102 protein-coding genes, 1 tRNA gene and 10 pseudogenes (1 of these 113 only partly in view) are annotated in these 106,361 nt (G+C 60.4%); 59 read left to right on the forward strand and 54 right to left on the reverse strand.

Features of this window, described 5'->3' with window-relative positions; all coding sequences use genetic code 11:
• Window positions 1-382: the start of a helix-turn-helix domain-containing protein gene (locus tag ACP2YO_RS44050; RefSeq protein ID WP_426437396.1), read on the reverse strand. The gene continues 410 nt to the left of window position 1, outside the view; the window shows 382 of its 792 coding nt (coding positions 1-382); its start codon is at window positions 380-382; its stop codon lies beyond the left edge, outside the window.
• Window positions 383-574: 192 nt separating this feature from the next.
• Here ACP2YO_RS44050 and ACP2YO_RS44055 point away from each other — a divergent pair, with 192 nt between their 5' ends.
• From ACP2YO_RS44055 to ACP2YO_RS44105, 11 genes are all read left to right on the forward strand, one after another.
• Window positions 575-1,087 (forward strand): redoxin domain-containing protein, encoded by a 513-nt coding sequence (locus tag ACP2YO_RS44055; RefSeq protein WP_426437397.1) that lies wholly within the window; start codon window positions 575-577, stop codon window positions 1,085-1,087.
• A complete protein-coding gene (locus ACP2YO_RS44060) occupies window positions 1,053-1,592 on the forward strand; it encodes a DsbA family protein (RefSeq protein WP_426437398.1) in 540 nt (179 codons plus the stop codon). The genes ACP2YO_RS44055 and ACP2YO_RS44060 overlap by 35 nt, the downstream gene beginning before the upstream one ends.
• Before the next feature lie 105 nt (window positions 1,593-1,697).
• Window positions 1,698-2,162, forward strand: coding sequence for a PRC-barrel domain-containing protein (locus ACP2YO_RS44065; protein WP_426437399.1), 465 nt, complete (start codon window positions 1,698-1,700; stop codon window positions 2,160-2,162).
• A gap of 13 nt (window positions 2,163-2,175) precedes the next feature.
• Window positions 2,176-2,859, forward strand: coding sequence for a hypothetical protein (locus ACP2YO_RS44070; RefSeq protein WP_426437400.1), 684 nt, complete (start codon window positions 2,176-2,178; stop codon window positions 2,857-2,859).
• Window positions 2,860-3,057: 198 nt separating this feature from the next.
• On the forward strand, window positions 3,058-3,711 hold the full coding sequence (locus tag ACP2YO_RS44075) for a BON domain-containing protein (RefSeq protein ID WP_426437401.1): 654 nt from the start codon (window positions 3,058-3,060) through the stop codon (window positions 3,709-3,711).
• A gap of 35 nt (window positions 3,712-3,746) precedes the next feature.
• Window positions 3,747-4,244 carry an Hsp20/alpha crystallin family protein gene (locus ACP2YO_RS44080; protein ID WP_426437402.1) on the forward strand — a complete coding sequence of 166 codons (498 nt, stop codon included), beginning with the start codon at window positions 3,747-3,749 and terminating at the stop codon, window positions 4,242-4,244.
• 149 nt (window positions 4,245-4,393) lie between these two features.
• Window positions 4,394-6,307: a molecular chaperone DnaK gene (dnaK, locus tag ACP2YO_RS44085; protein WP_426437403.1), complete on the forward strand. Its 1,914-nt coding sequence runs from the start codon at window positions 4,394-4,396 to the stop codon at window positions 6,305-6,307.
• Window positions 6,308-6,352: 45 nt separating this feature from the next.
• On the forward strand, window positions 6,353-6,934 hold the full coding sequence (locus ACP2YO_RS44090; RefSeq protein WP_426437404.1) for a nucleotide exchange factor GrpE: 582 nt from the start codon (window positions 6,353-6,355) through the stop codon (window positions 6,932-6,934).
• Window positions 6,935-6,980: 46 nt separating this feature from the next.
• Window positions 6,981-7,889: a DnaJ C-terminal domain-containing protein gene (locus ACP2YO_RS44095; protein ID WP_426437405.1), complete on the forward strand. Its 909-nt coding sequence runs from the start codon at window positions 6,981-6,983 to the stop codon at window positions 7,887-7,889.
• A gap of 3 nt (window positions 7,890-7,892) precedes the next feature.
• The gene (locus ACP2YO_RS44100; protein WP_426437406.1) at window positions 7,893-8,207 is read left to right on the forward strand and encodes a chaperone modulator CbpM; all 315 of its coding nucleotides are present in this window, start codon (window positions 7,893-7,895) and stop codon (window positions 8,205-8,207) included.
• Window positions 8,208-8,235: 28 nt separating this feature from the next.
• Window positions 8,236-8,532 carry a hypothetical protein gene (locus ACP2YO_RS44105; protein ID WP_426437407.1) on the forward strand — a complete coding sequence of 99 codons (297 nt, stop codon included), beginning with the start codon at window positions 8,236-8,238 and terminating at the stop codon, window positions 8,530-8,532.
• Here ACP2YO_RS44105 and ACP2YO_RS44110 read toward each other — a convergent pair.
• From ACP2YO_RS44110 to ACP2YO_RS44140, 7 genes are all read right to left on the reverse strand, one after another.
• Complete coding sequence (locus tag ACP2YO_RS44110) at window positions 8,520-9,701, reverse strand: hypothetical protein (RefSeq protein ID WP_426437408.1); 1,182 nt, start codon at window positions 9,699-9,701, stop codon at window positions 8,520-8,522. The two genes, ACP2YO_RS44105 and ACP2YO_RS44110, sit on opposite strands and share 13 nt — an antisense overlap.
• A gap of 78 nt (window positions 9,702-9,779) precedes the next feature.
• A complete protein-coding gene (locus tag ACP2YO_RS44115) occupies window positions 9,780-10,217 on the reverse strand; it encodes a DUF1772 domain-containing protein (protein ID WP_426437409.1) in 438 nt (145 codons plus the stop codon).
• Window positions 10,218-10,252: 35 nt separating this feature from the next.
• Entirely contained in the window at window positions 10,253-11,086 is an 834-nt protein-coding gene (locus ACP2YO_RS44120) for a universal stress protein (RefSeq protein WP_426437410.1), read from the reverse strand.
• Between the two features lie 39 nt (window positions 11,087-11,125).
• The gene (locus ACP2YO_RS44125; protein ID WP_426437411.1) at window positions 11,126-11,407 is read right to left on the reverse strand and encodes a hypothetical protein; all 282 of its coding nucleotides are present in this window, start codon (window positions 11,405-11,407) and stop codon (window positions 11,126-11,128) included.
• 173 nt (window positions 11,408-11,580) lie between these two features.
• The gene (locus tag ACP2YO_RS44130) at window positions 11,581-11,781 is read right to left on the reverse strand and encodes a DUF2905 domain-containing protein (protein WP_426437412.1); all 201 of its coding nucleotides are present in this window, start codon (window positions 11,779-11,781) and stop codon (window positions 11,581-11,583) included.
• A 17-nt stretch (window positions 11,782-11,798) separates the two neighbouring features.
• Window positions 11,799-12,521, reverse strand: coding sequence for a Bax inhibitor-1/YccA family protein (locus ACP2YO_RS44135; protein WP_426437413.1), 723 nt, complete (start codon window positions 12,519-12,521; stop codon window positions 11,799-11,801).
• A gap of 76 nt (window positions 12,522-12,597) precedes the next feature.
• Window positions 12,598-13,221 (reverse strand): hypothetical protein, encoded by a 624-nt coding sequence (locus tag ACP2YO_RS44140; protein WP_426437414.1) that lies wholly within the window; start codon window positions 13,219-13,221, stop codon window positions 12,598-12,600.
• A 227-nt stretch (window positions 13,222-13,448) separates the two neighbouring features.
• On the opposite strand from ACP2YO_RS44140, the gene ACP2YO_RS44145 reads away from it, so the two are divergent.
• Window positions 13,449-14,129, forward strand: coding sequence for a TMEM175 family protein (locus ACP2YO_RS44145; RefSeq protein WP_426437415.1), 681 nt, complete (start codon window positions 13,449-13,451; stop codon window positions 14,127-14,129).
• Between the two features lies 1 nt (window position 14,130).
• Here the strand turns inward: ACP2YO_RS44145 and ACP2YO_RS44150 are convergent, their stop codons facing one another.
• On the reverse strand, window positions 14,131-14,304 hold the full coding sequence (locus tag ACP2YO_RS44150) for a hypothetical protein (RefSeq protein WP_426437416.1): 174 nt from the start codon (window positions 14,302-14,304) through the stop codon (window positions 14,131-14,133).
• A gap of 178 nt (window positions 14,305-14,482) precedes the next feature.
• Here ACP2YO_RS44150 and ACP2YO_RS44155 point away from each other — a divergent pair, with 178 nt between their 5' ends.
• Both ACP2YO_RS44155 and ACP2YO_RS44160 read left to right on the forward strand, forming a co-directional pair.
• The gene (locus ACP2YO_RS44155; RefSeq protein WP_426437417.1) at window positions 14,483-16,177 is read left to right on the forward strand and encodes a thiamine pyrophosphate-dependent enzyme; all 1,695 of its coding nucleotides are present in this window, start codon (window positions 14,483-14,485) and stop codon (window positions 16,175-16,177) included.
• 117 nt (window positions 16,178-16,294) lie between these two features.
• Window positions 16,295-17,506 (forward strand): alkene reductase, encoded by a 1,212-nt coding sequence (locus ACP2YO_RS44160; protein ID WP_426437418.1) that lies wholly within the window; start codon window positions 16,295-16,297, stop codon window positions 17,504-17,506.
• Between the two features lie 83 nt (window positions 17,507-17,589).
• Here ACP2YO_RS44160 and trxC read toward each other — a convergent pair whose 3' ends face one another.
• The 7 genes from trxC to ACP2YO_RS44195 all read right to left on the reverse strand — a co-directional run bounded on the left by trxC (window position 17,590) and on the right by ACP2YO_RS44195 (window position 27,169).
• Window positions 17,590-18,051, reverse strand: coding sequence for a thioredoxin TrxC (gene trxC, locus ACP2YO_RS44165; protein ID WP_426437419.1), 462 nt, complete (start codon window positions 18,049-18,051; stop codon window positions 17,590-17,592).
• Between the two features lie 18 nt (window positions 18,052-18,069).
• Window positions 18,070-18,915: an aldo/keto reductase gene (locus ACP2YO_RS44170; protein ID WP_426443472.1), complete on the reverse strand. Its 846-nt coding sequence runs from the start codon at window positions 18,913-18,915 to the stop codon at window positions 18,070-18,072.
• A 25-nt stretch (window positions 18,916-18,940) separates the two neighbouring features.
• On the reverse strand, window positions 18,941-19,342 hold the full coding sequence (locus ACP2YO_RS44175; RefSeq protein WP_426437420.1) for a hypothetical protein: 402 nt from the start codon (window positions 19,340-19,342) through the stop codon (window positions 18,941-18,943).
• A gap of 78 nt (window positions 19,343-19,420) precedes the next feature.
• Entirely contained in the window at window positions 19,421-20,302 is an 882-nt protein-coding gene (locus tag ACP2YO_RS44180) for an NAD(P)-dependent oxidoreductase (RefSeq protein WP_426437421.1), read from the reverse strand.
• Between the two features lie 769 nt (window positions 20,303-21,071).
• On the reverse strand, window positions 21,072-23,696 hold the full coding sequence (locus tag ACP2YO_RS44185; RefSeq protein ID WP_426437422.1) for an MMPL family transporter: 2,625 nt from the start codon (window positions 23,694-23,696) through the stop codon (window positions 21,072-21,074).
• 53 nt (window positions 23,697-23,749) lie between these two features.
• On the reverse strand, window positions 23,750-26,134 hold the full coding sequence (locus tag ACP2YO_RS44190; RefSeq protein ID WP_426437423.1) for a membrane-bound PQQ-dependent dehydrogenase, glucose/quinate/shikimate family: 2,385 nt from the start codon (window positions 26,132-26,134) through the stop codon (window positions 23,750-23,752).
• Window positions 26,135-26,215: 81 nt separating this feature from the next.
• A complete protein-coding gene (locus ACP2YO_RS44195) occupies window positions 26,216-27,169 on the reverse strand; it encodes a division plane positioning ATPase MipZ (protein WP_426437424.1) in 954 nt (317 codons plus the stop codon).
• Between the two features lie 449 nt (window positions 27,170-27,618).
• Here ACP2YO_RS44195 and ACP2YO_RS44200 point away from each other — a divergent pair, with 449 nt between their 5' ends.
• Window positions 27,619-29,820: an efflux RND transporter permease subunit gene (locus ACP2YO_RS44200; RefSeq protein WP_426437425.1), complete on the forward strand. Its 2,202-nt coding sequence runs from the start codon at window positions 27,619-27,621 to the stop codon at window positions 29,818-29,820.
• A gap of 264 nt (window positions 29,821-30,084) precedes the next feature.
• Here ACP2YO_RS44200 and ACP2YO_RS44205 read toward each other — a convergent pair whose 3' ends face one another.
• A complete protein-coding gene (locus ACP2YO_RS44205) occupies window positions 30,085-30,390 on the reverse strand; it encodes a hypothetical protein (RefSeq protein ID WP_426437426.1) in 306 nt (101 codons plus the stop codon).
• A 274-nt stretch (window positions 30,391-30,664) separates the two neighbouring features.
• On the opposite strand from ACP2YO_RS44205, the gene ACP2YO_RS44210 reads away from it, so the two are divergent.
• Window positions 30,665-31,096, forward strand: coding sequence for a DUF2267 domain-containing protein (locus ACP2YO_RS44210; RefSeq protein ID WP_426437427.1), 432 nt, complete (start codon window positions 30,665-30,667; stop codon window positions 31,094-31,096).
• An 82-nt stretch (window positions 31,097-31,178) separates the two neighbouring features.
• Here ACP2YO_RS44210 and ACP2YO_RS44215 read toward each other — a convergent pair whose 3' ends face one another.
• Window positions 31,179-31,493: a hypothetical protein gene (locus tag ACP2YO_RS44215; protein WP_426437428.1), complete on the reverse strand. Its 315-nt coding sequence runs from the start codon at window positions 31,491-31,493 to the stop codon at window positions 31,179-31,181.
• A gap of 298 nt (window positions 31,494-31,791) precedes the next feature.
• Here ACP2YO_RS44215 and ACP2YO_RS44220 point away from each other — a divergent pair.
• Window positions 31,792-32,160, forward strand: a pseudogene (locus tag ACP2YO_RS44220) (PRC-barrel domain-containing protein); the annotation flags it as partial.
• Window positions 32,161-32,271: 111 nt separating this feature from the next.
• A pseudogene (locus ACP2YO_RS44225) lies at window positions 32,272-32,556 on the forward strand (PRC-barrel domain-containing protein); the annotation flags it as partial.
• 507 nt (window positions 32,557-33,063) lie between these two features.
• Here ACP2YO_RS44225 and ACP2YO_RS44230 read toward each other — a convergent pair.
• From ACP2YO_RS44230 to ACP2YO_RS44245, 4 genes are all read right to left on the reverse strand, one after another.
• Entirely contained in the window at window positions 33,064-33,519 is a 456-nt protein-coding gene (locus tag ACP2YO_RS44230) for a hypothetical protein (protein ID WP_426437429.1), read from the reverse strand.
• 173 nt (window positions 33,520-33,692) lie between these two features.
• Window positions 33,693-34,046 (reverse strand): hypothetical protein, encoded by a 354-nt coding sequence (locus ACP2YO_RS44235; protein WP_426437430.1) that lies wholly within the window; start codon window positions 34,044-34,046, stop codon window positions 33,693-33,695.
• 246 nt (window positions 34,047-34,292) lie between these two features.
• Window positions 34,293-35,951, reverse strand: coding sequence for an FAD-dependent oxidoreductase (locus ACP2YO_RS44240; RefSeq protein WP_426437431.1), 1,659 nt, complete (start codon window positions 35,949-35,951; stop codon window positions 34,293-34,295).
• Between the two features lie 30 nt (window positions 35,952-35,981).
• Window positions 35,982-36,797: a universal stress protein gene (locus tag ACP2YO_RS44245; protein WP_426437432.1), complete on the reverse strand. Its 816-nt coding sequence runs from the start codon at window positions 36,795-36,797 to the stop codon at window positions 35,982-35,984.
• Between the two features lie 264 nt (window positions 36,798-37,061).
• Here ACP2YO_RS44245 and ACP2YO_RS44250 point away from each other — a divergent pair, with 264 nt between their 5' ends.
• Entirely contained in the window at window positions 37,062-37,307 is a 246-nt protein-coding gene (locus ACP2YO_RS44250) for a hypothetical protein (RefSeq protein ID WP_426437433.1), read from the forward strand.
• Here the strand turns inward: ACP2YO_RS44250 and ACP2YO_RS44255 are convergent.
• From ACP2YO_RS44255 to ACP2YO_RS44280, 6 genes and pseudogenes are all read right to left on the reverse strand, one after another.
• Window positions 37,297-37,950 carry a BON domain-containing protein gene (locus ACP2YO_RS44255; protein WP_426437434.1) on the reverse strand — a complete coding sequence of 218 codons (654 nt, stop codon included), beginning with the start codon at window positions 37,948-37,950 and terminating at the stop codon, window positions 37,297-37,299. The genes ACP2YO_RS44250 and ACP2YO_RS44255 overlap by 11 nt on opposite strands.
• Window positions 37,951-38,271: 321 nt before the next feature.
• A pseudogene (locus ACP2YO_RS44260) lies at window positions 38,272-38,453 on the reverse strand (NAD(P)-dependent oxidoreductase); the annotation flags it as partial.
• 47 nt (window positions 38,454-38,500) lie between these two features.
• The gene (locus tag ACP2YO_RS44265) at window positions 38,501-38,926 is read right to left on the reverse strand and encodes a DUF3775 domain-containing protein (protein ID WP_426437435.1); all 426 of its coding nucleotides are present in this window, start codon (window positions 38,924-38,926) and stop codon (window positions 38,501-38,503) included.
• Window positions 38,927-38,972: 46 nt separating this feature from the next.
• Window positions 38,973-39,323, reverse strand: a complete 351-nt coding sequence (locus tag ACP2YO_RS44270) for a DUF5335 domain-containing protein (RefSeq protein ID WP_426437436.1) — start codon at window positions 39,321-39,323, stop codon at window positions 38,973-38,975.
• 248 nt (window positions 39,324-39,571) lie between these two features.
• A complete protein-coding gene (locus tag ACP2YO_RS44275; protein WP_426437437.1) occupies window positions 39,572-40,006 on the reverse strand; it encodes a PPC domain-containing DNA-binding protein in 435 nt (144 codons plus the stop codon).
• 123 nt (window positions 40,007-40,129) lie between these two features.
• Entirely contained in the window at window positions 40,130-40,690 is a 561-nt protein-coding gene (locus ACP2YO_RS44280; protein ID WP_426437438.1) for a type 1 glutamine amidotransferase domain-containing protein, read from the reverse strand.
• A gap of 416 nt (window positions 40,691-41,106) precedes the next feature.
• Here ACP2YO_RS44280 and ACP2YO_RS44285 point away from each other — a divergent pair, with 416 nt between their 5' ends.
• From ACP2YO_RS44285 to ACP2YO_RS44295, 3 genes and pseudogenes are all read left to right on the forward strand, one after another.
• Window positions 41,107-43,530 (forward strand): DNA topoisomerase, encoded by a 2,424-nt coding sequence (locus ACP2YO_RS44285; RefSeq protein ID WP_426437439.1) that lies wholly within the window; start codon window positions 41,107-41,109, stop codon window positions 43,528-43,530.
• A 139-nt stretch (window positions 43,531-43,669) separates the two neighbouring features.
• Window positions 43,670-44,584, forward strand: coding sequence for an addiction module antidote protein (locus ACP2YO_RS44290; RefSeq protein WP_426437440.1), 915 nt, complete (start codon window positions 43,670-43,672; stop codon window positions 44,582-44,584).
• Window positions 44,585-44,638: 54 nt separating this feature from the next.
• Window positions 44,639-44,998, forward strand: a pseudogene (locus ACP2YO_RS44295) (ParB/Srx family N-terminal domain-containing protein); the annotation flags it as partial.
• A 93-nt stretch (window positions 44,999-45,091) separates the two neighbouring features.
• On the opposite strand, the gene ACP2YO_RS44300 reads toward ACP2YO_RS44295, so the two are convergent.
• Complete coding sequence (locus ACP2YO_RS44300; protein ID WP_426437441.1) at window positions 45,092-45,391, reverse strand: autotransporter domain-containing protein; 300 nt, start codon at window positions 45,389-45,391, stop codon at window positions 45,092-45,094.
• Between the two features lie 536 nt (window positions 45,392-45,927).
• Between ACP2YO_RS44300 and folE the strand changes: the two are divergent.
• Both folE and ACP2YO_RS44310 read left to right on the forward strand, forming a co-directional pair.
• Window positions 45,928-46,296, forward strand: a pseudogene (gene folE / locus ACP2YO_RS44305) (GTP cyclohydrolase I); the annotation flags it as partial.
• A 137-nt stretch (window positions 46,297-46,433) separates the two neighbouring features.
• The gene (locus ACP2YO_RS44310) at window positions 46,434-46,865 is read left to right on the forward strand and encodes a GNAT family N-acetyltransferase (RefSeq protein ID WP_426437442.1); all 432 of its coding nucleotides are present in this window, start codon (window positions 46,434-46,436) and stop codon (window positions 46,863-46,865) included.
• Window positions 46,866-46,891: 26 nt separating this feature from the next.
• On the opposite strand, the pseudogene ACP2YO_RS44315 reads toward ACP2YO_RS44310, so the two are convergent.
• Window positions 46,892-47,823 (reverse strand): annotated as a pseudogene (locus ACP2YO_RS44315) (DUF2493 domain-containing protein).
• Window positions 47,824-48,275: 452 nt separating this feature from the next.
• On the reverse strand, window positions 48,276-48,884 hold the full coding sequence (locus ACP2YO_RS44320; RefSeq protein ID WP_426437443.1) for a helix-turn-helix domain-containing protein: 609 nt from the start codon (window positions 48,882-48,884) through the stop codon (window positions 48,276-48,278).
• 578 nt (window positions 48,885-49,462) lie between these two features.
• Between ACP2YO_RS44320 and ACP2YO_RS44325 the strand changes: the two genes are divergently transcribed.
• The 6 genes and pseudogenes from ACP2YO_RS44325 to ACP2YO_RS44350 all read left to right on the forward strand — a co-directional run bounded on the left by ACP2YO_RS44325 (window position 49,463) and on the right by ACP2YO_RS44350 (window position 54,954).
• Window positions 49,463-50,131, forward strand: a complete 669-nt coding sequence (locus ACP2YO_RS44325; RefSeq protein WP_426437444.1) for a hypothetical protein — start codon at window positions 49,463-49,465, stop codon at window positions 50,129-50,131.
• Entirely contained in the window at window positions 50,128-50,466 is a 339-nt protein-coding gene (locus ACP2YO_RS44330) for a GIY-YIG nuclease family protein (RefSeq protein ID WP_426437445.1), read from the forward strand. Before ACP2YO_RS44325 ends, ACP2YO_RS44330 begins: the two co-directional genes overlap by 4 nt.
• Window positions 50,467-50,696: 230 nt before the next feature.
• Window positions 50,697-51,659 (forward strand): annotated as a pseudogene (locus ACP2YO_RS44335) (DEAD/DEAH box helicase family protein); the annotation flags it as partial.
• Between the two features lie 43 nt (window positions 51,660-51,702).
• On the forward strand, window positions 51,703-52,851 hold the full coding sequence (locus tag ACP2YO_RS44340; RefSeq protein WP_426437446.1) for an HsdM family class I SAM-dependent methyltransferase: 1,149 nt from the start codon (window positions 51,703-51,705) through the stop codon (window positions 52,849-52,851).
• Window positions 52,848-54,038, forward strand: a complete 1,191-nt coding sequence (locus ACP2YO_RS44345; protein WP_426437447.1) for a restriction endonuclease subunit S — start codon at window positions 52,848-52,850, stop codon at window positions 54,036-54,038. Before ACP2YO_RS44340 ends, ACP2YO_RS44345 begins: the two co-directional genes overlap by 4 nt.
• A gap of 289 nt (window positions 54,039-54,327) precedes the next feature.
• Window positions 54,328-54,954 carry a tyrosine-type recombinase/integrase gene (locus tag ACP2YO_RS44350; protein WP_426437448.1) on the forward strand — a complete coding sequence of 209 codons (627 nt, stop codon included), beginning with the start codon at window positions 54,328-54,330 and terminating at the stop codon, window positions 54,952-54,954.
• A 539-nt stretch (window positions 54,955-55,493) separates the two neighbouring features.
• On the opposite strand, the gene ACP2YO_RS44355 is transcribed toward ACP2YO_RS44350, so the two are convergent.
• The 3 genes from ACP2YO_RS44355 to ACP2YO_RS44365 all read right to left on the reverse strand — a co-directional run bounded on the left by ACP2YO_RS44355 (window position 55,494) and on the right by ACP2YO_RS44365 (window position 59,074).
• Window positions 55,494-56,951: a tetratricopeptide repeat protein gene (locus ACP2YO_RS44355; protein ID WP_426437449.1), complete on the reverse strand. Its 1,458-nt coding sequence runs from the start codon at window positions 56,949-56,951 to the stop codon at window positions 55,494-55,496.
• A gap of 674 nt (window positions 56,952-57,625) precedes the next feature.
• The gene (locus ACP2YO_RS44360; RefSeq protein WP_426437450.1) at window positions 57,626-58,132 is read right to left on the reverse strand and encodes a hypothetical protein; all 507 of its coding nucleotides are present in this window, start codon (window positions 58,130-58,132) and stop codon (window positions 57,626-57,628) included.
• A gap of 723 nt (window positions 58,133-58,855) precedes the next feature.
• Window positions 58,856-59,074: a DUF2934 domain-containing protein gene (locus ACP2YO_RS44365; RefSeq protein WP_426437451.1), complete on the reverse strand. Its 219-nt coding sequence runs from the start codon at window positions 59,072-59,074 to the stop codon at window positions 58,856-58,858.
• 166 nt (window positions 59,075-59,240) lie between these two features.
• On the opposite strand from ACP2YO_RS44365, the gene ACP2YO_RS44370 reads away from it, so the two are divergent.
• Window positions 59,241-59,459 (forward strand): hypothetical protein, encoded by a 219-nt coding sequence (locus tag ACP2YO_RS44370; RefSeq protein ID WP_426437452.1) that lies wholly within the window; start codon window positions 59,241-59,243, stop codon window positions 59,457-59,459.
• An 81-nt stretch (window positions 59,460-59,540) separates the two neighbouring features.
• Here ACP2YO_RS44370 and tnpC (ACP2YO_RS44375) read toward each other — a convergent pair whose 3' ends face one another.
• From tnpC (ACP2YO_RS44375) to ACP2YO_RS44385, 3 genes are all read right to left on the reverse strand, one after another.
• Entirely contained in the window at window positions 59,541-61,145 is a 1,605-nt protein-coding gene (gene tnpC / locus ACP2YO_RS44375) for an IS66 family transposase (RefSeq protein WP_426443053.1), read from the reverse strand.
• 73 nt (window positions 61,146-61,218) lie between these two features.
• The gene (tnpB, locus tag ACP2YO_RS44380) at window positions 61,219-61,563 is read right to left on the reverse strand and encodes an IS66 family insertion sequence element accessory protein TnpB (RefSeq protein WP_426433797.1); all 345 of its coding nucleotides are present in this window, start codon (window positions 61,561-61,563) and stop codon (window positions 61,219-61,221) included.
• The gene (locus tag ACP2YO_RS44385; protein ID WP_426433795.1) at window positions 61,560-61,946 is read right to left on the reverse strand and encodes a transposase; all 387 of its coding nucleotides are present in this window, start codon (window positions 61,944-61,946) and stop codon (window positions 61,560-61,562) included. The genes tnpB (ACP2YO_RS44380) and ACP2YO_RS44385 overlap by 4 nt, the downstream gene beginning before the upstream one ends.
• Before the next feature lie 168 nt (window positions 61,947-62,114).
• On the opposite strand from ACP2YO_RS44385, the gene ACP2YO_RS44390 reads away from it, so the two are divergent.
• Window positions 62,115-62,519: a YybH family protein gene (locus ACP2YO_RS44390; RefSeq protein ID WP_426437453.1), complete on the forward strand. Its 405-nt coding sequence runs from the start codon at window positions 62,115-62,117 to the stop codon at window positions 62,517-62,519.
• 47 nt (window positions 62,520-62,566) lie between these two features.
• Here ACP2YO_RS44390 and ACP2YO_RS44395 read toward each other — a convergent pair.
• A pseudogene (locus tag ACP2YO_RS44395) lies at window positions 62,567-62,839 on the reverse strand (transposase domain-containing protein); the annotation flags it as partial.
• 203 nt (window positions 62,840-63,042) lie between these two features.
• Between ACP2YO_RS44395 and istA the strand changes: the two are divergent.
• Both istA and istB read left to right on the forward strand, forming a co-directional pair.
• Window positions 63,043-64,581: an IS21 family transposase gene (gene istA, locus ACP2YO_RS44400; RefSeq protein ID WP_426443134.1), complete on the forward strand. Its 1,539-nt coding sequence runs from the start codon at window positions 63,043-63,045 to the stop codon at window positions 64,579-64,581.
• An 11-nt stretch (window positions 64,582-64,592) separates the two neighbouring features.
• The gene (gene istB, locus ACP2YO_RS44405) at window positions 64,593-65,336 is read left to right on the forward strand and encodes an IS21-like element helper ATPase IstB (RefSeq protein WP_426433809.1); all 744 of its coding nucleotides are present in this window, start codon (window positions 64,593-64,595) and stop codon (window positions 65,334-65,336) included.
• A gap of 262 nt (window positions 65,337-65,598) precedes the next feature.
• Here istB and tnpC (ACP2YO_RS44410) read toward each other — a convergent pair.
• Window positions 65,599-66,984 (reverse strand): annotated as a pseudogene (gene tnpC, locus ACP2YO_RS44410) (IS66 family transposase); the annotation flags it as partial.
• 47 nt (window positions 66,985-67,031) lie between these two features.
• Window positions 67,032-67,205 carry an IS66 family insertion sequence element accessory protein TnpB gene (gene tnpB / locus ACP2YO_RS44415; RefSeq protein WP_426437454.1) on the reverse strand — a complete coding sequence of 58 codons (174 nt, stop codon included), beginning with the start codon at window positions 67,203-67,205 and terminating at the stop codon, window positions 67,032-67,034.
• 23 nt (window positions 67,206-67,228) lie between these two features.
• Between tnpB (ACP2YO_RS44415) and ACP2YO_RS44420 the strand changes: the two genes are divergently transcribed.
• The 4 genes from ACP2YO_RS44420 (at window position 67,229) to ACP2YO_RS44435 (ending at window position 70,562) form a co-directional block, all read left to right on the forward strand.
• A complete protein-coding gene (locus ACP2YO_RS44420; protein WP_426443101.1) occupies window positions 67,229-67,558 on the forward strand; it encodes a DUF5372 family protein in 330 nt (109 codons plus the stop codon).
• 120 nt (window positions 67,559-67,678) lie between these two features.
• On the forward strand, window positions 67,679-68,143 hold the full coding sequence (locus tag ACP2YO_RS44425; RefSeq protein WP_426437455.1) for a helix-turn-helix domain-containing protein: 465 nt from the start codon (window positions 67,679-67,681) through the stop codon (window positions 68,141-68,143).
• A gap of 29 nt (window positions 68,144-68,172) precedes the next feature.
• Complete coding sequence (locus ACP2YO_RS44430; protein WP_038388924.1) at window positions 68,173-68,448, forward strand: hypothetical protein; 276 nt, start codon at window positions 68,173-68,175, stop codon at window positions 68,446-68,448.
• Window positions 68,445-70,562 (forward strand): recombinase family protein, encoded by a 2,118-nt coding sequence (locus ACP2YO_RS44435; RefSeq protein WP_426437456.1) that lies wholly within the window; start codon window positions 68,445-68,447, stop codon window positions 70,560-70,562. The genes ACP2YO_RS44430 and ACP2YO_RS44435 overlap by 4 nt, the downstream gene beginning before the upstream one ends.
• A gap of 6 nt (window positions 70,563-70,568) precedes the next feature.
• Here ACP2YO_RS44435 and tnpB (ACP2YO_RS44440) read toward each other — a convergent pair whose 3' ends face one another.
• The 7 genes from tnpB (ACP2YO_RS44440) to ACP2YO_RS44470 form a co-directional block, all read right to left on the reverse strand.
• Window positions 70,569-70,778 (reverse strand): IS66 family insertion sequence element accessory protein TnpB, encoded by a 210-nt coding sequence (tnpB, locus tag ACP2YO_RS44440; RefSeq protein WP_426437457.1) that lies wholly within the window; start codon window positions 70,776-70,778, stop codon window positions 70,569-70,571.
• Complete coding sequence (gene tnpA, locus ACP2YO_RS44445) at window positions 70,775-71,179, reverse strand: IS66-like element accessory protein TnpA (protein WP_426437458.1); 405 nt, start codon at window positions 71,177-71,179, stop codon at window positions 70,775-70,777. The genes tnpB (ACP2YO_RS44440) and tnpA overlap by 4 nt, the downstream gene beginning before the upstream one ends.
• A 771-nt stretch (window positions 71,180-71,950) precedes the next feature.
• Window positions 71,951-72,148: a hypothetical protein gene (locus tag ACP2YO_RS44450; protein WP_426437459.1), complete on the reverse strand. Its 198-nt coding sequence runs from the start codon at window positions 72,146-72,148 to the stop codon at window positions 71,951-71,953.
• Window positions 72,149-72,511: 363 nt separating this feature from the next.
• Window positions 72,512-73,621: a tetratricopeptide repeat protein gene (locus ACP2YO_RS44455; protein ID WP_426437460.1), complete on the reverse strand. Its 1,110-nt coding sequence runs from the start codon at window positions 73,619-73,621 to the stop codon at window positions 72,512-72,514.
• Between the two features lie 8 nt (window positions 73,622-73,629).
• Window positions 73,630-74,247, reverse strand: a complete 618-nt coding sequence (locus ACP2YO_RS44460; protein ID WP_426437461.1) for an adenylate/guanylate cyclase domain-containing protein — start codon at window positions 74,245-74,247, stop codon at window positions 73,630-73,632.
• Window positions 74,248-74,531: 284 nt separating this feature from the next.
• The gene (locus ACP2YO_RS44465; RefSeq protein ID WP_426437462.1) at window positions 74,532-75,146 is read right to left on the reverse strand and encodes a glutathione S-transferase family protein; all 615 of its coding nucleotides are present in this window, start codon (window positions 75,144-75,146) and stop codon (window positions 74,532-74,534) included.
• A gap of 194 nt (window positions 75,147-75,340) precedes the next feature.
• On the reverse strand, window positions 75,341-75,604 hold the full coding sequence (locus tag ACP2YO_RS44470) for a hypothetical protein (RefSeq protein ID WP_426437463.1): 264 nt from the start codon (window positions 75,602-75,604) through the stop codon (window positions 75,341-75,343).
• A gap of 587 nt (window positions 75,605-76,191) precedes the next feature.
• Here ACP2YO_RS44470 and ACP2YO_RS44475 point away from each other — a divergent pair.
• The 6 genes from ACP2YO_RS44475 to ACP2YO_RS44500 all read left to right on the forward strand — a co-directional run bounded on the left by ACP2YO_RS44475 (window position 76,192) and on the right by ACP2YO_RS44500 (window position 82,716).
• A complete protein-coding gene (locus tag ACP2YO_RS44475; protein WP_426437464.1) occupies window positions 76,192-77,157 on the forward strand; it encodes a hypothetical protein in 966 nt (321 codons plus the stop codon).
• A 101-nt stretch (window positions 77,158-77,258) separates the two neighbouring features.
• The gene (locus ACP2YO_RS44480; RefSeq protein WP_426437465.1) at window positions 77,259-77,792 is read left to right on the forward strand and encodes a hypothetical protein; all 534 of its coding nucleotides are present in this window, start codon (window positions 77,259-77,261) and stop codon (window positions 77,790-77,792) included.
• Window positions 77,793-77,880: 88 nt separating this feature from the next.
• Complete coding sequence (locus ACP2YO_RS44485; RefSeq protein WP_426437466.1) at window positions 77,881-78,210, forward strand: DUF3768 domain-containing protein; 330 nt, start codon at window positions 77,881-77,883, stop codon at window positions 78,208-78,210.
• A gap of 615 nt (window positions 78,211-78,825) precedes the next feature.
• Complete coding sequence (locus ACP2YO_RS44490; RefSeq protein ID WP_426437467.1) at window positions 78,826-80,250, forward strand: caspase family protein; 1,425 nt, start codon at window positions 78,826-78,828, stop codon at window positions 80,248-80,250.
• Between the two features lie 400 nt (window positions 80,251-80,650).
• Entirely contained in the window at window positions 80,651-81,274 is a 624-nt protein-coding gene (locus tag ACP2YO_RS44495; protein WP_426437468.1) for a hypothetical protein, read from the forward strand.
• A gap of 482 nt (window positions 81,275-81,756) precedes the next feature.
• Entirely contained in the window at window positions 81,757-82,716 is a 960-nt protein-coding gene (locus ACP2YO_RS44500) for a sulfite exporter TauE/SafE family protein (protein WP_426437469.1), read from the forward strand.
• A 1,093-nt stretch (window positions 82,717-83,809) separates the two neighbouring features.
• On the opposite strand, the gene ACP2YO_RS44505 is transcribed toward ACP2YO_RS44500, so the two are convergent.
• Together ACP2YO_RS44505 and ACP2YO_RS44510 are read right to left on the reverse strand one after the other, a co-directional pair.
• On the reverse strand, window positions 83,810-84,307 hold the full coding sequence (locus ACP2YO_RS44505) for a hypothetical protein (RefSeq protein ID WP_426437470.1): 498 nt from the start codon (window positions 84,305-84,307) through the stop codon (window positions 83,810-83,812).
• 174 nt (window positions 84,308-84,481) lie between these two features.
• Window positions 84,482-84,558: transfer RNA gene (locus tag ACP2YO_RS44510), tRNA-Met, on the reverse strand.
• Between the two features lie 313 nt (window positions 84,559-84,871).
• Between ACP2YO_RS44510 and ACP2YO_RS44515 the strand changes: the two genes are divergently transcribed.
• The 10 genes from ACP2YO_RS44515 (at window position 84,872) to ACP2YO_RS44560 (ending at window position 96,116) form a co-directional block, all read left to right on the forward strand.
• Window positions 84,872-86,305 carry a coniferyl aldehyde dehydrogenase gene (locus tag ACP2YO_RS44515; RefSeq protein WP_426437471.1) on the forward strand — a complete coding sequence of 478 codons (1,434 nt, stop codon included), beginning with the start codon at window positions 84,872-84,874 and terminating at the stop codon, window positions 86,303-86,305.
• 121 nt (window positions 86,306-86,426) lie between these two features.
• Window positions 86,427-88,031 (forward strand): GMC family oxidoreductase, encoded by a 1,605-nt coding sequence (locus ACP2YO_RS44520; RefSeq protein ID WP_426437472.1) that lies wholly within the window; start codon window positions 86,427-86,429, stop codon window positions 88,029-88,031.
• 330 nt (window positions 88,032-88,361) lie between these two features.
• The gene (locus tag ACP2YO_RS44525) at window positions 88,362-88,877 is read left to right on the forward strand and encodes a CvpA family protein (RefSeq protein ID WP_426437473.1); all 516 of its coding nucleotides are present in this window, start codon (window positions 88,362-88,364) and stop codon (window positions 88,875-88,877) included.
• Window positions 88,878-89,014: 137 nt separating this feature from the next.
• Complete coding sequence (locus tag ACP2YO_RS44530) at window positions 89,015-89,797, forward strand: SDR family oxidoreductase (RefSeq protein WP_426437474.1); 783 nt, start codon at window positions 89,015-89,017, stop codon at window positions 89,795-89,797.
• Complete coding sequence (locus ACP2YO_RS44535; protein ID WP_426437475.1) at window positions 89,794-90,783, forward strand: NADPH:quinone reductase; 990 nt, start codon at window positions 89,794-89,796, stop codon at window positions 90,781-90,783. Before ACP2YO_RS44530 ends, ACP2YO_RS44535 begins: the two co-directional genes overlap by 4 nt.
• 21 nt (window positions 90,784-90,804) lie before the next feature.
• Window positions 90,805-91,653 (forward strand): MBL fold metallo-hydrolase, encoded by an 849-nt coding sequence (locus ACP2YO_RS44540; protein WP_426437476.1) that lies wholly within the window; start codon window positions 90,805-90,807, stop codon window positions 91,651-91,653.
• Between the two features lie 153 nt (window positions 91,654-91,806).
• On the forward strand, window positions 91,807-92,649 hold the full coding sequence (locus tag ACP2YO_RS44545) for a fumarylacetoacetate hydrolase family protein (protein ID WP_426437477.1): 843 nt from the start codon (window positions 91,807-91,809) through the stop codon (window positions 92,647-92,649).
• A 180-nt stretch (window positions 92,650-92,829) separates the two neighbouring features.
• A complete protein-coding gene (locus tag ACP2YO_RS44550; protein WP_426437478.1) occupies window positions 92,830-93,441 on the forward strand; it encodes a glutathione S-transferase family protein in 612 nt (203 codons plus the stop codon).
• Between the two features lie 14 nt (window positions 93,442-93,455).
• On the forward strand, window positions 93,456-94,328 hold the full coding sequence (locus ACP2YO_RS44555; protein WP_426437479.1) for an MBL fold metallo-hydrolase: 873 nt from the start codon (window positions 93,456-93,458) through the stop codon (window positions 94,326-94,328).
• A gap of 459 nt (window positions 94,329-94,787) precedes the next feature.
• Complete coding sequence (locus tag ACP2YO_RS44560; RefSeq protein ID WP_426435964.1) at window positions 94,788-96,116, forward strand: IS1182 family transposase; 1,329 nt, start codon at window positions 94,788-94,790, stop codon at window positions 96,114-96,116.
• 126 nt (window positions 96,117-96,242) lie between these two features.
• Here the strand turns inward: ACP2YO_RS44560 and ACP2YO_RS44565 are convergent, their stop codons facing one another.
• Window positions 96,243-96,785, reverse strand: coding sequence for a methylated-DNA--[protein]-cysteine S-methyltransferase (locus ACP2YO_RS44565; protein ID WP_426437480.1), 543 nt, complete (start codon window positions 96,783-96,785; stop codon window positions 96,243-96,245).
• 160 nt (window positions 96,786-96,945) lie between these two features.
• On the opposite strand from ACP2YO_RS44565, the gene ACP2YO_RS44570 reads away from it, so the two are divergent.
• Window positions 96,946-97,755, forward strand: a complete 810-nt coding sequence (locus ACP2YO_RS44570; protein ID WP_426437481.1) for an alpha/beta fold hydrolase — start codon at window positions 96,946-96,948, stop codon at window positions 97,753-97,755.
• Between the two features lie 188 nt (window positions 97,756-97,943).
• On the opposite strand, the gene ACP2YO_RS44575 is transcribed toward ACP2YO_RS44570, so the two are convergent.
• Window positions 97,944-98,345, reverse strand: a complete 402-nt coding sequence (locus ACP2YO_RS44575) for a carboxymuconolactone decarboxylase family protein (RefSeq protein ID WP_426437482.1) — start codon at window positions 98,343-98,345, stop codon at window positions 97,944-97,946.
• A gap of 5 nt (window positions 98,346-98,350) precedes the next feature.
• Between ACP2YO_RS44575 and ACP2YO_RS44580 the strand changes: the two are divergent.
• The 4 genes and pseudogenes from ACP2YO_RS44580 to ACP2YO_RS44595 form a co-directional block, all read left to right on the forward strand.
• Window positions 98,351-99,046: pseudogene (locus tag ACP2YO_RS44580) on the forward strand (sigma factor-like helix-turn-helix DNA-binding protein); the annotation flags it as partial.
• Between the two features lie 268 nt (window positions 99,047-99,314).
• Window positions 99,315-99,989, forward strand: a complete 675-nt coding sequence (locus ACP2YO_RS44585) for a GntR family transcriptional regulator (RefSeq protein ID WP_426437483.1) — start codon at window positions 99,315-99,317, stop codon at window positions 99,987-99,989.
• Between the two features lie 75 nt (window positions 99,990-100,064).
• A complete protein-coding gene (locus ACP2YO_RS44590; protein ID WP_426437484.1) occupies window positions 100,065-100,865 on the forward strand; it encodes a phytanoyl-CoA dioxygenase family protein in 801 nt (266 codons plus the stop codon).
• Window positions 100,866-101,023: 158 nt separating this feature from the next.
• Window positions 101,024-102,337, forward strand: a complete 1,314-nt coding sequence (locus ACP2YO_RS44595) for an NAD(P)H-dependent oxidoreductase (protein WP_426437485.1) — start codon at window positions 101,024-101,026, stop codon at window positions 102,335-102,337.
• A 168-nt stretch (window positions 102,338-102,505) separates the two neighbouring features.
• On the opposite strand, the gene ACP2YO_RS44600 is transcribed toward ACP2YO_RS44595, so the two are convergent.
• The 3 genes from ACP2YO_RS44600 to ACP2YO_RS44610 form a co-directional block, all read right to left on the reverse strand.
• Window positions 102,506-103,894 carry a mechanosensitive ion channel family protein gene (locus tag ACP2YO_RS44600; RefSeq protein ID WP_426437486.1) on the reverse strand — a complete coding sequence of 463 codons (1,389 nt, stop codon included), beginning with the start codon at window positions 103,892-103,894 and terminating at the stop codon, window positions 102,506-102,508.
• Window positions 103,895-104,073: 179 nt separating this feature from the next.
• The gene (locus tag ACP2YO_RS44605; RefSeq protein ID WP_426437487.1) at window positions 104,074-104,946 is read right to left on the reverse strand and encodes a c-type heme family protein; all 873 of its coding nucleotides are present in this window, start codon (window positions 104,944-104,946) and stop codon (window positions 104,074-104,076) included.
• A gap of 543 nt (window positions 104,947-105,489) precedes the next feature.
• A complete protein-coding gene (locus ACP2YO_RS44610; RefSeq protein ID WP_426437488.1) occupies window positions 105,490-106,107 on the reverse strand; it encodes a hypothetical protein in 618 nt (205 codons plus the stop codon).
• Window positions 106,108-106,361: the final 254 nt, after the last annotated feature.

Consider the following 106,361-nt stretch of genomic DNA (forward strand, 5'->3'; position numbering starts at 1 on the left):
GCGCCAGTTGTTCGACCCTTTGACCAGGGTAACTCGCCAGCGCGGTTTCCTCCGCGATCGCCTCGACCGTCAGATCGTCGTGTCTATTGACGACGAAGAAGAAATCTCCCGGCAGCATCAAGTCCAGAATCTGCCGTCGCCCGTCTGAGCGGATCGCGGATCGTCGGACCGCGCCCGAAATCACGTAGTACCAATGGGCTGACGGCTGCGAATTGATCGGAATCTCCTGGCTTCTCGCAAACAGCATAATCTTGGCATGCTCATCAAGCCGCTTCATCGCGTGGTCCTGCGCGGCTAACGTCCGCCGATAGTAGTCCAATGCGTGCGTTTTCGCCTTCATGGCTCCGCCTTCCTGTTTCCGTTTACCGTTCGCGCTGCCCACTCGCGCAATATCAATCTTGTCAGCGCACCGCTGATCCAAAAATTCCGCAAATCTGCGTACCGTAAGATTACGTAATCGGCCGGCCGAGCCCGCAGCTCTTTTTTTCGAGACGCCAAATTGACCGCAGTCAACGACGCGCTGGCGCGCCGCGGGCTAGGAACGGTTCGGCATTAACCGCAGGCGAGAAACCTCATGTCATCGATCCTAAGTGCCGGCACTGCCGCCCCGAATTTCACGCTACGGGTAACGCCCGATCAGAACCTGACTCTGTCGGATCTCAAGGGAAAGAACGTCATCATCGCCTTCTACCCGGCAGACTGGAGTCCGGTCTGCGGCGATCAGGTCACACTCTACAACGAGCTTCTGCCGGAGTTTCACAAACACGACGCGGAACTCTTGGGCATCTCGGTGGACGGGGTGTGGTGCCACGCAGCCTTCGCGCGCAATCGCAACCTGCACTTTCCCCTGCTCGCCGATTTTGAGCCCAAGGGCGAAGTCGCCCGAAAATACCGGGCCTATCGGGCTGACGAGGGCGTCTGCGAACGCGCCCTATTTGTCCTGGACCGCCGGGGCGCCATCGCATGGAGCTATTGCTCTCCGATCGCCATCAATCCCGGCGCAGACGGGATTCTCGACGCGCTCGAGCAACTCTCGGAGAAGGCGAACGCCCATGGCCACCTTGAAGACGCCCATCAACAAAAGTGATCACGTCCGCGGACCTATGAGAGCCGCGATAACCCTGGTCGAGTATGGCGATTACCAATGCCCGCACTGCGGCATGGCGCATCCCATCGTCAATCAGGTGCAGGCTTATTTCCGCAACTCACTTCGATTCGTCTTTCGTCATTTCCCGCTAACGGAGGTGCATCCCCTTGCCGGGATCGCTGCCGAGAGCGCAGAATTTGCCGGCGCCGCCGGCCTATTCTGGGAAATGCATGACGCATTGTTCGAAAATCAGACCGTTTTGAGCATCTCAACCATATTCAGGATCGCAGACGAGCTTCGGCTTCCGGAAGTCATGCTGCGCAACGCTCTTGAAACCGGACGGTACAAGAACAAGGTGCGCAGCGATTTCATGGGCGGTGTGCGCAGCGGCGTGAACGGCACGCCGGCCTTCTTCATCAACGGCGTGCGACATGATGGCGCCTATGATTTTGTTTCGCTCACAGACGCCATTCAGCTGCGCCTTACCGCCGACAGCCATGTCTGAGTGGAGCGAGCCTCGACTGGGGACGCCTTCTATTGACAACGGTCAGCGCGACCACGCCTCGCTCGGCGTACTGAAACGAAACCAATTCAATCTCAGGAGAGAGCTATGATCGCCTTTAAACTCTTCCAACACTCGAACTGCGAACACGGAGCGGCTTCTGCGGTACCCAGCCGTCGCGACCCTCCTTCGAGTATCAATATGCTTGTCTGGCTCAGTCTGGCGGTCATGCTTGCTTTCACGACCAGCCCGGCCTTGCCGCAAGCCGGAGTTACCCTTTTGCAGGTTGACCTTTCGGTCGTAGGGCAGGGCTATCGAATGAGCAAACTGCTCGGCAGCGGCGTCGTCAACGACAAATCCGAGAAGATCGGGACCCTCGACGACGTGATCTCCGACAAGAAGCAGTTGAACTTTGCGATTCTGCAGGTCGGCGGCTTCCTCGGCCTGGGCGGACGCCTCGTGGCAGTGCCGTACGACAGCCTCGTCATTGACGACAAGGGACAAAAGGTCACGCTGCCAGGCGCGTCCAAGGAGGCACTGAAGAACCTGACCGAGTTCCACTACACTTCCTGAGCGGAACGCGACGATGGCCGGAACATCCGACGAAATCCTTGACAGGATGCGAACTCGCGAAGTCACGGGCGTCTTCCATTCCAAGAAGGCGCTCGAGCTCGCAGCCCAGGATCTTCTGATGGCCGGCGTCGACCGGGCGGATATCGACGTCAGCGCGTCGAGCGACGAGCTCGGACGGCGCCTCAACTACCAGGCAATCCCGCCCGCCGACCTCGCCGACCTGCCGGCAGCGCCCCGGCAACCATTCACCGGCGGCGACGATCTCATTGGTGCCGAAGCCGTTGCAGGCAGCATCGCCGGCTGCGCGGTAGCCGTCATAGTCGCCGGCTTGCTTGTTGCATGGGGACTGTCGCCGCCGCTGATCGGTATCGTGGCAGTGCTATGCGGCCTTGCCGCGGCGGGCGTCGCCGTCTTCCGTGTACGGCGGCGCTTGTTGCGCGAGCGGTACCAGGGCCTGGAGAACATCGCCGAATGGAACGGTCTCGTGATGTGGGTCCGTGTCCGGTCTCCCGAGATAGAAGCCGCCGCGCAGGAAATCCTGGTTCGGCATGGTGCGGAAGCGGTCCATATCCACGAAATCGATCTGGCGAAAACGCCCGAGGATCTGCCGTTGCACACGCTTCGGCCGGACCCATGGCTTGGAGACGAACGGCTTGGAGACGAACGGCTTGGAGACGAACGGCTTGGCCGACCCTAGCACCTCGCAGATATCCTGTGACGTAGACGCCGTCCAATTCCGGCGTCGTTCGCAAAAACTAAAACTAGCAGAACTAAAACTAGCAGAAGCAGAAGTTGATGATCGTCATGGCCTCCTCTCCGGAGCTTCGTATGATGGGCAGCGATCGACAACCTCATCGGCCGAGTTCTTTCCTTCGTGTGCACTATGGAGCAGATCATGAAATCAGACAGCGAGATCGAACGCGACGTTCGTGAAGAGTTGAAGTGGGACCCCGACCTGGATGCCGAGGACATCGCCATCTCGGTCAAGGATGGCGTCGTTACGCTGGCAGGCTTCACCCGTAGCTATACCGATCGCCTTGAGGCCGAAACGGCCGCGAAGCGCGTCGCGGGGGTTCATGCCGTCGCCAACGACATCGACGTGCGCCTGCCGGCGATCGACCAGCGCCCCGATCCCGATATCGCGCGCGATGCGGTCGCCGCACTGAAGTCACAACTGCCGATCTCCCACGAAAAGATCAAGGTGATCGCCAAGGACGGCTGGCTCACGCTCGAAGGTATAGCCGAGTGGCAATATCAGAAGACGACCGCCGAAAGCGCGGTGCGGAAGATCAAGGGCGTGAAGGGCGTCACCAATGTCGTTCAGGTGAAGCCGGCGGTGCAACCCACCGACATCCAGCGCAAGATTCAGGAAGCGTTCAAGCGGAGCGCGGAGGTTGATGCCAATCGCATTACGGTCGAGGCAAAAGGCGGCGAGGTGATCTTGAAGGGGACCGTCCGCTCCTGGATGGAGCGGGAGGAAGCCGAGCGCGTTGCCTGGTCGGCGCCGGGTGTGACGCGCGTCGAAGACCGCATCGTTGTCAGTCCTTGACTACAATTCGAACCAAATAACCAAAGGAGTGTGCCATGAAACTACGATCACTTGTCCCGTTTCGTGAGACCGGTGCGCTGACGCAACCGGGCTTCGGATTGTTCGGCCTGCATCGTGAGATCGACCGGCTGTTCAATGAATTCGCGCAAGTCCCGGGTGCCAACGGCGGATCGGCCAATCTCGTTCCCAACATCGATATCTCGGAAACCGACAAGGCGATCGAGGTCAGCGCGGAGATGCCCGGCCTCGAACGCAAGGATGTCGAGATATCCATCGAAGATGACGCCCTCACCATTCGCGGCGAGAAGAAGATCGAGGAAGACCAGAAGGACAAGAACGTCCAGCACAGCGAGCGCTGCTACGGTGTGTTCATGCGCGTGCTACAGCTGCCCCCCGGCGTCGACCCGTCGAGCGTGCAGGCCATGATGTCGAACGGCGTCTTGAAGATCACGATTCCGAAACCGGCCAAACCGGAGCCGAAGAAGATCGAGGTCAAAGAAGCTCCAAAGGAAACTACCAAGAAAGCCGCCTGAAGCCCGGGCGGTCCTCGCGGGACGCCAGCGCAATAACCTCCTCGCGCGAGTGCGTCCCGCGACCTGCGTTGATGGCTATGATGGCCGCCGCACCGAGCAACAACAGAATGGACCTTGATACAGAATGGACCTTGATAAGGAGAGTAGCGATGGCGAAAGCAATCGGGATCGATCTCGGAACCACCAATTCCTGTGTCTCCGTGATGGAGGGCAACAAGGCGAGGGTCATCGAGAATGCCGAGGGCGGCCGCACGACACCCTCCATGGTCGCCTTCACCGATGATGGCGAGGTGCTGGTGGGACAGCCGGCCAAGCGCCAGAGCATCACCAATCCGGAAAATACCATCTATGCCATCAAGCGCCTGATCGGCCGCCGCTACGACGATCCGATCACCGCAAAAGACCAGACCATGGTGCCCTACCATATCGTTCGCGGCGATAATGGCGACGCCTGGGTCGAGGTCAGAGGCAAGAGATATAGCCCAAGCCAGATCAGCGCCTTCATTCTCACCAAGATGAAGGAAACCGCGGAAGCGCACCTCGGCAACAAGGTGACCCAGGCCGTGATTACGGTGCCCGCCTATTTCAACGATGCCCAGCGCCAGGCGACAAAGGACGCAGGCCGGATCGCAGGCCTCGAGGTATTGCGCATCATCAACGAACCTACGGCGGCTGCGCTTGCCTATGGGCTCGACAAGAGAGGAAACGGCAAGATCGCCGTGTACGATCTCGGCGGCGGCACGTTCGACGTATCCATTCTCGAAGTCGGCGACGGCGTTTTCGAGGTCAAGGCGACCAATGGTGATACTTTCCTCGGCGGTGAAGATTTCGACAAGCGCATCATCGACTATCTCGCCGACGAGTTCCGCAAGGAGAACGGCATCGACCTGCGAAAGGATCGTCTGGCGCTGCAGCGGCTCAAGGACGCGGCCGAGAAAGCCAAGATCGAGCTCTCCAGCGCCACGCAGACGGACGTCAATCTACCGTTCATCACGGCCGACCAGAACGGGCCCAAACATCTCAACGTCAAACTTTCCCGAGCAAAGCTCGAGGCGCTGGTCGATGACCTGATCGAGCGAACCATTGGACCATGCCAGGCGGCGCTGAAGGATGCGGGTCTGCAGGCCTCCGATATCAACGAAGTGGTGCTGGTCGGCGGCCAGACGCGCATGCCGAAGGTGCAGGATACCGTGCAGAAGCTGTTCGGTCGCGAGCCCCACAAGGGTGTCAATCCGGACGAAGTCGTCGCGATCGGTGCCGCAATCCAGGCGGGTGTGCTGCAGGGCGACGTCAAGGACGTCCTTCTGCTCGACGTCACGCCTCTGTCGCTGGGAATCGAGACTTTGGGCGGCGTGATGACGAAGCTGATCGATCGCAACACCACCATACCAACCAAGAAGAGCCAGGTGTTCTCGACAGCCGAAGATAACCAGACTGCCGTCACCATCCGCGTCTTCCAGGGCGAGCGCGAGATGGCGGCGGACAACAAGCTGTTGGGGCAATTTGATCTGGTCGGAATCCCGCCCGCACCGCGCGGTGTTCCGCAGATCGAGGTTACTTTCGACATCGACGCCAACGGCATCGTCAATGTCTCGGCCAGGGATAAGGCCAGCGGCAAGGAGCAGAGCATCCGGATCCAGGCCTCCGGCGGCCTGAGCGAGGCCGACATCCAGAAGATGATCAGGGAGGCCGAAGCTCATGCCGAGGAAGACAAGCACCGCAAGGAACTCGTCGAAGCGCGCAATCAGTCCGATGCGGCGATCTACAGCACCGAGAAGGCGCTGAAGGATGCGGAGGGCAAGCTTCCTGCCGACGTCAAGCAGCAGGTCGAGCAGGCGGTCGCCGACGCGAGGCAGACCATGAACGCCGATAATGTGCAGTCGATCCAGCAGGCGACGTACCGCTTGCAACAGGCCGCCGCCAAGATCGGCGAGGCGCTCAACCGGGCGGCTTCGCAGGGCGCTGGCAGTCAGGGCTCGCAAGGGAGTAGCTCATCCGGCAGCGACGATGTGGTCGACGCCGAGTTTGAGGAAGCCGACCCTCGCGACCGCAGGGCCTCGTGAGGCGAGCTGCACTGCACCTGACGCACGGCAAAGAGGGAGCGAGACATGGCCGCACAGTCCAAAGCCATTGACGAGGCCGACCTGACTGAGACCGTCCGCGGCAGCGAACCGGACCAGGCGCGCGAGGTCGCGAAAAACGACACGAAAAACGACTTGGCAGCCGAGAACGCATCATTGCGGGAGCGGCTGATGCGCGCACTCGCGGAAACCGAGAACACAAGGCGCCAAGGCGACCGGCGTGCCGAGGACGCGCAGCGATACGCGATCACGAACTTCGCCCGCGAGATGTTGGACGTTGTCGACAATCTCCGTCGGGCGATCGAGGCGAGCGCCGCCAAGCCGGACAAGGGCGAGACGGGCGGCTTGGTCGGCGGAGTGGTCGCGACCGACCAGCTGCTCGCAAAAATCCTCAGGCGTTTCGGCGTCGAGCCGATCAATGCGCTCAACGCGCCTTTCGATCCGGCGAAGCACGAGGCCGTGATGGAGGTGGATGATGCCGGCAAACCACCCCGTAGCGTGGTGGAGGTCCTGGAGGACGGCTACACGCTGTATGACCGCCTGCTGCGGCCGGCGCGCGTAGCAGTCACGAAGTCTCAGCCATCACCACCGCAGGCGAAGCAACCATGACGTTGGAGCGGCCTTACGGCCGCGCGCATGGAGACAGGAGCGGACCTTGGCCGGAGATCCTTACGCGACGCTGGGCGTGAAAAAGGATGCGAGCCAGGCCGACATCCAGAAGGCCTATCGACGTCTGGCGAAGAAGCATCACCCTGATCTCAATCCCGGCAATTCGAGCGCCGAAGAGAAATTCAAGGAGATCACCGCGGCCTATGATCTCCTCAGCGACCCCGAAAAGCGCGCGAAGTTCGATAATGGCGACATCGATGCATCCGGCTCCGAGCGGCCCCGTCAACGGTACTACCGCGACTTTGCCGATCAGGGCGCCTGGTCAGGTTATACAAATACCTCCGGCTTCGCCGATTTCGGTGACTTCACTGGCAGCGACGACATCCTGTCGGAAATCTTCGGACGATCCGCTCGTGCCCGCAGGCACGGTCAGGACGTCCGCTACCACCTCGAACTCTCTTTCCTCGATGCCATCAATGGGGGAAAGCAATCGCTGATCCTGCCTGACGGCAGCAATTTAGATGTCAACATTCCGCCGGGAACACGGGACGGGCAGACCCTGCGGCTGAAGGGCAAGGGCCGAAGAGCCGCAGGCGAAGGCCCGCCTGGAGACGCGCTGATCGAGATCAGCGTCCTGCCGCACCCCTACTTCACGCGCAAAGGCGACGACATCTATCTGGACCTCCCGATTTCGATTAGGGAAGCTGTGCTGGGCGCGAAAGTCGCAATACCTACCCCGACAGGGACGGTCACGGCGACGGTGCCGAAGTGGTCGAACACAGGCCGTGTGCTGCGGCTCAAGGGACGCGGGGTTCCTCATCCCGATGGCAGCAAGGGCGACGAATACGTCACGCTCAAGATCATGCTGCCGAACAAACCTGACCCCGAGCTCGAACGTTTTGTCAGCCGATGGAAGCTGGCCGAGCAAAATCCCCGGCAATCGATGGGAGTTTAGGACATGGAAATGCAGCAATTGATCGAGCGATCGCATCTCGATCCACGGATAGTGAACGCCTGGGTCGAAGCAGAATGGCTGCTGCCCGCGACCGCCAGAACCGGGTTCGACTTCTCGGAAGCCGACCTCGCGCGGGCGTTACTGATCCAGGACCTCAAGGTGGACTTCCGGGTGAACGACGAGGGCATCGCGATCGTGCTGCACTTGCTTGACCAGCTGCATGGCCTGCGTTCTCTGCTGAAGGATATTCGCACAATGGAGCCGTCGGTATTCGGTACGGATGACAGCCGACCCTCTTCAGGTCCGATCAAAGCTTGAGATATCAAAGCTTGAGGTAGTGTTAGCGATGAAGCGCTCGATCTCGATGCCTAGGAGCGCCGGCGGATGGATCGTGATCGCGGTGCTACTGTTGCTGCTCGGGGCGGCCGGTTTCGTCGCCTATCGGGGCTTGACTGTCGCCAACGTGGATGTTCCGGAATCTGGCTACATCGCGATGGCCTTCGGCGTGATCTTCTCTCTGATCGTTGGCGTCGGGTTGATGGTGCTGGTCTTCTACAGCAGCCGCAAGGGATATGACGAACCGCCGGCCGTGGTGCCGAAACAGCGAGAAGACCGATCGCCCGGCGGCGGTCAACTGAAGTGATAGCGAAGGATCGCCGTCAATGGCGCGCGCTCCGGCAATTGCTCTCGGGACGCAGCCAACACCCTGGCCCCGGTGCACAGCGCCCGCCGTGCCACCTCGTCGACGACGCTGTAGACTTCCGCATCATCGGACGCCGCATAGGTGACGCTGCCGTCGATATCGCTGACCAGTCCTGGCACGATGGCATCGAAGTCGACAAGCAGTTGCTCGATCGCGCCCGCAGTTGCCGCATGGGCTGCGTAGGAGACGTCCGTGGTGGCGCGCAGCGGCTTCAGCTCCTCATAACGCGCAATCCAGTCGCTGACCTCCCGTGCAGTGAGATGATCGAGGATCGGAATCGCCCGGTCCTCCAGTTCGGCGTCGGTAAACCGATCAGGATTTCCCTCTATGACCTGCTCGGCAAACTCCGGATAGTCGCAGACCGCACGGAACATGGAAGCCAGCGGCTCGACGGCGGCGAGAATAAGCGGTGCGGTACGTCCGCGTAGCGCATCTCGGACGGCGCGGTCCACTTTCTCGACATATTGATGCAGAAGCACTTTCTCGCCTTCGAGGTTCTGCAAGTGTCCGCGCGGCGCACGGACGTGGAATGATGGACGGTGCGTGGCTTCCTCCGCATTCTTCGGCAATTCCGGAAGCGGTACCCGCAACGGCGGGAAATTGGCAAAGACGTGAATCAGCCGGACACTTTCCTCCGCGAGCGCAAGCACGAAGGCATCGTGCCGCGAGGTCATCGCCCGCAACAGCGGCGTCAAATGCAAGCGATCCGCGACCTCGGCCAGCGGCTTCGGGGTTTCCGCCAGACGGAACGTGCGCAACATTTCGGGCACCGCAAGCACCGCAAGCCCGTTGCCCTGATGATGCCAAAACCAGTTGCTCTCGTCGGGCTTCGCTCGCTGGCGCTGGCGGACCTTGTCCTGGTCCGGGTCATGCTCGCCTCCGGCGAGTTGCTCGAAGCGCCGTTCGAACGCCTCGATCACGCGCTTGCCGGCGCCGGCTTCCCTCAACTGTGCAAGGGCCTCCTTCGCCAGATCCTTGCATAACGTGCGATTGGAGTCAGCCTTCTCGCCGGGGCGGGACGTCGGCATGTACAAGGAAATGCAGAACTCGGCCCTGAGCTGCGCAAGTTCCCTGAACTCTTCCACGGTTGGAATATCGATGTGAAACATCGGGTCCTCAAGGGGCTGCCGGTGAACGTCCATGCAATATTCGCGACATCGTCACGGAATAACGTTGACGACCGTCAATCACGGCAACTGCTCGAGCGCCCATGCAAATGCGCCGCAGGCAGCCAGCCCGATCGGGATGTAACCCAACTCCAGCAAACCCCAGTCTCGCATCAACTTGCGCGCCGGCGCCGATCCTTTCTCCGGCGGCATGGCGCAGAGCCAGATGCTCACCGGGACCAGCACATAGTACTCGTAGGGCCAGCTTGTCAGGATCGTGAGGCCGCCGACGATCCAGCGCACGTCTCCGCTGATCCGATACTGGACAAAGCCGAGAACCGCCGAAGCCAGGGAAAGAGCGGTCAGCAGCATCGTGCCGCGGTGATCGCTCACCGCCCATTCGCGGACCATCGCGGGGGCACCAAGCTTGAGCCGCGCCGGGTGCTCCACGAATCCAATATAGATTGCCGCGCCCAGGAACGCGGCGGCGAGCGCAAATGCATATAGACCGGTCTGCATGAAACCTCCCGGACGGCGGTCCGCCCGCGGTCCACTCAGTGCGACAGGAAGACCGGTACCGTCATCGAGTTCAGCATGGCGCGGGTGACGCCGCCGAGAATGATCTCGCGCAGCTTGGCATGACCGTAGCCGCCCATCACGATCAAGGTTCCGGATTCATCGGCGACGTGAGACAGGATCGCGTCTGCGACGTCGATATCCGGCGCAGGGACGATCTCGATCTCGACCTTGACCTCGTGGCGCGCCAGGTGGCTTGCCATTTCGACGCCGCGAATCTCGGTGGTTTCGTTCTTGATCTTGTCGTTCTCGATGATCAGCAGATCGACCTTGGCCGCCTTGGCCAGCAGTGGCAGCGCGTCGTTGATCGCCCGCGCCGCCGCGCGGCCGCCGTCCCAGCAGCACACCACGCGGTCGAGCTTCAGTCCGTCCTTGTGGATGTAGGGCACGACGATGACCGGACGTCCCGACTCAAAGAGCAAGCTATCGAACATGTCGTCTTTGGCTACCGCGTCCGGGTTCAACTGAAGGACAATGCTGAGATCGAAGCGCCGCGCGAGCGCCGCGAACAGCGTGGGCGCCTTTATCCCTATGGTCCGGACGAGGCGATGCTCCGCGGACAACAGGTTGCGTTTTGCTGTCTCGTCAAACCGCCTGATTGCCGCCTCGGCGGCTTCCTTGCTCTCCTCCACCATCGCCGCGACGACATTTGGCGGAATTTCAGGCGTCACATAGCCTGGAAAATCCGGCGTATAGGCAAAGGCCACGCCGGCAACATGCGCGTCAAAGGCTTCTGCAACCGTGACCGCGAAATCCCGCGCCCGGTCCCGCGAAACATCATGCTCCAGATTGACGATGATGTCCTTGATCATCAAATGATTCCTAGGGAAGAGGCAAAACGTGCTCCGGCCTCAGTAGCAATCCTCGACGCGGCGAACGTGCCAGCCCCAACCATCCCAGAAGCGCTCATGCCGGAAGACGCAGTGCGGCCGGTAGTAGACCGGTTCGTAGTCGTAGTCATAGTAACGCGGCGCAGCCAGCGCGGCGCCGATCAAGGCTCCTGCCGCGAGGCCGCCTACAACGGGAGCGACAGGAAACCCGTGATGCCATCGGGCCTGCGCCGCGGTCGGAGAAATGGCGGCGCCTGTTGCAACTGTGGCGGCAACCGCGATAGTGATCAGGTTCTTCTTCATCGCAAATCTCCACTCATTTTGCAGCGATGGATCGCGTGCCAAGCACTGGACGCCAACCCCGTCGCGGCACAAACCTAGTAACCCGGTGCCGACCGAGCATTGGCGTCCGTCAACGAATGCCTCGACAATTTCGAGCGGCCGACAAATGCGGGAATGTCACGAACATTGCGCGGTCAGCGGTTGACGGCCCACAACACCAGGCTGAGCAGGACACTTAGAAGCAGGCATGTCATCAGCGGGAAATAGAGCGTCACATTCTTTCGCTCGACGATGATGTCGCCGGGCAGCCGCCCCAGTCCGATGTGGCCGAGATACGGCCACAGTAGCCCCGCAACCAGCAAGACAAGACCGAGCACGATCAGAATGCGCGCCATCTATGCCGGCTCCTGCATCAATTCTGACGCCGCTGGCCGAACAATTGCAGCAGCATCATGAAGAGATTGACGAAGTCGAGGTAGAGCGCCAGCGCCCCCATCACGGCCTTCTTGCCGGCCAACTCTTCCGTGTCCGATTCCAGATACATGGCCTTGATGCGCTGCGTATCGTAGGCGGTGAGTCCCACAAACAGGATCACGCCGACGATCGAGATCACGAACTGGACGGCGTCCGACCCGACGAAGATGTTGACCAGCGAGGCGATCACAATGCCGATTAGGCCCATGAACAGAAAGGACCCGAACCTCGAGAGATCGGCACCGGTGGTAAACCCGTAAAGGCTCGTTGCGCCATAAGTTGCGGCCGTGATGAAGAAGACGCGTGCAATCGAGGTTCCGGTGAAGACCAGGAAGATCCCGCCCAGCGACAGCCCCATGACGGCGGCGTAGATCCAGAACAGCAAAATCGCGGTACCGGCGCTGATGCGTTCGATCCCGAAGCTCAAAACCAGCACGAAGCCGAGCGGCGCCAGCATGACGATCCAGAGCAGCAGCGTGCCGGCGATGGCCTGATAGAAGCCTGAAACAGCGGCGGCATAGGCGACGAGGCCGGTCAATATCAGCCCGCCTGCCATATAGCCGTAGACACGCTGCATGTGCTGCCGGAGGGCCCCTTCGACACGGATTTCCGGCGCCATTCCGAACGATGCTCGGGGATCATTGGGAGCATAATGGTTCATCGCTCGCTCCTGTAAATTTGCTCCGTTGCTGCGGGTGCAATGTCCAATAGCCTCGTCTCCCACCTCGACGGACGGCTCAGCGGGTGTGCAGAGCGCGTTCGCAGCGGACCTGATCGGCGGTGTAGGGTGGCGCGTTTGGGTCGAAGGCGAGCCGGCCAGCCTTGCGATAGATTACGCCCCGCTCGCGAAGATCCACAGCGTTACGGCTCATCAGTGCTTCGATGCGCGGAGCATCTTCCTGCGATACCCGCGTGCTAACGAGCGTTCCGCCACGCCGCACGCCCTCGACAAGAACCTGCGCATCTTCTTCGTTGATTCCCGCGTTTGTCAGCGCGCCCAAAAGGCCTCCGGTTAACCCGCCGACCGCCATGCTGCCCAGCATGGCCGCGAGCCAACCGGCCCCGACCACAGGCCCGACCCCGGGCACGGCAAGTATGGTGATGAGGCTCGCGGCGGTTGCGGCGGTCGCCCCGATCGCAGCACCGATCGCTGTGCCCTCGATCCTGTGGCCTGCACTGCTGCTCTCGCCCTGCTTGCGCAACGGCACCACGTTGGACTCCGCCGGGCTGCGATACCAGGTATCGCAATCGTTGGAAATCAGGCTGGTGTCCGAAAGCGGAACACCGGAAACCTCCAATAGGAGGATGACGCGGTTGGCATCGGCATAGGCATCGTAGAGGCGACAAACGGTGGTGAGCATGATGCGAGCCCTTGTGAAGACAACGGAGCGGTGCCGCCCCCGTCGATAGTGCTGCATCTTCATAACGCCATGTCAGCCGTACCTTGACGGCTATCAATTGAAATGCCGGGAATCGGCACCATGATGCCTAGCGCTTTGGTAGCGCGCGAGTACTCTTCGTGAAAACAGCAAGTATATCGAGGCAGGATATTCGCCGTGCAGCCGCGGAAGAGTCCAAATGGCCGCAGGTGCGGCTGTCGGACACTGATCGATTGGAAACGTTCAGCGACAGCGTACTTGCCATCACCATCACGCTGCTGGTCGCCGAAATCATCCGGCCAGAACATCCGCCCGGGCAACTCCTGAACAAGCTGATCGAGCAATGGGCCAGCTACATCGCTTTCCTTGCGTCATTTTCTTACACTGGCGTGATCTGGCTCAATCATCGCGCGGTGTTTGCCCGCGTGCGCTACTGTGATCGCGGCCTGCATCTCGCCAATCTGTTTCTGCTGCTGACATCGGGGCTCATCCCGTTCCCGACCGCGATCCTTTCGTCGTCGATCCAGATCGGCGACGATTTTGATGCGAGAATTGCGGTGGTGCTCTATGCGGCCATTGCCGGCAACATGTGCCTGGCGTGGCTCATCCTGTTTCACATTCTGAGCATCCGTCATTGGCTGGTCGAGGACCGTATTAGTCCTGATTTTTTTCCAAAGGAGCGGTTGCGCGCCATGCTTGGCGTCGTCTCCTATACGGTGGCGGGCGTGGCAGGCTTGTCGATGCCGAAGCTCGCCCTGGTTATCTTTCTGGCGCTGCCCGTCTTCTATGGGATCACCAGCGAAGGCCTCACGGAGACCCGGATACGCCTGCAGTTTGGCAAGGCCCAACGGGACGCTGCCATCACGCGCGACGCAGATCGCGCTGGATAGGCTATCGCCGTTCGACAGTTTCTTCCTTCACGCTCTGCGCCGCCGCCAGCCAGTCCTGCCACATCGCCGGATCGACTGGAGATCCGTCCGCCCATTTCAAGCCGGCAAGCAGGAACGCGATCTCCTCCTGAGGCTTGTCCAGGCGACGCCAGACGGTCTCCAGGAAGATGCGCATCGCATCATACGCCTCCGCCAGGGTGATTGTGTCATTAGGCTGCATCATGGCCAGACCAGTTGTCCTGATGTTCCGCTTTAATGGCTGCGCCCGCAGGTGACGTTGACGCCTATCAAGGCGCGCATATCCTGATCGCGGCACCAACCGCCTATCCATCCAGCTGGCAAGGGAGCGCAAGATGTCAAAGACAGTTGCGGACGTTCTGGTTGCCACCCTCGAACAGATTGGCGTCAGGCATATATTCGGCTTGATCGGCGACTCGCTCAATCCGCTTGCCGACGCCGTGCGTCGCAGCAAGATCGAATGGATCGGCGTCAGGCACGAAGAAGGCGCGGCGCTGGCAGCCGCCGGACGAGCCAAGTTGACCGGACAACTCGCGGTATGTGCGGGCACGACGGGCCCGGGCAGTAACCATCTCGTCGCCGGACTTTATGAGGCCTGCCGCGATCACGCACCGGTGCTGGCGCTCTCGGGCGATATGCCGCGCAAGTTCCATGGAACCGACTACATCCAGACCACCGAACCCGATCTCCTGTTCCGCGATGTGTCGCTTTACACCGAAACCATCGCGTCCGCGGCGCAGGCCGCTGCTGTTATTCATCAGGCGATCGCCGCGGCCTATGCGGGGCCTGGTGTCGCGCATCTGACGTTGCCGCAGGATGTGCTGGCCGCGAAGGCCGAGGGCAGCGTTTCCAGCATCGCCACCCTCAAACCACGGCCCGAACTTGCGGCAAGCGAGCAGGACATTGCCGAGATGGCGCGCCGGATCGATGCCGTCGACCGCATCGTGATCATGTGCGGTGCCGGCTGTCGCGGCGCGATCGAAGAACTGCGCAAGCTCTCGGATCGCCTCAAGGCGCCGCTGGTCCATTCGTTTCGCGGCAAGGAGCTGATGGCGTATAACGACCCCCGCTGGATGGGCGGACTCGGCATGATCGGGACCAAGCCGGTCTACGAAGCGGTACAGGATTGCGGGCTCCTGCTGATGGTCGGCACCGACTATCCCTATTCCAATTTTCTGCCCAGCAAGGACAAAGTGATCCAGATCGACGAGCGGTCGCAGGTACTGGGCCGGCGCGCGCCGACAATGCTTGGCGTCACCGGGTCGGCGCGGCCGACCCTTGAGCTGCTGCTTGGCAAGGTCGCCCCGAAAACTGATGGCCTGTTCTGGGATCTGGCGACGCGAGAACGGCGGAAATGGGACGAGATGCTCGACAAGCAGGCTGACCTGCGGCGCAGCAAGGACCGCCTTCACCCACAAGTGGTGGCGCGCGCGGTCAGCGACCTCGCCCGCCCCGACGCGATTTTCGTTCTCGACACTGGCCTGAATACGTTGTGGTCCGCCAACTGGATCCGCCAGACCGGTACGCAGCGGATTATTGGCTCCTTCAACAATGCAGCCGTCGGGACGGCGCTTGGACAGGCCAACGGCGTGCAAGCCCTGGATCGATCGCGTCAGGTGATCGCGCTGACGGGCGACGGCGGCTTCAACATGCTGATGGGCGAATTCCTCACAGCAGTCCAGCACAAGCTGCCGGTCAAGGTCGTCATCTACAACAATTCAGCGCTTGGTCTGATTACGCTGGAGGCCGAGAGCGTCGGTCTCGTGCCGTTTCGCCAGGCGATAGAATTTCCAAACCCGGATTTTGCCGCGCTGGCGCTCGCCTGCGGCGGACGTGGCTTCGTCGCCAGAAATCCGGCGGAACTGATGTCGGCGCTGGCCGAAGGGTTCGCTATCGAAGGTCCCGTGATCATTGACGCGGTGGTGGTCGCCGACGAGATGCCTAACCTGCCTCATGTCGATTTGGAACAGGTGGGGCACTTTGCACTCGCCAAGGTCAAGGAAGCCGTGCTCGCCGTGACAGGCGGCTGATGCGACCGATCGCTTTGCATTGGCCTTCTCTGACCCATCTGGTTGACAATCGTCAGTGAGGACGGTCCTCCGCGTGGCTAGCATCAAGCAAGATTTGCCTTTGCCAGGAGCAGGCCGATGGATGATGTGGCGACCGCGACACCAACGCAAGAGGCGAGCCGGGAGACGGATACCGGACCTCTGTTCCAGTCCTACCGCCTTGGTCCCTTCGATCTGCCCCATCGCGTGGTGATGGCCCCACTGACACGCTCGCGCGCCCGTCAGCCTGGCAACGTGCCGGGCTCGCTCGCGGCCTGCTACTATGCGCAGCGCGCCTCGGCCGCGTTGATTGTCAGCGAGGCGACGCAGGTGTCCATGCAGGGTCAAGGCTATGCCTGGACGCCGGGCATTCACAGCCGCGAGCAGGTCGAGGCGTGGCGCCGCATCACCGACGCCGTGCATCAGACGGGAGGATTGATGTTCTGCCAGCTCTGGCACGTCGGCCGCATCTCACATCCCGCGCTTCAACCCGACAACATGCTGCCCGTCGCTCCCTCGGCCATCATCCCGGCTGGAAAGGCCTTCATCGAAAATGAGCGGGGCGAAGGCACGCTAGTTCCCTTTGTTCGACCCCGGGCACTCGATATCGAGGAGATGCCCTACCTGGTCGCGCAATATGTGCGCGCCGCAAAGAATGCGATGGCGGCCGATTTCGACGGCGTGGAGATCCATGCGGCGAACGGCTATCTTCTCGATCAGTTTATCGAGAGCGGGACCAATCGGCGCACCGATACTTATGGCGGTACAGTGGAGAATCGCACCCGCCTGCTGTGCGAAATCGTCGAGGCGCTGACTCCGGTGTGGGGACCGGATCGCATCGGCGTGCGCATTTCTCCGATGGGAAAATTGAACGACATCCACGACGACAACCCGGAAACAACCTTTGGCTATGTGGCCGAACGACTGAGCGACTACGACCTGGCCTATCTGCATATGGTCAACCCTGCGCTGGAGCAGATGCAGAACGGAAAGGACCCTGATCCACCCGCGCTCGGCATGGCCAAGCTGGTGCGCAAGAAATTCAAAGGAACTCTGATCGTGGCCGGCGGCTTCGATGCCGAGAGCGGAACACGTTGGCTGCGGGAGGGATGGGCCGATCTGATTGCGTACGGGCGGAAATTCCTCGCCAACCCGGACCTGCCGGAGCGCCTGCGCCTGGGCGCGGCGCTCAACGCCGACGACCCCGGCACTTACTACGGTGGCGGTGAGAAGGGATATACCGACTATCCGTCGCTGGCGCAGGACCGCGGTGAACAGCCCCGGCCGTGCGTGGACCAGAGCTGGCGATAGCAGCCAAGGCTGCCCAGCCAGTGCTGCCTTGCGCGGACAGCAATCGACGACCGTCAGCATGGCATGAGTCCCTACTCTGCGGCTCACGAAGCTGCAGGCGCGGCCGACGGCGCATGCTGGCGCAGCCATTGGCGCAACGCCTCGGCACCGATGGCGCCCGCGCGCTGCGCGACGACACTTCCTTTATGGAAGAGCATCAAAGTTGGAATGCTTCGAATGCTGTAACGGGCAGACAACTCCGCTTCCGCCTCGGTGTCGACCTTAAGAAAACGAAATTCAGGTTCGAACTCGCCGGCGACGCGTTCGAACACCGGTACCATCGCCTTGCAGGGCCCGCACCACTCCGCCCAGAAATCGACTACGACGGGAATATCGTTGCGCTGGATGTGCGTGGCAAAGTCGCGGGCGGAAACCGGCGTCGGATGTCCCGTGAACAGGAGCTGGTGGCAATGGCCGCATTTCGCCCGGCGCGCATCCCTTCCGGCCGGAATACGGTTGATGCTCGTGCAATGCGGGCAAACGATGTGGCGGGCCTCGCTGCTCATGGTCGATGTCTCCCGAATTCAATGCGACGCCAGAGGTTGCTTGCGGTCTGGCGGCGGAAAGGTTTTATCGAGATCGGCCAGGTCCTGTGGCGTCAGGCGAACGTCGAGCGCGCCACGGTTCTCGCGAACATGCTCCGGCTTGCCTGACTGCGGTATCGCACATATGCCGTCCTGGCGCAGCACCCAAGCCAGCGCCACCTGTGCCGGCGTTGCGTCGAGACGCGCCGCAATCGTCTTGAGTGTCACATGACGCAGCACACGGTTCTGCTCGATCGGCGAATAGGCCATCACGGGAACGCCGCTACGCTGGCACCAAGGCAGAAGATCGAACTCGATGCCGCGGCGCTCGAGATTGTAGAGCACCTGATCGGCCGCAACGTTCGCACCATCGGGCAGGTCGACTAGCTCCTGCATGTCACCGACGTCGAAATTGCTGACGCCCCAGTATCGGATCTTGCCCTCGCCAATCAAAGTTTCGAAGGCGTCGATAGTCTCTTCCAGCGGAATCAACCCCCGCCAATGCAGCAAATAGAGGTCGATCTCATACACCCCAAGCCGGGCCAGACTTCGGTTGCAAGCCGCCACCGTGCCGTGTCGGGTGGCGTTCTGAGGCAACACCTTGCTAACCAGAAAGGTTTCGGCGCGCCGTCCCTTGATCGCCTCGCCGACGAGACGCTCGGCGCCACCATCGGCATACATTTCGGCCGTATCGATCAGACTCATGCCGAGATCGATGCCGAGCCGTAGCGCATTGATCTCGTTCGTTCGGTTCAGCGGATTCTCGGCCATGTGCCAGGTCCCTTGGCCGAGCATTGGAATATGTTCACTCGAGGGAAGCACGATGGTGCGGGTGGCCTCCATCACAGTCATGAGGTAACTCCCTTGTCTTTCACGGCAGACCGATTTTCACGCATAGCCCGGCGTGACGGATGTCGCAAAATTGAACGTCGCCGCTGCCGGGATCGATAAACCAGATCACCGGCAGGAACGGGTTGATTATCGCGGAGCCGGTCACGGCATGGGCCACATACTCCTCGTTCAGCGAAGGCCGGCCGATCGTTGGGTCGAGCTTGACACACGAACCATTGCTCGCCGTCAGGTCGCGGTAGTTGTAGCGCGCCGAACAGGTCCAGAATTGATTTTGTTTCTTGTCGACCACATAGGCCGTAGCCGTCCGGTACGACGTGTTGGACCTGACATCCGGCTCGGGGAACAACTCGTAGCGCACGCTGCCTTCGGCGCACGCCGGCGACGCGATAGCGACCGCGAGAAACGTGGCGATGCCTTGCATTATTCTTCGCATGTCCAATTCCGAACGAATGAGCCATGCTGGCAGCTTCCCGACGGGCAAGCCTTGACCTCTGTCAATTCAGGAATGGAGACCGGCATCGCTTGCCGATAGCCTGGCAAGGGCCGACCAATCGGTATCGCCCTCGCCGCGCGCCACCACCGTCAGCATGCGATCGTGAATTTGGCTCGCGAGCGGCATCGGGACGAGCAGCGAGTGGGCTGCCGCGAGAGTAAGGCGGATGTCCTTCAAGCCCAGGGTCATCTTGAACCCCGCCGGCTCGTAACGCTCGTCGGCGATAAGGCCGCCATACGTTGTGAAGATAGGAGCCGAAAACAACGTCCCTGTCAGGATCTCCAGCAATCGATGTGGGTCGATACCCGACTTCCGCGTCAGGGCAAAGGTCTCTCCCAGACTATCGATGATGGACGTGATCAGGAAATTACCACTCAGCTTGACGAGGTTGGCTTGAGCCGGCTTTTCGTCGAGGGCATAGGTCTTCTGCCCCATGGCGTCGAACAGAGCCTGGCAACGGGCGACAACCTTCCCGGCGCCGGCCGCAATAACGAAAAGCTTGCCGGCAGCGGCAGCATCCGGCCTCCCAAAGACTGGCGCCGCAACGTAGTCGCGATGAACCCGCGCGTGCTCCAGCGCCAGGCGTTCGGACAAGGCCATGCTGATCGTGCTCATCGAGATATGAACGGTGTTCTCGCCGAGCGCTGCAAGGACGCCGCCTTCCCCAAGGGTGACATGCTCGACCGCGTGGTCATCGGCGAGCATGGTAATGACGGCATCACCATGGCAGACGTCGGCCGGCCGCTCGACTACCACGGCGCCATCGGCCGCAAGCTGGTCAGCTCTTGCGCGGGTGCGATTGTAGACAGTCAGACGATGGCCAGCGTTGAGCAGACAGCGCGCCATCGCGCTGCCCATATTGCCGAGACCAATGAAGCCGACGTTCATGCAACTTGCCTCCGTTGACGAGCTTGCGCCCGACGAGGACGATTCCACATCGGAGACCCAAGATAACTGACAGTCGTCAAGGCATTCGTATTCGGTAGCCGCCGAATATCACATGTGGCCTACCTGACTTCAGACGCGCAACAGCTCGAACAGAAGGTCAAAAAGGTTGCGTGGCATGGCTCCACCGCCTGATCTCGTTGATGGCCGTCAACGCCCATCCTCGTGCTCCGCATCTAATGGTATCCGTATTGGTTCAGCGTAGGCATTGCCATGCAGAGAAACGTTGCCCCGGTTCCCTGTCCCGTATGTGGAAGGCCGGCCCACTTCAAGATCGCAGCGACACGCGAACTCGAACTCGTATGCGTCGATTGCCCGGGCGGCGATCCGCTTTATTGACTCCATCTTTCCAAACTCATGAATGGCGAGCTGCGTCCGCCTCAATGGTGGCTCGGTCTCCAGCGTAAGGAATAGGCGATCGGCAACGATGACGGTGTTGAAGGTCTCAGCGATCAGAGTACCACAACCTGAATTCCTTGCATGATGGCGAGCAGGACCAGCTCGATCTGCGTTGGATCGACCAAGGCGCGCCAGAGAACGGGATCAGCTCTTACCTGCAGCTCAATTCTGGCGTCCGGTGTGGCAAAGCCGGTCTATAAAGCTGGTCTATAATGCCGGCCATCTTCAGCGAGCGATCGCGCACTTTTCGCATGCTGCATAGCGAGCTTCAGGGCGACCTCGCGCCTGAACTCGTGGTGGCTGGCACTGAAATCTATTCCGCGGCCTGGCGAAATTCTGCGTTGTGTTTGGAATATTCCTTTAATTGCCGCGGCCGGCCCATCAAAACAGGCTGGAACAACACTGCGAAGGCCATCGTGGATAGCAGCGCAAGCGTCATCAGCTTACCCATGCTCGACATGCCGGGATAACTCGACGCCCACATGCTTCCGAACGCGGTGCCCGTTGTCATGCCGCTAAATATCACCGCCCGGGTCAATGTCGATTGCAGCAACCCGGTCTTTCCGGCACGCCAAGCCATCATGTAGTAGACCTTGAATGCGACTCCGACGCCGAGCAGCAAGGGAAGTGCGATGATATTTGCAAAGTTCAGCGAAAGACCATCCAGTACGGCTGCCTCGAGCGTAACGACTCCGGCAAGCAGCAGGGGGATGAGTGTCATGAGCACATCCGTCACACGTCGCAAAGCGATAAGGAGCAGAATGGTAATCGCAGCTATCGCCAGAACACCCGCTTGAACAAACGCCTCCGTGACGGTTCTGGCCAATTCGTAGAGGCTGACCGCCCCGCCGGTCGCGGACGGTTCGGCGCGAAGCACCGCAGTCGCAAAATTGCGCAGCACGTCGGTATCATTCGGATCGCCCTTCGGCAACGCCTTGACGAGCGCCGTTCCATCGGCCGATAGCCAATCGTGCACCAGGTCATGCGGCAATGTGTTCATTGTAATCAGTTGCGGAGTAAGGCTCTTGCGAAGCAGGTCCAGATCGTAAGCCAGCGCCGGCGTAAAAGCGGCTTCGGCGCGAGACCGAGTTGCGGCATCCGACTCGGCGAGCCGCCTCAACAGACCTGAGACGTGTCGCGCGCTTGTCGCTGCGGCGTCGTTTGCGTTGCCAGCAGTTCTGGCGAGATCTTCGGCAGCGGCCTCAATCGCGGTTGCATTCTCCTGATCACTAGGAGCAGGCTGCATCCGCGGCGGATTGAGCGCCGGGCCAAGTCGCTGCGACGCTTCTCTCACGGCGGCGACCTTCTGCTCCTGGTCTGGCGGAATGAGGCTGTTCAACGTCAGGGCTTGCGAAACCTCGGGGAGCCCAGCCAGCCGTTTGGCTTTTTGGTCCGCCTCCCCGAGGGATTGCGCCAACAGCTCCGCGTCGTTGCCGTTGGCTTCCGGATCATGCTGTAGCTCACGATAGGTTGCCACAGCGGGAGAGTCCGGGTTTTGCAGATTGACCGGATTGAAGTCGAATGTCAGCCTCGACAATAATGGCGCGCCGGCGAGAACGACGAAAAGTGTTCCGGCGATCACCGCGATGCGATGGCGCTGAAGAAAATCGTCCAACGGCGCAAGCCAGCGAAAGCCGACTGGAGCAGGCTCGCCCGCCGGTTTAAGCAACGCCAGCATGGCTGGAATCAGGGTGACGCTACAAGCGAAGGCAATCAGCATGCCGCAACCGGCAATCAGGCCCAATTCGGAAAGGCCTCGGTAATTGGTTGGCAAAAACGCAAAAAATCCCGCAGCGGTAGCTGCCGCGGCCAGTGAGAGCGGATCTCCCACCTTGCAAGCAGCCCATCGCAGCGCTTCATACAAATTGGGGTGTTCGTGCCGTTCGGTCCGATAGCGTACGCTGAACTGGATGCCGAAGTCGACGCCGAGACCCACGAAGAGCACGAACAATGCGATCGAGATCAGATTGAACGCGCTGACTATGGCAAGTCCGAGAGCCGCAGTCGCTGCGAGGCCGACCATGAGGCTGAAGAAGACCGCAGCAATAATTTTCCAGGACCGAAGCGCGAGCCAGAGGATGATCAGGACGCTGAACATCGCCGTCAACGTGTCGCGTACCGCGCTGTAGCGGATAACCGAAAACTGTTCGTCGTTTATCGGCACCTCACCGGTCAGCGCGACGGTGGCGGCGAATTTATCCTGCAAATGCAAATCAGCGGCCGTGCGGCGAATCCTGTCTTCCGCTTGTTTTCCGGGCTGCAGTGCCGAAAAATCCAGCGTCGGCTGAACCTCGATAAAGTGCCGCCGCTGCTTGTCGGGTAGCGGTTGGCCTTGCAGCAGTTCCTGCCAGGAGAAGGTGGCTGGCTTCCCGGACAAAACGTCGCTCAATGTCCGATCAATCAGCGAGAGAGGCCACACCAACTGCTCCAGCCTGAGCGCACCGCTACTCACGCCCGCTGTCGCTAGCGAAAGCGTCTTCGCTGCGCCACGAAGGCTGGGATCCCGGGCAAGCGTCGCAATGAGTGGTTGGATCCTCGCGAATCCCTCGGCGCTGTTCCTGACCTCCGCGAGAGGCTTAAACAGCAGCCCGTTGCGTTCGAAGAAGTCCCCGCTGTCGGGCTGCTCCACCAGGGGGAAAAGATCGGGCTGCCGCGAGAGGGCCTGTGCCAGCAGGTTTGTGGCCTGCTCGGCGTTCTCGGCTGACGGGGCCGTCACGACGGCAATGATGCCCTTTTGCGGAAATGCTTTGGATAAGGCAATCTGACGCTGATGCCAAGGAAGGTCTTGGGAAATCAGACCCTCTGTATCGGCGTTGATCGAGAAGCGCGCCGTGTCGAAGATTGCAGCCGCGAGCATCAGCAGCGCGCCTGCCATGAGGATCGTCCAGTGACGGCGCGCGCAGAAATCCACAATTCGAACGATTGTTAAATGGATCATGACCGGCACTGCTCTCGAATGCTAAGCCAGAATCGGAGCTTCTCAGACTCGAACTAGGGTAATCGGAAGGCGATGGTGTAATCGCCGTACCGCGTTTCCAATGCGCCATGACCGCCGGCTGTAACTAGCACGTATTCATGGCTATCCGGCGCAATGTAGACCATCGGTGTCGCCTGGCCGCCTGCAGGCAAGCGGCTGCGCCATTGCTCCCGACCATTGGCCAGATCGAACGCCCGGAGGTATTGGTCGGTCGTTGCGGCGACGAAGATCAAACCGCTGCGCGTCACCGCCGAGCCCCCGATGTTCGGCGCACCGGTGTTCAACGGCAGCGGTAGGCGCAGCCCAAAGGGGCCGGTATCCCGCGAGGTCCCGAGGGTCACCTGCCAGAGCAGCTTGCGCGTCTTCAAATCGACAGCGGAGAGCTGGCCCCAGGGCGGTGCGGCACATGGCGTCCGAAAAATGCCAAGCCACGGGCCGACCGCAGCTATGTAGGGAGTGCCGAATTGGGGATAGTAATTCAGGCCAGTCTTCGGCGGGGGCGCTTCGCCGACCTGGTCGCCGCCGGCGACTGTTCGACCTTCGGCGCTGTCGCGCGGGATCAGGCGAATCTTGAACGGCATCATCATGGTGTTGAGCACCATGATCTTGCGCTCGGGATCGATCGATCCGCCTCCCCAGTCGGAGACGCCATCAAAGGCAGGATGGCCGATGATGCCGTCCGTGCCCTGCGGCGTGAAGATGCCGTCGTAGCGCAAGCGCCTAAATTCGATCCGGCACATCAGTTGGTCGATCGGCGTCGCGCCCCACATATCTGCTTCGTTGAGCTTCGCCGGCGTAAAGGATGGCATCCCAGTTGAAAACGGCTGGGTCGGCGAGACCGGCTGACCTGGCGCGGCGCCATCCGTTGGCACCGGCTTTTCCTCGACGGCCGCGATTGGCGTTCCGGTTTCGCGGTTGAGCAGGAATATCTGACCCTGTTTGGTGGTTTGCAGCAGGGCAGGAATCACCTCACCCGAAGGTCCGGGCAGATCGACCAGCGAGGGCGCGACCGGCAGATCAAAATCCCACTGATCGTGGTGCACGGTCTGGAACGACCACCTTTGTTTGCCGGAGGTGATATCGAGAGCGACGATCGAGCTTCCATATTTGTCGTCGAACGGCCTGCGGCGGCCGATGAAGTAGTCCGGGGTGGCATTGCCGAGCGGCAGATACACCATGTTCAGTTTTGGATCGGCGGTGAGCGCGCCCCAGGCGTTGGGCGTGCCGCGGGTATAGATCTGGTCCGGCGGAAGTGGCGGCACCGCGTCGTCCCCGCGCCCCATATCCCAGCCCCAGACCAGCCCGCCGGTCTTCGGATCGTAGGCACGCACGACGCCGGATGGCTCGTCCACCGCCTGATTATCGCGGATGCGGCTACTGACGATCATGCGGTTGTTGATCACGAGCGGCGGCGACGTCGAGATCGTGAAACCGGGCGGCGAGCTGCCGAGATTTTCCAACTGGTTGATAAAGCCGTCCTTGCCGAACCCGGTGCACGGTCGGCCATCATCTGCGTTGAGTGCGACGATGCGAGCGTCGAAGACCGGCGCGTAGATCCGCCTTGGGCACTCCGGATCGTCGACCTCATAGTATGCCACGCCGCGGCAGACGAGATAGGGGTTGCCCTGACGCTCGGCCTTGGGGTCGAAGCGCCACTTGGTTTTTCCCGTGGTGGCATCGATGGCCATGATCACGCTGTGCGGAAAACAGGTATAGAGGGTATTGCCGAGCATCAGCGGCGTGGCCTCGCTGTGAAATTCGCGCTCGTGTTGGATCTCCGCCTCGTCGGCGCTGTCGCCGGAGCGGTTGGTCCATACGACCTGCAATTGAGACACGTTGGCCGGCGTGATCTCGGTGGCGGCTGCGAACCGATCGCCTTGGGGATCGTGGCCATAGAACAGCCAGTCATTGTCGGTCGGCGCGGAGCGGTCAGGAGCCTCGACCATTTGCGAATGCGCGGCATCGAGGCCGAGAAAATTTCGACCTTGCATGATCAGCAATCCGACGAGGATCACCGTCGCCGCACCTCGGGCAACGCCCAACGACGTCGTTCCGCCATTGGAGCGCGGCGAGAGACCTCGCGTCACCCAAGGCATCAGCAAGTAAATGCCGAGCAAGGTTGGGGCGAGCAGCCGTGGCATCAGGTACCACGGATCGAAGCCGCTTTCTCCAAGAGCCCAGACAACGGTGTAGAGCCAGACGAGGCCATAGACCATAAGGGCAAGCCGCCGCCCAACAATCAGCAGTACCCCGGTTGCGATCAGGCCAAGCCCGGCGATGACGTAATACAAGGTACCTCCGAGAGCGGCGAGCCATGAGCCGGCGCCCGCAAAATAGAGACCAAGCAGGACAAAGATCGCGCCTGAGATCACCGGCCGATAAAGCAATATCCGCATCATGGAACGTTCGAGAGCCTCTGTTAACCCGGATGCCCCGAATCGCTATCTAGCTCTTGCGGATGCGAGCGGCCTTGATATCCATCAACGGGCCGACCTCGCTTCGTTCGCATAGTTTTCCAACGTCGGACAGTCCGCGAAGATATCGTCCATCTCAAGCGGGACTTTCCGCCGAGCGTACCATTCGGAGCGTGCGCCGGCGCGACGGATGGCCCGCTCACTGAGGGGCAGCCTTAGCCCCGCGATCAAGTCGGCCATTTCCTGCCGGGCCGCGAGGTGCGCCGCGTTTGCCGGCTCTCCCAGCAGCGCCTCATCAATCGAATCAAAGGCGGTCAATCCTGCTGGAAAGAATTTCCGATACACCTGACGTTCGGCGCATCCTTCAAGATCCCTGAATCCGATTAGGTTTGCGAGTTCCCTCACGCTGCGCTTTACGAACTCCTCTTCCGAGTAGCGATTGCGGATCACGACCCAGTCGAGAAACGCGGAATCAAACTGCCGCCGCCTCTTCCGAGCTTCGCACACAGTTGCAGCGTAGTGGCCGGCTCGGATCACCTCGTGGGTGACGGGATCGGTCAGGCCGAGCGGGCACAAATCCAAAAAGCTGTCCTGAAGCGGCGTCAAGAGCGTGTCGGCCACGAGATGAGCGAGCCGCATCAGATAATTATCGGTCGACGGCGTATCGATGATCATGAATCGGCTGGAACCTGCGAGCGTGGAAATCACCGCCCCGAACGCCGCCAGCTCTTCGGCCTCGATCTGATCTATGCTCGTGCCTTGCGCGAGAGGAACGTGCCGGTGTGGCGGAATTTCGAGATCAATTCGCCGATGGTGCGCCCAAATGCGGCGGTTCTCTATGTAACGTGTCAAACTTTGTTGGTTGCCATCCAGATCGACAGTGCCGACGCTTTGTCCCGCCTTCAGCAGCGCGATAGCCACATGCATCGCCAGCGTCGTCTTGCCAGATCCGCCTTTTTCATTGCCTACGACGATCACATGGGGCGCGCTCCGCGGCGGGGAAAGCGCTCTGTGTTGCATTGGACGACTCCATTGCCGCAAAGATTGTCCGATCAATCCGACAATCAACAAAGACGGACAACGTATCCGTTCGGGATGCGTTGACCGATGACAAGAGCATCGAACACGTTGGCGTGACCCGGTCGAACGCACGGAGATCCGCGTTCACGCCGACAGGGAAATTGACGCCTGTCATCGCCGCCGCGCACGGCGCGGACGTATGAGAAGTGGCAATGAGCGTGTAAACCAGCCGCGGATCAGCGTAGATCCGGCTGATCGCGCGAATTTCAGCCAGCAAGCCATCCAACGTGAAGACACCGAGATCTACCGAGCCGGAGCGCGGCCTTCGGCAACCAAACAAGTCCCGCAGCATCGCTTTCGGGATCGAGCGGGCCGGACTGCTCTCACTGCGGTATTACCTCCTTATCGCACTGCTCGCGATCGTTTGCTTGATCGCGGGAGCCTTCGGAATGACGCGGATCGAGATCGACGACTCACTCAGCCAGCTTTTTCGATCGGATACCGAGGAGTTCAAGACATTCGAAGAGGCGACGAAACGTTTTCCATCGAGCGAGTTCGATATCCTCATCGTGGTCGAGGGACGAAACTTGCTGCAACGTTCATCGATTGAAAAGCTGCGCGATCTGGTCACGGACCTTCAACTGATCGAGGGTACCAGAGGCATCATCTCGATCTTCTCGGCCCGCGAGCCGCGTGAGAGCGGCGGCACTCCCGAACCACTGTTTCCAGACAGCCTTCCGCAGGGCGACGAATACGACAGGCTGATCAATCGCGTAATGCAAAACGAGATCATCCGCGGCAAATTGCTGTCCGAAGACGGCCAGCTTACGTTAGTCGTCCTCGCGCTCGATCCGGCCGTCGCCTCGAGCAGCCGCCTCAAGGACACAATCGATGAAGTAGGCAAGACCATCGCGAATGATCTCGGAGGCGACCTTAGGGCGCACCTGGCCGGCGTTCCTGTCATGAAGCTCGAAATGCGGAACGCGCTCGAACGCGACAGCGTACGCTACAACGCATTTGGATTTGCGGCTGGAGCCCTGATCGCCATCTTTTTCTTTCGACGTGTCTCGTTCATGGCGATTGCCGCAGGTCCGCCGCTGTACGCCATCATCGTGGCTCTTGGCGCTCTAGGCTGGCTCGATTTTCGCCTCAATATGTTTCTCAACGTGATGACGCCTCTCATCATGGTCATCAGCTTTTCGGACAGCATGCAGCTAACCTTTGCGGTACGCGACCGCATGCTTCAAGGCGAAAGCAAGTATGAGGCCCTTCGCAACACAATCATGGTGATCGGTCCTGCATGCGTTCTGACGCACGCCACCGCCGCTCTCTCGTTCGTCGCGTTGCAATACTCAAGTTCCGCCGTGATACGGACGTTCGGCCAGGCGGGGCTGCTTGCGACGCTGATCGCCTTGGCAGCCGTCTTGATGCTGGCGCCGATGCTCGGTGTACTGCTGCTGCGAGACGAAAGCACGTTTGCAGCTGAGGTCAGGGGAACCGACACCGCAATCGATGTACTGCGGCGTTTCTGCCGATGGATCGCAGCCCGCATGGTGGCTCGTCCGGGTCTCTATAGTCTGATCGGCGTCATTGTCGTGGGCGGCCTGGCGCTGATCTATGCCAGCCTCGAACCTCGCTATCGATTGGCCGACCAGGTGCCTGACCGAGAACAGGCGGTGGATGCAAGCCATCGTCTCGATGCCAAGCTCAATGGCTCCAATCCGATCGATGTGTTAATCAAGTTCAACGCATCGCTCTATGCGCCCGAGACGCTTGAAACGATTGCCGAGGTGCATGCCATCGTGGAAAAAGAACCCGGCATCGTCAACGTCTGGTCGCTCGAGACGCTGCGACGCTGGCTCGCCGAAAAGGAACATAGGTCGGATGTAGCCACCTTGAAGCAATATGTCGATATGCTTCCCGAATATCTGACGCGCCGCTTCATCTCCGCCGAACAGGATGCCGTTTTGGTCTCCGGCCGCGTCCCGGATATCGACGCAAGTCAGCTCCTGCCGACTATCGATCGCCTTGACAAGGACCTGAATGCGGTCCGAGCCAAGCATCCCAACTACAAGATTGCCGTCACCGGGCTCTCGGCGATTTCCGCGCGCAATAGCGCGGTCATGATCCAGAAGCTCAACCGCGGTCTGACGCTGGAGTTTCTCTTTGTCGCGGCGTTCATCGGTCTCGCCTTCCGCTCCGTGGTGGTGATGCTCGCGACGGTTCTGCCAGGAATATTTCCGGTCGTGTTGTCTGGGACGATCCTGTGGATGCTCGGACTCGGGCTGCAGTTTGCAAGTGTTGTGGCGTTGACCGTTTCGTTCGGGCTGGGCCTAAGCGCCACGATCCATTTTCTCAACCGCTGGCGGCTTGAAGGAAAACCAGATCAGGATCCCGCGGTGGCGGTCGAACGGGCGACCGTTCTGGTTGGGCCACCTCTGATCCTGACGTCCGTCGTGCTTGCCTGCGGGTTCATCGTCACGATCTTCTCCGACCTGCCGTCTCTGCGCCTGTTCGGATGGTTGAGCGCTTTCGCGATGCTCGCGGCTCTGGTCGCGGACCTCTTGATCCTGCGGCCCACGATCACGTTTCTAAGCCGCCTCGCGCGCCGCCACTTTGCGCGACGGACGGTCGTTGAGACGGCCGAATAACCTTGCATCACCCATCAAGATGGTGGGCTTCGTCCGCCCAGGTCAGGCCTCTTGTCGTGTCGAGGGAATAAGATGGCGCAGGAACCAATCGCGGGCCAGGCGCGCAACCTCGTCGAGGGCACCCGGCTCTTCGAAGAGATGCGCCGCTCCCGGAACGATTGCGAGCTGCCTTTCGCCGTGCAGATGCGCATGCTTCGCGGTTCAGCTGGACGACCTGGACGTCGTCTCCTCCAACAAGCAGCGTCGGAGTCCTCCCCCGCCAGATCAAGGCGGCCACCTCGCGAGACGACCGCGCCGATCACGTCGGGACGCAAGGCCGCCGCCACTATCGGGAAATTGCGTGAGCCAGTCGGTCGCCCCTACGAGCCTTTTGGAGAGCAGTTCGATGTCGAAGCGCAGCCCTGCAGTGCGCACGTCGATCGACGCCTCTTTCACCGTAAAAAGTTCGATTAACAGCGTCGCCAGCCCTGCTTCGTTGAGAAGCCGCGCTACATGGCGATTGCGGGGACTGTGCCGGCCACTACCGCTTCCATGCGCGAACAGCACAACCGCGCGGGCGTCTTCCGGCATCGCTCATTGCATCGTTCCCTTCCGAGATCGGCTCCGCGGGTGTCTCACACCGCGAACGGGAAAGTCTCCGGCGCCTCCCATTCGGCGGTGGCTTCGAGCGGTTCGACGGGTCTCGTCGAAGTGCGGGCCGGCTCGGTCGCCGACGCGTTGACTGTGGTCAATCTGTTTGCCATCGGTTCCTATAACCTCGCCGCGACGAGAAAACTGATGGTCATCAGCGCCGCCTCGTCCTCTACGTTCATAATTCATTCCCACGTCTTCAGTTGGTGCAACAATGAGTACAACCGGCCTGGCCATCTTCGACGAAACGATCCACAAGACCAACACCTGGCTCAAGGAGATCGGCCAAACACTTGGCCGCGACCGACACCGGTCCTATCAGGCATTACGTGCTGTTCTGCATTGCCTGCGTGATCGTCTGATCATCGATGAGGCAGCCCATCTCGGCGATCAGCTACCGATGCTTGTTCGCGGCATCTACTACGAGGCGCGGCGACCGTCGGGAAAACCGGAGAAGATCCGCTCGCGCGAAGAGTTTCTCGCCCGGATTGCGGCAACTCTCGCGCAAGCGTCGATCGAGCCCGAGGAAGCCGCTCGCGCGGTCTTTCAGGTGCTGGAGAGCCATATTGCTCCGGGCGAAGCTCTCCACGTGACCAACGAACCATCGCACGATGTCCGTGCGCTGTGGCGTCAGCCACACGTCTAGGCGCGTGCGGCGCCCTCATGCCCCGCGGGGATGGGGGTTGGAAAGATTCCAGTATGAATGGAGATCCGTTATGGCCGTGAGACTAAACCGACGGGCATTCGACCATGCCAAGGCGCTCATCAGCGAAGGTTATTTTGTATTCGACGAACGGGATGCGTGGAGCGAGCACCGACCGTCGGCCGACGAGGAAAATGAATTCCTCCGCCGCAGCGATTTTGCCGAGTACGGCAAATGGTATCTCGGAATCAATGACGAGCGTCCGGAGGATACCAAGGGACACTACGAGTTTCCGTACGGGGATTTCGAGAAGGTCCACCGCTGCGGCGTACTCAGTGCCGAAAGCCGCGCCGGACAATACAAGCACTTGGACATCGAAAATGCGGCCGCGCATTTGCATGGCATGATCGACGGCCGGGAAGCCGCGTCACATCTCAAATCCTTGCGAGCGTCCGGAAACACGAGGCGCGGGACGCGACGTCCGGCGAGGCGGCCAGCCCGGTCGGTGGTTTAACGTCTGCTGCTTCGATATTCGGCGAGCGACGCGTCGCACGCCGAATACACGGCCGATCCTGATTGCTTGCAACGTCCCGCACCCTAGCGCTGACGACCGTCAATGCAACGACTGCGATTGCAGCGTAGCTGCTTGCAGAGTGCAGGACTTCCGGGACCAACGCGGCAATCGAGGAGACCAAAATATGGTGACCACAATGCAGCGCGCATCCGCGACGGAGCGCGGAACTACATCCTCTCTGATCGCGAGCGACCGCGTAGAAGGAACTGCCGTCTATGACCCGCAGGGTAAGCGTATCGGGAAGATCGAGCATCTCGTGATCGATAAATCCGGCGGCCGCATCGCCTACGCCCTCCTCAGTTTTGGGGGCTTCCTTGGGATCGGCGCGAACCACTATCCGATTCCCTGGCCGATGCTGGATTACGATGAGAAGCTCGGCGGTTACCGCGTGGACATCACCGAAGAGAAGCTCGAGAACGTCCCGAAAATCGAACAAGGGGAAAGCTGGGAGCAAACGAACCTGGACCGCGACGAAGAGGTCTATGGCTATTGGGAGCAACCCGCACCGGGGCAAGAGGGCCAAACCTCGTCCCTCATCACTAGCGACAGCGTCGAAGGAATGCCGGTCTATGACGTGCACGGCAAGCGCATCGGGAAGGTCGAGCGCCTGATGATCGACAGGCTCACCGGCCAGATCGCCTACGCGATCCTTAGTTTCGGGGGATTCCTCGGCATCGGCGAGGATCACTATCCGATTCCATGGTCGATGCTGACCTACAACGAAAAGCCCGATGGCTTCCAGGTGGACATCACCGAGGACGAGCTCAAGAACGCCCCGAAGATCGAACCAGACGAAAACTGGGAGCAAACAACTCGGGACCGCGACCAGGACGTCCACGACTATTGGGAAGTCAGATACTATTGGATCGTCGCTTCCGATATTCCATGAATAATCGATCGAGCCGTTGCGTACGACCGTGGCTGCTGCCTTGAACGCTCTGAGATGGCCCGTAGAAGCCGATTGTCTATGTCGCGCGGCATGGACTGTGGAAGGCTGAGATCCCATGGATGGCAAGCAGGTGAAAACCAGAGCAAGACGGAAGCGCGTCAAACAGGAGGCGCTGCTCGGCGAGCGGTTGCTGAAAATGGCAGCGGATGCTCGGCACGAGGCGTCTCGGCTTCCTCTCGGGAGCCAACGTGACCGTCTGCTAAGAAAAGCCAAACAGGCCGAAACTGTGGCATCGCTTGACCAGTGGCTATCGTTGCCCCGCTAGCAAACACCTCAACGCTCCGCTTTGTTGAGCACGATGCTGCCCATCGTCCCCGCGCGGAGCGAACTCGACAGCATCGCTAGGTCGCCTTGATGCAGCGCCTTTGAGTGACTTTTAGGCAAGCAGCCGAAAGCGAGCGATGGTCGCGCAAGAGGCGGAAGCAGCACCAATTATCTCGCCCAGGCTTATGAGGCCTGCTGAGCAGGTTCGATCTCAACGCGGTCGTCCTGCGCGGCCGAGCGGACAGGAGCGTGCTCAGCGCAAGCCCCGACCTTCTTTGCCAGCTGGGTGGCGGGCAATTGAAGCACCCGAGCATGTTGGCCTTCCGACAGGAGATTCACAAGAACGATGGTGCCGTCGGGAAACAGCAAGGCATCGTGGTGTTGCTCCGGCGACTTCGGTTGGATAACGCAGAATTGGGCGACACGGAAGCCGGCGCTCTTGGTCAACAACCAGTTGCGATTGTATCTCACATCCTGCTCGAATCCGAGCTCGGTGCCGGACAGCAGACAGAGCGCGACGCGGGGTTCGTTCTTGGCGGCAAAGCCGCGGGTCGATGTGCCGTAGAAGCTGGTCGACACCAAACTCTCTCCAATCCTGGCGGGGCGTGACGCGACGGCGTGCAGGCTGTAGTCGCACATGGCTGTTCTCCACTGGTTCTCTGACCCGAGCGATGATGCTACAAATCGCTGAGCGATCCCTTGACCGCCGTCAAGATATTGATGGCCTGCGCGCAACTTCGCGACGGAGGGCTCGCGCTCGGTGCGCAACGACAGATTCGGAAGAGCCGGCGGATCTAAGGGCTAGAGCTGGATCAGGTCATGCTGCCAGGCATGAAGCAGCGAACCGTCGTACCCAGCGCCCCCTTGAGTGGCCAAACCATCGTCCTGCCAGCCCGGTTCGGCTCGGTGATCACGGCATCGTCGGGAACATCGACCCATTCATTGTCGATGCGAACACGGTAATGACCGTCTTTCGATTCCCAATCCGGGTCGGCGATCGCAAGACCGTCAGCAACCGAACAACATGGCCCCTTGCCGGACTTAAGGCTGTCAAACCATGGCTTGAGCGGCGATAAGGAATAGCGGCCGTCGTCGCGCGCGTGAACGAGGCCGCTCAGCAGCGAGACGAGAATCGCAAGGCTCAATCCGGGGACGGTGGCTTTCATGATCGCATTCGAACAGCTGGCCAGAGCCGCGGCGCGACCGCGGCTCTGCATTCAAGCCGATCGTATCCAATCCGCCGGTGCCGACCTTGACGACGATCAACCCAGCAAGTTGTGGCCACGATACATCTCGGCGCTGCCGCCATTCACCGCGGTGATGGGCGTGCGTGCAAGTGCGCTTGCGGTTTCGTGCGTGTCCTGACCGGCGCTTCGTTCCCTCTCGCGTCGCGCCTCGATCGCCGTTGCAGGCTAGCCGTTGGCAAGCGCAATGTGTAGCTCCGCCCCGACGACGGCACCCTCACCGATCGCAGCACCCACGCGCTTGACCGACCCGGATCGCACGTCGCCGGCGGCGAACACACCGCGTACGCTGGTTTCGAGCAGCAACGGACGGCCAGCGCCAGCGTTCGACCGGATGCTGGAGGGAACGTCCCATCCCGTCAGCACAAAACCCTTGCTGTCCAACGCGACCCCTGTGTCCTTGAGCCAAGCCGTTGCCGGGTCAGCGCCGATGAAGAGGAAGAGATGGCGGATCGGCTTCTCGGTTTCCTCGCCGGTCAAGTTGTTGCGCCAGCGTAGGCGCTCCAATTGCCCTTCCGGGCTGCCATACAGCGCGACCACCTCCGTGTGAGTCAGCACCTCGACAAGGTCAATATTCGCGATGCGGTCGATCAGGTAACGCGACATGCTCTCTGCGAGGCTTGGTCCACGGACCAGCATCCAGATTTTTTTTGCAAAGTTGCGCAGGAATACGGCGGCCTGGCCCGCCGAATTTCCGCCTCCGACCAGAACGATCTCCTCGTTTCGACACATGCGTGCCTCTATTGGCGAAGCCCAATACCAAACGCCGCGCCCCTCGAAACTCGGCAAGTTCGGCACATTGAGGCGGCGGTAGCGCGCGCCAGTCGCAACCACCACCGTCGAGGCCTTTACACGCCGGCTATCCTCCAGGTGCAGCTTGATCGGCGAGTTGCTCAAATCGAGCCGCAAAATGCCCGCGGGTATCACCATCCGAGCGCCAAATTTCTGCGCCTGGACATAGGCGCGGGCGGCGAGCGCCTGGCCCGAAATGCCGGCGGGAAAACCGAGATAATTCTCGATCCGCGCGCTTGCGCCGGCCTGCCCGCCGAAGGCGCGGGCGTCGAAGACGACAACCGACAAGCCCTCTGATGCAGCATAGACCGCCGTCGAAAGGCCCGCCGGGCCAGCGCCAACGACCGCGACGTCATAGGTTCGGCTCTCGTCGTCGATCGGCACCATTCCGAGCGCGCGCGCCAACTCTACCTCGCTCGGATTTTTCAGAACCGCTCCTTTCGGACACACGGCAACCGGCAGGTTTGCCGGATCTGGAGCATATTGCCGGACAAGATTCGCCGCGTCGGGGTCAGTTGCTGGATCAAGCAATTGGTGCGGATAGGCATTGCGGGCGAGGAAGCCTTGCAGGCGCACGACATCAGGGCTCGATTCGGGGCCGATTAGAACCGGACCGCCGGCGCCGGCCTCGATCAGCGCCACGCGGCGAAGGATTAAAGCCTGCATGATTCGTTCGCCGAGTTCGGGCTCCCCAATCATCAAGGCGCGCAGATTCTCCGGCGGGACCAGGAGCGCTTGGACATCGTCGATGGCGTGAACATCGACAAAGGCAGGCTGCCCTGACAATTGTCCCACTTCGGCGACGAACTCGCCGGGTCCTTGCTCCACGATCGGGGCGCGATGGCCTAGCGGATCGCGCCTGACGACACGCACCGAGCCCTCGATCAGCACATACATGCCCGGGGCAACTTCTCCGGTCACGAACAGCGCCTCGCCGGCATGGTAGCACCGCACGGTGCCGAAGCGGCGAAGACGATCGATTTCATGCGGCGCAAGCTTGGGAAACATCTGCTTGCGGTTCTCAATCGTCGACATTTGCAATCTCGCTGTCGGGGTCACCGGTCCCTAGTGCGCCATCAGCAGCGGGACAGGCGCTTCGTGCATCAGGCTATAGGTCACCCCGCCGAGCAACCGCTCGCGCAGGCGCATATGACTATATCCGCCCATGACAATAAGGTCTGCGTTCCGGCGCTCGGCCTCCGCCATCAATTGCATCCCGACTTCGCTGGAGCGGCACTTGATACGATGCAGGCTGGCCTCGATTCCATGATGCCGAAGGTGGTTGACGGCATCGATCCCCATGACCGCCTCCTCCTCTGTGGGCTTTTCGCCGGTCGCAACGACGACCGACACTCTTTCCGCCTTGTGCAGAAACGGCATCGCTTCGGCAAGCGCACGGGCAGCTTCCCGGCTCCCGTTCCAGGCGACCACGATGCGGTCGAAGCCGATCTTCGGCCGCTCCGTCTCAGGAACCAGATAGATGTTCCTGCCCGAGCCGAACAGCACGCCTTCGACGAGTTGCTCCGGGTCCATCGCGCCATTGGGACGAAGCGCAACGAAGGTGTCGGCGGAGCGCGCCTCCCGCGCGGCGATCTTGGCAACATCGTCGGACAGGACGTCGAACCGCCGGATCTCGACCGCCTGATCCAGCATTCGCAATCGCTTGGCTAACGCCTCCTCCATCGCATCGCCGGTTTCGCGCGCATGCTCGACGATCGCAGCGGTGGTGTCGCCCGTGATCGGCCCCGGCAATGGCAGAACGTTGAGATACAACCCGACGACCACCCGCGCCTCAAGCCGACGGGCTATATCGGCGACGGCCGCCAGGCGAATTTCATCGGAGGCGCCGCCGTCCAGCCACACCATGACATCCCTGATCATCGCTCTCTCCTCGCTCGACGACAACCGTCGCGATGCTTGGCTGTTCCGCCGCTCGTGCGCGGCTACAGCAGCAGATTGAAAATACGAAAACACCTCCGGAAAACACCTGCGCCAGTGTTCGCTCGACGGATTCTTCAGCCCGGGATCTACGATGTTGAACGTGCGCGCGAGCGCGACACTAGACCTCCCGCGATGTCCGGCAGACGAGTCTCGACACCCTCACCGCGGCTGGCGGGCGGCTGGTTCGATTGCACGGCGGCGATCATGGCAGCGGTCTCCTCGCCGCATGTTGGCGCGCTGGCCCGTCTCTCCCTTGATGGGCATCGGTTTCGCGCGATTTTCTCGCATGCACAAGGAATCCAGAAAGGTACCGGTGCTCAGCACGCGATCATGGTTTGCGCTTGCGCGCGCAATATCGCCGAGCGGCTCCGGCGGGTCGGTCACAACCAATATCACCGCGCGAGGCACGGCGTGCTGCCGGGCGCGCTGTCAGGTCCGGCTACGGACTAACCACAATCCGATCGTCGACCATGGTCACACCCGGCGCCGACCACGCAACGCGCTCAGCTTCCTCACGCTCGATCCAGGAGCGAACGGAGCCTTTCAGCACCACTTCGCTGCCGTTGGCTTCAACGGTGATGCGATTGGCGTCGACCTCGGCGTTTCGCTTGAACGCTTCCTGGATCTGGCGTTTAAGTTCTGAGGGTTCCACCCCTGGCTTCACCGTGATGACATTGGTTACACCTTTCACGCCTTTCAGCTTTCGTACGGTGTACTCGGCGGTGCTCTTCTGATATTGCCACTCGACCGCGCCTTCCAAGGTTATCCAACCATCCTTGACGACAACCTTGATCCGATCATGCGAAATCGGCAATTGCGCCTTTAGCGCGGCAACCGCATCCCGGGCAATATCAGGATCGGGACGCCGATCAATCTCGGGCAGGCGGACTTCGATATCATTCGCGACAGCAAGAACTCCGGCCACTCGCTTTGCGGCAGCCTCGGCTTCCCACCTGTCCGTGTAACTCTTGGTGAAGCCAGCCAACGTAACGACACCATTCTTGACGGAAACGGCAATGTCGTCTGCGTCGAGGTCAGGATCCCATTTCAACTCATCACGAACGTCGCGCTCGATTTCGCTGTCGGATTTCATGATTGACTCCTCGTCCATACAAAATACTTTACGTGCTTGGCTAGCGACACTGCCTGCGACCAATCTATGAGCGGCCCAAATAACAGCGATGACAAACGTCAATTTCTGCATAGCATTTGGCGATTCGGGCAAACGTTAGCGGCGGATGAAGCCTTCCGATGGATAAAATATTGTGCAACATCTCCGGTTTCGGTCCAGTGCGGCAACGCTGCCGCCGACAGTGCTGGTCCTCGCATGGGTGAAGAGAGCGGTCAGATAAACGGCTTCCCACCGGTCACCGCAACAGTTGTTCCTGAAGTGTAGCTCGATAGTGGATCCGCCAGCGATTGCTACGGCGCGTCCAATGCCGCTATCGCCGCCCGTGATTACAGCCCGCATGCCTTTCAACTTACCCGAGCCCCTGTAGCTGTACTCGCCGTGGTCCGGACGCGGGTCCATCTTGGCGGTCCAACCGGTACGGGCTGCTTCTGTTTCGGATAAGGTGGCTTCGGATAGTCAGGCAACATAGATTATCTCCGCTTTCGCGTCACCACCGTCGATAGAGCGCAAGTCAAGGCGTGGGCACCTCATCGACCCAGGATATTCCAAACTTGTCGAGGCCCTCGGCCAGGAGATCGCCCAACAGCGGCTCGCCGAGCAGGTAACGCACTGTCTCCCAACGCGGGTTGCGGTACCCGTCCCGCCGTTCGGCCGCGCGGCTGCGCAGATCCTCCCACTCGTCGATCGTACCGTCGCCCCGTCCGAGCCACATCAGCGCGACGAGATCGATTTGTTCGTCCTCGTTCAAGGCCCTGATGAAGCTCGCGATCTCGGCAGCAACGGAGTCGCAGCCATCGTCCTGCAATACGTCGACTTCGCCATCGTCAGTAGGATTCGATCCGGACCCCTCGTCCGCCGGCAGATCCTTGACATCAAACTCCCGCGCTTTTTCGATCAGGAAGCTGATCTTTTCGCGCGAAACGGCTAACTCGGGCATCGCTTGCTCCCTAATTGCGGGTATTCCGATCAACGCGACGGAACGATCAGCCCGCCTTTGCCGCAGATGGCGTCGGCAACATCAAAGGATCTCTGAGGACGATGATCTGGCGCACGCCGTCCGCGTCGATAACCTCGAGGCTGGACAACGCCAGACCTTCTCCTTCGATGTATATTTCTCTGGGTTTGTGGATCAGATGCTCGTGTCCTTCGAGTGCGAGCGCGATTACGTCATCCTTCGGATCATAGGAAATCCCGAAGAACGGTAGCCATTCCGCCTCGATCTGATCACCGAGCTTAAGCGACGCCACCTCGATCTCGGCACGTTTGCCGCCCAGTGCTTTCGATATGAGATCGAAATAGACGCTCCACTCCGATTTTTCGAGCTTCTTCGCCATTGTTCGTAGACACCCAGTTAGATTCCGCCGGATCCTCGACGTCGCTAGCTGGAAGCCGGTTTCTCCGCGCTGACAATGATCAATTTTCCACGAGGTTTGCGCGGCCAGCCCGACGCTGCCCGTCAAAGTTATCTATCGCGTGACAGAAAAGTTCGACGCCGGCTTCAGCGATAAAAGGCTGAGTCAAAGTGCGATCAAAACGCTCATCTCTGCGGCAATGAAATCAATGGACTGATTCATCCTCGCGTTCAGATATTAAGGAGGGCGATCCCGAGATCTAGGCGCTTTTTCCGCCGCATATGCTTGACTGTTTCGTTGATCGTGACTTCCAGCGTCGGCCGCACTGAACCTGACAGGAAGTGGCCACCGCGTACCGAGCCATCCTGCAGACCAAGCACCGCGTGGAGGTGAAGGCTCGCCTTGCCGTTATCGCTCTCCGCCAAATCCCCGATCAGGCTGAGGATTTCGCATTGCTCGTTGACGGCTATCCGTTTGTAGCTTTTAACCGCGAGGTCGAACCAGCCAACCTCAGCATGTGCAAAGGCACCGATCGCGGTCACCGCGGCCCCGCTGACCTGCTCCTTGTTCGCGAAATCGGTGATGGCCCTAAACGCCTCCTCTCCCTCGTCGAGGACGAGGACAAAGGTCCGTTCGGAACCGACGGCGACGGATTTTGCTTTCATCTCTTATTCCCGAGCGCGTTTGGGCCTGACGTCCGGCTACGACTGCTAAATCGATCGGCCTGGACGACGTCGTTCCCGCCAAGGCGGTGAATTCGTATCTTTCGAACTGGACCAACGCGGTGGCTAGTCTGCACTGAGCCGGGCACGGCGGCCTTCCTTGACCTCCTCGATGATCTTCGCGCTGAACGCTTCGAGGTCACCCGGGTTGCGCGAGGTGATGACGCCCTGGTCGGCCACGACCTGGGAATCCTCCCATTTCGCGCCGGCATTGATGACGTCGGTCTTGATGGATTTGTAGGACGTCATCTTCCGTCCCTTCGCGATCCCGGTCTCGATCAACAGCCATGGTGCGTGGCAGACTGCGGCGACGATCTTCTGGGCGTCGAAGATTTCCTTGATGAACCTGAGCGCTTTCGGTTCGACCCGCAGCAGATCGGGATTGATCTGCCCGCCCGGTAGCACGATGGCGTCGTAGTCCGACGATGAGACTTGATCGAGCGACTTGTCGACCTTCACCGGCCGACCCCAGTCCTTCATGTCCCATCCCATGATTTCGCCGGCAGCCAACGAAATCACCTCGACGGTAGCAGCCGCTTTCTTCAAGCGGTCACGCGGCACTTCAAGTTCCGATTGCTCGAAGCCATGGGTGGCCAGGATCGCAATCTTCTTGCCTTTCAGATCCATCAGGAAACTCCTTTGGAAAAAGCTCCCCTGTCAATCCGCTTTGCACACCATCGTTCCTACGGCTTCAAACGCGCAACTCTTCATCTGATTGCGGCACGAAGCGATCGACCGTCCTGGCACAGGCGCCAGATCACCGCTCTTTCGATGGTCGCGGCAGGTGCTATGCCATTGTCGCGTCGAGCACAAAGCAAGCGGTCGCCAAGGTCGGCGCGTTCGTATTGATGCTGGCTGCACGGGATTCGTACCGTGCTCCGGTCGATCGCGGCAGTTCACCATACTTGGTTGCGGGTGATTTGAACCTGCGAGCTAAATCAGACCACCGCGGTGACTTCCGCAAATGAGCCTTCAAAGGCGGGCTTGCACGATTGTTCACCGTATGTTCTAAAGTTCAGATTCATTACTCCTAGAAGCCCGCCATGGCCGATCAGATCGTCATCACGGAGAAATCCAGCCAAGCGAAAGACGTCCGCGCTGCCGTTGGCTCTCGTTACGGGGACATTCTCCCGGCGGAGGGCCATTTGTTCGACCTGCTCGAACCGGAAGATTTAGTGCCGGAATGGAAACGTTGGTCACCAATTCTCCTACGACCGGAAGGTCTTTACGGCACTCGCCCGGCACAGGGCGGCAACAAGGCCGCCAAGCTGAAGGCCATCCGAGAGGCCCTGCGCACAGCCAAGCAGGTTTGGCTCGCCACTGACTGCGACCGCGAAGGCCAGCTCATCGGTCAGGAAATTCTGGAGCATTATAACTACCGCGGCCAGGTGCGCCGGGTGCTGTTCACCGCGCAGGACGCGCAGACCATCCGTGATGCGTTCGCGCGGGCAAAACCCAACGCCGAATATGCCAGGCTTTACGCCGCTGCGGTCGCGCGCCGGCAGGCCGACCAGATCTACAACCTGTCTCTCACCCGCACTGCGACCGTTATCTTGGGTCAAGGCGCTCGGAGGGTGATCGGGGTTGGTCGTGTGAAGACCCCGACCTTGGCCATTGTCTGCAAGCGCGAACTGGAAATCCGGAACTTCGTGCCGCTGGCCTATTTTGAGGTTGTTGCGACCGCAAGGGTTGCCGGTGGGCAATTCCAGATGCGCCACGCGCCGCAGAAGAGGATCGTCCGGCGCGACGCCGCCGAGGATGTCGTCAATGCGGTTCGGGGCTTCGAAGGCCCGCTTATCGTGCGCGTCGAAGACAAGCGGCACGGGCCACCCAAGTTGCACGATTTGCCGTCGCTGCAGAAACTATGCGGCTCGCGCTTCGGTTGGCCGGCCAACAAGACACTCGAGGTGGCGCAGGAACTTTATGACGGCCAGGGCAAGAAGATCATCACTTATCCGCGCGCGGAGGTACGCTACCTGCCGCAGAGCTTGATATCGGACGTGCCCAAGATCGTGGCCGGACTGCAAGTGGGCCAATCTTTCAGCGCAATCCCCGTGCCTGAACCACCGGTGATCCGCAAAGGTGCAAGCGGCAGTTTCTACGACAAGGAGCTGGAGGGGGCGAGCCATCACGCAGTCATTCCCAACGTCAACACGATAGACAAGCTGCGCGAGGTCTGGCCTCGACTGTCCTCCGATGAGAAGAAACTGTTTGACCTCATCGCGCGGGCTTATCTGGCCGCCTTGATGCCTGATTTCCGCTACCGCCAGACAATCGCAACTCTCGACGTGCGTGGTTTCGAATTTCGCGCTGCCGGCCGGCAGCCCATCGATCTCGGCTGGCGCGCGGCGTTCCCGGACTGGCAGCCGGCGGACGAAAAGGGCGATGAAGCACAATTGCTTCCGGCGCTGCGCGACGGAGAGACCGCGCGGATGGATGATCCAAAAATTGAGGACAAGGAGACCCGGCCACCGCCGCGTTACAACGAAGGCACTTTGATCGATGCAATGCAAAATGCCTGGCGCTTCGTCGCCGACGAGGTTCTTCGGGAACGCCTAAAGGATGCCAAGGGCATCGGCACGCCGGCAACCCGGGCCGAGATCATTGGCGGGCTCAAGAAACAAAGCTTTCTGATGACCCAGGGGAAGCACATCGTGCCGACCGAGACCGGCCTGTCGCTGTTTGACGTTTTGAAACAGGCTGACCCTGCGCTTGTCGACCCTGGTGTAACAGCGCAACTGGAATGCTTGCTCGACGACGTCGTTGTTGGCAAACAGGAAATGGTCGAAGCGATCGACGCCGTATGCGACGTCGCCCAGCGCATCATCGGCAAGCTGAAAGATGGCGCCGCGGCTGGAGGGCTACCGTCGTTGAGCGCTACAGAGGGCAACGGCGCCGCAGCATATCCCCCAACACCCGCGATGAAGCGTTTTGCTGACAGCCTCATCCGGCAGAAGGGTGTCAAGGCTCCGCCGGGCTATAAGATATCGATATCGATCTGCCGCAAATTCCTAAGCGAACACGCCCCCAAGAAAGCCAACAGTGAAACGCCAGAACCCGGTGTGGTCAGCTCTCCGCAGATATTACACGCTAGAAAAATTTCTCAGGGGAAAAGTGTCGTCATTCCCGATGAGGCGAAGGCCAACTCGGCCGCCATGACTGCCTGGATTGATCCGAGCCATAACACGAACCGGCGTAAGCCAGCGCGTAAGATCGCATACCAGCCCGCGCGATCGACTGCGCCCCAATCGACAGATCTGAAGAAGCCTTACCGGAAACGGAAAGCTACGGCTGTGGTCAACTCGTCGACAACTGCTCCGGAAAATTCCGCCACCGACACGCCGCTCCGTATTCCCTATGGCCACAAGGACATCGCACTGAAGCTTGGAGCTCGCTACCGCTCTGGTGGATGGTATGCTCCGGCGGGAACTAATCTGGCTGCATTTGGGGAGCGTGGGTGGCTATAGCTATCGGCGGCTGTAGCGATCGCGTCGAACAGGCATAGACCGCCCGAAGTTACCATGAACGCCATCACGGATCAGTTGCTCGACCCAGGTCAAGCTACCGTCGTCCGCGCCTCACCATCACCAAGACACGGAGCAACCATTGAACACGATCTTCATAGGCGGCTCGCGACACGTTTCCCGGCTTCCCTGCGAGGTGAAGAAGCCGCTCGACAATGTCGTCGCGAGCGGCCACCGCGTCATCGTCGGAGACGCCAATGGCGCCGACAAACCCGTGCAGAAGCACTTCCACGATATCCACTATGACAAGGTCACTGTGTTCTGCTCGGGCGCGACCCCGCGCAACAACCTTGGGCCCTGGCACACGCACCACGTCGACGCGCCCAAGAATGCGAAGGGCTTTCAGTTCTACGCCGTCAAAGATCGCGAAATGGCGCGTGAGGCCGATTTCGGGCTGATGATCTGGGACGGGAAAAGCCCCGGCACCGTCCTCAACTTGCTACGCCTCGCCATCGCCGGAAAGATCGCGGTCCTGTTCAACGTCCCCGACAAGGACGTCGTCAATATCAAGTCGGTCGACGCTTGGAGAAATTTCATCTCTCATTGCAGCGACGAGCTACGCCGGGATGTGAAGGAGCGCGCGACACCTGACGAATGGCGGCTGGTCGAGACCAGCGATCAGCCAACCTTCCTCTCGACGATGGAGATAGCACCATCCGATCAAGCGACCGACGAGATCGCGAACGAGATCGATGCGACCGCGGCCCCTCAGGCTCCAGCGCTGGAGGAGGTCGTCAAGGCACTCAACGACGCACTTGCCCGGTCGGACGCAACCGCGGTCAAGGAAACACTCGGCCAGATCGCGCGCGATCGCGGCATGAGCCACGTCGCGCGTGAAACGGGACTCGCTCGCGAGAGCCTCTACCGATCGCTCGATCCGAAGGGAAACCCCGAGTTCACCACGGTCCTGAAGGTGCTCTCGTCGATCGGCTTGCGGCTCGAGGTCAAGCCCGAGCAGCGGGAGCCGGAGCGCGAGCCGGTCGCTTCGCGCGGTTGAGCTCGCGGCGCGCTCGATCGGCGCCCCCCGCGAGAGAGTTAGAGGAGTGCCAGGATTTCCGCGACGGGTTGGAGGTCGAGAGAGAGGCTCTCGGCCGCCCGTCACGGAGTAAATCCCGATGGGCTACCGCCGTTAAGAAGATCACCCTGTCGTCCTCGCGCGACATCCCCTTCAACAAGCTCATCCTTTCCCAGACCAATATCCGGACCCGGAAGGACGGCGTCTCGATCGAGGAACTGGCGGCCTCGATCACCCGGCGCGGCCTGATCCAGAGTCTCCATGTCCGGCCCGTCCTCGATGCCGAGGGCATCGAAGCCCGCATGTTCGATGTTCCCGCGGGTGGCCGCCGCTATCGCGCGCTCGAGCTTCTCGTGAAGCAGAAGCGCCTCGCCCAAGGCTGCGCTTGTGCCGTGTGGACGCGCTATAGCGCGCGCCGTAGATCCTTGTGCACGGAGAGCCGGATATCGCAATCCCAAGCTGCTTGAATCGTTTGCTCCGAGCAAAGCGTCAGAACCTGATAGTGAGGTCGGCCTTGACTGCATTGTCATAGACCTGGCTGGCGAGCTGACCGGTGTAGCTGACGGCTATTGTCGTGGACTTGGTAATGCCGAAATCAACACCAGCTTCGATGCGCGCGGCTTCCCTGGCGATCGGCAGGCCGCTGATGGCAAAGGATTGCCCGCCGGCAAGGGCAAGCCGGCTCTGTGGTGTCACATCGCCGAAGGCATGGTTCCAGCCGAGCATGCCGCGCGCAGTCAGCGTCACGGCGTCACTGATGGCAAGAGCCTGCGAAGCGCGCAGCCCCAATGTCGTTGTCGTGACATCCGTTCCGCCGGGTCGCCCTTCACTTGCAGTGTGCCGACCGAATTTCCACCTTTGCGCCAGACGATGGGGATCTGCGAAGCGCAGTCCGCCATCACCCGACCCGATTTTTTGGATACCTCTAGTAACGCTGGTTCATCGCTCGCAACCTCGCGAAATGATCTTCGAGTGTGTGTTGATCCAGGTGCGATACGATTTGCGCGAGAGGAGCAGCGGGTTATCGCGGCGGGAGCAAGCGTTTGGCGGAGCCGTCGATTATGCTTGGCGCTTCGATCTGCGTCTGCGCGCCCCGACAACTTACGATCGCGAGCATGCTGCCCAGTGACCAGTCTGGATGCCGAGCAGGAGCTATTTTCATCGAGCGGACTCCAAGGAGCGAACTGGAGACATCGTAAACGCGACGCTCGATTTCGAGATCTCCCAATTGGGAGGAGGCGATGAAAGGCAATCGTTCAACACGGTGCCGAAAGGCGTCGATGTTTCTATGAGCAGATGCAATTTCGGCTACCCGCCCGAGCCCAGAGAGCTATTGCGAACACCACCCGGTTCCCATCATTGGCCGGGCGCATGTCGCGTATCTCCCGAGGGATCGCGTCGTGGGAATTAGCAAGCTTGCCCGTGTTGTCGATGCCTTCGCCAAGCGCTTCCAGATTCAGGAGCGATTGACGTGCGAGATCGCCGATACGATCCACTCGGTTTTGAAGCCGCGTGGTGTGGCGGTCATCATTGAATCGACGCATCAATGCATGAGCACCCGCGGCGTTCACAAGGCAGGTTCAACGATGATCACGAGCAGGATGCTGGGCTCCTTCCGGGATGCCCCCGACACCTGCAGAGAACTGTTTTCCCTGCTGCAACTGCCGAACGGGGGCGGTTCGCTGAGTGAGTAACTCAGGCAAGCCAACGGTTAAGGCGCCGTCTCTCGCTGGTGGTGCCCGGGCAAGCATCTGCGCGCTGATTTTTTGAATTTCCGGACGGGGATGCTGATGATCCGTTCGCTCTTGCTATGACGACAGGTGATCGCGTCATGACCATATCCTTTCGATCTTTTGAAGAACGGGACCTTCCCGAATATCGGTCATGGTTTTCTGATGCCGAGCTGTCGCGTCGCCTGTCCTTCCCCACCGACGAGTGGTTCGCCTATACGAGATCCAATAGCGTGCGGTGCTGGTTGGCGACAGATGCCCAGAACGGCCTCGTCGGACAGATTCAAATTGACGAAGATGGCAATGGAGCCGGTCATTTTGATATGGCTATCAAGCCGAGCCTACGGAGAATGGGCCTCGGCGCGGAAATGCTGCGCGCTTTCTTGCGAGAACATGGTGGGAGTTATTCCGCGCTGCACGCAACTGTCGAAACGGACAACTGGGCGAGCATAGCTTGCCTGCAGCGCTGCGGCTTTGAGCCCGAGCGAGAGTTGGACGCGGATGGCTTCATGCAATTCCACAAGGTCACCTAGCGGTCACCGTGGCCAGAGCGGCGGCTTCAAGCACCGCCTCCCCCGAATTTCCAAACCGGGATACCCAGCTTGCGAGCCTTGTCGGCGAGATTGTCCTGAATGCCGGTTCCCGGAAAATGGATGACGCCGATCGGCAGGACGTCGAGCATCGCGTCATTGCGCTTGAAGGGCGCTGCCTTCGCGTGCTTGGTCCAGTCCGGCTTGAATGCGATCTGGGGCACCTTTGGTGGTCGGCCCATTTGGCCGCGATCAATTCGGCGCCCTTCGGCGAGCCGCCATGCAATAAAACCATGTCGGGATGCTTTGCGTGGACCTGGTCGAGCCTGTTCCAGATCTGCCGAAAATCGTTGAAATCGAGGCCGCCAGTGAAGGCGATCTTCGGGCGGGCCGGCAGCAGCACCGCGCGTTCCGTTCGTATTTTTGCGGCGAGGAAATCGCGACTGTCGATCACTGAGGACGTGAGATGTCGATGATTGACCATCGATCCACTGCGCGGGCGCCAGACTGAACCGATGTGGCTCTCATAATGTTCGGCGGCCTGGTCGCGCATCAGTTCGAAGGCATCGCGGCGCTCGATCATGGTCTGGCCTTCAGCCGTGAGACGCTCCAGTTCAACCGATTTCACTTCGGATCCGTCCTGGTCGCGTTGATTTCGGCGCTGCGCCTCCTCGTTGGCATCGAGATCGCGCTCGATCCGATCGGTGGCCCGATGGAAGAGGTTTACGGTCGACCACAGAAGATCATCAAGGTCCGGCTCGAGGCGGGTGTCCGTCAGCGCGACGATCAGTGCATCGAAGATGTCAGAGACGGCGCCAGCGACAAGTGCGCCATCGGGAAGCGGTCGCGGATCGGGTTCGTCCTGAAACGGACGGTAGCCGTAAAGCTGAAGCTCGGTAAGCAGGTGATCGGTCGGAGACGAGGCATGGGGCTGTTCTTCGCTCTCATCGTACTTGGCCATCGCGGGGACTCTTTCGCCGGTTGGACCGCGACCCTCGCGGCCTGTCCTCTCGAAGGCCGGGGCGCGGCTCTCCTCACCGATCCGAAGGAGACGTCGCGTGCGCATGAATGAGAGAGCCTTGCGAACCACCCACCAGTCCCCATCGCAAGAGCCAACACCCCTGATCCGCTCGCCAGGCATCGGCATGTCAGCGCGGTAGGCTCCGCCCGCACTATTTTCCGAAGTAAGACCAAAGGTAATGCGCTAGGCCCCCGCCAACGATAAGAACCCCAATCACCGCAGCGCGCAGCGAGACGACTAGCCCTCTTCTATCTGCAATCGGTAACATCGAGGTCGATCGCACCCCGTTTCTCGGGTCGATTATCATGATCTGCTGTTCCGGCGTTCGAGACAACTGAGCCACGACTTACAATCTTGAATGACCATGACGGTCCATACACCGGCTCGGATATTCACCAATAGCTTCGCAATTTGTTGCGGATGGTACGCAACGAAATGCCAAGCATGCTTGCCGCTCGGGTCCTGTTGCCATGACAAGACCGCACCGTGTGAAGGATGAGCCGGCGCTCGACGTCTTCGATCGTCTGTCCGATCAACATCTGCACAGCCGCGTCCGCGCAACCTGGCGCAAACCGCGCATTACTTGTCGATAGATGACAAATGATGTGGTCAAGCAATCGTTCTTCGTTTGCGGTGACAACAATCAGCCCGAGATCGGCCGATGTCTCCTTGAATGTGTACAACCCAGACTCTGGATCGATAGCAACGACAGCGCTTCCGCAAATCAGGAGTTGCGGCTCCAGCGTTTCGATAAGGACAAACGGAAGAGCCTCGCCGGGCTGAGCAAGACCGCCGAACAGTACAAGAAGTTCCGATCTAAGGTGCGAGAGCCGCGCAATCTGCAACGAGCCATCGATCGGCGCCGGGCTCACCCGCTTCCCGAACACGGGCTCGCTTGCATGTTCCGGCGCCGGCGTCCCGCTATACGACTGCCGCTTGCCGAAGTTTGACAATACCAAAAGGGCGCCATACGAACCAAGTTGAGAGGAGCGTTCATTCATGCCCTGTTAGCCCGGAGAGAGCAGAGGGAATCCTTGACTCTTCGGCGGGAAACTGCGCGCCCGCTTGAGCCAACCGCACCGCAATAGCCCAACCGACAATGTTGTCGATTCGAATGATCAATGAAGGCGGCACGGTCAACAATCGTAGGCACGATGTGCTCCGTCAAATTCGAATCGTCGAAAGCTCCTACGGACTATGCGAGCCACGGATGGATCACGCTCCTCCCAAATGGGAGCCGGAACAGTAAATGCACGACTCGGAGTGATGACAGCCGGGACGGGCGTTTCACGCCGACATTGGTACCGAAGGATCGGGTCCTACGGTCGTATTGCCGTCTCCCGAATTGCAATCGACGCTCTGTTGCACCGAGATTTCGACCAGAAAAGACCCGCGCGATTCGACGCAGAGTGAGTGACCGGCAGTGCCGGCGTGCATAGGCGCCTCATGCATCGTCGCCTAATTCAATCGGGCTCTGCGCAGCAACGGCGGGTTAACGACGCAAGCCCATCACGGCATCCAGGAGCACTTTCGACGCGGTATCAATGCTGTTGCGGGGTGCGACGAGATCGCTCTTATCGTGGGCATCCACGGATTGCATAAGGCCGTTGAGCAACGCATTATTGCCCGGTTGACAGATGCGTTAGATGTCGAAGACCTTCCGAGCCTTCCGAAATGGATTCTGAAAACCGTCGAGCGTGGCGAAGTCGAAAAGGCAATTAAGATTGTTGATTTTCTAAACAAAGCAGACGGCTCGCCCTGGAAGAGCAAGATTCTGATGGCAAACTCTGATGGAGATGGCGCCACCATCAACCAGCGGTCATTCGTTAAAGCCATCGTCAAATATGTACTCACCGCCAATAATCCCTTATCGAGCTTCAACGACTTCGAAAAGGAAAAGAAAATCTTTCTGAACTACTGGAAAGCTATTGCTACACAGCTAGATGATGGCAGTGCATCGGTCCTTTACAAGTACAATGGCGTCGAACTCTTCTGTAAATTTTCAATACCATTTTTCATGAAGCTTTTGGATCGAGGCAGCTTCACAGTATCGACCATGGAAAAGCTGCTTGGGGATTGCTTCGAGAATGTCGAAGGCGACTACGCTGGGGTTGGCCATCCTGATTGGTGGTCAAAAGGTAGCAAAGCCAGCTTTCTCAACGCCGGTGCCATCAATGTAGTTTCGCAGGAGATGTCGAAAGCTCTCCACAAAGTATCTATGAACACGGCCGCACAAATTGAACTATGAATATTGCCCTGCTGACTCCCCCACCAACCCAGCGAGTGACGTTCAAGAGAAGTCACGAACGCTCTGTTCCGGACGCGCCAGGCTGTTACGTCTTGGCCACTTTTTCAGGCGAGGTCTTGTACGTCGGCTTAACGGACAACCTTCGGCGACGTATGGATCAACATCTAGATAATCCCGAAAAAACCGCGGAAACCAAGCTGGGACGCGCCGTGTTCTTTCATTTTCTTACCACCGAAGACACCTTCAAAGTCGAAAGAACGTGGATGAATATCCACATCCAGCACGAAGGTGCTTGGCCAGTCTTGAACAAGATTTACTCGCCAACTTCAACCTGAACTGATCTTAGCGTAATCAGCCATCGGTGCGTGTCAGGGCCCTCCTATTTAGAGGATCGGAGGAGTCACTTGATCAAGACAGTGAACGAAGAAACTAAGGGAGCGAGAGACGCCATGAAAATCCCTCAAGTCAAGCGAAGCATGTCAAGCCTCGCCGAGCCGCTCGTTGGAAACGAATTTGGAACACGGCCGAAAAGCGCCTATGATTTTCGAGCTGCCGGGAATGCGAGATGACGAACGAGGCCGACACTTGCCGAAAGTTCGTTGTGCCTAAGCTGCAGTCAGCTGGTTGGGACGACGACCCTCATTCCATTGCTGAGCAGCGCACCATCACCGATGGCCGAGTTATTCCGGTCGGCAAAGGTTTTGTTCGTAAGCCACCGAAGCGAGTAGACTATCTGTTGCGCTACACGCGCGACTTCCCGCTAGCCGTGGTTGAGGCCAAGGCGAGCTTCAAATCCGCGACTGATGCTGTGCAGCAGGCCCGCGTTTATGCTGAGATTTTGGACCTAAAGTATGCCTATGCCACTAACGGGATTGAAATCATCGAGATCGACTACTTCACGGGGCAAGAAAAGCGCGTCACGGATTTTCCCAAACCCGAAGACCTCTGGCAACGTTATCAGGCTGGCAGCGGTATCAACACGCCCGAACGCCTGGATCACCTGATCGCCCCTTACAACATGATCGGCGGCAAGCCGCCACGGTATTATCAGCAAATCGCGATTAACCGGACTGTTGAATCCATCCTTTCCGGAAAGCAACGCTTGCTTCTCACAATGGCGACAGGCACAGGCAAGACCATCGTTGCCTTTCAGATTTGCTGGAAGCTCTGGTCAAGCCGCTGGAACAGAACCGGAGAGCATCGCAAGCCACGCATTCTCTTTCTCGCGGATCGCAATATCCTCGTCGATGACCCGAAGGACAAAACGTTCAGCCCGTTCGGCGACGCCCGCCATAAAATCGAATCGGGCGAGATCATCAAAAGCCGCGAAATGTATTTTGCCATCTACCAGGCGCTTGCGGAGGATGAGCGCCGCGCCGGACTTTTCCGCGACTATCCCGCAGACTTTTTCGATCTCATCATTGTCGATGAATGTCATCGGGGAAGCTCGCGGGACGACAGTTCATGGCGCGTCATCCTTGGGCACTTCAAACCTGCCTATCAGCTTGGCATGACGGCCACGCCGCTACTTGCGTTCGCTCTCAAGCTCGAATGGCGATAACCGCCGTGACGTGATCGCCACGGTGTTTAAAGGCGTCGATAACCGCATGAAGAGCGGCTATTTGTTGCGCGACATCGTCAACAAGGTTGACGGGATTCACTTCACGTCATCCGAGGAGCTTCATACCCTTGGCGCGCTCTATGAAACCATGCTCCGCGAGATGCGCGATGCGGCGGGAGACTCTGGTGAGTTCTATACGCCGCGCGCCGTCGTGCGTTTCATGGTGGAAGTCACCGACCCGCGCCTTGGCGAGATCGTACTCGATCCCGCAAGCGGCACGGGTGGGTTCTTGGTGGAGGCATACAACTACTTTGAAAATCAGGTAAAGACCGTCGCCGACCGCAGACGCCTACAAGGCAACAGCCTCACCGGCTGCGAAGCCAAGTCTCTGCCTTATCTGCTTTGCCAGATGAATCTTCTACTGCACGGACTGGATGCGCCGCAGATCGACCCTGGCAATGCCCTGCGCTTCAAGCTCTCCGAAATCGGCGAGAAAGAGCGCGTCGATGTAATCCTCACCAATCCACCTTTTGGTGGCGAGGAAGAAAAAGGCATTCAGAGCAACTTCCCTGGAGACCGCCAAACAGCGGAGACCGCGCTGCTATTCCTACAACTCATCATGCGCAAGCTCAAACGCCAGCCGACCTCCGCCGGTCGCCCGGCACGCGCCGCCGTCGTCGTACCGAATGAGACGCTATTTGGAGATGGTGTCTGTGCGCGGATCAAGGAAGAGCTTCTGAAAGACTTCAACCTTCACACCATAGTGCGGCTGCCAAATGGCGTGTTCGCGCCCTACACCAGCATCCCGACGAACATTTTGTTTTTCGACCGCTCGGGTCCGACGAAGGATGTTTGGTATTACGAACAGCCCTTGCCCGAAGGTCGCAAGAACTACAGTAAGACCCTGCCCATGCAGTTCGACGAGTTCAAGAACTGCACGGCATGGTGGATGAAGCGGCAGGAAAATAATCAAGCGTGGAAAGTGTCGGCCAAAGAAGTGCTGCACGCTGGCTGCAATCTCGACCGCAAGAACCCGCGCGCCAAGGTGGATTTTGAGCACTTGCCGCCGGATCAGCTCGCCGACGACATACTCCAGAAGGAGCTGCGGATCGCCGACCTGATGCAGGAAATCAAAGCGGCATTGGGGGCGAACGCATGAGTGCGGCTTGGCCAACCATAGCTCTCGGCGATTTGCTTCTTCGTTCTGCGCAGACAATCCTACTCGACCCAGAAGAAACATATAGGGAAGTGACAGTCCGTATGAACGGTAAGGGCGTCATTGAGCGACGCCAAGTTCAAGGAATAGAGATAGCGTCAGACCGTCGTTACCTAGCCAAGTCCGGGCACTTTATTATTTCACGTATTGACGCGCGCAACGGTGCAAGTGGAATCGTCCCGGACGAATTGGATGGCGCTGTCGTTACTAACGACTTTCCGTTATTCGACGTAGCCAAGGACCGCTTGGATGTCGCATTTCTCGGCTGGATGTCAAAGACAGCATCGTTTGTTGAGTTGTGCAAACGAGCGAGCGAGGGCACCACAAATTGCGTCAGGCTTTCAGAGGATCGCTTCAATGCCCTGAAAATCCCTCTTCCGCCGCTCGACGAACAGCGCATCATTGTCGCGCGCATTGAGGAGCTTGCGGCGAAGGTGGCGGGTGCGCGCACATACAGGCGTAATGCGGATTCTGAAACGCAGATCATATGGCAGCGTAGCGCGCGCGAGCGCCTGCTTACTCTCTTGAAAGCAGCGCCCAACCGTACACTTGGTGAATTGGTGGAGCTTCGTGGTGGTGGCACACCAAGCAAGCACGAACCTCGCTTCTGGCAAGGGAATATACCTTGGATTAGCCCCAAGGACATGAAGCGGCGAGAGCTGTCCGATGCCATCGACCACATCAGCGAAGAGGCGACTCTAGAGAGTCCTGCAAAGCTACTCCAGCCTGGTGCGGTCTTGGTGGTAGTTCGCGGCATGATCCTCGCGCACACCTTTCCTGTTGCGGTGCTCCGTGCGCCAGCGGCTATAAATCAGGATATGAAGGCGCTTATTCCTTGTGCCGATCTTGACGCATCGTATCTCTCTTCGGTGCTGTGGGCTCTTAATCCCGATGTTCTTGAGTTGGTAGATAGGTCAACACATGACACGCGCAAACTGCTAACCGAGAAATTGGCAGCGTTTCCCATCCCCGTCCCGCCGCTGAGCGAACAACGACGGGTCATCACCGAACTCGATGCCCTGCAAGCCAAGGTCGATGCGGTAAAGGCGCTCCAAGCGGAAACCGCTGCCCAACTGGACGCCTTGCTCCCCGCCATTCTCGACAGGGCGTTCAAGGGGCAATTGGCATGACATTCTTCGCCATCAGGGGAAGCCGACAGCTAACGCGTCTGTCAGAAGACACTCCAGCGCAGTGGGTCGCTCTCCAGAGAGTCTGGGGTCTGACGAGCCTTTGTCGATCATAAACGGCCGTCGATTTCTCAGCCGTCACTGATCATTGTCCCTGTTTTTCTCGGGTCCCTGGGTTCTGTTTGCTTTTTCAAAGCGCCGCCAAACGAATTTCCTTCACTCACATTCAGCTGTCGAGAGTTCGTAAAACAGCCGTTCTTCGAACAGTCACCCCGCAAAACGAGCATAAAACATGGCCAAATCCGCCTCTAGAACCGCCTTGCCAACCATCAAAAAACGAACAGTTGTCACGCCGCTTCGGCGAAAAAACGCCGATCTCCGAACGCGCGAGTATCTGACTGACGACGAAGTGCAGCGTCTTACCGCGGCTGCCAAGGCCAATCGCCACGGCCATCGTGACGCGACCATGATCCTCTTGGCCTACCGGCATGGCCTTCGTGCCTCCGAGCTAACCGATCTTCGCTGGGATCAGGTCGACTTCACTTCGGCTTCGCTGCATGTACGACGGGTCAAGCAAGGCACGCCTAGCACGCATCCGATCATGGGTGACGAGTTGCGCGGACTTCGCAGGCTTCGGCGCGAACAAGAGCCCAGGTCTCCGTTCGTGTTCACGTCGGAGCGCGGTTCGCCGTTCACTCCGGCGGGCTTTGCTCGAATGGTAGAGCGTGCCGGTGTACAGGCCCAGCTCGGCTTCAAGGCTCACCCGCACATGCTGCGACACGCTTGCGGTTTCGCTCTCGCCAACAAGGGCCACGACACACGCGCGCTACAAGCCTACTTGGGACACAAAAACATTCAACACACCGTTCGCTATACTGAATTATCCCCTGCTCGCTTCAGGGACTTTTGGCGGCGCTAAAGCAAGCGCACCAGCGGCTCTTAGAAAACGGTCGGCACCCCGCGCGATCTTGGTCCGCTCTGGTCCGAAAGCGGACTCGCGGCGAGTGCGACAGAAGTCGGTTAAGGGCCAAGCGGACCATCCCGACAGTTTGATCATTTCGTCTGCCCGGCCAAAAAAGTGTCCTGCCCCTAACGAACGCGCCGTTTTCAGGTTAATGACCAATTCGAACCTCGTCGGCGTTCCACCGGGATGTTGTTCGGCTTCTCGCCAGCTCCCGCGGCGTCATCGCCTGGCTAAGGGCTCTTTGGTGCCTGATCCTGACCACCCTCATCGCTGCCGCCAGCGACCGCTCACCGCTTAATTCGGTTTCTTAACGGACGACTGCCAAGTCCACGTTAGGTCCGCTTATCCTCCGATAGCGACCGAACAGCGGACATCGTGGGAGGTCTCGAATGGGCCAACAGCGGAAATGGACGCTGTTATTCCGATATGGTCAGGAGTGAGCCTCACGACGATTGGTGCTTGGGCAGCCGCGCATCGCATCGGGCTCGCGCCTCTCATTCCGGCAGTCCAGCCTGTCGGAGCGCGCCGTTCATCCTCTCGATGTAGTCGGGCGCGAAGCAGTACATGCGATAGACTGCATCAGCCTCGCGGATCGTGAAATCGGGCCGTAACTTTAGAAGCTTTGCGACCTGCGTCTTGGCATCGTCGAGCCGACCGAGCAACGGCAACGTATAGGCTTGGTCGAGATGGCTGAGCCAAAAGCCCTCGATGTAGGCGTGCCGGAAATCCTCGAGTGCCTGTTGATATTCGCCTCTCCACCAGTGGCGTTTCGCGGGCCCGAACCACCAGTTGAACGAGGCGTTGGGGCCTGCCAGCCGAATGGCCTTTTCGGCCAATGCAGCCCCCTCATCCCAATCTCCCATGTAGGCCAGATTGATGCCTAGAAATCCATTAGTGACCGGATCATTCGGATTGAGTGCGAGAGCCTTTTGCACTTCTTGTCTGTACAGATCGACTTGACACTTCGTACCAATCGCCGCCGCAAAAACCCGGCGCACGGTCGCATCATCAGGCGCAAGCTCAACGGCCCGCGTCGCGGCACGTATCATTTCTTCGTTCAGATACAAACGCTTGTCGGCATGTTGAACAAGGTCGGGCGCCAAGCCGAACGCAATAAATCTCTGGGCGGTGAGAACGCTGGAGAGCCCTGCCCATGCGAGCGCGTTGTTCGGCTCGGTCTCCGTAAGTCGCTTCGAGCACGCCAGTGCCTTGAGACCTGCTGACGGTGACCCGATGACACCCCCCACCCGCGACTGAATGATACATTCGTAAGGGCTCAGGTCAGCAACCGACTTACTCTGAATTTTCTTGTATTCCGCAGTGTCAATTGCGCCGCCGATTTGAGCAGCGGCGGCGTCGCCGATTTCATACGCGCCCGTCCCCGTCTGTATGTCCTCTCTGTTTGCATCGAAAGATTTCGACCAGATTTCCGCGCCAGAGCGCAGGTCCGCAACCTGTACATTCGCACGAGCGCCTTCACCTAGCGGGCGAACCTCGCCGGTTACCAAATAATCGACCCCAGTCTGTCGCGCTGTGCCAACCGCATCGCTCTGCTTTTCAAAATTAGGCGCAGTCCCGCGCGGCATCACCCGCAGTAAGCTAAACCTGCCAAGAGAGGACACGAGTTGTTGGGTCATCACGTCAGCGATTGGATCGAGCGCCGTCGCTTTGGCGGGGTTCGAGACAGTCAGGACTGCAACGGAGGGGCCCTTGGAAACGATCAAGGCGGCCACCGCCGGAGGTTTTGCAGCGTTGCCGCTCACGTGACTCTGCACGATGTCCCAAGTACGCCAGTAACCGGCTAGGCCGCCAACGACAGCACCAACCGCAGCGACCGACGCGACAACAGCGCCGAGTTTCCTAAGGCGATGACGCGCGCGAGCGGAGAACGATCCGATCTTGCCATCGTTCAACTTCGGGGCGTCATGTACGGGCGTATCTGCGCCGTCCATCCTGCCTGCCCTCGAGGATAGCGTTCGCGACGCTATAATGGAACCGCAGAACTGTCCAGATAGCAGAACTGTCCAGATAAGAGGGTCGATGGCGGTGGAAGGACCTACTTGATCGTTTTGCCGGGCTTTTTCAGGAGAGATTTTTCTGCCACCGATTGCAGGGCCAGGGAATGGGCTCCAGCCGAAATGATCTACACGGGACGCTGCGGCCTCCGTGAGGGCCATGTCGGATCATCCGTTGGCGGACTCAAAGTCTGCTGTGGGTCGATTCTGTTGAAAAAGTCGAAAGTACTGCCAATGCAAAATTCTCACAAAAGCTTGCTCGCCACTGACTTCGCCTGAGAACACGTTCTTCAAGCGAAGAGGAAGGTCGCTGAAAGATTTTGTTCAGGTTGATGTGGTCCGTCGTGTCTGACAGCGCAGAACGCACCAGCGGCCCTTAAAAAATTGGACGCGACGGCGGCGAGGACTTTTTCAACAGAATCGGTCAAACTCGGAAGTCGCGCTCGGTCACTGCGGCGTCCGCTGTCCCCCCGAACAACGGACGTCGACAGGCCAATGAAGCTCCAAAGTCGCCAATAGGTACCCTTGGGAGATTTGAGGGGCCAACGGGACCGAGTTAACGCGCGGTCCGATCAGCAGAGGGACGCGTGAACCGGCGCAACGATGGGCGATCAGGTCTTTACTTTGTCAGTGCTTACCACCGCGCGGAGCGTCGCTGGCTTATTTGCTTCGGGGCTCGGCGCATCGACAACCAAACTGTCAAACTCCATTCCGGGAGGAGATTTGATAACAGGCTCCTTCGGTAAGCTGTCGGCAGGCTCGTACCACGGCGCTTTCTCAATCGCTCCGCCCTCAAGGGCTTGAGCCATCAACTTTCCAATTTCTGGCCCAGTCAGCGGCACAAGGCTGCCGTCCTCGTTCTTGTAAAGCTGCGGACAAAAGTAGAGCGCGTGTATTCGTGGATCATATCCATCTATGACCAGAAAATGCTCCGGCTTGCCGAACAGCCTACGCCTTTTGACCAGCTTTCGCTCCTGAGTGGTCAGAGCTACCCGAAGCTTGTCACGTTGATGGCCAACGATGGTGGCCGCTTCCAGTAGAACCAGCCAATCTCTTGTACTGGCGTTGTCCGCATGGATGGGAACCAACGTGCCACGATGTCTGTCAAAGATGCTCATGAACTCAAACCTACCAAGTCAGACTGTCAGTCCAACCTGACGCAGGCGCTCCCGAAGGTCAACTCGCGCCCTTGAGCTTGCACGAGGTAGTGCAGGTCGTGGTGGTGCCGCTCATGCAAGTCTTACAGACATCGACGCACTGGTTGAGATTGGGCGCGTTGTACGCCCCGAAGTGCTGTGCGATGCACACTTCCGTTGACCATCGGTGTACTCAGGCTCCTTAGAGCACCCAGCTATCGCGGTGGTGAGCACGATAAGGAAGCCGTAGGTGCGAAGGATACCGTGGTGGCTGATAGGTGGCCTCAGGGTTGCCCGCGTTAACATACGAGATGAGCTACGGGTCTACCCGCAAGACTGACCAACCGCAGGGCTGAAAGCATCGGGGTCTGGCAGAGGCCGTATTCCTACGGCCTGCGGCGTTAACGGTGCTTTCCATAGGTTGGTCGATAAAATGGCCCTTCACACCAAAGAAAAGTCCGTCCCTTGACGCCACAAATTTGCCCAACCTGCGGTGTCGAGCGCAAGCTCACGGGCATCGCTCCAATTGCGGAGCACTATCAGCTTCGCTGGTTTGCCTGCTCGATCTGCAAGAGCGTGGTAAATCTTGTTGCTCACGAAAGTGAGCGCGTTCCCGTCTATGGCGTTCCGGTCGAGGCCCAGCTACCCTCGTGAAGGGTATTCTTGCCACCGTAAGTCCCGCCGCCACGCTGTTATGATCCAGCGCTAGCTAACGTCCGTCTGAACTATATCGCGCCGCCGTCCAACGGCTCGGCGACCTGCGGAATTCGGCGCGTGGGACCCAGAATCCATCGTTGCTCTTTCGGCCAACAGTTGTTTCTCTGCTTGGTACCAAAAGGCATCCAACTTCGTTCTGGGCTCACCAGCGGCCTTCCAAAGCTTATATGCCCGTGTCCGGATGTTCTCCTCAGTCAAGGTGCGCATGGTTCCACTCCCAAATTTCGGGTTTGGTAAGACAACACCCCCGGGTGAGACCTCGTTCCCAGCCGAGTCGCCTTTCAACACCCCCACTCAATGCGTCTTCAGGTTCAATCGCACCCCAAGATTTTGATTATTTGCACGATCTCCCCGTTCCGGTTGGATCGTCGGCATGGGCGCTAATCCCGCGAATACCTATTCGGAGTATCGGTCCGCGCCGCCGCCGAGCGCGCCGCCAGGCAGACCGGCTGGCCTGACCACCGATGAGGAGCGCGACGTTTGGATGCGCGCGCCGTGGGATGAGGCCAAAGCGTTGCGGCGGCCCCTGCCCAACGCCGTGCTCGTGATCCGAGGCGAAGCAAAGGAGGATGTAGTGGTGTCGGCCGTATGATTCGCCCAGATGCGGTAGTGTTGCTGACCAATTGAAGTGCCTGCCCGACATTCTCCATGGTAAGCGTGTAGCCGAAGCCGTTCAGGCTCTGAAGTTCCACGGCATGAGGGCATCGATCTGAGTGATCGGCCACCGGTTCGCGATGCGCTCGAGCGTTTGCGTGAGCCAGGCGAGTGGATCGACGTCGTTCATTTTGGCGGTCTGCAGAAGCGTAGCGATGGTCGCCCAGGAGCGGCCGCCACCATGGCTACCCGCGAAGAGCGCATTTTTTCTTGTGATTGCCTGGGGTCTGATGGTCCGCTCGACGATATTGGAGTCGATCTCGATACGACCGTCGCTCAGAAAGCGCTCGAGTGCGGCGCGTCTGGATGTGGCATAGCGGATCGCCTCGGCGAGCTTGGATTTGCCGGACAGACGCGGCAGCTCCTTCTCCCACAGATCGAACAGCGCCGCAACGATGGGGGCGGACCTTTGCTGGCGCGCATTCAGCCGCGTCTCAGGATCCTGGCCGCGGATATCGGTCTCGATCTCCCACAGCTCGACCATGGTGGTGACGGTCTGTGTCGCCAGGCGCGAGCTCTCGTTGACGTGAAGCTCGTAGAACCGTCTCCTGACGTGGGCAAAGCACGCTGCAAGCCGCACTCCCTCGTTGGCGCCCGCCGACCTGGCGAGCCGATTATAGGCGGCATAGCCATCGACCTGGAGGATGCCAGCAAAGCCTGCCAGATGGCGCTCGACGCATTCGCCGCCACGGCTGTCCTCGAAGCGATAAGCGACCATCGGTGGACCGATGCCGCCAAACGGCCGGTCGTCACGGGCATAAGCCCACAGCCAGGCCTTTTGCGTCTTGCCGGATCCGGGAGCGAGCGTTGGCAGGGTCGTCTCATCGGCGAAGATCCGTTCGCCTTGCTTGACCTTTTCCAGCACATAGTCGGCCAGCGGCTGCAATTCGAAGCCGACCTTGCCCATCCACTGCGCCATCAACGAGCGGTCCAGCTCGACCCGATCGCGGGCGTAGATCGCTTCCTGCCGGTAAAGCGGCAGCCCGTCCGCATATTTGGAGACGGCAATCTGGGCCAGAAGCGCTTCAGTCGGAAGGCCGCTCTCGATCAAATGGGCAGGCGCTGGCGCCTGTACCACGCCGTCGCGGTTGCGATAGGCGTATTTCGGGCGGCGCGTGACGATCACGCGGAACTTCGCCGGCGTCACATCCAGCCGCTTCGACACGTCCTCGCCGATCAGCACCTTCTCCAGCCCCTCGCACCCGGCAGGAACCTCCGGCTCGATGACGATCTCCACCCGCTCCAGATGCGCCCCGAACTCCTTGCGCGGCCGCGGCACGCGTTTCGGCATGTCCTTGCCGCCAGCCTTGGCCAGTTCGGCTTCAACCGCCGACACGCCGGTCTCAATCTCCTCGAACACGAAGGCGATCTGCTCCGTGCTCAGCTTGTCGCTGCGCAAGCGTTCCGAGCGCGTGCCGTAAAGCGTGCGCTCCAGCATTTTGACGATCGCCGTCAGCTCCACGATCCGCGCATCGGCGGCCTTGTTGATCGCCGTAAGATCGGTGTTTGCAGCGGCAATGCGGCTGTTCTCGGCCTCGATCGCCGCCCGCTCTTCCGCCAAGGCGACGATCAGCGCGTGGGCTTCGGCAAGCGTCGTCGGGAGCTCTGTAACGGGCGTCGTCATCGTCGCCATCACAGCAGAGTCGCCGCCACTCTTCCAAACTTTTCAGCACCCTGATTCAATTCGCCGCAGCTTGTCAGCCTACCGTTTCTGGGCGCTTCACAACCACCGGACGCACCTTCGTCCAGTCCAGCCCGTCAATCAGCGCGAGCAACTGCGCATGGTTCAGCTGCACCCGGGTCGGCGCAATCCTCGGCCAGCAGAACTTTGACTCCTCGAGAGTCTTGGCAAACAGGCATACCCCGCTGCCGTCCCACCAAACCGCCTTGATCCGATCCGCCCTTTTCGAACGGAACACGTACAGTGCTCCGCTGAAGGGGTCGGCCCCACCATCTCGAACCAGCGCCATCAAACCCGTGGCACCCTTGCGGAAGTCGACCGGCGTGCTGGCCACGTAAACCTGAACACCCGCCGGGATCATGCCTGCCGAACCGCCCGGATCACAGCAGCAAGCCGCCCCGCCTCCACATCTCCACCAACGCGCACCACGACATCGCCGATGACGATTTCCACCATCTCCCCCGCCATGGTCTCAAAGCGCGCGAACTTAACCGCTCGGTCTCGCGCCCCAGAGAGCGGCGCCACCATTCCCGAGGCCAGCGCCTTGCGTCGCCACGCAAACAACTGCGATGGATCGATCCCATGACAGCGCGCTATCGCCGACACGTTCGCCCCCGGCGCAAACGTTTCCCCGACGATGCGATCCTTCTCCTCCCGCGACCAGGTGCGGTAGCTCCGCCCGGGACTCACCGAAAGCCGCTCGGCCGCCGCTGTGATAACTTCGAAATTCTTGGTATCAGACATATGTTCGCTCTCATGAACTCCTGGGACAAATCACCAGGAGATTCTCTGACAATCGAACATCATCCGCTACGTGGGATGACCTACACGCTTACTCTCCATGCGGTGTGTTGGTGTAAAGTCGTCGTGGTTTAACCCGCCTGCGTGTGGAGAATTGCAATGCGACGGCCAATGATCATTGTTGCTCTAACCATTGTCGGACTAACAACACCAGCTTCAGCAGAAGATGCCATCCCCGCTGGCGCAAAAGCGGCCTGCGAAAACTTCAGCGTATTGGGGGCGACGGGGGACGCGGCAAAGCTCGCAGAGGGCTTCTACAGCGAGAGGGCTATGTTCATCGGTCCCGCACCAGTCGCAGGTATAATCATTGGTCGTGAAGCCATTCAGAAGAACTATGCAGGAGGATTTAAGACGTTCAAGGCTATTTCCGGCACGTGTGAAAACTTCGTGCTGCTTAATGCTACTACCGTGGCGGCAAGCGGCCATTGGATGATGACTCCGATTGACCCTAACGGACGTATCATCAAAGGGAGCTACGGGATCACCGTACGCATACGACGAAGACCGCCAGATTGACGCATGCGCGCGGGCATGGCGAGCTCTATGATGGCGTTGCGCGAAGGTCAGGCGGCCTGCTGATCGGCAGGCTTGTCGGCTTGGCGCAGGAGCTTCCATTCCCAGGGCAGCAGTTCGTGCAGACGCGATGCGGGAAGATCTGCGATACGGGCGAGGACGTCGGCGAGCCAGGCCTTGGGATCGACGTCGTTGAGGCGACAGGTCGTGATCATCGTCAGCATGATGGCGGCACGGTCAGCACCCCGCCGGCTGCCAGCGAAGGTCCAGTTGCGCCTTCCCAAGGCGATGCCTCTCAATGCGCGCTCAGCGCAATTGTTGGTTGCTGATTCCGCTCGATGTCGCCCACCATTCCGGAATGATGTCGCCCACCGTTCCGATTTGATCTCGCCCGCCATTCCGAGATGATCTCGCCCACCATTCCGGGATGATGTCGCCCGGGGGTGACGAGGCCTCTTCTGGCTCCGCTACGGTCCCGCCTTTCGGCTTTGCGAAGGGGACCTGGATGCCGACGGAGAGGTTTGCGATGCGCCATGTGCGCGATGTGATCAGATTGAAGTCGGCCGGGATGCCGACCCGTGAGATTGCGCGGCGGTTGGGAACGGCGCCGTCGACGGTGCGTTTGACGATCCGCCGGTTCGAGGCGGCGGGCTTGACCTGGCCGTTGAGCGATGACCTGACGGATCCTGTCCTGGAGGCCCGGCTGTTCGCGGGGGGCGGCGCCGGTTCTGGCACCCGGCGGGGCCATCGCCGGCAATCCGAGCCGGACTGGGCGGCGGTGCACCGCGAGCTGCGGCGCAAGCACGTGACGCTGTCGATCCTGTGGGAGGAGTACATCGCGGGCGAACCCGGCGGGTATCGCTATTCGCGTTTCTGCGAACTCTACCGCACCTGGGAAGGCCGGCTGTCGGTCACGATGCGCCAGTCGCATGCAGCCGGCGACAAGCTGTTCGTCGACTATGCCGGCGACGGCGTGCCGGTCGTGATCGACCGGCTGACCGGCGAGCGGCGCACCGCGCAAATTTTCGTCGCGGTGCTCGGCGCATCGAGCTTCACCTACGCGCAGGCGACCTGGACGCAGGGGCTCGCCGACTGGATCGGCGGCCACGTCGGCGCCTTCGAGGCGATCGGTGGCGTGCCGGCGCTGCTGGTGCCGGACAACACCAAAACCGCAGTGATCAAGGCCTGCCTCTACGATCCGCAGATCAACCGCAGCTACGCCGACATGGCGGCGCATTACGGCATCGCCATTCTGCCGGCCAGACCGCGACGGCCGAGGGACAAGGCGAAGGTCGAGCAGGCGGTCCTCATGGTCGAGCGCTGGCTGCTTGGGCGGCTGCGCCACCGCATCTTCCACAGCCTCGCCGAGGTCAACGCGGCGATCGCCGAACTGCTCATACGGCTCAACGAGGAGCGGCCGATCCGACGGCTCGGCATCACCCGCCGCAAGCTGTTGGAGGAGATCGACCGGCCCGCGCTAAAGGCCTTGCCGCAGAGCCCTTACGTGTTCGCCGAGTGGCGGATCTGCCGGGTCAGCATCGATTATCACGTCGAGGTCGAGGCGCATTACTACAGCGTTCCGCATCGCTTCGTCCGCGTCGAGGTCGAGGTTCGCTTCACCGCCCGCACCGTCGAGATTTTCCACAAGGGCGAGCGGATCGCCGCGCATCAGCGCATGAGCGGCAACCACAAGCATACGACCGTGCCGGAGCACATGGCCTCCAGTCATCGGCGCTACGCCGGCTGGACCATCGAGCGTATCCGCAAGGACGCAGCCTCGATCGGGCCGGCCACCGCCGCGCTCTGCGACCTGATCCTCGACGAGCGCGCGCATCCGGAACAGGGTTTCCGCGCCTGTCTCGGCATCATCCGGCTTGCCCGATCCTACGGGCACGAGCGGCTCGATGCCGCCGCCGCGCGGGCGATCGACATCGGCGCACGCACCTACGGCTCGGTCAAGTCGATCCTCGCCAACAATCTCGATCGGCGTCCTTCACCCAAGCGCTCCGCGGACGACGCGCCGATCCTTCATCCCAACATCCGCGGGCCGCGCTACTACAACTAGGAGATCACGTCTTGCTCAATCATCCGACTCTCGATCAACTCCACACGCTCGGCCTTCACGGCATGGCCAAGGCCTTTGCCGACATCGAAGCCGGCGGCGAGGCCGCAAGCCTCGGCCACGCCGAATGGCTTGCCCTCCTGCTCGAACGCGAAGCGTCATTGCGGCGCGACAAGCGACTGTCGAAGCGGCTGCAATACGCCAAGCTGCGCCAGCAGGCCTGCATCGAGGACATCGACTATCGCACCCCGCGCGGCCTCGACCGCAGTCTCTTGACGATGCTGGTCGAAGGCGGATGGATCGACGACCACGTCAACCTTTTGATCTGCGGGCCCTCCGGCGTCGGCAAGAGCTGGCTCGCCTCGGCGCTCGGCAACAAGGCCTGCCGCGACAATCGCTCTGTGCTCTATCAGCGCGCACCCCGGCTGTTCACCGATCTCGCTTTGGCGCGCGGCGACGGCCGCCACTCCCGTCTGCTGCGGGCGCTTGGCCGCGTCGATCTGCTCATCCTCGACGACTGGGGCCTCGAACCGCTCGATGCCACGGCCCGCCACGACCTCCTGGAGATCCTCGAGGACCGCTACGGTCGCCGCTCCACCATCGTCACCAGCCAGCTCCCGGTGGATCAATGGCACGCGCTGATCGGCGACCCCACTTACGCCGACGCCGTCCTCGACCGCCTGGTCCACAACGCCCACCGCATCGACCTCAACGGCGAGAGCATGCGGCGAACCCGCAAACCCGGCCGGAAGGCCTGAACCCGTGGCGCTGTGGACATGCCGCTGCGCTTGGACAACGCGAAGTGCGTTGCCCACATGCCCACAGCAGATGCAGCAACAGACAACGAAGACTTCAAGCCGTGATTCAAGGTTGACCTCGCGGCTTCGCCGATGCCAGAAACCAGACAGCCAGAACGCCTCGCGCCCCGGGCGACATCAAATTGGAATAGTGGGCGAGATCATCTCGGAATCCTGGGCGAGATCAAATCGGTACACCCGGGCGAGATCATCGGAATCTGCAGTTGGTCAAGCAGATCCTGCCATCGTCGAGGAAGCGGGCGAAGTCGTCCCAGCGCCTGAGCATGTAATTCATCGGCTTCAGGACCTCGGAGGAGCGCGAGAGCGTTTCGCGCTCACGCAGCAACCAGGCGTGCATGTCCTCGAGAAGCGGCTTGCTCTTCTCCTGGCGCACGGCACGCCGCTCGTCGGCGCTACGGCCATTGATGGCGCGTTCGAGCTCGAACAGCGCGTCGAGGCGCCTGACCGCCTCCAGCGCGATCGGGGAGACCGGTTTGCCCTTGTTACCTTCCCGAGCATTTTTCTCGATGTCGGCCAGCTCGAAGAAGCCCCGCCGCGCATGGGCCAGGCAAAACGCCGGTGTGATCGGCAGCACCTTCTTGCGCGGGTCGAACAACGGCTCAAAACCATTGTAGCAATCGGCTTGCAGGATGCCGGCGAAGGCGGCCAGATGCTTCTGCGGGTGCTCACCTCGCCGGTCGCTCGAGGCGTAATAGACCGCCGCCGGCGGCGCAGGCCCGGCAAAGGGCCGGTCATCCCGCACATAAGTCCAGATCCGACCGGTCGTGCACTTGCTTTTGGCCAGGATGCGGATGGTGGTGTCGTCGCCATGAAGGCGCTCGGCAGCGAGCACATGGCGTTCGATCAAGTGGAAGAGCGGCATGACGGCGAAGGTCCCGTGGCCGACCTGGTCGGCCAGCGTCGACAACGGCAGGTCGATCCCCTCGGCCTTAAAGCGCGCACTCTGGCGGTTGAGCGGGATATGCATGCCGAACTTGTCGAACAGGATCGTCGCCAACAACTGCGGGCCGATGAAGCCGCGCGGCGTGGCATGGAACGGCGCCGGCGGCTGGCTGATCTTCTCGCAATCGCGGCAGGTGAACTTCTCGCGCACCGTCTCGATGACCTTGAAGCGACGCGGGATCTCCTCCAACGTCTTGGTCACATCCTCGCCGATCTTCGCCAGCCGCGATCCGCCGCAGCAGGCGCAGCTCGTCGGAGCCTCGATGACGACGCGCTCGTGTTCGATGTCATCCGGCCATGGCTTGCGCACCGGCCGCTTGCGCATGAAGGGGCGGACGTTCTGCGTCTTCGCCGCCGCGGCCTGTGCGGCAAGCTCATCCTGGCTCGCCGTGGTGACGAGTTCTTCGAGCTCCAACTCCAGCTGCTCGAGCAGCCGTGCCGTGCGCTCGGAGCGCTGCCCGTACAGTTCGCGTTTGAGCTTCTCGATCCGCAGCTCGAGATGCGCGATCAGCGCCTCGTTGTCCGACAGCTCTGCCCGCGCGCTGGCAGCCACCGCTTCGGCTTGCAGCCGCGCCTCACGCTCGGCCTGCAGTGCCGCCAGGGCACTCACAAGGTCCGAAGGAAGATCGTCCGGCTTCGATATCATGAAGCCATTGAATCAGATCAAGCAGCAGATGCAAACCGTAAAAGCGGCTATCCGACCCGCGTCGGACGTTGGGTTTCTTGAGGATTGCGCCAATCGATTCCGGACAACAGATAGCTCAACTGCGCCGGAGAGATCGTTACCGATTCACCGGCAACCGATGGCCAGATGAACCTTCCTCTCTCGAGTCTTTTGTAACTCAGTTGGAAATGCAAGCGGTTCATCAGTCCCGTTGCAGCTTGTGACGGTGAGCCATCCCTTTCATCCGTATTCCGGCCAGAGAGGTGCCTGCGTCGGGAGGCGTGGCAACCGAGCGGGCAAGCTGTTGCTGCTGCGCTTTGACGATGGCCGAATTTGCTCTGTTCCGCCGCAATGGACCGATGCAGCAGGCCCCAATCTCGAGGGGGTGGTGGGAGATGGGCGCGCACTGTGCAGTCTCGCCGATCTACTGGCTCTCAGCGGCCTTGTAGAGCGCCTCATGTTGCAAGGCAGGTGCATGACGCCGAAAGGCTGTAAAGTAAATTTTGCCGGAAATGTAAGCGAAATAACGCCGCAAAGCCCATGGACGCTTCGCTAAATGTTGCCTATTTGTAGATCTCAAATACACCATTAGGCGGCAGCGTGGTGCTTGACCATTTAGTCTTGTGCGGCATATTAATAGTTACGTTTATTGAGTCGACCTTGGAGAGCGACGCAGGTGTCGGACGGCGTCAAACACAAGCGATCGAAGGTCAGCGCTCTGGCCGCGGATGGGGTGCTCAATCCGGCTCCGGAGAAAGTCGGCGACCCGAAATTCCAGGAGAACGACTTCTTCGACCCGCGAGACATCGTGCAAGTGAAGTACGAAATGCTGCGGCGCGTATCGGTCGACAAAATGTCGGTAACGGAGGTGTCCGACGAATATGGCGTCTCTCGGCCAACTTTCTACCAGGCCAAAGCGGACTTCGAGGACGCGGGTCTGGCCGGTCTGGTGCCCAGGAAACGCGGACCGCGCGGGCCACACAAGATCCAAGGCGACGTACTGGCCTTCCTCAAGGCACAGGTGGAGCCCGGCGAACCCATTCGGGCGCGCGCACTGGCAAACCAGCTTCGGACCGAGTTCGGCCTCGATATCCATCCCAGAACAATCGAACGTGCGCTCGGCGTAAAAAAAACAGCGTGACCAATCGTGGCCCGGGACCGCATTGCACGATGTCGTCCAACGCCACCGAACAATACGAAATACTGCGCGCAGCCGCGCTCGGCGCCGTTTTGCCGCCGGAGGCGCGCAGCGGCCTTACCATCCTTCTACACCGCGGCATGTGGGCGTGGACGCGTGCGATTTTGCGTGAGCCTTGCCGGCGCCAACCCATTGCCGTGCCGCTGAGGGCTGGCCTGCCCATCGCGGACGAAACTTCCGAGCGACACACAATCATCCACTTGCTCGCCGCCATCGTGATGGCAACCCCTGAACGGAAAACAGCATGAACGAAAAGCTCAAGGTCCAATCGCATCATCTCGAGCGGAGCGCCTATCTCTACATCCGGCAGTCGTCGATGCGACAGGTCATGGAGAACGTCGAAAGCACCAAGCGTCAATACGATCTTCGCGGTCGCGCGATCGGACTTGGATGGCGCGACGACCAGATCATCGTCATCGACAGCGACCAGGGCGTATCCGGCGCATCTGCGTCATGGCGCGAAGGCTTCCAGCACTTGGTGTCCGATGTCGGCATGGGGCGCGCGGGGATCGTCATGGGGCTGGAGGTATCCCGCCTCGCCAGAAACAATGCAGACTGGCACCGACTGCTAGAGATATGCGCCTTGGCTGACACGCTTATCCTCGATGAAGACGGCGTGTACGACCCGGCCAACTTCAATGACCGCCTGTTGCTCGGGCTCAAGGGCACGATGAGCGAAGCTGAACTGCATGTTATCAAGGCCCGATTACGCGGCGGCATCCTCAACAAGGTGCGTCGTGGTGAATATCGTTGCCCTCTGCCGACCGGCTTTATCTATGATGAGATTGGCGATGTCGTTCTCGATCCGGACGCTCAGATCCGGGAGATGATCTCCCACTTCTTCGAGACGTTCTCGCGGGTCGGGTCGGCTACGCAGACCGTCAAGACGTTCACCAGGGAAGGTCTGCTCTTCCCCTCACGTCTGCGCAACGGCAAACAAGTGGTCTTCCAACAGCTGACCACATCGACCGCCATGCGCATGCTGCACAATCCTCGTTACGCGGGTGTCTATGCCTATGGCCAGCGCCTTTACCGCCGGACCGTCGATGGAAAGAAGCAGCTCCGCAAACGGGCCCCCAAGGAATGGCTCGCCTGCATTCCGGACGCCCATCCCGGCTATATCAGCTGGGAGCAGTTCCAGCACAACCTCAAGGTACTCGAGGCCAATGGCCAAGGTTATCAAGCCGTTCGCGCTTCGCCACCGCGCGAAGGCGCGGCTTTACTACAAGGGCGTGTCATATGCGGGCGTTGCGGCAGTCATATGAGCGCCCGTTACGCGGCCCGACGCGGCCAGGTGGACACCTGGTATGTCTGTCACCGCGCTTACGCCTCTCGCGGCGAACCCCACTGTCAGTCGATCGCAGGCTGGCCTGTCGACGAAGCGGTCGGCGAATTGATCGCCGCCGAAATGACGCCTGCCGCCGTGGAGTTAGCATTGGAGATCCGAAAAGAGATCGAAGCGCGTCATGACGAAGCGGACAGACTCCGGCTCCGTGCCGTCGAACGCGCCCAGATCGATGCCGATCTTGCACAGCGGCGGTTCATGCTGGTTGATCCGAACAACCGCCTGGTTGCGGACACTCTTGAACGCGAATGGAACGAAAAACTGCGCGTGCTGGCTGATGTGCGAGAAGAAAGAGAACGTGCTCTGTGCGAAGATCGGGTGACGCTCGACGATGCGATCCGGGATCGATTGATCGCCATGACGGCCGACTTCAAAACAGTCTGGTGTGATCGGACCTTGCCGAACCGCGAACGCAAGCGGCTCCTTGCCTATCTCGTCGAAGACGTCACCTTGCTCAAGTTCCCGGCCGAGGGAGAGACCCGGATCCACATCCGCTTCAAAGGCGGAAAGACCGAAACATTGACCACTCAGAACCCAAAATCCTCCGCACAACAGGTAAAGACCCGGTCCGAGGTGGTCGAACTGGTCGACAAGCTTCTCGACGATCATATCTGCGCCGAAATCGCTGACATCCTGAATGACCGAGGGATCCGCCCCGGCGGCTCAGCACGCCGTGCTAAAGCCGACGCGAAGTTCACTGATTTGCGGGTCATCTATCTTGTTAAACAATATGGTCTGCGCTCTCGCTATGATCGGCTGCGCGAACGGGGGATGCTGACAAAAGCGGAGGCCTGCGCCAAACTCGGCATCACCGAAAGTACCCTGGTCAGATGGGCGAAATACGGCATCGTGAAAAGACATGCCTACAATGGCTATATCGGCCTCTATGAACCGCCAGGACCGCACGTTCCGGCCAAGCAATGCAGCCGATGGAATCAGCTTGCCCACCGCGCTGAGATCATTCGTCAGCTCAACTCATCAAAATGCACCGATCCCAAAGAAAGGGCTGTAGTATGAAGCCAATTAGTTGGTAAACAGGCATGCTCCCTGGCCATCGTGCCAAATGACCTTCAAAAGATCGCCGCGTTTGCCCCTGAAGCAGAAAAGACCGCCGCCCATGGCGTCGCGCTTGAGCACTTCCTGCACGCGCAGAGCCAGGCTCGGAAAGCCACACCGCATGTCGGTATGGCCCGTCGCCAGCCATACTCGCACGCCTGTCGGTATCGGGATCACCGTAGTGTCTCCAGCCCTCGCATGATCCGTAGCAAAACCGCGACATCGACGTTGCGATCCACGATCACGCGGCGGCCATTCGCGGTCACGACTTCCAGAGTGCCAGTCGCCGCCGGTGCCGCACGCTCCGTCGTGGACTGGACTTCCGACACAACCCGGGCCGGGACAAATCCACCTACCTGACAGCCGCCACCAAGCTGGCCGTCGCGATAGGCCTTGCGCCACGAAAACAGAAGCTGTTTCGAAAGCCCATGATGCCGTGCCGTCGCCGACACCAGCCGCGGACCCGAAAAACTTTCCTCGACAATCCGCAGCTTCTCGGCAGCCGACCAGCGCCGACGCCGACCAGTCTCCACAATTTCAAGGCGACGCACTTGGCGACTATCAGTAAGGATATCCATACCGACAGTCAGCTACAGACCGGATAAACTCGCAAGACGGCCGTCTTCGGACGAGTACGGATCACCTTCGTGAATGATAACGGCAGATGGTTGGCCGCTGTTGATAGCTGGAACGTCGATCTCCCACCTGCCAAGACGCAATAGGAATCAGACAAGGTCGCGATCAGAAGTCGACGGCGACAGCCGGGCAGGAGAAGGACGCGCCGCCCTATCTGATCTAGCTGATCACGGAGGCGGTCGTGGCTCTCCGTATCCATCCGGCGTAGGCCCCGGGCATGCGGTCACTGGCTGAGCAGCGCGGGATTCTCTTTGTACAGGCTTTTTGAGTGGCGTCACTTGCAGTGGGCTTTTTCTCGAAGGTCCCGCGCAGCTTTTTTATACTTGTATTTCAGCTTGCAAGCGTTGCTCTTCGTCAAGCGGACCGTAAGCTGCTCTTCATTCATTGAAGCAACCGGGCTAGTAGCTACAGGAAATGCTGTTGCTGAGCTAACGAGAAAGCTAATCACGGAAAAGATCACGATTGAGCGGACCATTTATGTCAGTCCTCACATGGCAAGCGACGCACTCAGGGACCCGACGATTGCCGTCGAATAGCTGCCCGCTCACCTCGGCTCGAAAAATAGCCCGGTAGGCTCACCCGAGGAGACCAAACTTCTCAGCGACCCGGCTATCCCAAGCCTTTGGGCCTTTGGCGAAGGCTCGAATGATCAAATAGTTCTAAGGAAGCAGTGTTCCAAAAAGAAAATGGCCCCGGTTAGGGGCCATCCAGGCTTACATCTTTTTGTCCATCATGGGCTTCTTCATCATGTGGTGATGATAGTGGTGGTGGACGTGCATGTGATGATGCACTTGCTCGTGCATCATGGGCTTGTCCCCTCCCTCCTTCACCATCGGTTTGTCTTGAGCGACTGCAGGGGCCGCAACTGCAATAGTGGCCAGAGCCGCTAAAACGTAGGAAATCTTCTTCATTTGTCTCTCCTTGGGGGTGATTGGCCCAGAAGGAACATTCAGCGGAGGACTAGGTTCCGGCAAGGCGGCTGCTCACCGTTCGGACGGCCTCGTCCAATCCCGCTTTCAGCGTTGGGTCGGCGGGGTCGACAAGAGCGGTTAACGGGGGATGAACTGCGCCGGATAAGCCCTCCAGGCGAACGCGAGGTCCCGTCAGGGTCAATCGCGCCGGTTTTGCCATTTCCGCGATAGGTCCGGTTCACCCCCGAACCCGGACATCAACCTATGCTGTTGGCACTTCGCATTTGGGCCAATAGGCGACATGCTCTCACTTTTAGCGATGATCGACATCAGCGGCGGGGATGGCGGCAAAGCGACGGGTGGTCATTCCGGCACTCCCGCCATGCGCAAGCCCTCGTAGGTGCGCTCACGCCCTGCGAGGAATGCAGGATGGTTGCAATGCGCGCTGGCACGATAGCGGCGGATCGTGAAGCTCGAATGAAGTACAAGGCCCGCACGCGCTTCAGCTCGCGCATCACTCAGCTCACTGAGGTAAGCCAAGGCCGCGGCGAGATAGAAATGCGAAAGGGGATAATTTCGGTTGGTCTCGACGGACCGGCGCAGCCAAGTAACTGCTTCCGCGTCAGCACCCTGCCACAGTTTGGCTACACCAACATATTGCATCCAATGGCATATTCGATAATCGCGGGGAGAAAGACGAATTGCCTCGCGGATGTGGGCTTCGGTTTCCCCGCCTCGACCAATAAAATACTTTAACATGCCGACGGTCGCGTGCGGCCAAGCCATATTTCGATCCAGTGCTAACGCCCGCTCGCATTCTGCGATGCCTTGATCCACTCGGTCAGTGTAACCGAGAATTCTCCCCAAGATGCTGTGTGCGCCTGCATGGTCTGGTGCGAGAGACAACGCTTTGATCACAGCCGCTTCAGCCGTCCTGAGAAGTGCAGTCGGATCATCTGTGTAGTAGTTACTGGCGCTTTGAGAATCGGCAAGCGCTCTACCGACCAATGCCTCTATATTGTCGGGATCGAGTAGCAACGCACGCTCAAAAAAGCCCCGCGCTTGCGTACTGTATTCGGGGGTGGTCCCCTTGCGCAAGAAAGCCCTACCTTGGAAAAACAAGTCCATTGCATCGGGATCGGTCGAACGTTGCGCTCGCTGCGCTTCAGCCTCTATGAGTTCGACATCTAAAGTATTAGCGAGCCTCGAAACGATCTCGTCTTGCATATCAAAGAGGTCCGCAACGGGCTTGTCAAATCGCTCGGCCCAAAGATGGTTGCCGGTTTCCGCGTCGAGCAACTGCGCGTTCACCCGAAGGCGGCTACCACCACGTTGCACCGAACCTTCGAGCACATAGCGAACGTTTAACTCGCGCCCAACCCGCTTCACGTCAACGGCTTTGCCCTTGAAGGTGAACGCGGTGTTGCGGGAGATGACGAAAGCTCCGCTGATACGCGACAAGTCCGTAGTCAAGCTTTCGGTCACCCCGTCCGCAAAATAGTCTTGTTCAGGGCGCCACCGATATTCGCAAATGGCAGCACAACGATGGACAGGCGAGGGGCTGAGAGCGAACTGGGCGTAACGGTATCGGTCTGTATCATTGAACCAGGTCTATCCTGGACCACTGCATAGGCACGGATCGGACGGGCGATATTCTTGAGGCTCTGCTCGCCCAGATAGGCGAACTCTATCGCGACCTTGCCGCGAACTTGATCATAGGCGGAAGCCGAGATGCAGATGCCGCCGGGTTCGGCGATGCCCTCAAGTCGTGCCGCGACATTGACACCGTCACCCAGAATGTCATCGCCCTCGATCAGGATGTCCCCAAGGTTGATCCCGATCCGGTAGAGCATACGCCGGTCTTGCGGAACGCCGTTGTTGCGCTCGGTCATCACCGCCTGCAGGGCAACCGCGCATTCGACCGCATCCACCACAGAGGGAAATTCAAGCAGCACGCCGTCGCCCGTGGTTTTGACGATCCGGCCACCATGATTAGCCACCAGCGCATCGAAGGCGGCGCGGTGTTCGCTGAGGATGCGGGCGGTCCCGACCTCGTCGAGGCCCATCAGCCGCGAATAGCCAGCCACGTCGGCGGCCACAATGGCCGCCAGTCGGCGCTCGACCCGGTTAGCGCACACGCGAGACCCCTAAAGACCAGAAAATCGTTCCCTCGGATCAAACCACACCGAGGCATTATCCCGCTAGGGGCAATGTCCGGGTCGGGTCATTCGCGCCGTTTTGACGGCGGCCTACCACTTCCGGTTTAGCCCAGTGGGCAGACGTTCTTAGTGTCCGTCGGCACGTCTCAAAGGTGCCATTTGCGGGAGTCGCAATCCAGAGCCAAACATTCGGACGCAACTGGGCCGAGGACTGCGTGACTGCTCTATAAATTGATCTTCTCTTTCGCTAGAACCTGTTGCACGGCCCGACGCTCCAGCAAGCGGTCCTTCAATGCAGTAAAGTTCTTCAAATCCTGCATCGGGTAGCCTCTGTGTTGCCCCCAAACATAGAAAACCAACAGGTAAGGGTCGACGACTGAATACCGATCCGAGAACCAGCGTTGGTTAGCTAACTTGGCGTCGATCTGCAGGAGATAGTCGTCAAAGGTATTGCGACCGGTCTCTTGTATCGCGGGAAACGCCGACGAGTCGGAAGTGTAGCGGTATGGCCGCCACATGTGAGCGACCGAGGGATGAACACTGGTGGCGAGAAAGCCGATAAGGCAAAGAACCCTCGCCTCCGCTATAGGATCTGTGGGCCAAAATCCAAATCGCTTGCCGAGATAAGGCAAGATTGCAACATTCTCCGACAACGGCTCACCGTCGTCGAGAAGTAATGTGGGCACTCGGCCTTGTGGATTTATCTTCAGATAGGTGTCAGATCGCTGTTCGGAATTGGTAAACTGGACATGTTGCGATTGATATTCCTCGCCGGTCTCTTCGAGCACAATATGTGCCGCTAACGAGCAAGCGCCGGGAGAATAGTACAGCTTCAGCATCGCTTTGCCTCCAGCCTCGTAGCCCGCCATCAAATCATGGAATGCCAATTTCGAACAGAGCTAGTGGTCCGCTAGCGGTCAACAGCCCCATTTGGAGGTCGGCAAGTCACTTCCGGTCTACCGAGAGAAGCGGACGATTTCAGTCCAAGTGCGCCCGCGTTCAAGGTCCGGCGCAGCCGTCGCCAATTTGTCAATTAAGCGGCCATGTCCGTTTCGGGCAAACGGCTCTCCAGCACCATGATCGTCAACGAGAGATTGTTGCGTCTTGCCCTAAGATTTCGGGCAAGGACTGGGTAAGCGATGTTGGAGACATCGAAGAGTCCCGTCCGCCTTTCCTCCTCATGGATGTCGGAATCGAGAAGCTGAACTCGCCAACGCAGGTCAGCGATGAGCGCGTGCAGCTTCATGGTGGCGTGGGGATCGTTCGGTAGCGTCTCTAAACGGGACGTCGGCTGCATGGGTCTGCTCCGGTGTGGTACGACCCGAAAAGGCCGTATGGGTTAGAGCAAGCCTGAGCAATCGGAATGCCAGCCGGTTGCGACGTGATCAAAAGTTCGCGCACCCCGGAATCACACGGATGCTGCAGCCTGCAACATGCCTCGAGTTCGTCCACGGAATTGGGCCGGACCGCCAGAGGCGGCCCACGGCAATATCGTGCCGCCGATCCTCCGCTTTGGCAGCGTCGCTGATTTTCGACTGAGTGGCTCGACCGAACTTCGATGGCCAGCCGTTCAAACCGCCGCGAAGCTCTAAAATTGACACATTTATCGACAAAATCAATAGCTTATGTGCCATTTTTTAGGCTTGAAAGCCACTTTTTTTGATGTCAAACTGCTTATGAAACTGATTTGTGACATTGCTCACACTGGCGAAACGGCGAGGACGGACTGACCTCCACCGCTACCCAACGAAACGCTCTACCGAGGCCGCACAGCGCGCTCTCCAAGTTGGTCGCCGCATAGCAGTGGGAGCAGGCCGGACGATCCTGAGGAGGCCCGGCAAGTCTAGAAGATCCCGACCATGCCACCCGGCGATGGGTCGTGCGGTGGTGCTTGTCGATACCGTCTGTCGTCTGGCTGGCGCGGAAAACCTGATCGGCGCGGAATCGGATCAACTGCGACGCGCGATACTAGATCAGGACACACCTCGGCTATTCGAACACCTGCTGGAGGCGTTTTCGCTGCAGGGTATCAGTGATCATGCCGCCCGCAGCTACATGGATCATCATGGCCGTCCGACCTGGCGCGACCTGCATCGAGCAACCGCTCGGCCTCCGGCCTGCTCGAAGCTGCGCAGCTATTGGAGCTTTCACGGTTGCAGTTATCGGAAGAACGGCGGGACGTGCGCTGAGCCAGAGATTATCTCGCGCTGTTCGCTGCCCCGGCATGACCTGCGCAACGGACGACTGAACCGGACCACTTACTCGCTCTTCCTTTTTATCCGCGATGTTGCGGATGGCAACTTGGTCGAGTGGATCGACCAAACGCTTGATCAAGCGAGTTTGGACGGCAGCGCCAAGCACCGCGCCTCACGGATGCGGAGTGCATTGATCGATCCGCTGCGGAACGTTTTCGGCGTGTCCGACAAACTACTGAATATGGCCTTGGCCGATATCTTGATGGCGGCACCGTCGAGCAAACCTACGTGGATAGAGGCAGGCTCTGGCATGATTGCCATCGACACTCTGGTGCACAACTTTCTATTGCGCACCGGCATTCAACGCGGGCTCGGAGCGAATCACGGTTTTGGGCCTGCCTGCTACGCTGAGGGCGGATGCGCCGAGATCATCAGGCATATCGCCTCGCGAATTGACGCAAGACAATTCAATCCAGATTACCCGGCGGTTTTTCCAAGATTCGTCCAGCACGCGATCTGGCGGTATTGCGCTCAGTTAGAACTGAACATCTGCAACGGCAACAACATCGATGATCGTCTTCGATGCAGCAACAAGGGTTGTCCGTTGTTTCGTCGCTGCGAGCGCGTGCCCTTAGCTCGGCCGAAACCTGGCTAACGAAAGTACGGCGCTCGACGCAGGACGTTTGAGTATCAACCAAGACCACAACCAACCCAGAGGCCCGCCACGGGCCTTTCTTGATTCTAGGAGAGCGCCTGATGACCAAGACCCCGAAAAAATCGAAGATGAAAAAGCCAGCTAGCAAGACCGTCGTGAAGCCTGCCGCAAAGACCGTTATCTTGTTCGGATTGGATAAGGACCGCAAGCCGCAAGCTGCGAGGTTCGTCGGCGAAAGCGATGCGCTGCTCGCTAAAGCGGCGGCAGCCATGGGCCTGCGGCTCGCGGTGCCCATTACAAGGAAGCACTTTGAGATCGCCAGCAAGCTTCCGGCTGGTCGTGTTCACGTCACAGGCAACGGGCTCGTGCCGAACGTCCCCCAGGAACTCTACGAACAAGTCAATTCGCTGGTCGGCGGCGAACCTGCCGCAATTTCCGCGTCACTCCCCAAATCTTGGACGCAACTCGGGCCCAGTCATCTCGTCATCGCCCAGGCCACCGTCGCGGATGGCTGGTGGCCCGCAATCATCACCAAGCGAAGCGGCGACACGCTGACACTGAGATGGCGCGACTATCCGGTCGAGCCCGAGATCATCCGTCCAATCAGCGCGGTCGCGCTGCTCTACGCCGATTGAAAGTCGCCATTCGATGAATCGCGGGCTCGGGCTGTTTAGCACGACTTGAGCCTTTCGTTTGACCACCACCACATCACGGACACAACAAATGGACGGCCAGAAAGAAGTTATCCGCCTTCTCAACGATGAACTGCGTCGTGACCTACCCCGTGGTGGCGCGTTCATGACACCTGGCGTAGCAGCTCTTGGCCCAGAATTAGCCGAGCGCATTTTTGACGCCATCACGCTCTACGACGATTTCTCTCGAGATACGGACCCATGGGGTGAGCACGAGTTTGGCTCACTCAAGATCGAGGGTCACACGATCTTTTTCAAGATCGACTATCTCTCGATGGACATGACAATGGGATCGCCCGATCCATCCGACCCATCAGTAACGAAGCGTGTGCTCACAATCATGCTGGCCGAGGAATACTAGAATGAAAGCAGCCACACAGCTTCTGCGCTTGGACTGAGTGTTCGCTAACAAGCATGGGCGGGCTCTGCGCGGCCTGCGTCTCGCCGCGGCTTCTTCGATACATTCAGCGGTGGCAACTGAAGAATTAGTAAAACGGCCTTTTCATTACCGTGCTTTGGGATATCCAATTTTCGATGGCTTGTTCGCCTCGATTGTCGCCGGGGGCGTCGCTTTGCCAAGTCGAGCTCCCCCCACTTTTCCTGCAATACTCAACAGGAAACCACCATTTTCTTGCGACAACGCCCAGATCCGCTACATCTGGCGGGTGACGGCGCTTTCATGACAGCCGGGATTGCTTCTCTTGGCCCCGTGGATATCAACGGGCCTCCGGCCGAAGCCGACTGCTCCAACGACTTTGGTCGCTCGTCCTGTTCTAGGGCATACAATGATCGCAGTATCCGAAACCGTTGCCCAGGGTGGGAAAATCGATCATTCTCAGTTAAAGAAAGCCGACAGATTTCGGTAGTCTTTCCTTTTTTGATCAAGACGTGAGTTTGCTCACATCATTTCTTCTTGTGGTACCTTTGAGGGGGCCGGATGCCGACTTCAAGCACTTCCGTAGCTAGAAGCAATTTGATGCGAGCAGTTGGAGCAGCGGCTTTCGTTTTCACATCAACCTTTTTCTTCCTCACGCAGCCAGCATTAGCGCAAAATCGAGTGGCCCTCGTCATTGGAAATGGCTCATACGAAAAAGTGCCAGAGCTTCTTAACCCGCCCCGTGATGCAGCTGATCTTGGTCGCGCCCTGGAGCGGCTAAACTTCAAGGTCACACAAATAAGGAATGCGACTGCCCAGCAGATGCGAAAAGCCGTTGTCGATTTCGGTCACGCTGCTGAAGGATCAGAGATAGCCGTCGTGTTCTACGCCGGACACGGCATGGAAGTGGGCGGCGAGAATTGGCTGATTCCGATCACGGCAGAACTGCGTAGCGACGCTGATATCGAAAGCGAAGCTATTAGTCTGCGGTCGGTGAGTCTGCAGGTCTCGAAGGCGAGGCAGTTGGGCCTCGTAATCCTTGATGCCTGTCGTAATAACCCTTTTGCTGCGAAGATGAAACGGTCGGTAAATACACGAGCGGTGCCTCGCGGGCTCGCTCCGACGGAACCGTCTGACAACGTTCTCATTGCGTATGCTGCGCGGGACGGCACCGTGGCTAGTGACGGCGATGGCCGCAACAGCCCCTTTACGACGGCGCTTCTTCGACACATTGAGACGCCTGGCCTCGAAATTTCATTTTTGTTTCGTAGGGTGCGCGACGACGTGATGGCGGCCACAAAGCACGAGCAACAGCCTTTTGTGTATGGCTCGCTATCTAAGGAGGAGATTTACCTGAAAGCCCCTGCAACAGGCACCACGACTCGTCCTCCCGGCGATACTGCTGCGTCGGGTCAAACAGAAGACGAGAAATTTTGGCGAGCGATCCTGACATCGACCGTGGCCGCGCTATATGACGAATACTTATCCAGATATCCGAGCGGCAGTCATGTCGCCGAGGCCCGGCAACGAATAAAGGACCTCAGATCGGAAGAAGTTGCTGCGGTATCATCAGCAACTATGTCATCGACGGCGGAAGACACGATTAAGGGAAGTGGCATTTCCGGAGCGAAGCCATCTGACCGAAACTTGTTTACAGCCGACGATAGTCGGAAGATAGCTGCTATCGCTGCAACGCAGCAGCTCGATCTGCCGAAGTTCACGATCTCGCTCAATCAAGATAATCCTCTCAACCCCAATTCAAAGTTCGTCGGTGTATGGTCGAGCAAAACTGGTTGGGGAGATGGCAGCGGCCGCTACGCGATGCTGATCATCACCGAGGTTTCAGCAACTGACCTGGCTCGTGGTTATTACGTTTGGGGTCCACCTGGAAAGAACTCTTGGACAAAGGATGCGGCAGGCTACAAGTCGTTCGCTGAGTATATTGTGAACGGGAAGTTTTCTATCAAAACAGTCCCGGAGATTAATGCAGTGCTGGATGACAAACACGTTCTACACTGCACGTAGCCAAGTTAGACAAGCCTGCAGAAAAGAGCAGGATTGCGCTTCGCCCAATCTGGCAGCTCGTACTGCGTGAAGATGTCGAATCACCGGCCAGGCGTATGCGACCCTCGCGAAATGAGCCCCACAGAAAGGAGAGCGCGACGGGGCCGGGCACACCGCCCAATGTCGGTGGACCAACTATGGAAGATCGCTATCGTGCCTGCAGAAAGCTTGTAAAGGGCTTCGCACGAAGGGAGGCTTGCGCACGAACCGGCGCAATCTAATTTTCGAGACATTGTGCTAGCGGCCAATCCTGCATTCGGCAAGGACCCCGCAACGCATTTGAGGCGATCAAGGGAGAGCACGACGAAACTTTATTCGCGAACACGCTAGTCAATTTAGCCAATCGTGAATGATTGCGTTTATGGAAGATCCTCGCTTCGGCCATCGCCTGAGACGTCGCCTTGGACAATCCGGCACCTGCATTCCCGAAGAAGCTAATTTTCAGCATCGCCTTTCAAAGGGAGAGTTGCTGATGAAACCTTCGCACAAATCCTTGCTTCCATCCGAGCAAAAAATTATCGAGCGGATTATCAAAGTCCGAAAGACGGCCGACCTTGTGTCCAGAAGCAAAGGCCGGTTCAGGGAGTACAGATACCTCCGAGCCGTTCTTCGAGCCTATCAGTGCCTCGACGATAAAGAGCTTCTTTCAGCGATGATGGAAATCGCGCCTGCCGTCTTGATCGTTCCCGTTCGTGCCAATTGGCATCCGCTGCGGGTTATTATCGAGGCAACGATGTGGACTGAAATCGACTATCGGACGCGCAGCCGATGGACCCGAGCCCTTGAGTACGCGATTGCGCAAAACATCGCTAGCGATCAACTGTCGCAGTTTTTTCGCGCAAACAACGGCATCGCCGGTTGCGCCGACTTAACAAGTAGGACGCGGCCGAAAAGACCCAAATCATCGCTACACGTCGCCGGATTGAATTCGAGATGCCCCGCGCGGCCCCAGCTGATATTAAGGCAGAGCCACCTGGGCACCTGAGCTACAACCCCGTCGCGGATAAGGACATGATGCAGAGCATTATCTCGCGGACTAAAGTACGAAAATTCGTGAGTGGCATCGAGTTCACACCCGCGCACGCGCTGAGCGTCGGAACTCCTAACACCCGCGGAGCTTGCCGACGGGGATCAGGGCGTGCGGCGGCTGTACAAACCCGCCCAAGAGGGAGCGGCGGGATCGAAACGGCGCGCCGGGTTTTTTGTAGACGACCTATTGGAGGCGACCGGTCGCGTCTACATCGATTGGAAGCAGGCAAGATCGCGAACATAGCCGCAGCCACCTTTGTGGCGTTGCAGACTAACAAAATTTCCGCCATGCACCCGCCATCGACATGACCTAGGGCGTGTACTTATAAGTTCGTCGCGTCCGCTTTGGTCTCGGAAGCTGACGTTGAAGCCGACATCGCTGCATGTGGGCTTTGGGCCCAGGCTGTGTGAAAACTCTGGCAATTGGAGAAGCCAACGATGCCTCCTCTTGATACTGCGGTGATCGTTCTCGCCGGGATCGCGGTATTTGCAGCCTTCATGAATGGCGCCCTCGGCTATGGGTTTTCATCACTCACCGTGCCGGTGGCTCTAGTTTTCTATACAAATCGCATCCTGAATCCCGCCGTCGTCCTGGTCGAGGTTGTCACCAACTTCTACGTTCTATTCATCAATCTGAAGGGCGTTGCAGCTGTATGGAAAAGGGTGTTTCCAATCGTCACCGGACTCCTCCCCGGCATCGGAATCGGAGCCTTGGTTCTTACTTCGCTTCAGCCAGGCTGGATCAAACTCGGGACCTACACACTTATTCTGCCTCTCATCCTGGTTCAGGCAGCCGGTTGGCGAAGACCAATTCGGTCGACATGGCTGGTCGGTCTTCCCTTTGGAACCGCGCTGGGCGTCCTGTATTCGGTCTCCACCATTTCGGGACCGCCGTTGGCGATCCTGTTCAACAACCAAGGTCTGGTCAAAACCGAGTTTCGGGCCGGTCTGGCATTGGTTCGCGTGGTCGAGTCGAGCGTGACCGCCATCGTCTATTACCAGCTTGGCCTGTTTACAGCTGAAAGCGGGAAGCTCTTATGGGTGTTTGTTCCCTGCGTTGCGGTTGGAGTACCGCTCGGTGCCTACGTCATCCGCCATCTGGATGCCGCGACATTTCGTCGGGTATGTATGAGCTTTGACGCGTGGGTCGTGGGATTCGGTTTCTCCCGCGTATTGATCGAGTTGAATTTGATCGAAAGCCCCTGGGCCTATGTCGTCCTGGCCCTCACAATTTTGGTCGACGCCTATTTGCTGTACATCTTTTTCGCACGGAGAGCGGCCTCAAAGCGCTCGCAAACAACTATTCTTACGCCCGGCGCTCCGAGTGGGCCGGACAATCGCGTCGCTTCGGAGATGACCGAACCTCCGCACGACCCGTTTGCTCCGCTCAACACCTAGCTTGGTTACGTTATAACGATCCTCGCTATCGCCATGCTGGTCATCGCTGTTTTGCCTTCAATTCGTCCGCCGCCCTAGGGCGCGGCACAGTTAGAAACGCGGCCGCACTTGGGTGATCATAAGCCGCCGATGACGACCGAACGGGGCAACTTCTCCTTTATGGCTGGAAGCCGACGTTTAGGAGTACGCGCCCTATAGAGCGATAGCCTTAGCGCTCGTTTCGCATGTAGGGACTTTGCTGCGAGACGAACCTTAGATCAGGATCTGCCGCCATCGCCTGAGGCGCATGCATTCGCGGGATGCTTTCTGGATTGCCCCAAATTACCCAAGCGATAACGCCGACCGCAAGTATTCCCCCACTGATGGCCCAAAGGTCCCGCCTCATTGCGCTTCGCTCCCGTCTGCCATCTTAGATGCATAACGCGGGCCAACCCTGGACGGGTGATCCGAAGGAGCTAAGCGCGCGGTCGCCTTCAACTAGAGCGGGAGTAAGTAAGAGCAACCTGCCGAAGACAACGCGCCTCGACAGAGGCATGTGGCCGTCAGCACGGTCGGGCAAGGCTCGCTAGTGCGACCGGCGGATGGATTTGACTCACGGTGCGGCGGGTTTCTTTATGCGACCTTTTCCGAGACATCGTGTGCATTTCGGGGGAAAGATTTTGTGACCCGGTTGCGTTGGCTGATTGACCTTCTGAAGCCCCGTGCCATCGCAGGCGGGGCAAACTACCTCACTCAAAACTTCGAGCAGTCTTTTCATCGCGATCAATCATTAAAACAAAAGAGTTGAGTTCGTTTTGCGGGACAATAACGGCCAGAGGCTACAGCACAACGAAACTCGCACGTTAACCTAACTGATCAACGTTACCGCCTCAGTGTCAGCGAGAGACACCACGAAACCCCGTTGATCTAACCCTCCGCCGACGTCGCTTTGAGCGCACAACAGACTAAGCGGCTCTTCGGCAGTTTCCGCAGCTGCCAGGATTGGACGGCGGCGCTAGCCCGCTTGGCCTCAGCACAGGCGATTGCTATTTGAACATTCTCGCCGGGATCGACGGCCCGGGGGCCTCCCTCGGATTGGTGCCAACCGCAGTGTTCAAGACTGCCGAAACGCCACCGCAGCGGATTTTTTCATCTCGGTTAGATGCTGGCGGGCGGCGTTGCTGATTGCGCGAATGGCTTGCCAAGCCTCGGTGGCCTCCAGCCAAGCCTTGGCTTCGCGGAATTTTGTATACGCCCAGACAAAGGCTGGAATTTTCATCAGTTTGTCCCGGGTAAGGCTGAACAGGCGCTCGACCAGTACAAGCTTGAGAAGTTCGCCGACGATCAATGTCACGACGCTGCTGAGCAGCTGGCCGGTAGCCGCCAGATAAGCCGCCACCGGTTTGACCGGTTCCAGCATGATCACCGGTACCGAAAACAGCGCCAGCGACGGGTAGGGCCGCAACGATTTGATCCAGGCGCTCAATCGCCTCAACACGACATGCCTGGCAAGCCAGTCCGAGATCGGCTTGGCGATGGCCATGAAAGCCGCATCCACCAAGAAGTACAGGGCGGCCAGAATATAAGTGATCGGTTTCAGAATTCGCTTCACGGGCGATTCTCCTGGCAAAACCAACCCCCGAGAGTTCGAAATGGTTTCACTGGGCGGTGCGACGCGGCCGTTTCGGGGAAATTTTGGTGGCGACACGGTGGCGACATGAGCCAAAAGAAAAGCCGCTCGTTGAGAGCGGCCTTTCAAAAGCTTCAGTCAAAACAGAAGCTTATTTGGTTGCGGGGATAGGATTTGAACCTATGACCTTCAGGTTATGAGCCTGACGAGCTACCGGGCTGCTCCACCCCGCGTTAAACCGTTGCATGCCCTGCAGAAAGAGAACCCGAGGCGGTCGGTCAACGCGTCTGGCGCCGATCGATCCGTCCGGAGGGCTTCCTGAGAAGGCGACCCGGGCCGAAGCCGTCGGGTGCGGGGCGTATGTACCAACGCGAGCCCGGTTTGGAAAGCCCCGCGAGCGCCTTTTTGAGGTTTTTGTGACGCCGAAATCACCGGTTTTCATGACAAAAATTGGCGCCGGGAACCAGCGCTTGCCAGAAACCGAGCAAAAGCGGAGTTTGGCGCCAACAAAATCCGTCAAGGAAACGTCATCCGAGGGGAAATGCCATGGACCGGTCATTGAAGAGCCCCGGCCTGCACGCGCTTGAAGAGACCTTCCAACGCCAGATCGAGCTGTCGCGGAGCGAGCCGGCACCGACCTTGCAGGCGCGGCTCGACCGGCTCAGGCGGCTGCGGGCCGCGGTCACCGAAAACGAGGCGCGATTCGAGGCTGCGATCTCGGCCGATTTCGGCCACCGCTCCGCCGTTGAGACTGTGATCGCCGAGACCATGCTGGTGCTCGGCGAGATCAAGCACGCTGCCAGGCACCTCAAGCGCTGGATGACGCCGCAAAAGATTGCGACCACGGTGCAATTCGCCCCGGGGCGGAATCGCCTGATCCCGCAGCCGCTCGGCGTGGTCGGGATTATCGCGCCCTGGAACTATCCACTGCAACTCACGCTGGCGCCCGCTGTGGCCGCGATCGCGGCCGGCAACCGCGCGATCATCAAGCCGAGCGAGCTGGTGCCGCGGTTCTCCGAGCTCTTGGCCGAGACCATCGCCCGAAAATTCGACGCCACCGAGCTGATGGTGACGGACATTGACGACGACATCGCCAAGGCCTTTGCCGCGCTGCCGTTCGATCATCTGATCTTCACCGGCTCGACCCGAATCGGCCGGCTGGTGGCGGAGGCGGCCGGGCGCAATTTGACCCCGGTGACGCTCGAACTCGGCGGCAAGTCGCCGGCGATCATCGATCGCTCCGCCGACATCGACGAGGCGGCCCGGCGCATTGCCTATGGCAAGCTGCTCAATGCTGGCCAGACCTGCATCGCGCCGGACTATGCGCTGGTGCCGGAAGCATCGGTGCAGCCGTTCGCGATGCGGCTCAATGGCCACATCCAGCACATGTTCGGCACCGACCCCGCCAATCCCGACTACACCTCCATTGTCTCGGACCGGCACTACGCGCGGCTTGAAAATCTCGTGGCCGACGCCGCCGCCAAGGGTGCGAAAATTCTGCAGCCGGCCGCGCCGAACGATCCCGACTGGAAGAGCAAGCGCAAGTTTCCGCCGACCGTCATCGTCGATGCGACGCCGGAGATGACCGTCATGCAGGAGGAGATTTTCGGCCCGCTGTTGCCCGTGATGGGCTATCGCGACGCGGCCGAGCCGATCGCCTACATCAACCAGCACGACCGTCCGCTGGCGCTGTACTGGTTCGGCACCGACAATGCCGCACGAGACGAGGTGCTGGCGCGCACGGTATCCGGCGGCGTCACCATCAACGACTGCCTGTTCCACTTCGCGCAGGCCCACCAGCCAATGGGCGGCGTCGGCGCTTCCGGCACCGGCGCCTATCATGGCGAATGGGGATTCAAGACGCTGACCAAGCTGAAGCCGGTGTTCTATCGCTCGCGCTTCAACCGGCTGGCGGATCTGTATCCGCCCTATGGCGCGAAGATCGCGCGGCTGGAGAAGCTGATGAGGTTTTTGTCGTAGGGGGCTCCAACCGTCATTGCGAGCGAAGCGAAGCAATCCATAGCGCCGCACAACGGATGGATGGATTGCTTCGTCGCTGCGCTCCTCGCAACGACGAACTACAATAAAGACAGGAGGAAACGTGACTGACACTTTCGATTTCGTGGTGGTGGGCGCAGGCTCGGGTGGCTGCGCGGTGGCGGGGAGATTGTCGGAGGATGCGGCGACGTCGGTGGCGCTGCTCGATGCCGGCGGCAGGAACGACAATTGGGTCGTCACCGCCCCGGGCGCACTGGTGCTGATGGTTGCGGGCACCGTCAACAACTGGGCCTTCAACACCGTGCCGCAGAAAGGCCTGAACGGCCGCATCGGCTACCAGCCGCGCGGCAAGGGGCTCGGCGGCTCATCGGCGATCAACGCCATGGTCTACATCCGCGGCCATCGCTCCGACTACGACCATTGGGCCTCGCTCGGCAACACCGGCTGGTCGTTCACCGACGTGCTGCCCTATTTCAAGCGTTCCGAGAACAACGCCGATTTCGACGGCGAATATCACGGCAAGGGCGGCCCGCTCGCGGTCAACAAACTGCGGTCGGACAATCCGGTCCAGCAGACATTCCTGCAGGCGGCACAGGAGGGCCAGTTCCGCATCCGCGACGATTTCAACGCCGACGACCATGAAGGCCTCGGCATCTACCAGGTGACGCAGAAAAATGGCGAGCGCTGGAGTGCGGCACGCGCCTATGTGCATCCGCATATGACAAGCCGCGCCAATCTGCGCGTCGAGACCGGGGCGCAGGCGACGCGAATCCTGTTCGAGGGCAAGCGCGCGGTCGGCGTCGAATACAGGCAGGGCAAGGAACTGAAACAGCTCCGCGCGCGGCGTGAAGTCATCCTCGCCGCTGGCGCATTCCAGTCGCCGCAGCTTCTGATGCTGTCGGGCGTCGGCGATGCGGCTGCGCTCGGCAAGCACGGCCTTGCGAGCGTGCATCATCTGCCAGGCGTCGGACAGAATCTGCAGGACCATCCCGACTTCATCTTCGGCTACATGTCGGACAATCCGAACTTCGCCGGCATCTCGCTGAAGGGCATGCCGCGGCTGATCCGCGCCATCCTGCAATATCGAAGGGAGCGTCGCGGCCCCCTCACCTCGAACTTCGCCGAATGCGGCGGCTTCCTGAAGACGCGGCCCGATCTCGATATCCCTGATATCCAGCTGCATTTCGGCATGGCGATGGTCGACGACCACGGCCGCAAGCGCCATAGCGGCACCGGTTTCTCCTGTCATGTCTGCTTGCTCAGGCCGACGAGCCGCGGCAGCGTCGCGCTCGCAGGCGGCGATGCGATGCAAGCACCGCTGATCGATCCGAACTTTCTCGGCGAAGACGCCGACCTCGAGGCGATGGTCGCGGGCTACAAGACCACGCAGCGGTTGATGGACACCCCGTCGCTGCGCGCCTTGCAGCAGAAGGACATGTTCACCGCTGACGTGCGCACCGACGACGACATCCGCGACATCCTGCGGGCGCGCGTCGACACGGTCTATCACCCGGTCGGCACCTGCAAGATGGGCACTGGCGATCCGCTCGCGGTGGTCGATCCGAAGCTGCGCGTACATGGCCTCGAGGCCCTGCGCGTGGTCGACGCCTCGATCATGCCGACCCTGATCGGCGGCAACACCAATGCGCCGACCATCATGATCGGCGAGAAGGCAGCGGATATGATCAAGGCGGAGATGCGGGGCTGAGCGAGGAAGCTTCCCCGCCCATCGGCTGTGGCCGCCGGCGCGAAGAAATCGTAGCCCGGATGGAGCGCAGCGCAATCCGGGTCTTTCGTGCGCGTGAGCCCCGGATTTCGCTACGCTCCATCCGGGCTACAAAATCAATTCAGCAAGAACCCGTGACGCGCCGGTGAAGAGGATGATTTCTTTACTGTCATCGAATAGGCCGGACATAGGTAAGGTTCCCGGGCAAGGTTCCCCGATCAGCACGGCCGATCGATCGCTACAATTGTGCCGATTGTAATCTTGATTCATGAACCAGAGCGCCGCAGCAGATCGAGCGGAGGTTTCCCATCCATGAACACTTTCGATGCTGTTATTTGCCTCGGCTTGCTGTTCGCGATCGTGACCGGCTTCACCACCGGCCTGTTGCGCAGCGCAGTCACTATCCTCGCTTATCTCGTCGCGATGCCGATCGCGGTCGCCGTGATGTCGATGGTCGGACCCCGCATCGCTGATTTGCCGGCCTCACCTTTTCCTTCCAACGGTGTGTTGTTGTTCGGCCTGTTTCTCGTGATTGGCGTCGTGCTCGGACACCTGGCGCGGACGATGCTCAACGACGCCATCGGTGCCGAGGTCGGGATCGGCGACCGGCTCGGCGGCGCGCTGCTGGGGGCGATCAGGGCCGGCCTCGTCGTGACCACCCTCGTGCTGGTTTTCGACCAGCTGGTGCCGCTGGCCAACCAGCCGCAGTTCCTCAATGGCTCGCGGCTGCGGCCGCTGTTTTCGGCCGTCGGGCAAACCGGGATCCGGTCGTTGCCGCCCGAAGCCACCATGGCGATTGAGCGGTTGAGGCGGGAGCGGCGTATTTAGCCGTCGCTGTTGGCCGGCTGTTGCTGCCCGGCATGCACTTATTGCATTGCACGTCCCTTATCGACAGCGCCGGGCTTGGCTAGACTTGCCCCATCGAACCTTTACAAACCATCCCCAACATCTCAGGGAGAGAACTAGTGGATCTCGGAATCAAGGGCCGCCGCGCCATCGTCTGCGCATCAAGCAAGGGACTGGGCCGTGCCTGCGCCATGGCGCTGGCCAATGAAGGCGTTCACGTCACGGTGACGGCGCGCGGCGCCGAAGCGCTGAAGCAGACCGCCGACGAGATCCGGAAGGCCCATCCCGGTGTTACCGTCACCGAGATCGTCGGCGACATCACGACACCGGCCGGACGCGAGGCCGTGCTCAAGGCCTGCCCCGACCCGGACATCCTGGTCAACAATGCCGGCGGTCCGCCGCCCGGCGATTTCCGCAACTGGACCCGCGACGACTGGATCAAGGCGATCGACGCCAACATGCTGACGCCGATAGACCTGATCAAGGCAACCGTCGACGGCATGATGGCGCGCAAATTCGGCCGCATCGTCAACATCACCTCGGCGGCCGTGAAGGCGCCGATCGATATCCTGGGTCTCTCGAACGGCGCACGCGCCGGCCTCACCGGCTTCGTCGCCGGCCTGTCGCGCAAGACCGTGATCAACAACGTCACCATCAACGGCCTGCTGCCGGGCCCGTTCGAGACCGACCGACTGCGCGGCACCGCCAAGCCTGAGGCCGAAAAGCGCGGCATCCCGATCGAGCAGATCCTGGCTGACCGCGCCAAGCAAAATCCGGCCGGCCGCTTCGGCCACCCCGACGAGTTCGGCTATGCCTGTGCCTTCCTGTGCGGCGACAAGGCGGGCTTCATCACCGGGCAGAACATCCTGCTCGATGGCGGCGCCTTCCCGGGAACGTTGTGAGAGCCGTCTGGTACGAGCAAACGGGCGCGGCGCCGACGGTGCTTGCCGTCGGCGAGATGCCGACGCCCGACGCAGGCCCCGGCGAAGTCCGCATCCGCCTTGAAGCATCTGGCGTCAATCCGGCCGATGTCGGACGTCGCAGCGGCAATTATCGCGCGATGGAATTCCCGCTGATAATCCCGAACAGCGATGGCGCCGGGATCGTCGACCAGATCGGCGAAGGCGTGACGCGTTTTGCCGTCGGCGACCGCGTCTGGCTGTTCAACGGCCAGCGCAACGGCCGCGCCTTCGGCACAGCGGCCGAATTTATCACGCTCGCCGACTATCTGGTGACGACGCTGCCCGAAGATGTCTCCTTCGCCGCCGGCGCGACGCTCGGCATCCCCTGCATGACCGCGTGGTGTGCATTGTTCGCCGACGGACCGATTGCAGGACAAACCGTGCTGGTCACCGGCGGTGCCGGTGCAGTCGGCCATTACGCGGTGCAACTCGCCAAATGGGGCGGCGCACGGGTGATCGCGACTGTCAGTTCGCAGGTCAAGGACATGGAAGCGCGGCTCGCGGGCGCCGACTTCGTCGTCAACTACCGGACCGACGACGTCGTCGCCAAGGTGATGGCCTTCACCGAGAACCGTGGCGTCGACCGCGTGATCGATGTCGATTTCGGCGGCAACCTGGCGACGACCCTTAAGTTGATGGCGATGAATTCGACGATTGCGGTCTACGCCACCAACGGCAACCGTACGCCGATGGTGCCGATGCGCGAGCTGATGGAGAAATGCATCACGCTACGCTCCCTGGTGCTGTTCGCGCTGCCGCCGCCGCTGCTCGCCGCCGCGCAGGACGACATCACCAAATGGCTCGCCTCGGGCACCCGCGTGCACAATATCGCCGGGCAATTCGCGCTGGCCGACACGGCACTGGCCCATCTTGCGGTCGAGAAGGGCGACAAGATCGGTACCGTAATCGTTGATTGCGCGCGATAACAACAAAGAAGGAAACGCCGGATGTACTGGACCGTGGGCAAGGTCAGGATCACCAAGGTCGTCGAGCTCGAGACGGTCGGCAGCACCCGATTCATCCTGCCGCTTGCCGGCCGCGAGGAAATCCAGAACCTGCCCTGGCTGATCCCGCATTTCGCCACTGAGGACGGTCGGCTGAAAATGTCGATCCATTCGCTGCTGCTGGAAACACCCGAACATCGCATCATCGTCGACACCGGGCTGGGCAACGACAAGCAGGGCCGCAACGTACCGACCTGGAACAACCGCAACGATCCGTTCCTGGAGAAGCTGACGGCGGCAGGCTTCGCGCCAGACAGCATCGACACCGTGCTCTGTACGCATCTGCATGTCGACCATGTCGGCTGGAACACGAGGCTCGTCGACGGCAAATGGGTGCCGACCTTCCCGAACGCGCGCTACGTGTTCGGCAAGACCGAGTTCGAGCACTGGCGCGACCACGGCAATGATTCCGCGCATGCCGCCGTCTTCGCCGACTCGGTGAAACCGATCGCCGACGCCGGCAAGGCCAAACTGGCGCCGAGTGACCACCGGCTGACCGAGGAGATCACGCTGATCCCGACGCCGGGCCACAGCCCGGGCCATCTGAGCATCCACATCGCCTCCGGTGGTGAGGAAGGGCTCCTGACCGGCGACGTCGCCCACCATCCGTGCCAGATGTACCATCTAGACTGGTCGTCGACAGTGGATACCGATCAGAAGCAGTCAGCGGCGACACGGCGCGAGCTGTTCTCGCGCTTTGCCGATACGCCCACCCTGGTGATCGGCGGACATTTCAGCGCCGGTCATATCACGCGCGATGGGGATGCCTTCAAATTCGTCTCGTTGGCGTGACGGGGCCGACAGCCTTGAAATAAGGCATCCTTGAAAATAAGGCTGGCTGCAATGCAGCGCGCTCAGGGCCATTGAATTTCCCGGCGCGCTGTTCCATGAAGCTTGCCGAGATATACCAGCAACGATGCTCAAAAACCGTAGGGAGTGATCAACATGAAGCTTGTTCGTTATGGCGAAAAGGGTGCGGAAAAGCCTGGCCTGATCGATAAATCCGGCCAGCTCCGCGACCTCTCGGCCCATGTCAAGGACCTCACCGGCGAGGCCTATTCGCCGGAGTCGTTGAAGAAGCTCGCTGCCCTCGATCCCGCCTCCCTTCCCGCCGTCTCCGGCAAGCCGCGCCTCGGCGCCCCCGTCACCGGAATCTCCAAATTCGTTGCCATCGGCCTGAACTATTCCGATCACGCCAAGGAGACCGGCGCGCAGATTCCGACCGAACCGATCATCTTCATGAAGGCGAACACGTCGCTGTGCGGCGCGAACGACGCAGTCGAGAAGCCGCGCGGCTCCACCAAACTCGACTGGGAGGTCGAGATCGCCGCGATCATCGGCACCCGCGCCAAATATGTCTCGGAAGCCGACGCGCTCAACCACGTCGCCGGCTATTGCGTCTGCAACGACGTCTCCGAACGCAACTTCCAGACCGAGCGCCTCGGACAGTGGACCAAGGGCAAGTCGCACGACACCTTCGGCCCGGTCGGCCCCTGGCTCGTCACCAGGGACGAGATTGCGGACGTGCAGGAGCTGTCGATGTGGCTCGACGTCAACGGCCAGCGTCGCCAGACCGGCTCGACCAAGACCATGATCTTCTCGATGGCGAAGTGCATCTCCTACGTCTCGCAGTTCATGACGCTGCTGCCCGGCGACATCATCACAACAGGCACGCCGCCCGGCGTCGGCCTGGGCATGAAGCCGCCGACCTTCCTCAATGTCGGCGACGTCGTGACGCTTGGCATCGAGGGCCTCGGCGAACAGCGCCAGGAGATCATCGCGGCTTGAGGCCGCGACCAACGCCGACCGTCATTGCGAGGAGCTCGCGACAAAATTGCAAAGCAATTTTGCGCTGAAGCGACGAAGCAATCCATCTGACCGCAAGTTCGGAACGAATGGATTGCTTCGCTTCGCTCGCAATGACGAAACTGCGAGACGTATTCCGCGCATTCTTCAGAGGCCTCCCACATGAAACTCACCTTCTCTCCCGCCTCCCCCTTCGCCCGCAAGGTGCGCATCGCGGCGATCGAGCTTGGCTTGATCGACAAGATCGAGTTCGTGCCGGCCAGCGTCGCACCGGGCCAGGCCAATGACGAATATTCGAAGATCACGCCGCTGAAGAAGCTGCCGGTGCTGATCCTCAACAATGGTGATGTCATTCTCGATTCCTATGTCATCGTCGAATATCTCAACGAGATCGGCGGCGGCCGGCTGATCCCGGGCTACGGCCCGCGGCGCTGGAAGGTGAAGACCGACCACTCGCTGATCAACGGCATGCTCGATTCGATGCTGCTGTGCCGCTACGAGAAGATGGTGCGGCCGCAGGGCTCGCTGTGGCAGGCCTGGCATGACGATCACTGGAATCGGGCCTGGAGCGGCATGGCGCGGTTCGAGGACCGGCCCGAGATGCTGAGTGGACCGTTCGACATCGCGCAGATCGGGCTTGTTTGCGTGCTCGGCTACGCCGACTTCCGCTTCGCCGATTGCGGCTGGCGCAAGGCCTATCCGAAGCTCGAGGCCTTCTACCAAACAATGCTGGAGCGGCCGTCGGTGAAAATTACAGTGCCCCCTGCGGCGTAACGCGAGGTTTTACCATGACCCTTAAATTCACCGTCGGCGACCTCACCATTCATCGCATCATCGAGCAGGAGACCACGTTCCTGCCCGCGCTCGACATGCTGCCCGGACTGACGCCGGACGTGCTCGCGGAAAACCGCGGGTGGATGAAGGCCGCAGGCGCGCTCGACGACAGCGATACGCTGATCCTGGCGTTCCAGTCCTATGTCGTGAAGACGCCGCATCACACCATCCTGATCGATAGTTGCATCGGCAATGACAAGCCGCGGCCGGGGCGGCCGGCCTGGAACATGAAGACCGACGACACCTATCTGCGCGGGCTTGCGTCCGCGGGATTTTCCGTCGGCGACATCGATTATGTGATGTGCACGCATCTGCATGTCGATCACGTCGGCTGGAACACAAAACTGGAGAACGGCCACTGGGTCCCGACCTTCCCCAACGCGCGCTATGTGTTCGACAAGACCGAGTTCGACCATTGGACCGAGACCAACGCAAAGACGGAGGTCGCCCCCTTCATCGACAGCGTGCTACCGGTGGTCGAGACCAACAAGGCCGAGATCGTGCGCAACGATTTTGCCATCGGCGATCATACGCGCATCCTGCCGACGCCCGGCCACACCCCGGGCCATGTCGCCTTCACCTTCGGCCGCGGCAAGGACGACGCGGTTTTTTCAGGCGACCTGATGCACTCGCCGATCCAGACACATTATCCGGAGCTGTCGGCGAAGTTCGACGTCGATCAGGCGCTGGCGGCCAAAACCCGACGCGGCTTCCTGGAACGCTATTGCGACACCGACACGCTGTGCTGCACCGCGCACTTCCCCTCGCCATCGGCCGGCAGGATCAGGCGGAAGGGGAACGGATTCGTGTGCGAGATGGCAAGGTAGGCCCGGCTGCGCTCTACCTCGGCCAACATTTCGGAATATTAGAAGAATACCGCTGAGTTGCCCGACGTGTCAAGTTGCTGGTCTAGAGCCATTTCCGTTCCGATGGAATCGGAACGGGGCTCCAGATTATTGTTTTGACGCGTTTTCTTGACGCGAACTGTATCCACTTCGCTTGAAAACGCTCTAACGCCGGCAGCCGCCGGCTACTTTGCATGAGGTTGTTTTCGATATTTTGGCGGTGCGGTGAGAGGGACAGATGCGTAGGGTGGGCAAAGCCAACGGGTCGCGCGAATGCGCGCCCGATGACAGGCTCCGCGTGCCCACCATCGCGCGCACGGAGCAAGGATGGTGGGCACGTCGCTTACGCTCCTTTGCCCACCCTACGAGGCTGTGAATCTTTTTATGCCATATGTCGGGCTGATGTGATTCTCTTGGCAGGTTGATTTGCTGGAGAGACTGATGGCTGACGACAAGCTGTTCGACGACTTGCCGGAGCAGTCGGCGCCACGGACCGAGGCGATGCCGCGCGGTGCACCTCGGCTGCGGGAGCCGGTGCGCGACCAAGTGGAACTGCGAGCGGTCGATATCGACAGCCTGATTGGGCAGGATCATCCAGCACGGGTGATCTGGGCTTATGTCGAAGGGCTCGACCTCAGTGCATTGGAAGACCGGGTCAAAGCGCGAGAGAACCGGCCGGGTCATCCGGCGCCATCACCCCGGCTGCTGCTGGCGCTGTGGCTGTACGCAACAAGTGACGGCGTTGGCAGCGCGCGGGCGCTGGACCGGCTCTGCAACAGCCACGACGTTTACCGCTGGCTCTGCGGCGGCGTCTCTTTGAACTATCACACGCTGTCGGACTTCCGGGTCGGTTGTGCCGACCTGCTCGACCGTTTGCTGGTCGAGCATCTGATGGCCCTGAGCAAGGTGGGGCTGGTTGATCTGGAGAAGCTGGCTCAGGACGGGGTGCGGATACGGGCGAGCGCAGGAACTGGCTCGTTCCGACGAGAGGCGACGCTAGATCGGCAGATGGCCCAGGCCCAGGCGGTGGTGGAGGACCTCAAGCGCGAGGTCGATGCGGATCCGGAAGCCAGCAATCGGCGGATCCGAGCCGCCAAGGAGCGCGCAGCACGCGAACGCAACGAACGGGTGCAAGCGGCGCAAGCGGCACTGGCCGAGATCAAGCGCAAGCGAAAGCAACTCGACGAAAAAGGCGGCAATGGCAAAAAGCCGAAGGAGCCTCGAGCTTCCACCACCGACCCGCAGGCACGGGTGATGAAGATGGCGGATGCCGGCTTCCGCCCGGCCTACAACGTGCAGGTCGCCAGTGCGGCGGGCGAACTGATCGTGGTCACGGTCGATGTCGACAACAATGGATCAGATCGCGGCCTGATGCGGCCGATGCTGGAACGAACCCACGCATTGCTGAAGCGCTTTCCTCGCCGCCACCTCGTCGACGGCGGGTTCTGCAGCGGCGAGGACATCGAATGGGCGCATGGCGAAGGTATCGAGGTCTACTGCCCTCCGCCTCAATCCAGGAGCGGTGTCGATCCTTTTTTACCCCGGAGCAGCGATGGTCCCGGAGTATCCGCCTGGCGGGCTCGCATGACCAGCGAAGCAGGCAAGGCACAGTACAAGGTCCGTACGATCTGCGAATGCATCCATGCCCGCTGGCGCAACTGGGACCTCAGGCAACTGACCGTGCGCGGTATCAACAAGGTCCGCGCCGTCGTGCTCTGGTACGCTCTCGCCAACAACGTCCTGCAAGGCCATCGCCTCGCCAAGGCATAGTCCCCGCAACCACAGCCGAGCAATCCGACCCGATTGCTCCTCTGCACGCAAGAACTAACGGCTCCTACTTCGGATGCCGCTACACAAACCCAATTGGTTCACAGGCTCTACGGCTCCGCGGCCCCCTCAATCGAACAGGTTCGGCGTGTGGTTCACGACTGCGCCCTCGATCTGCAGCATCTTCAGCTTGGTGACCACGCCGCCATTGGCGGAGAAGCCGCCCGGCTTGTTGCCGGCCGCCAGCACGCGGTGACAGGGCACGACGATCGGACACGGGTTGTGGCCGAGCGCCTGGCCGACGTCGCGCGACAGTTCGACGCCGCCGAGTTGCTTGGCGATGTCGCCATAGGTCATGGTCTTGCCCGGAGGGATCTTCCGCGCGATGTCATAGACGCCGCGGTTGAACTCCGGCACACCGTCGAGATCGAGCACGATATCGGCGAGACCGTTCGGCTTGCCGGCCAGCAGCTCGACCATGCCGTCGATTGCGTGCTGCACCTCGGCCGGCGGGGCCGCCTCGGTGACGTCGCCGTTGCGCTGAAAAATCCGCTTGCGGGTCTTCTCCTCATTGCCCATCGGCAATTGCACGGCGGTCACGCCGTGCTCGCCCCATACGATGCCGCAGGCGCCGATCGCGGTGTCGAAGATTGCAAAATGCTGGCCTGTCATGGCTCGCTCCAGATTTTCCCTAGTATCTTCCCTGGCTCATGCGACGGAGCCTGATGCTGGGCTGGAATCTAGGCTTGGAGAATGTTGCTATCCACCCGAATCCTGTGGGAACTTCGGCTAAATCAACAGTTTCCGTCACCCGCCACTCCGCGAGCCGCCCATGCAAAGCCTCCACGTCAACGGTTTCGACATGCCCTATCTCGACGTCGGCCAGGGGCCGCCGCTGGTCTGCGTCCACGGCTCGCTGTGCGACTTCCGGATCTGGTCGGCCGTGCTGGGGCCGCTGACGCAGAAACATCGCGTGATCGCGGTCAGTCTGCGGCACTTCTTTCCGGCACAATGGGACGGTGTCGGCGACACCTATTCGATCGTCCAGCATGTCGATGACGTCATCGCCTTCATCGAAAAGTTCGACACCAGGCCCGTCGACCTGATGGGGCATTCCCGCGGCGGCCACATCTCGTTCCGCGTCGCGCAGCGGCGGCCAGACCTGCTGCGCAAGCTGATCCTCGCCGAGCCCGGTGGCGAACTCGACGGCACACTCGATCCTGATTTTCAGCCCGGCCCCTCGCCGCTGGCGGCGCGGATCGCGGCGTCCGCCGAGGCCATCGCCAAGGGCGACGTCGACGGCGGCATGCAGATCTTCATCGATGCGCTCGAGGGCCCTGGCGCATGGAAGCGCCTGCCGGCCGCGCCGAAGCAATTGCTGCTCGATAATGCCGTGACGCTGATCGGCCAGACCCGCGACAAGCGCCCGCCCTTCTCGAAAGCGGATGCACAAGCGATCCGCGCGCCAACGCTCTTCATCGGCGGCGCCAACACCAAGGGCGCGCTGCCGAAGGTGCTGCACGCGCTCGCCGCCCATGTGAAGGGCTCGCGCACCGAGATGATCGCGGGCACCACGCATCCGATGTTCGAGCAGGCGCCGCGACGCTATTGCGAGATCGTGTTGGAGTTTTTGGCAAGCTGACCGCGGCACGCCTACTTTACCTCGCCCCGCTTGCGGGGAGAGGTCAGATCGCATCGACAGATGCGATCCGGGTGAGGGGGTACAGGTCTAACCAACCACACTGCTCGCGGAGAGAGCCCCTCACCCCACCCCTCTAAGAGCCAGCTTCGCTCGTCTCGACCCCGTGAAGAACGGGGAGAGGGAGAAGCTCACACCTTCCACGCACCGACCGGCTGGCGCACGGCGACGTTCAGCCGGTTCCAGATATTGATCGTCGAGATTGCGAGCACCAAGGCGGCGAGTTCGTGTTCGTCGAAATGCTTGTCAGCCTCGTTCCATACCGCGTCCGGCACCGGATCCTCGCGGTCGCTGAGCCTGGCCACCGCCTCAGTCAGCGCCAGCGCCGCGCGCTCGGGTTCGGTGAAATAGGGCGCATCGCGCCAGGCGGCGACGGCAAACAGGCGTTCGTCGGTCTCGCCGGCGCGCCTGGCGAGCCTCGGGTGCATGTCGACGCAAACGCTGCAGCCGTTAATCTGGCTGGCGCGCAGATGGACCAGTTCGAGGAGTTTTTCCGGCAGGCCTTGCTTGGTGGTTTCGCTGAGCGCCTGCAACTAGTCTAACCACAGTGGTCGCCCGCATTTGCCTCGACATGCTGCGATCACGCAAATCGCGGCGCGAGGAACCGATCGGCCCGCACGTCCCGGAACCAGTCGCGGACAATCACGCCGAGCGCGAATCCGAAATGACGGATTCCGTCGGCGCGGCGCTGCTCGTCGTGCTGGAGACATTGGCGCCGGCGGAGCGGCTGGCTTTCGTGCTGCACGACATGTTCGCGGTACCGTTCGAGGAGATCGCACCGATCGTCGGCCGCACCCCGGCCGCCGCGCGGCAACTCGCAAGCCGCCCGCGGCGCCGCGTGCAGGGCGCGCCGCCCGCGCCGGATACGGATTTCAGCCGGCAACGCGGGATTGTCGAGGCTTTCCTCGCGGCGGCTCGCAATGGCAATTTCGAGGGGCTGCTCGCCGTTCTCGATCCCGACGTGGTGGTGCGCGCCGATCGCGCTGCGCAGCGCCTTGGCTCACTCCCGGAAATTCGCGGCGCCACAGCGGTCGCCGAAAGCTTCAAGGGACGCGCGCAATCGGCGAAGCCTGCGCTGGTCGATGGCGAGATCGGGATTGCCGTCGTCCTGGGCGGCCATCTGCGCATCGTGCTGCGGATCGCGATCGCCGGCGACAGGATCGCTGCGATCGACGCGGTGGCCGAAGCCGAGCAGATCGAAACGTTCGATGTCGAGGTGCTCGATCAGGGCTGATGCGGCTGGAGACGTTGGAGCCGCAATGCGGCGGGCGGCTCCTTCTCGTATTGCATACTCTCGGGGCAGCACCTGTAAGGCAGGCACCGCCGGACGGTTCCCTCCCCCGTGCGGGCCCTTGCGGGGGAAGGTTAGGGAGAGGGGGGCCGCTTGTTCCGCTGCTCATTGGGTCGCTCCCTCTGCTGGAGTGAGGCCTTGACCGGGCGCGGGGTCCGCGTTAGATTTTTTCCTGAACACGGAATTCCGTATTCTACTTGGATTGATCCGCATGATCCCGTTGGACCCGCTTCCGAACCTGATCGATCAGGTCTATGCGCGAATCCTCGAGGCGATCATCGACCGCACGCTGCCGCCGGGTCAACGCATCACCCAGAACGAATTGGCCGAAAAGCTCGGCGTCTCGCGTCAGCCGGTGTCGCACGCGCTGCATTTGCTGCATCGCCAGGGCCTCGTTGCCGAAAGCGGCAGGCGCGGCTTCGAAGTGACGCAACTCGATCCGCAGCGCATCCGCCAGCTCTATGAAGTTCGCGGCGCGATCGACGCGCTGGGGGTGCGGCTTGCGGCCGGGCGAGTTCAGATAGATGCCGCCGCACGCGCAAAGCTTGAAGCCGCGCTCGAAGCCGGTCGCGCGATCGACGGCACCACGCCGCTGGCGCGCCTGATCGCGCTCGACGTCGACTTCCACAGCGCGATCTATCGCCTCGCAGGCAATTCGGCGATCGAGGAGATGATCGCACCGCAATGGCCGCATATGCGCCGCTCGATGGCGACCGTGCTCGCCGAGCTCGATTATCGCGACAGCGCGTGGACCGAACACGAGATGATCGCCGCGCATATCTTCGCCGGCAATGCCGCAGCGGCCGAAGCTGCGGCGCTGGCACATGCGCAGACCGCGGGACGCATGACGGAAGAGAAATTGAGAGCGATCAACGTAGCGGCGTGAACAAAGTCGTCATGGCCGGGCTTGAACCGGGCGCGACGAGAACGAGAACAAAGCAAACAACAGGAGGAAAGCACCATGAAACTGACACCGCAGCAGATCGAGCATTTCAATCGCGAAGGCTGGCTGTTCCTGCCGGAGCTGTTCAGCCAGGAGGAGGTCGACTTCCTCGCCCGCGAAGCCGTCAGCATCTATGACGCCAACCGGCCCGAGGTGTGGCGCGAGAAGAGCGGCGCGCCGCGCACCGCCTTTGCCGCGCATCTCTACAACGAGGCGTTCGGCCTGCTCGGCGCGCATCCGCGCATGATCGATCCGATCGAGCAGCTCTTCGGTGAGAAGGTCTACATGCATCAGTTCAAGATCAACGCGAAGGCCGCCTTCACCGGCGACGTCTGGCAATGGCACCAGGATTACGGCACCTGGAAGCGCGACGACGGCATGCCGGAGCCGCGCGCGATGAACATCGCGATCTTCCTCGACGAGGTGATGCCGATCAACGGCCCGCTGATGCTGGTGCCGCAGAGCCAGACCGCCGGCGACCTCAAGGCTTCGCATGATCTGGCGACCACGTCCTACCCGCTGTGGACGCTGGACGAAGACACGGTAACGCGGCTGGTGAAGCAGGGCGGCATCGTCGCGCCGACCGGCAAGCCCGGCGGCATGCTGATGTTCCATGGCAATCTGGTGCACGGCTCGAGCGGCAACATCACGCCCTACCCGCGCAAGATCGTCTATCTGACGCTGAACGCGGTCTCAAACTACATCCGCACCCCGACGCGGCCCGAATACATCGCGCATCGCGATTTCACGCCGATCGAAACCGTCGCTGACGACGCGCTGGTGCAGCTCGCCCGTGCGCCGCGGCAGGCGGCGGAGTAATTCGCCGTCGTTCCGGGGCTCGCGAAGCGAGAACCCGGAATCCATTTGACCGCACGTTCGACGTACGATGGATTCCGGGCTCGCGACTTCGTCGCGCCCCGGAATGACGAATTCTTCCTTGTCGCGACGCATGCGACCGCCCCACTGGTAACAATCAAATGAACCTGCATCACCTCCTCAAAACCCGCGCCGCCGCCGGCAAGCCGGTTCGCGTCGCTCTGATCGGCGCCGGCAAGTTCGGCTCGATGTTTCTGTCGCAGGTGCCGCATACGCCGGGACTCGAGGTGCCTGTGATCATCGACCTCGACCGCGATCGTGCGCGCGAGGCGTGCCGCACCGTCGGCTGGGACGATGAGCGGATCAGGGCGACCATTTTCACGGACGACGGCGCGCGGGCGATTGCCGGCGGCAATGTCGATGTGGTGGTGGAAGCGACCGGCAATCCCGCCGTCGGCATCCGCCATGCCCGGGCGGCGATCGCCGCCGGCAAGCACGTCGTGATGGTCAATGTCGAGGCCGATGTGCTGGCGGGACCGCTGCTCGCCGAGGAAGCGCGCAAGGCCGGCGTGGTCTATTCGCTCGCCTATGGCGACCAGCCGGCGCTGGCCGCGGAGATGGTCGACTGGGCGCGCGCGACCGGCTTTCGCGTCGTCGCGGCCGGCAAGGGCACAAAGTACCTGCCCGCCTATCACGACGTGACGCCGGACGGCGTGTGGCAGCATTACGGGCTCACCGCCGGCGAGGCGCAGTCCGCCGGCATGAATCCGCAGATGTTTAACTCCTTCCTCGACGGCACCAAATCCGCCATTGAAATGGCGGCGATCGCCAATGCCTGCACGCTCGACGTGCCCTCGGACGGATTGCTATTTCCGCCCTGCGGCGTCGACGACCTGCCGCACGTGATGCGGCCGCGCGATAAAGGCGGCGTTCTGGAAAAATCCGGCATCGTCGAAGTGGTTTCCTCGCTGGAGCGCGACGGCCGCCCGGTGTTCCGCGATTTGCGCTGGGGCGTCTATGTGGTGCTGGAAGCGCCGAACGATTATGCCGCGGATTGCTTCAAGCAGTATGGCCTCAAGACCGATGCATCCCGCCGTTATGCGGCGATGTACAAGCCCTATCATCTGATCGGGCTCGAGCTGAACATCTCGGTTCTATCAGCAGCGCTGCGCAACGAGCCGACCGGCCAGCCGCGCGGTTTCCGCGGCGACGTCGCCTCGGTTGCAAAGCGCGATCTGCGTGCCGGCGAAATGCTCGACGGCGAAGGCGGCTATACGGTGTGGGGCAAATTGATGCCGGCGCAGGCCAGCCTCAAAGCCGGCGCGCTGCCGATCGGGCTTGCGCATCGCCTCAAGCTGAAGAACGACGTCGCCCATGGCGCGGTGGTGCGCTGGGACGATGTCGAGTTCGACGCGAGCAACGAGACGATCCGGACAAGGAAGACGATGGAGGCGGCGTTCGCGAGGGAAGATTAGGCCGTGTACTCATGATCAAGATTCATCAGCACGGCTTGAGCGACGTCCGCTCGCCGGCGCTTTGCGGACTCAAACTGGGCATTGCCTCAGGTCAGCTCAGGGGCCAATAGGCGACACGCACAGGCACAGCCGATAAGTCTAAGTCAGCTTTGAGCCAGCAACCGACCTTCAGGACCAAGAAGGCATTGAGGCGACGAGCCGTTCCAATCGGCCCCGCAGCTCCGCCTTGGAGAGCGCGTCCATCGCACCTCTGGTGGCGAGGAGACCGATCAGGCGCTCGGCTTCGGGTTCTGCGAGAAGCGTCTTCAGGCGCTCATGCGTGAAGGCAACGAGCGCAGCGTCCGTCGGGACGAAACGCCGGCGCCCATCAGGCGCTTCGAGGCCGAGGAGGCCAAGCCAGCCGATCGCATCGCCGGGGACGAGCCGTCGGACCGGCCGCGCGGGTGCCAAGGCCAGGAAACGGGCGCGCTCCTCGTCGACGTGGATGTGCATTGAGACCGCGCGGTAGACGAGGAATGGGTCTTCCGTCGGCGCCGCATACCGGCTGATCAAGGTCGCAGCCACAGGGCCCAGGAACGTGGCGGCCTGCCGCACGATCTCGGCTTCCGCCGATGCGGCGAGCCGCGTCCTGTGGAGCGAGTTTGCGGTGGGGCCGCTCAGGGATGCCAGTGCCTGCTCGATGTCGAGCTCGCCGTCCAGCATGTCTTCCAAAACCATCCCTTCCGTCAGGATACCGGCAAGCTCGTCGGGAATCACCTCGCCAGGACCGAAGCGCAGCACGCGGCCAAGCGCGACCAGCGCGGCAGGCACCGCTGGCGGTTTAAAGCGGAACGGACCGGGTGGATAAGGGCATGGCAGGTCGCCTCGCTCGGAGACGGAGGTCATGGGGATGCCGTGGCGGTCGAGCGCATACCATAGTCGGGTGAGCACGGCGGAGAAGATGCTGGTGAGCTCCGAGGGCCGCGACGTATAGATGCGCGCGCCGTAGCGAAACGTGCCTCGCTCCGGCTCGCTCCCCAAAATCAACGCCTTGGGTGCGGGATCCTTGAGGATGGCGGCGTGAATCGTCCCCGTCTGGAGCGCCGCGCGCATGACGTCTTGCACCATGGTGGGCGGGTAGATCGCGGGAACGTGGAACGCCGTCGTATGATAGGTCGGAGTGCCGGCCTGGAACACCTCCACCTGGTTGGCCGAAAGGCCGCTGTTCGGCACCACAATGACGCTCCCGTTGCTCGCGCGCAGGAAGATCGAGCGCCATGTGAGGCTTTCGATCGTCCCTTCAACGGGGCTGCGGCGCAGATAGTCACCGACACGGACCGGCCGGTCCAACTCGAGGGCGAGCCCCGAGAACAGGTTGCCCAGGGTCGATTGCAGCGCGAGGCCGATCACGATCGTGAGGACGGCGGAGGTGGCGACAAGGTGGGTGATGTTGAAGCCGAGCCCGTAATAGAGCCAGACAAGGAGCGCCGCGATATAGACCACCACCTTGCTGATCACACGCACCAGATCGGTGGTCTTGTGTTGCTGCGATCGCTCTTCGCCGATCAGGAGACTCACGAGGAATTCGGCGAGACCGGCGGCGCTGATGGCGGTCAGAAACGTCGCAAGGTACCGCAGTGGTGCGACCCATTCCGAGTTGGGGGGCACTGTCACGAACACAAGCCAAGTCAGCGCTGTCAGGGCGACGACGAAGACGGTGAGTAGATAGCTCATTTGCTCCTCGCGTCCCGCTGCCGCTAGCGCAGAAGCTGCTTGATCGCTTCGTCGAGGCTTCTTTTCAGGCGTGCGATGGATTGCGCCAGTTCGTGGAACTGGCCGTTCAAGGGTTTCTTGTCGACATCGCCGTGTGCGGTATCCCCAAAGCTGGTGGATCGGGTCGCCCTCGTTATGAATTCGAGCGGACCGGTCACATACAGCCGCAGCAGAAGCAAGAAAATCGCAAAGGTCAGCACGAAGACACTGGTCAGTGCGCCGAGAGTGACCCAAAGGGCCTTGTGGGCTTGGGCATTGGGACCCGCCACGGGAACTTCCACGAGCTGCATGCCGACGACATCACCCATCTTCCAGCCAAAGCCATTCTGGCCATAGTGGGCCACCATCGATGCGGGGGCGACATCGGGGGTGCTGTGGCACTGCAGGCAATCAGCGCTTGCCATCCTGATCGGACGGGCGATGTAGAAGTGGAGTTCGGACCCTGCGCCTGCTTCGCCGGACAATTCCTTGAGCTCCGCATTCTCCCGGAAGGCATGCAGCAGGCCCACCTCCCAATCGGTCGCACGGTCTTCGATCTTGGTGGGATTGAGGGAGGCCTCGCGGTAGCGGTAATCAGGAAATTTCCGGCGCAGTTCGGCGAGCGCCGTTTGGGCGCTGTAAGACGGCACAATTTGAGGGTGGAATTCGTCGAAACCAAGCTGCCGGATGAGCGGCGCGATTTGCTCGCTGGTGTAGTGGCGCATCACAACGCCCATCTCCAACAGCACGCGCGACCGCTCGATGACCTGTTCGCTCGCGACACGAAACTGAAGGGTGTAGGAAATGTATCCTGCGACCAAGAGGCCGAACAGAAAACAGCCAGCCAAGATTAGCCCAAAACGATATTCGATACGCACTGCCCCCGCCCGCTTTCGTGGCCCGATGCATGATCGCTCTGGGCGCCCTTATCGAGCACCGCCGTCGTCAGGTTATCACGGCGACCCAAGCGGGTTCCCTCCTATTATGAGAGCATTCACAGCTAATACATGAAATCCGTATGCGCAAAGCGATGAAAGCCTCAGGGCAACAACCGCTGCTCCTTCCCCTGCCTGAACCACTTCCGGAACATGTCCTCGGTGTCCATCATCTCGGTGAAGCCCGGCGCGGTTGATCTTCACGGTCGAGACGATCGACGCCGCCGCCGGCAAGCCGGTTCGCGTCGCATTGATCGGCGCCGGCAAATTCGACATCGCCCATGGCGCGGTGGTGCGCTGACGCGACACGTCGAGGTCGACGAAGCCAACGATACGATCAGGACGCGGAAGGCGATGGAGGCGGCGTTCTCATAGGATCAACCCTGGCCGGCGCATTGCCTTGGGCACCGTGCAACGAAAAAAAGCCCCGGAGGATTTCTCCGGGGCTTCTTTGATTCGCGCGGCTTCTTTGATTTGGGCAGCGGCTCAGTTTTCGTCGCTGCCGCCGAACGCTTCCATCAGCTTGTCGTAGTTCTTGGTGACCAGATCGATGTTGCCCTTGTTCTCGACCGCGGGCGGCGGCGACTTCAGGGCCTCGTTGAGATCGGTGAGCGCATCCTTCTTGTCCTGGGCCGACATCTTCTTGTCGGCCTGAACCTGCGCGATCTGTGCCTTCAGGACGGCTTCGGGACCGACATACTTCTTGCTCTGCGGATCGAAGCCGCCGAGCACCAGCGAGATGTTGTCGACGACGTTGTTGTAATCATCGGAGCTCGCGAAGCCGTTTTTCTTGGCGATACCCTCGAGCTGGGTGACGATCTTCGGGTCCGGCTTGCTGTCCTGGGGAAGCTTCGCGGTGATCGGATCCATTTCCTTGGCCGCGGCCAGCGCGCTGTCGACCTGCTTCTGGGTCAGCGCCATCTGCTTGACCGGCGGCAGATCCTGCTGTGCTGCGGGGGCAGCCTGCGCCGGCTGTTTGGCCGCCGGTGCCATCTGCTGCTTGCTGGCCTGGGCAAGAGCGCCGCTGTTCGACAATGCGGTCATGGACACTGCAAGGGACGCGATGCTCAACGCAGCAAGAATCGGGCGGACAGTCTCACGCATGGAAGTCTCCTCGTTGGGGGCAGGGTTGGCGGGCTTCTCGACCGAATGGGTACGGAACTTGAAATGAACCGCCCATGAACTTTGGTCGTAGACGATGACGGCCAATCGTGGCCGAATGATCACGAAGAGTTCAGGACCGAATTGATTGCAGGTGCCCGGGCCGGCAAGCGGCACGGAAATCACCTCGTGATCCGCAAACGCTTTGCTGCCTTCACGTCCCGGAACATTGTCTTGCGTGCAATTCAATCGTTGCC

The sequence above is a fragment of the Bradyrhizobium genosp. P genome (genome assembly GCF_049949265.1).
In the GTDB taxonomy this organism is placed as follows: Bacteria; Pseudomonadota; Alphaproteobacteria; order Rhizobiales; family Xanthobacteraceae; genus Bradyrhizobium.

Coding starts and splice junctions, on each gene's coding strand:
- ACP2YO_RS44055 (WP_426437397.1), top strand. CDS start 575: ATGTCATCGATCCTAAGTGCCGGCACTGCCGCCCCGAATTTCACGCTA.
- ACP2YO_RS44060 (WP_426437398.1), top strand. CDS start 1,053: ATGGCCACCTTGAAGACGCCCATCAACAAAAGTGATCACGTCCGCGGA.
- ACP2YO_RS44065 (WP_426437399.1), top strand. CDS start 1,698: ATGATCGCCTTTAAACTCTTCCAACACTCGAACTGCGAACACGGAGCG.
- ACP2YO_RS44070 (WP_426437400.1), top strand. CDS start 2,176: ATGGCCGGAACATCCGACGAAATCCTTGACAGGATGCGAACTCGCGAA.
- ACP2YO_RS44075 (WP_426437401.1), top strand. CDS start 3,058: ATGAAATCAGACAGCGAGATCGAACGCGACGTTCGTGAAGAGTTGAAG.
- ACP2YO_RS44080 (WP_426437402.1), top strand. CDS start 3,747: ATGAAACTACGATCACTTGTCCCGTTTCGTGAGACCGGTGCGCTGACG.
- dnaK (WP_426437403.1), top strand. CDS start 4,394: ATGGCGAAAGCAATCGGGATCGATCTCGGAACCACCAATTCCTGTGTC.
- ACP2YO_RS44090 (WP_426437404.1), top strand. CDS start 6,353: ATGGCCGCACAGTCCAAAGCCATTGACGAGGCCGACCTGACTGAGACC.
- ACP2YO_RS44100 (WP_426437406.1), top strand. CDS start 7,893: ATGGAAATGCAGCAATTGATCGAGCGATCGCATCTCGATCCACGGATA.
- ACP2YO_RS44105 (WP_426437407.1), top strand. CDS start 8,236: ATGAAGCGCTCGATCTCGATGCCTAGGAGCGCCGGCGGATGGATCGTG.
- ACP2YO_RS44110 (WP_426437408.1), bottom strand. CDS start 9,701: ATGTTTCACATCGATATTCCAACCGTGGAAGAGTTCAGGGAACTTGCG.
- ACP2YO_RS44115 (WP_426437409.1), bottom strand. CDS start 10,217: ATGCAGACCGGTCTATATGCATTTGCGCTCGCCGCCGCGTTCCTGGGC.
- ACP2YO_RS44120 (WP_426437410.1), bottom strand. CDS start 11,086: ATGATCAAGGACATCATCGTCAATCTGGAGCATGATGTTTCGCGGGAC.
- ACP2YO_RS44125 (WP_426437411.1), bottom strand. CDS start 11,407: ATGAAGAAGAACCTGATCACTATCGCGGTTGCCGCCACAGTTGCAACA.
- ACP2YO_RS44130 (WP_426437412.1), bottom strand. CDS start 11,781: ATGGCGCGCATTCTGATCGTGCTCGGTCTTGTCTTGCTGGTTGCGGGG.
- ACP2YO_RS44135 (WP_426437413.1), bottom strand. CDS start 12,521: ATGAACCATTATGCTCCCAATGATCCCCGAGCATCGTTCGGAATGGCG.
- ACP2YO_RS44140 (WP_426437414.1), bottom strand. CDS start 13,221: ATGCTCACCACCGTTTGTCGCCTCTACGATGCCTATGCCGATGCCAAC.
- ACP2YO_RS44150 (WP_426437416.1), bottom strand. CDS start 14,304: ATGCGCATCTTCCTGGAGACCGTCTGGCGTCGCCTGGACAAGCCTCAG.
- ACP2YO_RS44155 (WP_426437417.1), top strand. CDS start 14,483: ATGTCAAAGACAGTTGCGGACGTTCTGGTTGCCACCCTCGAACAGATT.
- ACP2YO_RS44160 (WP_426437418.1), top strand. CDS start 16,295: ATGGATGATGTGGCGACCGCGACACCAACGCAAGAGGCGAGCCGGGAG.
- trxC (WP_426437419.1), bottom strand. CDS start 18,051: ATGAGCAGCGAGGCCCGCCACATCGTTTGCCCGCATTGCACGAGCATC.
- ACP2YO_RS44175 (WP_426437420.1), bottom strand. CDS start 19,342: ATGCAAGGCATCGCCACGTTTCTCGCGGTCGCTATCGCGTCGCCGGCG.
- ACP2YO_RS44180 (WP_426437421.1), bottom strand. CDS start 20,302: ATGAACGTCGGCTTCATTGGTCTCGGCAATATGGGCAGCGCGATGGCG.
- ACP2YO_RS44185 (WP_426437422.1), bottom strand. CDS start 23,696: ATGATCCATTTAACAATCGTTCGAATTGTGGATTTCTGCGCGCGCCGT.
- ACP2YO_RS44190 (WP_426437423.1), bottom strand. CDS start 26,134: ATGATGCGGATATTGCTTTATCGGCCGGTGATCTCAGGCGCGATCTTT.
- ACP2YO_RS44195 (WP_426437424.1), bottom strand. CDS start 27,169: ATGCAACACAGAGCGCTTTCCCCGCCGCGGAGCGCGCCCCATGTGATC.
- ACP2YO_RS44200 (WP_426437425.1), top strand. CDS start 27,619: ATGACGCGGATCGAGATCGACGACTCACTCAGCCAGCTTTTTCGATCG.
- ACP2YO_RS44205 (WP_426437426.1), bottom strand. CDS start 30,390: ATGCCGGAAGACGCCCGCGCGGTTGTGCTGTTCGCGCATGGAAGCGGT.
- ACP2YO_RS44210 (WP_426437427.1), top strand. CDS start 30,665: ATGAGTACAACCGGCCTGGCCATCTTCGACGAAACGATCCACAAGACC.
- ACP2YO_RS44215 (WP_426437428.1), bottom strand. CDS start 31,493: ATGCAAATGCGCGGCCGCATTTTCGATGTCCAAGTGCTTGTATTGTCC.
- ACP2YO_RS44230 (WP_426437429.1), bottom strand. CDS start 33,519: ATGTGCGACTACAGCCTGCACGCCGTCGCGTCACGCCCCGCCAGGATT.
- ACP2YO_RS44235 (WP_426437430.1), bottom strand. CDS start 34,046: ATGAAAGCCACCGTCCCCGGATTGAGCCTTGCGATTCTCGTCTCGCTG.
- ACP2YO_RS44240 (WP_426437431.1), bottom strand. CDS start 35,951: ATGTCGACGATTGAGAACCGCAAGCAGATGTTTCCCAAGCTTGCGCCG.
- ACP2YO_RS44245 (WP_426437432.1), bottom strand. CDS start 36,797: ATGATCAGGGATGTCATGGTGTGGCTGGACGGCGGCGCCTCCGATGAA.
- ACP2YO_RS44250 (WP_426437433.1), top strand. CDS start 37,062: ATGGCAGCGGTCTCCTCGCCGCATGTTGGCGCGCTGGCCCGTCTCTCC.
- ACP2YO_RS44255 (WP_426437434.1), bottom strand. CDS start 37,950: ATGAAATCCGACAGCGAAATCGAGCGCGACGTTCGTGATGAGTTGAAA.
- ACP2YO_RS44265 (WP_426437435.1), bottom strand. CDS start 38,926: ATGCCCGAGTTAGCCGTTTCGCGCGAAAAGATCAGCTTCCTGATCGAA.
- ACP2YO_RS44270 (WP_426437436.1), bottom strand. CDS start 39,323: ATGGCGAAGAAGCTCGAAAAATCGGAGTGGAGCGTCTATTTCGATCTC.
- ACP2YO_RS44275 (WP_426437437.1), bottom strand. CDS start 40,006: ATGAAAGCAAAATCCGTCGCCGTCGGTTCCGAACGGACCTTTGTCCTC.
- ACP2YO_RS44280 (WP_426437438.1), bottom strand. CDS start 40,690: ATGGATCTGAAAGGCAAGAAGATTGCGATCCTGGCCACCCATGGCTTC.
- ACP2YO_RS44285 (WP_426437439.1), top strand. CDS start 41,107: ATGGCCGATCAGATCGTCATCACGGAGAAATCCAGCCAAGCGAAAGAC.
- ACP2YO_RS44310 (WP_426437442.1), top strand. CDS start 46,434: ATGACCATATCCTTTCGATCTTTTGAAGAACGGGACCTTCCCGAATAT.
- ACP2YO_RS44320 (WP_426437443.1), bottom strand. CDS start 48,884: ATGAATGAACGCTCCTCTCAACTTGGTTCGTATGGCGCCCTTTTGGTA.
- ACP2YO_RS44330 (WP_426437445.1), top strand. CDS start 50,128: ATGAATATTGCCCTGCTGACTCCCCCACCAACCCAGCGAGTGACGTTC.
- ACP2YO_RS44345 (WP_426437447.1), top strand. CDS start 52,848: ATGAGTGCGGCTTGGCCAACCATAGCTCTCGGCGATTTGCTTCTTCGT.
- ACP2YO_RS44350 (WP_426437448.1), top strand. CDS start 54,328: ATGGCCAAATCCGCCTCTAGAACCGCCTTGCCAACCATCAAAAAACGA.
- ACP2YO_RS44355 (WP_426437449.1), bottom strand. CDS start 56,951: ATGGACGGCGCAGATACGCCCGTACATGACGCCCCGAAGTTGAACGAT.
- ACP2YO_RS44360 (WP_426437450.1), bottom strand. CDS start 58,132: ATGAGCATCTTTGACAGACATCGTGGCACGTTGGTTCCCATCCATGCG.
- ACP2YO_RS44365 (WP_426437451.1), bottom strand. CDS start 59,074: ATGCGCACCTTGACTGAGGAGAACATCCGGACACGGGCATATAAGCTT.
- ACP2YO_RS44370 (WP_426437452.1), top strand. CDS start 59,241: ATGGGCGCTAATCCCGCGAATACCTATTCGGAGTATCGGTCCGCGCCG.
- tnpC (WP_426443053.1), bottom strand. CDS start 61,145: ATGACGACGCCCGTTACAGAGCTCCCGACGACGCTTGCCGAAGCCCAC.
- tnpB (WP_426433797.1), bottom strand. CDS start 61,563: ATGATCCCGGCGGGTGTTCAGGTTTACGTGGCCAGCACGCCGGTCGAC.
- ACP2YO_RS44385 (WP_426433795.1), bottom strand. CDS start 61,946: ATGTCTGATACCAAGAATTTCGAAGTTATCACAGCGGCGGCCGAGCGG.
- ACP2YO_RS44390 (WP_426437453.1), top strand. CDS start 62,115: ATGATCATTGTTGCTCTAACCATTGTCGGACTAACAACACCAGCTTCA.
- istA (WP_426443134.1), top strand. CDS start 63,043: ATGCGCCATGTGCGCGATGTGATCAGATTGAAGTCGGCCGGGATGCCG.
- tnpB (WP_426437454.1), bottom strand. CDS start 67,205: ATGAACCGCTTGCATTTCCAACTGAGTTACAAAAGACTCGAGAGAGGA.
- ACP2YO_RS44430 (WP_038388924.1), top strand. CDS start 68,173: ATGTCGTCCAACGCCACCGAACAATACGAAATACTGCGCGCAGCCGCG.
- ACP2YO_RS44435 (WP_426437456.1), top strand. CDS start 68,445: ATGAACGAAAAGCTCAAGGTCCAATCGCATCATCTCGAGCGGAGCGCC.
- tnpA (WP_426437458.1), bottom strand. CDS start 71,179: ATGGATATCCTTACTGATAGTCGCCAAGTGCGTCGCCTTGAAATTGTG.
- ACP2YO_RS44450 (WP_426437459.1), bottom strand. CDS start 72,148: ATGAAGAAGATTTCCTACGTTTTAGCGGCTCTGGCCACTATTGCAGTT.
- ACP2YO_RS44465 (WP_426437462.1), bottom strand. CDS start 75,146: ATGCTGAAGCTGTACTATTCTCCCGGCGCTTGCTCGTTAGCGGCACAT.
- ACP2YO_RS44470 (WP_426437463.1), bottom strand. CDS start 75,604: ATGCAGCCGACGTCCCGTTTAGAGACGCTACCGAACGATCCCCACGCC.
- ACP2YO_RS44480 (WP_426437465.1), top strand. CDS start 77,259: ATGACCAAGACCCCGAAAAAATCGAAGATGAAAAAGCCAGCTAGCAAG.
- ACP2YO_RS44485 (WP_426437466.1), top strand. CDS start 77,881: ATGGACGGCCAGAAAGAAGTTATCCGCCTTCTCAACGATGAACTGCGT.
- ACP2YO_RS44490 (WP_426437467.1), top strand. CDS start 78,826: ATGCGAGCAGTTGGAGCAGCGGCTTTCGTTTTCACATCAACCTTTTTC.
- ACP2YO_RS44495 (WP_426437468.1), top strand. CDS start 80,651: ATGGAAGATCCTCGCTTCGGCCATCGCCTGAGACGTCGCCTTGGACAA.
- ACP2YO_RS44500 (WP_426437469.1), top strand. CDS start 81,757: ATGCCTCCTCTTGATACTGCGGTGATCGTTCTCGCCGGGATCGCGGTA.
- ACP2YO_RS44515 (WP_426437471.1), top strand. CDS start 84,872: ATGGACCGGTCATTGAAGAGCCCCGGCCTGCACGCGCTTGAAGAGACC.
- ACP2YO_RS44525 (WP_426437473.1), top strand. CDS start 88,362: ATGAACACTTTCGATGCTGTTATTTGCCTCGGCTTGCTGTTCGCGATC.
- ACP2YO_RS44540 (WP_426437476.1), top strand. CDS start 90,805: ATGTACTGGACCGTGGGCAAGGTCAGGATCACCAAGGTCGTCGAGCTC.
- ACP2YO_RS44545 (WP_426437477.1), top strand. CDS start 91,807: ATGAAGCTTGTTCGTTATGGCGAAAAGGGTGCGGAAAAGCCTGGCCTG.
- ACP2YO_RS44550 (WP_426437478.1), top strand. CDS start 92,830: ATGAAACTCACCTTCTCTCCCGCCTCCCCCTTCGCCCGCAAGGTGCGC.
- ACP2YO_RS44555 (WP_426437479.1), top strand. CDS start 93,456: ATGACCCTTAAATTCACCGTCGGCGACCTCACCATTCATCGCATCATC.
- ACP2YO_RS44560 (WP_426435964.1), top strand. CDS start 94,788: ATGGCTGACGACAAGCTGTTCGACGACTTGCCGGAGCAGTCGGCGCCA.
- ACP2YO_RS44565 (WP_426437480.1), bottom strand. CDS start 96,785: ATGACAGGCCAGCATTTTGCAATCTTCGACACCGCGATCGGCGCCTGC.
- ACP2YO_RS44570 (WP_426437481.1), top strand. CDS start 96,946: ATGCAAAGCCTCCACGTCAACGGTTTCGACATGCCCTATCTCGACGTC.
- ACP2YO_RS44585 (WP_426437483.1), top strand. CDS start 99,315: ATGATCCCGTTGGACCCGCTTCCGAACCTGATCGATCAGGTCTATGCG.
- ACP2YO_RS44590 (WP_426437484.1), top strand. CDS start 100,065: ATGAAACTGACACCGCAGCAGATCGAGCATTTCAATCGCGAAGGCTGG.
- ACP2YO_RS44595 (WP_426437485.1), top strand. CDS start 101,024: ATGAACCTGCATCACCTCCTCAAAACCCGCGCCGCCGCCGGCAAGCCG.
- ACP2YO_RS44610 (WP_426437488.1), bottom strand. CDS start 106,107: ATGCGTGAGACTGTCCGCCCGATTCTTGCTGCGTTGAGCATCGCGTCC.